124 protein-coding genes (1 of these 124 cut by a window edge) are annotated in these 112551 nt (G+C 52.9%); 38 read left to right on the forward strand and 86 right to left on the reverse strand.

Annotation, left to right across the window (positions count from 1 at the left end):
- The first annotated feature begins 184 nt into the window (after positions 1 to 184).
- Positions 185 to 727, forward strand: a complete 543-nt coding sequence (locus SGBXF1_RS22050; protein ID WP_186427554.1) for a gamma carbonic anhydrase family protein — start codon at positions 185 to 187, stop codon at positions 725 to 727.
- Positions 728 to 764: 37 nt separating this feature from the next.
- Here the strand turns inward: SGBXF1_RS22050 and aroE are convergent, their stop codons facing one another.
- The 5 genes from aroE to dprA are packed head-to-tail and all read right to left on the reverse strand — an operon-like array spanning position 765 to position 4318.
- Positions 765 to 1592, reverse strand: a complete 828-nt coding sequence (gene aroE / locus SGBXF1_RS22055; RefSeq protein WP_186427555.1) for a shikimate dehydrogenase — start codon at positions 1590 to 1592, stop codon at positions 765 to 767.
- Between the two features lie 11 nt (positions 1593 to 1603).
- On the reverse strand, positions 1604 to 2173 hold the full coding sequence (tsaC, locus tag SGBXF1_RS22060) for an L-threonylcarbamoyladenylate synthase type 1 TsaC (RefSeq protein ID WP_130382235.1): 570 nt from the start codon (positions 2171 to 2173) through the stop codon (positions 1604 to 1606).
- A 7-nt stretch (positions 2174 to 2180) separates the two neighbouring features.
- The gene (locus tag SGBXF1_RS22065) at positions 2181 to 2726 is read right to left on the reverse strand and encodes a DNA topoisomerase family protein (protein WP_037425821.1); all 546 of its coding nucleotides are present in this window, start codon (positions 2724 to 2726) and stop codon (positions 2181 to 2183) included.
- A gap of 25 nt (positions 2727 to 2751) precedes the next feature.
- Entirely contained in the window at positions 2752 to 3225 is a 474-nt protein-coding gene (gene smg / locus SGBXF1_RS22070) for a DUF494 family protein Smg (RefSeq protein WP_037425824.1), read from the reverse strand.
- A complete protein-coding gene (gene dprA / locus SGBXF1_RS22075) occupies positions 3197 to 4318 on the reverse strand; it encodes a DNA-protecting protein DprA (protein ID WP_037425828.1) in 1122 nt (373 codons plus the stop codon). The genes smg and dprA overlap by 29 nt, the downstream gene beginning before the upstream one ends.
- Positions 4319 to 4451: 133 nt before the next feature.
- On the opposite strand from dprA, the gene def reads away from it, so the two are divergent.
- The 5 genes from def (at position 4452) to mscL (ending at position 9297) form a co-directional block, all read left to right on the forward strand.
- Positions 4452 to 4961 carry a peptide deformylase gene (gene def, locus SGBXF1_RS22080; protein WP_037425832.1) on the forward strand — a complete coding sequence of 170 codons (510 nt, stop codon included), beginning with the start codon at positions 4452 to 4454 and terminating at the stop codon, positions 4959 to 4961.
- A gap of 17 nt (positions 4962 to 4978) precedes the next feature.
- Positions 4979 to 5923 carry a methionyl-tRNA formyltransferase gene (gene fmt, locus SGBXF1_RS22085; RefSeq protein ID WP_186427556.1) on the forward strand — a complete coding sequence of 315 codons (945 nt, stop codon included), beginning with the start codon at positions 4979 to 4981 and terminating at the stop codon, positions 5921 to 5923.
- Between the two features lie 73 nt (positions 5924 to 5996).
- On the forward strand, positions 5997 to 7286 hold the full coding sequence (rsmB, locus tag SGBXF1_RS22090) for a 16S rRNA (cytosine(967)-C(5))-methyltransferase RsmB (RefSeq protein ID WP_186427557.1): 1290 nt from the start codon (positions 5997 to 5999) through the stop codon (positions 7284 to 7286).
- Between the two features lie 77 nt (positions 7287 to 7363).
- On the forward strand, positions 7364 to 8740 hold the full coding sequence (gene trkA / locus SGBXF1_RS22095; protein ID WP_037425838.1) for a Trk system potassium transporter TrkA: 1377 nt from the start codon (positions 7364 to 7366) through the stop codon (positions 8738 to 8740).
- A 140-nt stretch (positions 8741 to 8880) separates the two neighbouring features.
- The gene (gene mscL / locus SGBXF1_RS22100) at positions 8881 to 9297 is read left to right on the forward strand and encodes a large-conductance mechanosensitive channel protein MscL (RefSeq protein ID WP_012147209.1); all 417 of its coding nucleotides are present in this window, start codon (positions 8881 to 8883) and stop codon (positions 9295 to 9297) included.
- Positions 9298 to 9353: 56 nt separating this feature from the next.
- Here mscL and SGBXF1_RS22105 read toward each other — a convergent pair whose 3' ends face one another.
- The 42 genes from SGBXF1_RS22105 to fkpA form a co-directional block, all read right to left on the reverse strand.
- Positions 9354 to 9560 (reverse strand): alternative ribosome-rescue factor A, encoded by a 207-nt coding sequence (locus tag SGBXF1_RS22105; RefSeq protein ID WP_061808700.1) that lies wholly within the window; start codon positions 9558 to 9560, stop codon positions 9354 to 9356.
- A gap of 84 nt (positions 9561 to 9644) precedes the next feature.
- Positions 9645 to 10076 (reverse strand): Zn(2+)-responsive transcriptional regulator, encoded by a 432-nt coding sequence (zntR, locus tag SGBXF1_RS22110; protein WP_061808701.1) that lies wholly within the window; start codon positions 10074 to 10076, stop codon positions 9645 to 9647.
- Positions 10070 to 10450 (reverse strand): DnaJ family domain-containing protein, encoded by a 381-nt coding sequence (locus tag SGBXF1_RS22115; RefSeq protein WP_037425846.1) that lies wholly within the window; start codon positions 10448 to 10450, stop codon positions 10070 to 10072. Before SGBXF1_RS22115 ends, zntR begins: the two co-directional genes overlap by 7 nt.
- Positions 10451 to 10598: 148 nt before the next feature.
- On the reverse strand, positions 10599 to 10988 hold the full coding sequence (rplQ, locus tag SGBXF1_RS22120; RefSeq protein WP_004929726.1) for a 50S ribosomal protein L17: 390 nt from the start codon (positions 10986 to 10988) through the stop codon (positions 10599 to 10601).
- A 40-nt stretch (positions 10989 to 11028) separates the two neighbouring features.
- Positions 11029 to 12018, reverse strand: coding sequence for a DNA-directed RNA polymerase subunit alpha (locus tag SGBXF1_RS22125; protein ID WP_002919219.1), 990 nt, complete (start codon positions 12016 to 12018; stop codon positions 11029 to 11031).
- A gap of 25 nt (positions 12019 to 12043) precedes the next feature.
- Positions 12044 to 12664, reverse strand: a complete 621-nt coding sequence (gene rpsD, locus SGBXF1_RS22130) for a 30S ribosomal protein S4 (protein WP_004951125.1) — start codon at positions 12662 to 12664, stop codon at positions 12044 to 12046.
- Between the two features lie 31 nt (positions 12665 to 12695).
- Entirely contained in the window at positions 12696 to 13085 is a 390-nt protein-coding gene (rpsK, locus tag SGBXF1_RS22135) for a 30S ribosomal protein S11 (RefSeq protein ID WP_004951128.1), read from the reverse strand.
- Between the two features lie 16 nt (positions 13086 to 13101).
- Positions 13102 to 13458: a 30S ribosomal protein S13 gene (rpsM, locus tag SGBXF1_RS22140; protein WP_020837231.1), complete on the reverse strand. Its 357-nt coding sequence runs from the start codon at positions 13456 to 13458 to the stop codon at positions 13102 to 13104.
- A 146-nt stretch (positions 13459 to 13604) separates the two neighbouring features.
- Positions 13605 to 13721 carry a 50S ribosomal protein L36 gene (gene rpmJ, locus SGBXF1_RS22145; protein WP_002227352.1) on the reverse strand — a complete coding sequence of 39 codons (117 nt, stop codon included), beginning with the start codon at positions 13719 to 13721 and terminating at the stop codon, positions 13605 to 13607.
- 34 nt (positions 13722 to 13755) lie between these two features.
- Positions 13756 to 15087 carry a preprotein translocase subunit SecY gene (secY, locus tag SGBXF1_RS22150; protein WP_004929740.1) on the reverse strand — a complete coding sequence of 444 codons (1332 nt, stop codon included), beginning with the start codon at positions 15085 to 15087 and terminating at the stop codon, positions 13756 to 13758.
- Positions 15088 to 15094: 7 nt separating this feature from the next.
- Entirely contained in the window at positions 15095 to 15529 is a 435-nt protein-coding gene (rplO, locus tag SGBXF1_RS22155; RefSeq protein WP_037425848.1) for a 50S ribosomal protein L15, read from the reverse strand.
- Positions 15530 to 15532: 3 nt separating this feature from the next.
- Entirely contained in the window at positions 15533 to 15712 is a 180-nt protein-coding gene (rpmD, locus tag SGBXF1_RS22160) for a 50S ribosomal protein L30 (protein ID WP_002213339.1), read from the reverse strand.
- A gap of 2 nt (positions 15713 to 15714) precedes the next feature.
- A complete protein-coding gene (gene rpsE, locus SGBXF1_RS22165; protein ID WP_004951140.1) occupies positions 15715 to 16218 on the reverse strand; it encodes a 30S ribosomal protein S5 in 504 nt (167 codons plus the stop codon).
- 14 nt (positions 16219 to 16232) lie between these two features.
- Entirely contained in the window at positions 16233 to 16586 is a 354-nt protein-coding gene (gene rplR / locus SGBXF1_RS22170) for a 50S ribosomal protein L18 (RefSeq protein WP_037425856.1), read from the reverse strand.
- A 9-nt stretch (positions 16587 to 16595) separates the two neighbouring features.
- The gene (rplF, locus tag SGBXF1_RS22175) at positions 16596 to 17129 is read right to left on the reverse strand and encodes a 50S ribosomal protein L6 (RefSeq protein ID WP_020837235.1); all 534 of its coding nucleotides are present in this window, start codon (positions 17127 to 17129) and stop codon (positions 16596 to 16598) included.
- A 14-nt stretch (positions 17130 to 17143) separates the two neighbouring features.
- Positions 17144 to 17536 carry a 30S ribosomal protein S8 gene (gene rpsH / locus SGBXF1_RS22180; RefSeq protein WP_037425859.1) on the reverse strand — a complete coding sequence of 131 codons (393 nt, stop codon included), beginning with the start codon at positions 17534 to 17536 and terminating at the stop codon, positions 17144 to 17146.
- A 30-nt stretch (positions 17537 to 17566) separates the two neighbouring features.
- The gene (gene rpsN, locus SGBXF1_RS22185) at positions 17567 to 17872 is read right to left on the reverse strand and encodes a 30S ribosomal protein S14 (RefSeq protein WP_037425862.1); all 306 of its coding nucleotides are present in this window, start codon (positions 17870 to 17872) and stop codon (positions 17567 to 17569) included.
- Between the two features lie 13 nt (positions 17873 to 17885).
- Positions 17886 to 18425 (reverse strand): 50S ribosomal protein L5, encoded by a 540-nt coding sequence (gene rplE / locus SGBXF1_RS22190; RefSeq protein WP_004951155.1) that lies wholly within the window; start codon positions 18423 to 18425, stop codon positions 17886 to 17888.
- Positions 18426 to 18439: 14 nt separating this feature from the next.
- Entirely contained in the window at positions 18440 to 18754 is a 315-nt protein-coding gene (rplX, locus tag SGBXF1_RS22195; RefSeq protein ID WP_020837239.1) for a 50S ribosomal protein L24, read from the reverse strand.
- Positions 18755 to 18764: 10 nt separating this feature from the next.
- Complete coding sequence (gene rplN, locus SGBXF1_RS22200; RefSeq protein WP_020837240.1) at positions 18765 to 19136, reverse strand: 50S ribosomal protein L14; 372 nt, start codon at positions 19134 to 19136, stop codon at positions 18765 to 18767.
- 171 nt (positions 19137 to 19307) lie between these two features.
- The gene (gene rpsQ / locus SGBXF1_RS22205) at positions 19308 to 19562 is read right to left on the reverse strand and encodes a 30S ribosomal protein S17 (RefSeq protein WP_037425866.1); all 255 of its coding nucleotides are present in this window, start codon (positions 19560 to 19562) and stop codon (positions 19308 to 19310) included.
- A complete protein-coding gene (gene rpmC / locus SGBXF1_RS22210; RefSeq protein WP_004951169.1) occupies positions 19563 to 19754 on the reverse strand; it encodes a 50S ribosomal protein L29 in 192 nt (63 codons plus the stop codon).
- Complete coding sequence (gene rplP / locus SGBXF1_RS22215) at positions 19754 to 20164, reverse strand: 50S ribosomal protein L16 (RefSeq protein WP_004951171.1); 411 nt, start codon at positions 20162 to 20164, stop codon at positions 19754 to 19756. Before rplP ends, rpmC begins: the two co-directional genes overlap by 1 nt.
- Positions 20165 to 20176: 12 nt before the next feature.
- Positions 20177 to 20875, reverse strand: coding sequence for a 30S ribosomal protein S3 (gene rpsC, locus SGBXF1_RS22220; RefSeq protein ID WP_004951172.1), 699 nt, complete (start codon positions 20873 to 20875; stop codon positions 20177 to 20179).
- A 17-nt stretch (positions 20876 to 20892) separates the two neighbouring features.
- On the reverse strand, positions 20893 to 21225 hold the full coding sequence (rplV, locus tag SGBXF1_RS22225; protein ID WP_004391423.1) for a 50S ribosomal protein L22: 333 nt from the start codon (positions 21223 to 21225) through the stop codon (positions 20893 to 20895).
- Positions 21226 to 21239: 14 nt separating this feature from the next.
- Positions 21240 to 21518 (reverse strand): 30S ribosomal protein S19, encoded by a 279-nt coding sequence (gene rpsS / locus SGBXF1_RS22230; protein WP_004929772.1) that lies wholly within the window; start codon positions 21516 to 21518, stop codon positions 21240 to 21242.
- A 14-nt stretch (positions 21519 to 21532) separates the two neighbouring features.
- The gene (rplB, locus tag SGBXF1_RS22235; protein ID WP_037425869.1) at positions 21533 to 22357 is read right to left on the reverse strand and encodes a 50S ribosomal protein L2; all 825 of its coding nucleotides are present in this window, start codon (positions 22355 to 22357) and stop codon (positions 21533 to 21535) included.
- 18 nt (positions 22358 to 22375) lie between these two features.
- Positions 22376 to 22678, reverse strand: coding sequence for a 50S ribosomal protein L23 (gene rplW, locus SGBXF1_RS22240; RefSeq protein WP_004951179.1), 303 nt, complete (start codon positions 22676 to 22678; stop codon positions 22376 to 22378).
- The gene (gene rplD / locus SGBXF1_RS22245; protein WP_004929779.1) at positions 22675 to 23280 is read right to left on the reverse strand and encodes a 50S ribosomal protein L4; all 606 of its coding nucleotides are present in this window, start codon (positions 23278 to 23280) and stop codon (positions 22675 to 22677) included. Before rplD ends, rplW begins: the two co-directional genes overlap by 4 nt.
- A 10-nt stretch (positions 23281 to 23290) precedes the next feature.
- Positions 23291 to 23920 carry a 50S ribosomal protein L3 gene (rplC, locus tag SGBXF1_RS22250; protein ID WP_037425873.1) on the reverse strand — a complete coding sequence of 210 codons (630 nt, stop codon included), beginning with the start codon at positions 23918 to 23920 and terminating at the stop codon, positions 23291 to 23293.
- 32 nt (positions 23921 to 23952) lie between these two features.
- A complete protein-coding gene (rpsJ, locus tag SGBXF1_RS22255) occupies positions 23953 to 24264 on the reverse strand; it encodes a 30S ribosomal protein S10 (RefSeq protein WP_001181005.1) in 312 nt (103 codons plus the stop codon).
- Positions 24265 to 24669: 405 nt separating this feature from the next.
- Positions 24670 to 25134, reverse strand: coding sequence for a bacterioferritin (bfr, locus tag SGBXF1_RS22260; protein ID WP_037425876.1), 465 nt, complete (start codon positions 25132 to 25134; stop codon positions 24670 to 24672).
- A 74-nt stretch (positions 25135 to 25208) separates the two neighbouring features.
- The gene (bfd, locus tag SGBXF1_RS22265) at positions 25209 to 25403 is read right to left on the reverse strand and encodes a bacterioferritin-associated ferredoxin (RefSeq protein ID WP_013814795.1); all 195 of its coding nucleotides are present in this window, start codon (positions 25401 to 25403) and stop codon (positions 25209 to 25211) included.
- Between the two features lie 133 nt (positions 25404 to 25536).
- Positions 25537 to 26721 carry an elongation factor Tu gene (gene tuf, locus SGBXF1_RS22270; protein ID WP_186427558.1) on the reverse strand — a complete coding sequence of 395 codons (1185 nt, stop codon included), beginning with the start codon at positions 26719 to 26721 and terminating at the stop codon, positions 25537 to 25539.
- 70 nt (positions 26722 to 26791) lie between these two features.
- A complete protein-coding gene (gene fusA / locus SGBXF1_RS22275; protein ID WP_037424923.1) occupies positions 26792 to 28906 on the reverse strand; it encodes an elongation factor G in 2115 nt (704 codons plus the stop codon).
- 97 nt (positions 28907 to 29003) lie between these two features.
- Positions 29004 to 29474 carry a 30S ribosomal protein S7 gene (gene rpsG, locus SGBXF1_RS22280; RefSeq protein WP_012147229.1) on the reverse strand — a complete coding sequence of 157 codons (471 nt, stop codon included), beginning with the start codon at positions 29472 to 29474 and terminating at the stop codon, positions 29004 to 29006.
- 96 nt (positions 29475 to 29570) lie between these two features.
- The gene (rpsL, locus tag SGBXF1_RS22285) at positions 29571 to 29945 is read right to left on the reverse strand and encodes a 30S ribosomal protein S12 (protein WP_004930426.1); all 375 of its coding nucleotides are present in this window, start codon (positions 29943 to 29945) and stop codon (positions 29571 to 29573) included.
- A 142-nt stretch (positions 29946 to 30087) separates the two neighbouring features.
- Complete coding sequence (gene tusB / locus SGBXF1_RS22290) at positions 30088 to 30375, reverse strand: sulfurtransferase complex subunit TusB (RefSeq protein WP_037424926.1); 288 nt, start codon at positions 30373 to 30375, stop codon at positions 30088 to 30090.
- Positions 30376 to 30384: 9 nt separating this feature from the next.
- On the reverse strand, positions 30385 to 30744 hold the full coding sequence (gene tusC / locus SGBXF1_RS22295; protein WP_061808483.1) for a sulfurtransferase complex subunit TusC: 360 nt from the start codon (positions 30742 to 30744) through the stop codon (positions 30385 to 30387).
- A gap of 8 nt (positions 30745 to 30752) precedes the next feature.
- The gene (tusD, locus tag SGBXF1_RS22300) at positions 30753 to 31142 is read right to left on the reverse strand and encodes a sulfurtransferase complex subunit TusD (RefSeq protein ID WP_037424929.1); all 390 of its coding nucleotides are present in this window, start codon (positions 31140 to 31142) and stop codon (positions 30753 to 30755) included.
- On the reverse strand, positions 31142 to 31864 hold the full coding sequence (locus tag SGBXF1_RS22305; protein ID WP_037424932.1) for a helix-turn-helix transcriptional regulator: 723 nt from the start codon (positions 31862 to 31864) through the stop codon (positions 31142 to 31144). The genes tusD and SGBXF1_RS22305 overlap by 1 nt, the downstream gene beginning before the upstream one ends.
- Positions 31865 to 32265: 401 nt before the next feature.
- Positions 32266 to 33099, reverse strand: a complete 834-nt coding sequence (fkpA, locus tag SGBXF1_RS22310; RefSeq protein ID WP_186427559.1) for an FKBP-type peptidyl-prolyl cis-trans isomerase — start codon at positions 33097 to 33099, stop codon at positions 32266 to 32268.
- 369 nt (positions 33100 to 33468) lie between these two features.
- Between fkpA and SGBXF1_RS22315 the strand changes: the two genes are divergently transcribed.
- Entirely contained in the window at positions 33469 to 33696 is a 228-nt protein-coding gene (locus SGBXF1_RS22315; RefSeq protein WP_037424940.1) for a SlyX family protein, read from the forward strand.
- A gap of 58 nt (positions 33697 to 33754) precedes the next feature.
- Here the strand turns inward: SGBXF1_RS22315 and slyD are convergent, their stop codons facing one another.
- From slyD to kefG, 4 genes are all read right to left on the reverse strand, one after another.
- Positions 33755 to 34345, reverse strand: coding sequence for a peptidylprolyl isomerase (gene slyD, locus SGBXF1_RS22320; RefSeq protein WP_037424943.1), 591 nt, complete (start codon positions 34343 to 34345; stop codon positions 33755 to 33757).
- A 122-nt stretch (positions 34346 to 34467) separates the two neighbouring features.
- Positions 34468 to 34671, reverse strand: a complete 204-nt coding sequence (locus SGBXF1_RS22325; protein WP_012147237.1) for a YheV family putative zinc ribbon protein — start codon at positions 34669 to 34671, stop codon at positions 34468 to 34470.
- A 14-nt stretch (positions 34672 to 34685) separates the two neighbouring features.
- Positions 34686 to 36494, reverse strand: coding sequence for a glutathione-regulated potassium-efflux system protein KefB (gene kefB, locus SGBXF1_RS22330; protein ID WP_037424946.1), 1809 nt, complete (start codon positions 36492 to 36494; stop codon positions 34686 to 34688).
- 2 nt (positions 36495 to 36496) lie between these two features.
- Positions 36497 to 37048: a glutathione-regulated potassium-efflux system ancillary protein KefG gene (gene kefG / locus SGBXF1_RS22335; protein ID WP_037424948.1), complete on the reverse strand. Its 552-nt coding sequence runs from the start codon at positions 37046 to 37048 to the stop codon at positions 36497 to 36499.
- Positions 37049 to 37181: 133 nt separating this feature from the next.
- On the opposite strand from kefG, the gene SGBXF1_RS22340 reads away from it, so the two are divergent.
- On the forward strand, positions 37182 to 39095 hold the full coding sequence (locus SGBXF1_RS22340) for an ABC transporter ATP-binding protein (protein WP_037424951.1): 1914 nt from the start codon (positions 37182 to 37184) through the stop codon (positions 39093 to 39095).
- Positions 39096 to 39106: 11 nt separating this feature from the next.
- Here the strand turns inward: SGBXF1_RS22340 and tauD are convergent, their stop codons facing one another.
- The 6 genes from tauD to SGBXF1_RS22370 all read right to left on the reverse strand — a co-directional run bounded on the left by tauD (position 39107) and on the right by SGBXF1_RS22370 (position 44077).
- The gene (tauD, locus tag SGBXF1_RS22345; RefSeq protein ID WP_037424953.1) at positions 39107 to 39955 is read right to left on the reverse strand and encodes a taurine dioxygenase; all 849 of its coding nucleotides are present in this window, start codon (positions 39953 to 39955) and stop codon (positions 39107 to 39109) included.
- Positions 39952 to 40788, reverse strand: a complete 837-nt coding sequence (gene tauC / locus SGBXF1_RS22350) for a taurine ABC transporter permease TauC (protein ID WP_130382245.1) — start codon at positions 40786 to 40788, stop codon at positions 39952 to 39954. Before tauC ends, tauD begins: the two co-directional genes overlap by 4 nt.
- Positions 40785 to 41552, reverse strand: a complete 768-nt coding sequence (gene tauB / locus SGBXF1_RS22355) for a taurine ABC transporter ATP-binding subunit (protein ID WP_061808489.1) — start codon at positions 41550 to 41552, stop codon at positions 40785 to 40787. The genes tauC and tauB overlap by 4 nt, the downstream gene beginning before the upstream one ends.
- Positions 41553 to 41561: 9 nt before the next feature.
- On the reverse strand, positions 41562 to 42557 hold the full coding sequence (tauA, locus tag SGBXF1_RS22360) for a taurine ABC transporter substrate-binding protein (RefSeq protein ID WP_186427560.1): 996 nt from the start codon (positions 42555 to 42557) through the stop codon (positions 41562 to 41564).
- 124 nt (positions 42558 to 42681) lie between these two features.
- A complete protein-coding gene (locus SGBXF1_RS22365; protein ID WP_186427561.1) occupies positions 42682 to 43464 on the reverse strand; it encodes a PhzF family phenazine biosynthesis protein in 783 nt (260 codons plus the stop codon).
- Between the two features lie 10 nt (positions 43465 to 43474).
- The gene (locus SGBXF1_RS22370; RefSeq protein ID WP_061808491.1) at positions 43475 to 44077 is read right to left on the reverse strand and encodes a LysE family translocator; all 603 of its coding nucleotides are present in this window, start codon (positions 44075 to 44077) and stop codon (positions 43475 to 43477) included.
- A 242-nt stretch (positions 44078 to 44319) separates the two neighbouring features.
- Between SGBXF1_RS22370 and SGBXF1_RS22375 the strand changes: the two genes are divergently transcribed.
- The 3 genes from SGBXF1_RS22375 (at position 44320) to SGBXF1_RS22385 (ending at position 46550) form a co-directional block, all read left to right on the forward strand.
- A complete protein-coding gene (locus SGBXF1_RS22375) occupies positions 44320 to 45300 on the forward strand; it encodes a hydrolase (RefSeq protein WP_130382251.1) in 981 nt (326 codons plus the stop codon).
- Entirely contained in the window at positions 45297 to 45530 is a 234-nt protein-coding gene (locus tag SGBXF1_RS22380) for a YheU family protein (protein ID WP_012147255.1), read from the forward strand. The genes SGBXF1_RS22375 and SGBXF1_RS22380 overlap by 4 nt, the downstream gene beginning before the upstream one ends.
- 150 nt (positions 45531 to 45680) lie before the next feature.
- Positions 45681 to 46550 (forward strand): phosphoribulokinase, encoded by an 870-nt coding sequence (locus SGBXF1_RS22385; RefSeq protein ID WP_037424960.1) that lies wholly within the window; start codon positions 45681 to 45683, stop codon positions 46548 to 46550.
- Positions 46551 to 46587: 37 nt separating this feature from the next.
- Here SGBXF1_RS22385 and SGBXF1_RS22390 read toward each other — a convergent pair whose 3' ends face one another.
- Entirely contained in the window at positions 46588 to 47766 is a 1179-nt protein-coding gene (locus SGBXF1_RS22390; RefSeq protein WP_037424962.1) for an amidohydrolase, read from the reverse strand.
- Positions 47767 to 47771: 5 nt separating this feature from the next.
- Positions 47772 to 48962 carry an MFS transporter gene (locus SGBXF1_RS22395; protein ID WP_037424964.1) on the reverse strand — a complete coding sequence of 397 codons (1191 nt, stop codon included), beginning with the start codon at positions 48960 to 48962 and terminating at the stop codon, positions 47772 to 47774.
- A gap of 195 nt (positions 48963 to 49157) precedes the next feature.
- Here SGBXF1_RS22395 and SGBXF1_RS22400 point away from each other — a divergent pair, with 195 nt between their 5' ends.
- Positions 49158 to 50066 carry a LysR substrate-binding domain-containing protein gene (locus SGBXF1_RS22400; protein WP_061808495.1) on the forward strand — a complete coding sequence of 303 codons (909 nt, stop codon included), beginning with the start codon at positions 49158 to 49160 and terminating at the stop codon, positions 50064 to 50066.
- A gap of 2 nt (positions 50067 to 50068) precedes the next feature.
- Here the strand turns inward: SGBXF1_RS22400 and SGBXF1_RS22405 are convergent, their stop codons facing one another.
- Complete coding sequence (locus tag SGBXF1_RS22405) at positions 50069 to 50476, reverse strand: OsmC family protein (protein ID WP_037424968.1); 408 nt, start codon at positions 50474 to 50476, stop codon at positions 50069 to 50071.
- Positions 50477 to 50855: 379 nt separating this feature from the next.
- On the opposite strand from SGBXF1_RS22405, the gene crp reads away from it, so the two are divergent.
- Positions 50856 to 51488, forward strand: a complete 633-nt coding sequence (crp, locus tag SGBXF1_RS22410) for a cAMP-activated global transcriptional regulator CRP (protein ID WP_004718520.1) — start codon at positions 50856 to 50858, stop codon at positions 51486 to 51488.
- 54 nt (positions 51489 to 51542) lie between these two features.
- Complete coding sequence (locus tag SGBXF1_RS22415; RefSeq protein WP_037425001.1) at positions 51543 to 53618, forward strand: YccS/YhfK family putative transporter; 2076 nt, start codon at positions 51543 to 51545, stop codon at positions 53616 to 53618.
- A 37-nt stretch (positions 53619 to 53655) separates the two neighbouring features.
- Here SGBXF1_RS22415 and argD read toward each other — a convergent pair whose 3' ends face one another.
- From argD to ppiA, 6 genes are all read right to left on the reverse strand, one after another.
- Positions 53656 to 54873: a bifunctional acetylornithine/succinyldiaminopimelate transaminase gene (gene argD / locus SGBXF1_RS22420; RefSeq protein WP_238320992.1), complete on the reverse strand. Its 1218-nt coding sequence runs from the start codon at positions 54871 to 54873 to the stop codon at positions 53656 to 53658.
- Positions 54874 to 55004: 131 nt separating this feature from the next.
- Positions 55005 to 55580 (reverse strand): aminodeoxychorismate synthase component II, encoded by a 576-nt coding sequence (locus SGBXF1_RS22425; RefSeq protein WP_186427562.1) that lies wholly within the window; start codon positions 55578 to 55580, stop codon positions 55005 to 55007.
- Positions 55581 to 55685: 105 nt separating this feature from the next.
- A complete protein-coding gene (locus SGBXF1_RS22430) occupies positions 55686 to 57212 on the reverse strand; it encodes a helicase HerA-like domain-containing protein (protein WP_037424974.1) in 1527 nt (508 codons plus the stop codon).
- A gap of 286 nt (positions 57213 to 57498) precedes the next feature.
- Positions 57499 to 58224, reverse strand: a complete 726-nt coding sequence (gene btsR / locus SGBXF1_RS22435; RefSeq protein WP_037424977.1) for a two-component system response regulator BtsR — start codon at positions 58222 to 58224, stop codon at positions 57499 to 57501.
- Entirely contained in the window at positions 58224 to 59909 is a 1686-nt protein-coding gene (locus tag SGBXF1_RS22440; protein ID WP_037424979.1) for a sensor histidine kinase, read from the reverse strand. Before SGBXF1_RS22440 ends, btsR begins: the two co-directional genes overlap by 1 nt.
- Before the next feature lie 291 nt (positions 59910 to 60200).
- Positions 60201 to 60770, reverse strand: a complete 570-nt coding sequence (ppiA, locus tag SGBXF1_RS22445) for a peptidylprolyl isomerase A (RefSeq protein ID WP_037424983.1) — start codon at positions 60768 to 60770, stop codon at positions 60201 to 60203.
- Between the two features lie 356 nt (positions 60771 to 61126).
- Here ppiA and SGBXF1_RS22450 point away from each other — a divergent pair, with 356 nt between their 5' ends.
- The 4 genes from SGBXF1_RS22450 to tsgA all read left to right on the forward strand — a co-directional run bounded on the left by SGBXF1_RS22450 (position 61127) and on the right by tsgA (position 65346).
- Positions 61127 to 61471: a PTS lactose/cellobiose transporter subunit IIA gene (locus SGBXF1_RS22450; RefSeq protein WP_037425003.1), complete on the forward strand. Its 345-nt coding sequence runs from the start codon at positions 61127 to 61129 to the stop codon at positions 61469 to 61471.
- On the forward strand, positions 61468 to 62775 hold the full coding sequence (locus tag SGBXF1_RS22455) for a 6-phospho-beta-glucosidase (RefSeq protein ID WP_186427563.1): 1308 nt from the start codon (positions 61468 to 61470) through the stop codon (positions 62773 to 62775). Before SGBXF1_RS22450 ends, SGBXF1_RS22455 begins: the two co-directional genes overlap by 4 nt.
- A 97-nt stretch (positions 62776 to 62872) precedes the next feature.
- On the forward strand, positions 62873 to 63853 hold the full coding sequence (locus SGBXF1_RS22460; RefSeq protein ID WP_061808567.1) for a LacI family DNA-binding transcriptional regulator: 981 nt from the start codon (positions 62873 to 62875) through the stop codon (positions 63851 to 63853).
- Positions 63854 to 64161: 308 nt separating this feature from the next.
- Positions 64162 to 65346: an MFS transporter TsgA gene (gene tsgA / locus SGBXF1_RS22465; RefSeq protein WP_037424992.1), complete on the forward strand. Its 1185-nt coding sequence runs from the start codon at positions 64162 to 64164 to the stop codon at positions 65344 to 65346.
- Between the two features lie 60 nt (positions 65347 to 65406).
- Here tsgA and SGBXF1_RS22470 read toward each other — a convergent pair whose 3' ends face one another.
- On the reverse strand, positions 65407 to 66675 hold the full coding sequence (locus SGBXF1_RS22470; protein ID WP_390901920.1) for a cytosine deaminase: 1269 nt from the start codon (positions 66673 to 66675) through the stop codon (positions 65407 to 65409).
- Positions 66676 to 66978: 303 nt separating this feature from the next.
- Here SGBXF1_RS22470 and nirB point away from each other — a divergent pair, with 303 nt between their 5' ends.
- From nirB to cysG, 4 genes are read left to right on the forward strand one after another with little or no spacing between them, the layout of a single operon-like run.
- The gene (gene nirB / locus SGBXF1_RS22475) at positions 66979 to 69528 is read left to right on the forward strand and encodes a nitrite reductase large subunit NirB (protein ID WP_186427565.1); all 2550 of its coding nucleotides are present in this window, start codon (positions 66979 to 66981) and stop codon (positions 69526 to 69528) included.
- On the forward strand, positions 69525 to 69851 hold the full coding sequence (nirD, locus tag SGBXF1_RS22480) for a nitrite reductase small subunit NirD (RefSeq protein WP_130382267.1): 327 nt from the start codon (positions 69525 to 69527) through the stop codon (positions 69849 to 69851). Before nirB ends, nirD begins: the two co-directional genes overlap by 4 nt.
- A 30-nt stretch (positions 69852 to 69881) precedes the next feature.
- Positions 69882 to 70682 (forward strand): nitrite transporter NirC, encoded by an 801-nt coding sequence (gene nirC, locus SGBXF1_RS22485; RefSeq protein WP_037426187.1) that lies wholly within the window; start codon positions 69882 to 69884, stop codon positions 70680 to 70682.
- Positions 70683 to 70732: 50 nt separating this feature from the next.
- Positions 70733 to 72136 carry a siroheme synthase CysG gene (gene cysG / locus SGBXF1_RS22490; RefSeq protein WP_186427566.1) on the forward strand — a complete coding sequence of 468 codons (1404 nt, stop codon included), beginning with the start codon at positions 70733 to 70735 and terminating at the stop codon, positions 72134 to 72136.
- A 50-nt stretch (positions 72137 to 72186) separates the two neighbouring features.
- On the opposite strand, the gene trpS is transcribed toward cysG, so the two are convergent.
- The 12 genes from trpS to pilM all read right to left on the reverse strand — a co-directional run bounded on the left by trpS (position 72187) and on the right by pilM (position 82495).
- Positions 72187 to 73191: a tryptophan--tRNA ligase gene (trpS, locus tag SGBXF1_RS22495; protein ID WP_037426182.1), complete on the reverse strand. Its 1005-nt coding sequence runs from the start codon at positions 73189 to 73191 to the stop codon at positions 72187 to 72189.
- Positions 73192 to 73193: 2 nt separating this feature from the next.
- Positions 73194 to 73892, reverse strand: coding sequence for a phosphoglycolate phosphatase (locus SGBXF1_RS22500; protein ID WP_186427567.1), 699 nt, complete (start codon positions 73890 to 73892; stop codon positions 73194 to 73196).
- Positions 73885 to 74562 (reverse strand): ribulose-phosphate 3-epimerase, encoded by a 678-nt coding sequence (rpe, locus tag SGBXF1_RS22505; protein ID WP_037426178.1) that lies wholly within the window; start codon positions 74560 to 74562, stop codon positions 73885 to 73887. The genes SGBXF1_RS22500 and rpe overlap by 8 nt, the downstream gene beginning before the upstream one ends.
- Before the next feature lie 112 nt (positions 74563 to 74674).
- A complete protein-coding gene (gene dam / locus SGBXF1_RS22510) occupies positions 74675 to 75487 on the reverse strand; it encodes an adenine-specific DNA-methyltransferase (RefSeq protein WP_037426176.1) in 813 nt (270 codons plus the stop codon).
- A 278-nt stretch (positions 75488 to 75765) separates the two neighbouring features.
- Positions 75766 to 76788: an SPOR domain-containing protein gene (locus tag SGBXF1_RS22515; RefSeq protein ID WP_037426166.1), complete on the reverse strand. Its 1023-nt coding sequence runs from the start codon at positions 76786 to 76788 to the stop codon at positions 75766 to 75768.
- A 159-nt stretch (positions 76789 to 76947) separates the two neighbouring features.
- Positions 76948 to 78045 carry a 3-dehydroquinate synthase gene (gene aroB, locus SGBXF1_RS22520; RefSeq protein ID WP_037426163.1) on the reverse strand — a complete coding sequence of 366 codons (1098 nt, stop codon included), beginning with the start codon at positions 78043 to 78045 and terminating at the stop codon, positions 76948 to 76950.
- Positions 78046 to 78137: 92 nt separating this feature from the next.
- Positions 78138 to 78659 carry a shikimate kinase AroK gene (aroK, locus tag SGBXF1_RS22525; RefSeq protein WP_004391482.1) on the reverse strand — a complete coding sequence of 174 codons (522 nt, stop codon included), beginning with the start codon at positions 78657 to 78659 and terminating at the stop codon, positions 78138 to 78140.
- Between the two features lie 350 nt (positions 78660 to 79009).
- Complete coding sequence (gene hofQ, locus SGBXF1_RS22530) at positions 79010 to 80251, reverse strand: DNA uptake porin HofQ (RefSeq protein WP_084797502.1); 1242 nt, start codon at positions 80249 to 80251, stop codon at positions 79010 to 79012.
- Positions 80248 to 80616, reverse strand: coding sequence for a DNA utilization family protein (locus tag SGBXF1_RS22535; RefSeq protein WP_061808505.1), 369 nt, complete (start codon positions 80614 to 80616; stop codon positions 80248 to 80250). Before SGBXF1_RS22535 ends, hofQ begins: the two co-directional genes overlap by 4 nt.
- Positions 80609 to 81130: a hypothetical protein gene (locus tag SGBXF1_RS22540; protein WP_186427568.1), complete on the reverse strand. Its 522-nt coding sequence runs from the start codon at positions 81128 to 81130 to the stop codon at positions 80609 to 80611. Before SGBXF1_RS22540 ends, SGBXF1_RS22535 begins: the two co-directional genes overlap by 8 nt.
- Entirely contained in the window at positions 81123 to 81659 is a 537-nt protein-coding gene (locus SGBXF1_RS22545) for a PilN domain-containing protein (protein WP_061808507.1), read from the reverse strand. The genes SGBXF1_RS22540 and SGBXF1_RS22545 overlap by 8 nt, the downstream gene beginning before the upstream one ends.
- On the reverse strand, positions 81659 to 82495 hold the full coding sequence (gene pilM / locus SGBXF1_RS22550; protein WP_186427569.1) for a type IV pilus biogenesis protein PilM: 837 nt from the start codon (positions 82493 to 82495) through the stop codon (positions 81659 to 81661). Before pilM ends, SGBXF1_RS22545 begins: the two co-directional genes overlap by 1 nt.
- 122 nt (positions 82496 to 82617) lie before the next feature.
- Between pilM and mrcA the strand changes: the two genes are divergently transcribed.
- A complete protein-coding gene (mrcA, locus tag SGBXF1_RS22555; protein WP_037426149.1) occupies positions 82618 to 85176 on the forward strand; it encodes a peptidoglycan glycosyltransferase/peptidoglycan DD-transpeptidase MrcA in 2559 nt (852 codons plus the stop codon).
- A 49-nt stretch (positions 85177 to 85225) separates the two neighbouring features.
- Here mrcA and nudE read toward each other — a convergent pair whose 3' ends face one another.
- The gene (gene nudE, locus SGBXF1_RS22560) at positions 85226 to 85780 is read right to left on the reverse strand and encodes an ADP compounds hydrolase NudE (protein ID WP_037426147.1); all 555 of its coding nucleotides are present in this window, start codon (positions 85778 to 85780) and stop codon (positions 85226 to 85228) included.
- Positions 85781 to 86245: 465 nt separating this feature from the next.
- Between nudE and SGBXF1_RS22565 the strand changes: the two genes are divergently transcribed.
- From SGBXF1_RS22565 to SGBXF1_RS22595, 7 genes are all read left to right on the forward strand, one after another.
- On the forward strand, positions 86246 to 88378 hold the full coding sequence (locus tag SGBXF1_RS22565; RefSeq protein WP_186427570.1) for an intracellular growth attenuator family protein: 2133 nt from the start codon (positions 86246 to 86248) through the stop codon (positions 88376 to 88378).
- A gap of 98 nt (positions 88379 to 88476) precedes the next feature.
- Positions 88477 to 89154, forward strand: coding sequence for a GMP/IMP nucleotidase (yrfG, locus tag SGBXF1_RS22570; protein WP_130382285.1), 678 nt, complete (start codon positions 88477 to 88479; stop codon positions 89152 to 89154).
- Complete coding sequence (gene hslR, locus SGBXF1_RS22575) at positions 89155 to 89562, forward strand: ribosome-associated heat shock protein Hsp15 (protein WP_037426613.1); 408 nt, start codon at positions 89155 to 89157, stop codon at positions 89560 to 89562.
- Positions 89563 to 89587: 25 nt separating this feature from the next.
- Positions 89588 to 90466 (forward strand): Hsp33 family molecular chaperone HslO, encoded by an 879-nt coding sequence (gene hslO, locus SGBXF1_RS22580; RefSeq protein ID WP_037426611.1) that lies wholly within the window; start codon positions 89588 to 89590, stop codon positions 90464 to 90466.
- A gap of 196 nt (positions 90467 to 90662) precedes the next feature.
- Positions 90663 to 92282 carry a phosphoenolpyruvate carboxykinase (ATP) gene (gene pckA / locus SGBXF1_RS22585; RefSeq protein WP_037426608.1) on the forward strand — a complete coding sequence of 540 codons (1620 nt, stop codon included), beginning with the start codon at positions 90663 to 90665 and terminating at the stop codon, positions 92280 to 92282.
- 124 nt (positions 92283 to 92406) lie between these two features.
- Positions 92407 to 92664: a FitA-like ribbon-helix-helix domain-containing protein gene (locus tag SGBXF1_RS22590; RefSeq protein WP_186427571.1), complete on the forward strand. Its 258-nt coding sequence runs from the start codon at positions 92407 to 92409 to the stop codon at positions 92662 to 92664.
- Positions 92661 to 93128, forward strand: coding sequence for a type II toxin-antitoxin system VapC family toxin (locus SGBXF1_RS22595; protein WP_037426602.1), 468 nt, complete (start codon positions 92661 to 92663; stop codon positions 93126 to 93128). The genes SGBXF1_RS22590 and SGBXF1_RS22595 overlap by 4 nt, the downstream gene beginning before the upstream one ends.
- 23 nt (positions 93129 to 93151) lie before the next feature.
- Here SGBXF1_RS22595 and envZ read toward each other — a convergent pair whose 3' ends face one another.
- Complete coding sequence (envZ, locus tag SGBXF1_RS22600) at positions 93152 to 94522, reverse strand: two-component system sensor histidine kinase EnvZ (RefSeq protein ID WP_130382291.1); 1371 nt, start codon at positions 94520 to 94522, stop codon at positions 93152 to 93154.
- Positions 94519 to 95238 (reverse strand): osmolarity response regulator transcription factor OmpR, encoded by a 720-nt coding sequence (gene ompR, locus SGBXF1_RS22605; RefSeq protein WP_004709363.1) that lies wholly within the window; start codon positions 95236 to 95238, stop codon positions 94519 to 94521. Before ompR ends, envZ begins: the two co-directional genes overlap by 4 nt.
- A 416-nt stretch (positions 95239 to 95654) precedes the next feature.
- Here ompR and greB point away from each other — a divergent pair, with 416 nt between their 5' ends.
- From greB to SGBXF1_RS22630, 5 genes are all read left to right on the forward strand, one after another.
- Positions 95655 to 96128 (forward strand): transcription elongation factor GreB, encoded by a 474-nt coding sequence (gene greB, locus SGBXF1_RS22610; RefSeq protein ID WP_186427572.1) that lies wholly within the window; start codon positions 95655 to 95657, stop codon positions 96126 to 96128.
- Positions 96129 to 96285: 157 nt separating this feature from the next.
- On the forward strand, positions 96286 to 98616 hold the full coding sequence (locus SGBXF1_RS22615; protein WP_130382293.1) for a Tex family protein: 2331 nt from the start codon (positions 96286 to 96288) through the stop codon (positions 98614 to 98616).
- Positions 98617 to 99299: 683 nt separating this feature from the next.
- Positions 99300 to 99524, forward strand: coding sequence for a ferrous iron transporter A (feoA, locus tag SGBXF1_RS22620; RefSeq protein WP_037426593.1), 225 nt, complete (start codon positions 99300 to 99302; stop codon positions 99522 to 99524).
- A 65-nt stretch (positions 99525 to 99589) separates the two neighbouring features.
- On the forward strand, positions 99590 to 101905 hold the full coding sequence (feoB, locus tag SGBXF1_RS22625; protein WP_061808515.1) for a Fe(2+) transporter permease subunit FeoB: 2316 nt from the start codon (positions 99590 to 99592) through the stop codon (positions 101903 to 101905).
- On the forward strand, positions 101905 to 102144 hold the full coding sequence (locus tag SGBXF1_RS22630) for a FeoC-like transcriptional regulator (protein WP_061808516.1): 240 nt from the start codon (positions 101905 to 101907) through the stop codon (positions 102142 to 102144). Before feoB ends, SGBXF1_RS22630 begins: the two co-directional genes overlap by 1 nt.
- A 43-nt stretch (positions 102145 to 102187) precedes the next feature.
- Here the strand turns inward: SGBXF1_RS22630 and SGBXF1_RS22635 are convergent, their stop codons facing one another.
- Both SGBXF1_RS22635 and bioH read right to left on the reverse strand, forming a co-directional pair.
- Positions 102188 to 102472 carry a YdgH/BhsA/McbA-like domain containing protein gene (locus SGBXF1_RS22635; RefSeq protein ID WP_037426542.1) on the reverse strand — a complete coding sequence of 95 codons (285 nt, stop codon included), beginning with the start codon at positions 102470 to 102472 and terminating at the stop codon, positions 102188 to 102190.
- 247 nt (positions 102473 to 102719) lie between these two features.
- Positions 102720 to 103514, reverse strand: a complete 795-nt coding sequence (gene bioH, locus SGBXF1_RS22640; protein WP_061808517.1) for a pimeloyl-ACP methyl ester esterase BioH — start codon at positions 103512 to 103514, stop codon at positions 102720 to 102722.
- 41 nt (positions 103515 to 103555) lie between these two features.
- Between bioH and gntX the strand changes: the two genes are divergently transcribed.
- Together gntX and nfuA are read left to right on the forward strand one after the other, a co-directional pair.
- Complete coding sequence (gene gntX / locus SGBXF1_RS22645; protein WP_061808518.1) at positions 103556 to 104239, forward strand: DNA utilization protein GntX; 684 nt, start codon at positions 103556 to 103558, stop codon at positions 104237 to 104239.
- Positions 104240 to 104306: 67 nt separating this feature from the next.
- Positions 104307 to 104882 (forward strand): Fe-S biogenesis protein NfuA, encoded by a 576-nt coding sequence (gene nfuA, locus SGBXF1_RS22650; protein WP_186427573.1) that lies wholly within the window; start codon positions 104307 to 104309, stop codon positions 104880 to 104882.
- Between the two features lie 81 nt (positions 104883 to 104963).
- Here nfuA and malQ read toward each other — a convergent pair whose 3' ends face one another.
- Positions 104964 to 107054 (reverse strand): 4-alpha-glucanotransferase, encoded by a 2091-nt coding sequence (gene malQ / locus SGBXF1_RS22655; RefSeq protein WP_186427574.1) that lies wholly within the window; start codon positions 107052 to 107054, stop codon positions 104964 to 104966.
- A 9-nt stretch (positions 107055 to 107063) separates the two neighbouring features.
- The gene (gene malP / locus SGBXF1_RS22660; RefSeq protein WP_037426553.1) at positions 107064 to 109469 is read right to left on the reverse strand and encodes a maltodextrin phosphorylase; all 2406 of its coding nucleotides are present in this window, start codon (positions 109467 to 109469) and stop codon (positions 107064 to 107066) included.
- Between the two features lie 544 nt (positions 109470 to 110013).
- Here malP and malT point away from each other — a divergent pair.
- Positions 110014 to 112551: the 5' portion of an HTH-type transcriptional regulator MalT gene (gene malT, locus SGBXF1_RS22665; protein ID WP_061808520.1), read on the forward strand. Its footprint extends 177 nt past the window's final position; only the first 2538 of its 2715 coding nucleotides appear in the window; the start codon lies at positions 110014 to 110016; its stop codon lies beyond the right edge, outside the window.

The raw sequence follows: 112551 nt of genomic DNA on the forward strand, positions 1-112551 counted from the left end.
CCCGAGTTTTTTGCACAACCCCTTTTTTGATCTTTTCTTTCTGTTTGCACACTTTTCAGTCCTTTCGGGTGGATCTTGCGCGATCAGGGCCGTTTTCCGCAGGATCCATCGTTTCAGTTGGTTGTAATTCCATCGCCAACGTCTAGTATTGCCGGTAAATATGATCCCCACGTGAGGCTATACCATGTCCGATACAGTACGTTCTTATCTTCATTACTCTCCTAAACTGGGTCAACGCGTGATGATCGATCCTTCCAGCGTGGTGATCGGCAACGTAGATCTGGCCGATGACGTCAGTATTTGGCCTCTGGTTGCCATTCGTGGTGACGTGAACGCAGTCATTATCGGCGCACGCAGCAATATTCAAGACGGCAGCGTGCTCCACGTGACCCATAAATCCGAACATAACCCCGAAGGCTACCCATTGCTGATTGGGGAAGACGTGACTGTAGGGCATAAGGCAATGTTGCACGGCTGCGCGATTGGCAATCGCGTGCTGGTAGGGATGGGATCGATCCTGCTCGATGGCGCAGTAATAGAAGATGATGTGATGATTGGTGCCGGCAGCTTGGTCGCGCCGGGTAAACGTCTGGTGAGCGGTTATCTCTACATGGGTAGCCCCGCGCGCCAGGTTCGTCCATTGACCGCTGCCGAACGGAAAGGATTACTTTACTCTTCTACTAACTACGTACGTTGGAAAGACGAGTATTTGTCAGAAGATATCTGACAAACGCCCGTTTCCTTATTAGGTAACGGGCTCAGCGTTACGCCGCCAGTTCGTGACGCAACTGGCGCAGCACCGGCTCAATCTCCGGCATCACACCATGCCACAACTGAAACGCATGTGCGGCCTGACCCACCAGCATCCCTAAACCATCGGCATACTCTGTTGCGCCTTGTTGCTGCGCCCAGGCCAGAAACGGTGTTAGCCCTTGCTGATAAAACATGTCATAGCAACGGGTATCGGCATTGATCGTGCCAACCGGTAACGCTGGGATCTCACCACTAATACCTGACGCAGTAGCGTTAATCACTAAATCAAACTGCTGTTGATCCAATTGATCCAATTGATCCAGAGATAATGCGGATATTTCACCGAGATGCTGGAAGACTTGCGCCAGTGTCTGCGCGCGACTGAAAGTACGGTTAGTGATCACCACTTCACAACCAAACGACAGCAGCGGCAAGATCACTCCACGTGCAGCGCCGCCTGCACCCACCAGCAGGATGCGATCCTTTGATCGGATCAACCCTTGACGTTCAAGATCAGTCAGTAGCCCGATCCCATCAGTGTTGTCACCCAGTAGCCCTCCCTCCGGCAACACCTTCAAGGTGTTTACCGCGCAGGCTAACGCAGCACGTTCACTGAGCTCCGTCGCAACCTCGTAGGCATTCTCTTTAAAAGGCACGGTGACATTCGCGCCCTGTCCACCCGCCCGAATGAACATCTGCAGAGTTTTTTCGAAATCATCCAACGGCGCCAGCACAGTTCCATAGGGATGTTCTATACCGGTTTGGGCGGCAAATAACGCATGAATACGCGGCGATTTGCTGTGACTGATAGGATTACCGAATACCGCGAACTTCTCCATGCACATTACCTCTAGCCTTGACGGATTTGCTTGCCCGTCAGGACATCTCTGATTTCAGAAGGGTTAAGGCGGCCACCGACGCTACCATTCAACACAGGGAAAGCAGCACCAAATTGCTGTTGTACCTCATCAACACTGCGACAAGGTTCTTGCCCGCTAAGATTGGCGCTGGTCGATACCAACGGTTTACCAAACTGCCGACAAAGTTGCTGTACTAACGGGTGATCACTCACACGCACAGCCAACGAATTGAAGCGGCCAGTCAGCAAGCGCGGAGTATTCAACCGGGCAGGAATAACCCAAGTCACCGGGCCCGGCCAACTGGCGAACATCGTCACTCGCTGCTGATCACTCAGTGCGGCGTCATCTATATAAGGTGCTAACTGCGCGTAATCGGCCGCAATCAGGATCAGACCTTTTTCCCAAGGGCGTTGTTTCAGGGCCAATAACGCATTGACTGCCAGCTCGCTGTCAGGATCGCAACCCAAGCCAAACACAGCCTCGGTCGGGTAGGCAATAACCTGCTGGTTCTGCAGCGCGTCAATTATTGGCGTGAAATTAGAAGTGAATTCTGAGCTCATGATGTCGTTATTCTGTAGTTACTACGGGTTTTCCGCAAAGTTTACTGGCGCAGCAAAGGGTCGGCCCTTTTGCCGTGCGCTTCTCCATCAACAACGGGTAGTGGCAGTATCTGCACTCACCGGCGACAGGTTTAAAATTGAGAACAAACTGGCATTCCGGATAGCGATCGCAGGAGTGGAAAACCTTGCCATAGCGCGATTTGCGCTGAAGGAGTTTACCCTGCTCACACTGCGGACAGCTGATGCTGGTTTCGTCCGGTTTATCGATGACTTCGGTATGATCGCACTCCGGGTAGTTACTGCAAGCGATAAACATACCGTAACGGCCCTGGCGCAAGGCCAGCGTCGCCTGACACTTCGGACATTCCTGCCCATCCAGCATTTTGACGATATGGCCATCGGCCTGCGCTTTCAGCGGCCGTATATGTTGGCATTCAGGATAACGGGAACAGCCGAGGAAGGGGCCGTGGCGACCACTGCGGATCACCAGCTCGGCCCCGCATTCCGGACAGGGTTCATTTTGCCTAGCGGCAAAAATCGCTGCTTTTGTCATAACTTCTTCTATGCATGTTATCGGCTCAGTGCAGATAACCTTCGTTTACTTCAAACAACAGTTCTTCCATTTGCTGATAGGCGCTTTCATATCCGGGGATATTAAACAGGACCATCAGCACCACCCATTTCAGATCTTCGAGATCGAATTCTGTGTTATCCAAAGCCATAACACGATCGATAACCATTTCACGGGTTTCGAGGTTCAATACCTGAATCTGCTCCAGGAACAGGAGGAAACCACGGCAGCTGGCATCCAAACGCACACCTTCTTCTTCGGTGTAGATCCGCATTGCCAGCGGATCAGCATCCATAAAATACGGTGCATTTTCGCCTTCTTGTAAGTCAGCGAGTTTTTCAAGCCAATTCAACGCGTTGTAGATATCATCCCGATGAAACCCCGCCTCAGCGAGATCATCAGTCAGTTGATCCTGATCGACGCGCATCTCTGGTTCATTGTGGATATAAGTTTCAAACAAGTACATCAGTACGTCGAACATGGCCTGCCCTCCTTATTCGGACATAGCCGCCGGGTACAGCTGCGATCCACCCTGCTAACTCCAGATCGAGTAACTTGATTACTACCTCTGGCACAGGTTGGCCGGCACGTTCAGCGACGACGTCAACAGGTGTCACCTCATCTCCTACGTTAGCCAACACATCGGCAAATGGCAATTCAACTTCAGCTTCTGACGCACAAATAGTTGTATTTTCGCTCAAGGAGAGCCAATGCAGACCACTTCCCAGTTGCTCAGCAATTTCTTTCGGCCCAGTAACCAAATAAGCGCCCTGCTGAATCAGCCAGTGCGTGCCTTCACTCATCGGATTACCCAACGCACCTGGTAAAGCGAAAATCTCACGCCCCTGCTCCAACGCATAACGGGCGGTAATCAGCGTGCCACTGCGCAAAGAGGCTTCAATCACTACCACGCCAAGACTCAAACCACTAATGATACGGTTGCGCCGGGGAAAATGGTCTGGCATCGGTAGATCAGTGACCAAATACTCAGAAACCAATGCCCCGCCACCCTCGATGATACGTTCAGCCAAGCGACGATGCTGGCGCGGGTAGACATTAGCCAAACCGCTACCGAGTACGGCGACAGTTCCCCCTTCTGCCGCCAACGCCGCACGATGGCAAATGCTATCAATCCCCATTGCCAGCCCACTGGTGATGGTAAACCCGCAATGTACCAACCCAGTGGCAAAGTAACTGGCCCAATGCTCACCATAAGGGCTGAACTGGCGACTACCAACCATGGCAATTTGCGGCTGCCGAACCGCTTCTGGGTTACCTGCCACCATCAACAATAGTGGAGCATCGTCGATAGTGAGCAATCGCTCGGGATAATCCGCCTCACCATATATCCAAAGCGCATTACCGGGCAGCTCCAACCAAGTGAGCGTAGCGGCCAGATGACACGGATTTGCCTGGCGAAACTGAGCCTGCTGTCGATGATTTAGCCCCAATTCTCGTAACAAACGGTAAGGCTCACCGCCGACTGCCACTATCTGCCGTATTATCTGGCTGGCCTTGGCCGCGCCCAGCCCAGTGACCCCACGCATCCGTAAGCAGATTTCCTGTGCCTGCATCGCCTGTTCCCTCGCAGAAAATGGTGGTATTACCAATTCGAGCAATTGGTGCGCAATGCTGTCAATCAGGCTGGGAAATGTCTAGAATAGAAGCTAAACCTCGTTTATCACTCGGATACAGATCTCAAGATATATGTCAGTATTGCAGGTATTACATTACCCAGACGACCGGCTGCGCAAAGTCGCGGCCCCGGTAAAAGAAGTCAATGCGAATATCCAGCGCATCGTGGATGATATGTTTGAAACCATGTACGCAGAGGAAGGCATTGGCCTGGCTGCGACACAGGTGGACATCCATCAGCGCATTATCGTCATTGACGTTTCTGAGAACCGCGATCAGCGCTTGGTGTTGATCAACCCGGAACTGCTGGAAAAAAGCGGTGAAACCGGGATTGAGGAAGGTTGCCTCTCCATTCCTGAACAACGTGCTTTAGTTCCGCGCGCCGCTGCTGTGAAAGTCAGAGCACTGGACCGCGACGGCAAACCTTTCGAGCTGGAAGCTGACGACCTGTTAGCCATTTGTATCCAGCACGAGATGGATCACCTGGTAGGCAAGCTGTTCGTCGATTACCTGTCACCACTCAAGCGCCAGCGTATTCGTCAGAAACTGGAAAAAATGGCCAAGCTTAACGCGCGCGCCTAACCTATCAGGAAATCAACGTGTCTGACTCTTTACGGATTATTTTCGCCGGAACTCCAGACTTCGCAGCGCGTCATCTTGACGCGCTGTTGTCATCTGGGCACCAGATTGTTGGGGTCTTCACCCAGCCGGACCGCCCTGCGGGCCGCGGTAATAAACTGACGCCTAGCCCGGTCAAAGTCCTGGCCGAACAACATCATTTACCGGTGTTTCAGCCCAAATCACTGCGCCCGGAAGAGAACCAGCATTTGGTTGCTGATCTCAACGCTGATGTGATGGTGGTAGTGGCCTATGGCTTAATCCTGCCTAAAGCGGTGTTGGATATGCCACGACTTGGCTGCATCAACGTTCACGGCTCGCTGCTGCCACGTTGGCGTGGCGCCGCGCCAATCCAACGCTCACTCTGGGCTGGCGATCACGAAACAGGCGTTACCATCATGCAGATGGACGTGGGTTTGGATACTGGCGATATGATGTACAAAATCGCTTGTCCGATTGACGCGGATGACACCAGTGCCAGTCTATACGACAAACTGGCACAACTCGGCCCACAAGGCATGCTAACTACGCTACAGCAGATGGCGGCAGGTACGGCGAAACGTGAAGTACAAGACGAGTCGCTGGTCACTTATGCTGAGAAGCTGAGCAAAGAAGAAGCACGCCTGGATTGGAGCCTATCAGCTGCACAGCTTGAACGTTGCATCCGTGCCTTTAACCCATGGCCAGTTAGCTTTTTCACCATTGAAGATCAACCCGTGAAAGTGTGGCAGGCGACAGTATTGGCGCAAACCACTGATGCAGAACCTGGCACCATTATCCATGCTGACAAGCACGGTATCCAGGTAGCGACCGCTGAGGGTGTTCTTAACCTGACTCAGTTACAGCCGGCAGGTAAAAAACCGATGTCAGCACAAGATCTGCTGAACTCACGCCGTGAATGGTTTACACCGGGCAACCGGCTATAAACCGCCCCCACTGCCCGGCCGATAATCGCCGGGCTGTTTCTTTCTTAACGCCGATCGTTATCAGCTTTAGCCTATGAAAAATAATTACAATCTCCGCAGCATCGCTGCCAAAGCCATCGGCCAGGTGCTGGATCAGGGTCAGTCGCTCAGTACTGTTCTGCCATCACTACAAAAGACCATTTCTGACAAAGACCGCGCGCTACTACAGGAACTGTGTTTCGGCACCCTGCGCGTATTGCCACAACTGGAATGGTGCATCCAGCAATTGATGGCAAAACCCATGACTGGCAAGCAGCGCACGCTGCACTATTTGCTGATGGTGGGTCTCTACCAATTGTTATATACACGCATACCCGCTCACGCAGTATTGGCGGAAACCGTAGAAGGTGCCGTGGCATTGAAACGGCCTCAACTTAAAGGCCTGATCAACGGCGTATTGCGCCAGTTCCAACGCCAGCAGGAAGAATTACTGCAACGCGCTGCCAATAATGACAGCCGCTATTTGCATCCAAACTGGCTGTTGAAACGTATTCAGCAGGCCTATCCCGCACAGTGGGAACAGATCATTGATGCCAACAATCAAAAGCCACCTATGTGGTTACGCGTCAATCGTCTTCATCATTCCCGTGAGGATTACTTGCAGTTGATGGAGCAAGCTGGCATTGCTGCTGTACCGCATACCGAATATCGCGATGCCGTACGCCTGCTGGCGCCATGTGCCGTCACAGACCTGCCAGGTTTTGCCGATGGGTGGGTTACTGTGCAAGATGCTTCCGCTCAAGGTTGTGTCGATCTCCTTGATCCGCAGGATGGGGAGCAGATCCTCGATCTTTGTGCAGCGCCTGGTGGCAAAACTACCCACATCTTGGAAGCCGCTCCCAAAGCTCACGTGATGGCTGTCGACATCGATGAGCAACGTCTGAGTCGGGTTAAAGAAAACCTGCAACGCCTGCGTTTGCACGCTGAAGTAAAACTGGGTGATGGCCGCACGCCGCAGCAATGGTGCGGTGATAAGCAATTTGATCGCATTCTGTTGGATGCTCCTTGTTCTGCCACCGGTGTAATCCGCCGTCATCCTGATATCAAGTGGTTGCGCCGCGACAGTGATATCGCTGAACTAGCCACTTTGCAGGCCGAAATCATTGAAGCCATTTGGCCCCATCTCAAAACCGGTGGAGTGATGGTGTATGCCACCTGTTCTATTCTACCGGCAGAGAATGCTGAGCAAGTGACTGCCTTCCTTCAGCGTCATCCGGATGCTCGTCTGGTGGAAACCGGTAACGAACAACAGCCTGGCCGACAGAATCTTCCACATCCTGAGGATGGGGATGGCTTCTTTTACGCTAAGCTGATTAAAATGTAGCTGTTCAGTACTCAGGGCGCGGCAGTTGCGCCCTTTCGGATAATCTTCAGCGGTTTCAGTGTGAAGCAGAGAAGCGAATGAAAATAATTATTCTTGGCGCAGGTCAGGTAGGTGGAACACTGGCGGAAAATCTGGTGGGCGAAAACAACGATATTACCGTCGTGGATACTGATTCCGGCCGCCTACGTCAGTTACAGGATAAGTTTGATCTTCGGGTCGTTCAGGGATATGGCTCTCATCCACGCGTACTCCGTGAGGCCGGTGCTGAAGATGCCGATATGTTGGTTGCAGTCACTAATTCTGACGAAACCAACATGATTGCCTGCCAAATTGCCTACTCGCTGTTTAATACCCCCAACCGAATCGCCCGTATTCGTGCGCCGGAATATATCCGCGAGTCAGAGAAGCTGTTTCAACCGGAAGCCGTCCCCATTGATCACCTGATCTCACCTGAACAACTGGTTATCGACTACATCTACAAACTGATTGAATACCCAGGTGCGTTACAGGTGGTTAATTTTGCCGAAGGCAAGGTTAGCATCGCGGCAGTAAAAGCCTATTACGGCGGCCCATTGGTCGGTAATGCGCTGTCTTCAATGCGTGAACACATGCCGCACATTGATACCCGTGTCGCCGCGATCTTCCGCCAGGATCGTCCTATTCGCCCACAGGGCTCCACGATTATCGAAGCCGGTGACGAAGTCTTCTTTGTTGCTGCCTCGCAGCATATCCGCGCGGTAATGAGTGAACTACAACGACTCGAAAAGCCTTATAAACGCATCATGATTGTCGGCGGCGGCAACGTTGGTGCAGGTCTGGCACAACGGTTGGAAAAATCCTACAACGTGAAGTTGATCGAACGTAATCAGCAACGCGCGGCAGAACTTGCCGAACAACTGCATGACACAATTGTGTTTTATGGTGATGCCTCGGACCAAGAACTGCTGGCGGAAGAGCACGTTGATCAAGTCGACGTATTTATTGCCATAACCAATGACGATGAAGCTAACATCATGTCAGCCATGCTCGCCAAACGAATGGGTGCAAAAAAGGTGATGGTACTTATTCAACGCCGCGCCTATGTTGACCTGGTTCAAGGCAGCGTAATCGATATAGCGATTTCACCACAGCAAGCAACCATCTCAGCATTGTTAGGTCACGTGCGTAAAGCGGATATCGTTAGTGTTTCATCCTTACGCCGCGGTGTGGCGGAAGCGATTGAAGCCATCGCACATGGTGATGAAAGTACGTCAAAAGTGGTTGGCCGCATCGTAGAAGATATTAAACTGCCGCCAGGTACCACCATTGGTGCCATTGTGCGTGGTGATGACGTTATTATTGCTAATGGCAACAGTAAAATCGAACAAGGCGATCACGTCATTATGTTTATTACCGACAAGAAGTTCGTCCCTGACGTTGAACGCCTGTTCCAGCCAAGCCCATTCTTCTTGTAGAACAAATGTAGCAATGGATGGTCTATAATTACGAGGTTGTTCTCTGCCGTGGAAAGAGATAAAACTTTTCTCTCCTTTTGTGGCAAAGGGAAATTGCTTTGTTAAACTTGAGTTATTAAATTCTGCAAGGGGTGCGTTCTATGAGTATGATGAAAGAGTTCCGCGAGTTTGCCATGCGTGGCAACGTGGTTGACTTGGCGGTGGGTGTGATTATTGGTGCAGCATTCGGTAAGATCGTATCGTCTTTCGTTGCAGATATCATCATGCCACCGCTGGGCTTATTGATCGGCGGCGTTGATTTCAAACAATTCCACCTGGTATTACGCGAAGCTCAAGGCGCAGTGCCTGCTGTAGTCATGAACTATGGTTCATTCATCCAGACCATTTTCGATTTCGTTATTGTTGCCTTTGCTATTTTCCTGGCAATTAAATTAATGAACAAAGTGCGTCGTAAACAAGAAGAAGCGCCAGCTGCCCCGCCTGCGCCAACTGCTGAAGAAAAACTGTTGACTGAAATTCGTGATTTACTGAGCCAGCAGCAACAGCCAAAACTGTAAACCTGTTTATCCCGCACAAATAAAAAGCCATCTTATTCAGATGGCTTTTTAATGCCTTAAAACCAGAAGGCCAGTGGTAAATTATCGTTTGATACTTTACCACTGGCCTCCCAGCTACCACCTTTTGCATGTTTGTCTTTACGTCGGTAGCTCCCTTTCCCTTTCGTATTTTTTTCTACCCTTTGGCGGAATAATGGATCATGCAACAGCGCCTCAATGGCATTATCCTGTATCTTGCCTTTCGTATGACGGTATTGAGTCATAGTAATGTACCTTCTCTATGTATGGTTATATAACGCGATAATATTACTGCTGGCTGTATAAAAATTAAAGTATCGCCGATGGTATTAAGCACCTTTTTTTACTTTTTCATCACTGGCTCCCTGCTCCAACGCTTCCAGAATTGAGCAATAACTGCTGGTATGGGCACTTCCACAGCAGGCGTCACTGAGACGTTTTAACGACTCACGCATCCGAGTTAGCTCCTTAAGCTTATTTTCTACTTCACTAAGCCGCGCGTCGACGATTGACTTGGACTCCTGGCAGGTGTGATGTTCAGGATCAACGCGGATCGACAACAGTTCAGCGATGGTTTCTAGCGTAAAACCAAGTTGTTTGGCATAACGTATAAAGCGCAACCGCTGCAGGTCTTGATTATTGTATAATCGATAACCACCCTCGGTCCGAATGTTATGGTCCATCATCCCTTGTTTCTCGTAGTACCGTACCGTGTCCGGCGTAACGTCTGCAAGTTTTGCAAGTTGCCCAATCTTTAACATTGCTCCTCCTCAGAAGAAAACTTATCCCCCAATGCACGTTGATATTCACCGTGCAAAAAGTCTGTGCTCATTCCTGCCTGCCGTAAGCGGTGTTCCAACAGTGCCATCCGTTTCCCTAACTCAACATAGTCCGGATGCTCGCTATTAATTTCTTGCAGTAAACGAGCGATATTCAGCGCTTCTTTACGATCCTCTAATTCCGCGGGCAAATAGCCTGCATTTTTAAGTAGACGAAAGCCTGTACGCAACTCAGCGGGAACTGCACTGTCATCATCCAACTCAAGTGGCAGCCCCTGGCCCGGTAAATTGTCCAATTCACCTTTAGCCTGGGCATCGAGAATATGACGTTCCGCCCATTGATCGAGTAACCACATAGTATGATCTCTCAGTTGACCTGATTAATAACGTCAGCATAGCGGATAGGGGCGAGGATCTTAAGTCTGGTGGGGGGAAGAACGCACGTTTAGCTGGCTATAGACGTAAAAAAACCGGGCAAGCCCGGTTTTTTCACGCGTCTACAGATTACTCTGCAGTTGCTACTTCTGCTTGAGACTCAGCACGATCAACCAGCTCGATGTATGCCATCGGCGCGTTGTCGCCTGCGCGGAAGCCACACTTCAGAATGCGAGTGTAACCACCGGCACGGCTCGCGAAACGCGGGCCCAGCTCGTTAAACAGTTTTGCCACGATCTCGTTATCACGAGTACGGGCGAATGCCAGACGACGATTAGCTACGCTGTCGGTCTTGGCAAGAGTAATCAGCGGCTCAACAACGCGACGCAGCTCTTTCGCTTTTGGCAAGGTCGTCTTGATGATCTCATGACGAACCAAAGAGCCGGCCATGTTACGGAACATAGCCTGGCGATGGCTGCTGTTACGGTTCAGTTGACGACCACTCTTACGATGGCGCATGACCTTATCCTTCTCAGTAAAACCTTAACCTGTGATCCGGTTACTCGTCAGCAATGCTTGCCGGTGGCCAGTTTTCCAGGCGCATGCCCAGAGACAGACCACGGGAGGCCAGCACGTCTTTAATCTCAGTAAGAGATTTTTTACCCAGGTTCGGCGTTTTCAGCAACTCAACCTCGGTACGCTGTACCAGATCACCGATGTAGTGGATAGCTTCTGCCTTAAGGCAGTTAGCAGAGCGGACAGTCAATTCCAGATCGTCAACAGGGCGCAGCAGAATCGGATCGAATTCTGGTTTCTCTTCTTTAACTTCTGGTTGACGTACATCACGCAAGTCAACAAAAGCTTCAAGTTGTTCAGCCAGGATGGTTGCCGCACGGCGGATCGCCTCTTCAGGATCGATCGTGCCATTGGTTTCCATTTCGATGACCAGCTTGTCCAGGTCAGTACGCTGTTCTACACGCGCTGCTTCAACATTGTAGGCAATACGCTCTACAGGGCTATAGCATGCGTCAACCAACAGACGACCGATCGGGCGCTCATCTTCTTCCGAATGAATTCGGGCAGAAGCCGGCACATAACCACGACCACGTTGAACTTTGATACGCATGCTAATAGCAGCGTTCTCATCGGTCAGGTGGCAGATCACGTGCTGAGGCTTGACGATTTCGACATCACCATCATGGGTAATGTCGGCAGCGGTCACAGGGCCAATGCCAGATTTATTCAGGGTAAGGATAACTTCATCTTTCCCTTGAACTCTCACCGCCAGCCCTTTCAGGTTGAGCAGGATCTCCAGGATATCTTCCTGTACGCCTTCTTTGGTGCTGTACTCGTGCAGTACACCATCAATCTCAACCTCGGTCACCGCGCAACCCGGCATAGATGAAAGCAGAATACGGCGCAGTGCGTTGCCAAGAGTATGGCCAAAGCCACGCTCTAACGGCTCAAGGGTCACCTTGGCGTGCGTCGAACTGACTTGCTCGATATCTACCAGGCGCGGTTTTAGAAACTCTGTCACAGAACCCTGCATTGTGTCCTCTCTTTGGTACTAAGCCTTACTTGGAGTAAAGCTCGACGATCAGGTGTTCGTTAATGTCCGCAGACAGATCGGTACGTTCAGGCATACGCTTGAACACGCCTTCCATCTTAGCAGCATCAACTTCAAGCCAGGTCGGCTTTTCACGCTGCTCAGCCAGCTCCAGAGAAGCTTTAACACGAGATTGCTTTTTAGCCTTCTCGCGGATGCTGACTACGTCATTCGGAGATACCTGATAAGAAGCGATGTTAACAACGCGACCATTTACCATAATTGCTTTGTGGCTAACCAACTGACGTGACTCTGCACGAGTAGCGCCGAAGCCCATACGGTAAACAACGTTGTCCAGACGACCTTCCAGCAGTTGCAACAGGTTTGCACCGGTGTTGCCCTTCAGGCGTGCTGCTTCTTTGTAATAGTTACGGAACTGGCGCTCCAGAACACCGTACATACGGCGAACTTTTTGCTTTTCACGTAACTGTACACCGTAGTCAGACAGACGCGGTTTACGCGCACCGTGTTGACCAGGCGGTTGCTCAATTTTACACTTGGTATCGATCGCGCGAACGCCAGACTTAAGGAACAAGTCTGTGCCCTCACGGCGGCTAAGCTTGAGCTTAGGACCCAAATATCTTGCCATTTTCTTTCTCCAACAAACCTAAAAGCTAACGTTATACGCGACGCTTTTTCGGCGGACGACAACCGTTGTGAGGGATAGGAGTCACATCAGTAATATTAGTGATGCGGAAACCTGCGGCGTTCAGTGCACGAATAGTTGATTCGCGACCCGGACCCGGTCCCTTAACCATAACTTCCAGGTTCTTGATACCGTATTCTTTTACTGCGTCAGCACAACGCTCGGCTGCAACCTGAGCTGCAAACGGAGTTGACTTACGAGAACCACGGAAACCAGAACCACCGGCAGTTGCCCAACCCAATGCATTACCCTGACGATCGGTAATAGTTACAATGGTGTTGTTGAAAGAAGCATGGACATGAGCCACGCCGTCAGAGACTTGTTTTCTTACACGCTTACGTGTACGAACAGGTGCCTTTGCCATTATTCAATCACCCTGATTATTTCTTGATTGGTTTACGCGGACCCTTACGGGTACGTGCGTTGGTCTTCGTACGCTGACCGCGAACTGGCAGACCACGACGATGACGCAAACCACGGTAAGTACCAAGATCCATCAGACGCTTGATGCTCAGGGTAACTTCACGACGCAAATCACCTTCTACAGTGAATTTGGCGACTGCTTCACGCAGCTGTTCAATTTGCTCTTCAGACAGCTCACTGATCTTAACATGTTCAGCAATACCCGTAGCAGCACAGATAGACTGTGAGCGGGTTTTACCGATTCCGAAGATCGACGTTAAGGCGATTACGGTATGTTTATGATCAGGAATGTTAATGCCTGCTATACGGGCCACTATGCACTCCTACTATTTTATACGGCAACACCATTCTGAAAAGCCCGTTTTCAGGATACTCAAATAATGTTGCAGCTACATACAAAAGATTGGCTGGCTAATCTAGCCAGCTCAACCCAACTTTGCAAGAAAAATATGCGAGATAATCAGCCTTGACGCTGTTTATGCTTCGGCTCGGCGCTGCAAATCACACGAACGACACCGTTACGCTTAACGATTTTGCAGTTACGACATAATTTCTTGACGGAAGCACGAACTTTCATTTTTACTCTCCGTAACTTCTCAAACGCACCTGAATTAGCGGTTATAGCCTTTCAGGTTTGCTTTCTTCAATGCAGACTCGTACTGACTTGACATCATCAGAGTTTGCACTTGAGCCATAAAGTCCATGATGACGACAACCACGATCAGTAGCGAGGTACCACCAAAGTAGAATGGTACTTTCATTGCATCACGCATGAACTCCGGGATCAGGCAGATGAAAGTAATGTACATCGCGCCCACCAGGGTTAAACGCGTCATTACTTTATCGATGTACTTCGCCGTTTGCTCTCCCGGACGAATTCCTGGTACGAAGGCACCGGACTTCTTCAGGTTATCTGCTGTCTCACGCGGGTTGAAAACCAACGCCGTGTAAAAGAAACAGAAGAAGATGATTGCAGACGCATAGAGTAACACATAAAGCGGTTGCCCTGGCTGCAAATACAGCGAAATCGTTGTCAGCCAGTTCCAACCGGTACCGCCCCCAAACCATGATGCAATCGTGGCAGGGAACAGAATAATGCTGGAAGCGAAGATTGCCGGGATAACCCCTGCCATATTCACTTTCAACGGTAAGTGTGTGCTCTGTGCTGCATAAACACGACGACCTTGTTGACGCTTCGCATAGTTAACGACGATACGACGTTGACCACGTTCGATGAAAACAACGAAGAAGGTTACTGCAAACACCAATACTGCAACCAACAGCAACAGGAGGAAGTGCAGGTCGCCTTGCCGGGCTTGCTCAATAGTATGGGCCACTGCCGGCGGGAGTCCCGCTACAATACCTGCGAAGATAATGATCGAGATACCGTTACCGATACCGCGTTCAGTAATCTGTTCGCCCAGCCACATCAGGAACATTGTCCCGGTAACCAGACTCACTACTGCAGTAAAGTAGAATGCAAAGCCTGGGTTTAACACCAGACCCTGCATACCAGGCATATTCGGCAGACCAGTAGCAATACCGATCGACTGGAATATGGCCAACACCAGCGTACCGTAACGGGTGTACTGGCTAATCTTGCGACGGCCAGCCTCCCCTTCTTTCTTAATTTCTGCCAACGCTGGATGAACCACCGTTAACAGCTGGATAATGATCGACGCCGAAATATACGGCATGATCCCCAGAGCAAAGATAGAAGCACGGCTGAGGGCACCACCAGAGAACATGTTAAACATTTCAATGATAGTGCCTCTCTGCTGCTCGAGCAATTTGGCAAGCACAGTGGCATCGATACCAGGAATCGGAATAAAAGAGCCGATACGGAAGACAATCAGCGCGCCGATTACAAACAAAAGTCTGCGCTTCAGCTCGCCGAGCCCGCCTTTAGCACTTTGAAAATCTAATCCTGGTTGCTTAGCCATCTGCTACTTATTCCTCAATTTTACCGCCAGCAGCTTCGATAGCAGCACGAGCGCCTTTGGTGACACGCAGACCACGCAGGGTAACCGGACGAGCGATTTCGCCTGAAAGCATAACTTTCGCGAATTCGATCTGGACACCAACAACGTTAGCGGCTTTCAGCGTGTTCAGGTCGATTACGTCGCCTTCAACAAGAGCCAGCTCAGACAGACGAACTTCTGCCGTGATCATAGCTTTGCGAGAGGTGAAGCCGAATTTCGGCAAACGACGATATAAAGGCATCTGACCACCTTCAAAACCACGACGTACGCCACCACCAGAACGTGAGTTCTGACCTTTGTGACCACGACCAGCGGTTTTACCCAGGCCAGAACCAATACCACGACCTACACGCTTCGGCGCATGCTTGGCACCATCAGCCGGAGACAGAGTATTTAAACGCATCTGTTACTCCTCAACCTTAACCATGTAGGAAACCAAGTTGACCATACCACGTACAGCAGGAGTATCCTCACGCTCTACAGTATGACCAATACGACGCAGACCTAAACCGATCAGGGTTGCCTTGTGCTTTGGCAAACGGCCGATGCTGCTTTTTGTTTGAGTTACTTTAATAGTCTTTGCCATGGTTATTTCCCTAGAATTTCTTCGACGGACTTACCACGCTTAGCAGCGACCATTTCTGGGGATTTCATATCTTCCAAAGCAGCAATAGTTGCACGAACCACGTTGATCGGGTTAGTAGAACCATATGCTTTAGCTAATACGTTATGAACCCCTGCAACTTCCAGGACGGCGCGCATTGCACCACCGGCGATGATACCGGTACCTTCGGAAGCTGGTTGCATGAATACACGGGAACCTGTGTGAGCACCTTTTACAGGGTGCTGCAGAGTACCGCTATTCAAAGCAACATTAATCATAGCGCGACGGGCTTTTTCCATCGCTTTCTGGATCGCTGCCGGAACTTCGCGTGCTTTGCCGTAGCCAAAACCAACGCGACCGTTACCATCACCAACTACTGTCAGTGCGGTAAAGCTGAAAATACGGCCACCTTTTACGGTTTTAGATACGCGGTTTACCGCGATCAGCTTTTCCTGCAGTTCGCCAGCTTGTTTTTCGATGTGAGCCATCTTAAACCTCTTCCTTAGAACTGAAGGCCAGCTTCACGGGCAGCATCTGCCAGTGCCTGGACTCGACCATGATATTGGAAACCGGAACGGTCAAAGGAAACTTTAGAGATCCCTTTTTCCAACGCACGTTCAGCCAGTGCTTTACCTACTGCTGCTGCTGCGTCTTTGTTACCGGAATACTTCAATTGCTCTGTGATAGCTTTTTCTACAGTAGAAGCGGCTACCAGTACTTCAGAACCATTTGGCGCAATTACCTGTGCGTAAATGTGACGCGGGGTACGATGTACCACCAGGCGGGTTGCACCCAGTTCTTTGATCTTACGGCGTGCGCGGGTCGCACGACGGATACGAGCAGATTTCTTATCCATAGTGTTACCTTACTTCTTCTTAGCCTCTTTGGTACGCACGACTTCGTCGGCGTAACGGACACCCTTGCCTTTGTAAGGCTCAGGACGGCGGTAGGCACGCAGATCTGCAGCAACCTGGCCAATAACTTGTTTATCAGCGCCTTTCAGCACGATTTCAGTTTGGCTTGGGCATTCAGCAGTAATACCTGCTGGCAGCTGGTGATCGACCGGGTGAGAGAAGCCTAAGGCTAAATTCACCACGTTGCCTTTAACAGCAGCACGATAACCAACACCTACCAGTTGAAGCTTCTTGGTGAAGCCCTCGGTAACACCAACTACCATTGCGTTCAGCAGAGCGCGCGTAGTACCCGCTTGGGCCCAGGCGTTAGCAAAACCTTCGCGCGGGGCGAAAGTCAGTGCGTTAGCTTCTTGCTTCACTTCAACGGCGTCATGGACAGTACGAGTCAGCTCGCCGTTCTTACCCTTAATCGAAATAACCTGACCGTTGAGTTTTACCTCTACGCCGGCAGGAATGACGACGGGTGCTTTTGCAACACGAGACATTCTTTCCTCCCGAATTAAGCTACGTAGCAGATAATCTCGCCACCAAGACCTGCTTGGCGAGCTGCACGATCGGTCATAACACCTTTAGAGGTAGAAACAACAGCGATACCCAAACCGGCCATAACTTTTGGCAGCTCATCTTTTTTCTTATAGATGCGCAGACCTGGACGGCTGATTCGCTGAATGCTTTCTACCACTGCCTTGCCCTGGAAGTACTTCAGTACCAGTTCCAGAACAGGCTTGGCGTCGCCTTCGATTTTGAAATCTTCAATAAAACCTTCATCCTTCAGCAGTTTGGCAATTGCCACTTTCAGCTTGGAGGAAGGCATGGTGACCGCAACTTTGTTCGCGGCTTGACCGTTACGGATACGGGTCAGCATATCCGCGATCGGATCTTGCATGCTCATCTGTCTTTACTCCCGTGATTCAATTGGTAATTACCAGCTAGCCTTTTTCAAGCCAGGTACTTCACCGCGCATAGCGGCTTCACGTAACTTGATACGGCTCAACCCGAATTTGCCCACATAACCATGCGGACGGCCAGTTTGGCGGCAGCGCTTGCGCTGACGAGACGGGCTGGAATCACGCGGCAGAGTTTGCAGCTTGAGAACAGCATCCCAACGATCTTCGTCGGATGAGTTCACACCAGAAATGATAGCTTTCAGTTCCTCGCGTTTAGCGCGGTACTTGTCAGCCAGTTTCACGCGAACGACTTCGCGTGCTTTCATTGATTGCTTAGCCATCAGTAACCCTGCCTTACTTACGGAACGGGAAGTTAAAAGCAGCCAACAGCGCGCGGCCTTCATCATCAGATTTCGCAGTAGTGGTAATGGTAATATCCAAACCACGAACGCGATCGACTTTGTCGTAGTCGATTTCTGGGAAGATGATTTGCTCACGCACACCCATGCTGTAGTTACCACGGCCATCGAATGACTTAGCGGACAAGCCACGGAAGTCACGGATACGTGGAACAGCAATGGAAATCAGACGCTCAAAGAACTCCCACATGCGTTCGCCACGCAGAGTTACTTTACAGCCGATCGGATAGCCCTGGCGGATTTTGAAGCCTGCAACAGATTTGCGTGCTTTGGTGATGAACGGCTTTTGACCGGAGATAGCTGCCAGATCAGCTGCTGCGTTATCCAGCAGTTTCTTGTCAGCGATCGCTTCACCAACACCCATATTCAGGGTGATCTTCTCGACCCGAGGGACTTGCATGACAGAGTTGTAATCAAACTGAGACATCAGTTGTTTGACTACCTCGTCTTTGTAGTAATCATGCAGTTTCGCCATCGTATTACTCCAAATTACTTGATAGTTTCGCTGTTAGATTTGAAGAAACGGACTTTTTTCCCGTCTTCGAATCTAAAGCCTACACGGTCAGCCTTACCGGTAGCCGTGTTGAAGAGAGCAATGTTAGAAACCTGAATTGCAGCTTCTTTTTCAACAATGCCACCTGGTTGGTTCAGGGCCGGAACCGGCTTCTGATGTTTCTTAACCAGGTTGATACCTTCAACAATGACCTTGCCAGCAGACAGGACATTTTTTACTTTACCNCGCTTACCTTTGTCTTTCCCGGTAAGAACGATAACTTCGTCATCACGACGGATTTTCGCTGCCATGGTTCGCTCCTTAGAGTACTTCTGGTGCCAGAGAGATAATTTTCATGAACTTCTCATTACGCAGTTCACGAGTTACCGGCCCAAAAATACGCGTACCGATAGGCTGCTCGCTGTTATTGTTTAAAATAACGCATGCATTACCATCGAAGCGAATGACAGAACCGTCCGGGCGACGTACACCCTTCTTGGTGCGCACCACTACCGCCTTCAGCACATCGCCTTTCTTCACCTTACCGCGAGGAATTGCTTCCTTGATGGTAATTTTGATGACGTCGCCGATGCCTGCGTAGCGACGGTGCGAGCCACCTAGAACCTTGATACACATTACGCGACGTGCACCGGAGTTGTCGGCGACGTTCAGCATAGTCTGTTCTTGGATCATTTTAGTGCTCCGCTAATGTCAACTACTACTTTAAGACCTAAGAAAACTTTAGGCCGTTGAAAAGCCCCATTACCGAGGGCGCAGCATTATAACACCGCTTCCAGAGTATGGGTAGAAAAAATAAACGGCTCATTTTCTGAGCCGTTTATTAAGTGAGAGCCAGCTACTCTATTACAGAATCGCTTTCTCTACAACGCGAACCAACGTCCAGGACTTAGTCTTAGACAGTGGACGGCATTCGCGGATTTCTACCACGTCGCCGATACCACATTCGTTGTTCTCGTCATGTACGTGCAGCTTGGTCGTACGCTTGATGAATTTCCCGTAGATCGGGTGCTTCACCGTGCGCTCGATAGCAACAACCATGGATTTCTCCATTTTGTCACTAACAACACGACCCTGCAAGGTACGGTTAATATCAGTCATTTACACACCCGCCTTTTCAGTCAGTAAAGTCTTAACGCGTGCGACATTACGACGCACTTGTTTCAACAGGTGAGTTTGTTGCAGCTGGCCACTTGCCGCCTGCATGCGCAAGTTAAATTGCTCACGCAGCAGGTTGAGCAGCTCAGTGTTCAGCTCTTCAACGCTTTTTTCACGCAGCTCTTGTGCTTTCATTACATCACCGTCTTAGTTACAAAGGTGGTTTTGATCGGCAATTTAGCTGCAGCCAGCTTGAATGCCTCACGGGCGACCTCTTCTGGTACACCGTCCATTTCGTACAGGACTTTCCCAGGTTGGATCAGGGCAACCCAATACTCCACGTTACCCTTACCTTTACCCATACGCACTTCGAGCGGCTTCTCGGTAATTGGTTTGTCCGGGAATACACGGATCCAAATTTTACCTTGACGCTTAACTGCACGAGTCATTGCACGACGAGCTGCTTCGATTTGACGAGCAGTCAGACGGCCACGGCCAACAGCTTTCAGACCGAAAGTGCCGAAGCTAACATCCGTACCCTGCGCCAGACCACGGTTGCGGCCTTTGTGCATCTTACGGAATTTTGTACGCTTTGGTTGTAACATCAGCGACTCTCCTTACTTGCGGCCTTTACGCTGCTGCTTTTTAGGTTGAGCAGCCGGTTCCGGTTGTTCAACTGCAGCCATACCACCCAGGATCTCACCTTTGAAGATCCATACCTTAACGCCGATTACACCATAAGTGGTGTGCGCTTCAGATGTGTTGTAATCGATATCCGCACGCAGTGTATGCAACGGAACACGACCTTCACGGTACCATTCGGTACGCGCGATTTCAGCACCGCCAAGACGGCCGCTTACTTCAACTTTGATACCTTTAGCGCCAAGACGCATTGCGTTCTGTACAGCACGCTTCATAGCACGACGGAACATAACGCGACGTTCCAGCTGTGAAGTGATGCTGTCAGCAACCAATTTAGCGTCAAGTTCCGGTTTACGGACTTCGGCGATGTTAATTTGCGCAGGAACGCCAGCGATATCCGCTACGACCTTACGCAGTTTTTCGACATCTTCACCTTTCTTGCCGATAACGATGCCTGGACGAGCAGTGTGAATAGTCACACGGATGCTCTTCGCAGGACGCTCGATAACGATGCGAGAAACGGAAGCTTTCGCCAGTTCCTTAATCAGGAATTGACGAACTTTAAAGTCGCTGTCCAGGTTGTCAGCGAATTCTTTGGTATTCGCATACCAAGTAGAGTTCCAAGGTTTGACAATACCCAGGCGAATACCATTAGGATGTACTTTCTGACCCATTGCTAGTCTCCAGAGTCTCAGCGATCGGACACAACCACAGTAATGTGGCTGGTGCGCTTCAGGATGCGATCTGCACGACCTTTTGCACGCGGCATAATGCGCTTCATGCTTGGGCCTTCGTCTACGAAGATTTTCGTGACTTTCAGATCATCGATGTCAGCGCCATCGTTGTGTTCTGCGTTAGCAATGGCAGACTCCAGCACTTTCTTAACCAGACCAGCAGCTTTCTTGTTGGTGTAGGCCAGAGTTTCCAGAGCTTGCGACACTTTCTTACCGCGGATCAGGTCTGCAACAAGGCGGACCTTCTGTGCAGAAGAACGAGCGTGGCGATGTTTAGCGATAGTTTCCATCTCTTCCTCCTACCTTAGCGCTTTTTAGCTTTTTTATCAGCCGCATGGCCGCGATAAGTGCGAGTCGGCGCGAATTCACCCAGTTTGTGACCGACCATTTCATCGGAAACGAACACTGGTACGTGCTGACGACCATTATGGACAGCGATGGTCAAACCGATCATGTTAGGAAAGATCGTTGAACGACGGGACCAAGTGCGCAAAGGCTTCTTGTCACCGCTTTCCACCGCTTTCTCTACCTTCTTCAGCAAGTGCAGGTCAATAAAAGGACCTTTCTTGAGAGAACGTGGCATGGCTTATCCTCTAATTATTTTTTGCTACGGCGACGTACGATGAACTTATCAGTACGCTTGTTGCTGCGGGTTTTCTTACCTTTGGTCTGAACGCCCCATGGTGTTACTGGGTGTTTACCAAAGTTTTTACCCTCACCACCACCGTGCGGGTGATCTACCGGGTTCATCGCCGTACCGCGAACGGTAGGACGAACACCACGCCAACGTGCAGCACCTGCTTTACCCAGAACGCGAAGCATATGTTCAGCGTTACCGACTTCACCCAAGGTGGCGCGGCAATCAACTGGAACTTTACGCATTTCGCCTGAGCGCAGACGCAGAGTTACGTAGGAACCATCACGTGCAACGATCTGAACGTAGGCACCAGCAGAACGAGCCATCTGGCCGCCTTTACCTGGTTTCATTTCTACGTTATGAACCGTTGAACCCACTGGGATGTTGCGCATTGGCAGGGCGTTACCTGCTTTGATTGCAGCATCAACACCAGATTGGATCTGGTCACCAGCTTTCAGGCCTTTCGGCGCCAGGATGTAACGGCGTTCGCCGTCTTTGTACAGAACCAGCGCGATGTTCGCGGAACGGTTCGGATCGTACTCCAGACGCTCAACCACAGCAGGGATACCATCTTTGTTGCGTTTGAAGTCAACCAGACGATAATGTTGCTTGTGGCCACCACCGATATGACGGGTGGTGATACGGCCATTGTTGTTACGACCACCGCTTTTGCTCAGTTTCTCAAGCAGCGGGGCATAAGGTTTACCCTTGTGCAGCTCAGGGTTAACCACTTTAACAACGTGGCGACGACCCGGAGATGTAGGTTTACATTTAACAATTGCCATTGTTCTTACTCCTCCGACTTACTCTGCGCCGCCGATGAAGTCCAGATTCTGGCCTTCTTTCAGGGTGACGTAAGCTTTTTTCCAGTCGCTACGACGACCAACACGCTGACCGTGACGCTTCACTTTCCCTTTAACTACCAGGGTGTTAACGTCTTCGACTTCGACTTCAAACAGTTTCTGCACTGCAGCTTTAATTTCTGCTTTGGTCGCGTCTTTGGCAACTTTGAGTACGATGGTGTTGCTTTTTTCCATCGCAGCGGATGCTTTTTCAGATACGTGCGGTGCACGCAGCACTTTCAGCAAACGTTCTTCACGGATCATGCCAGCATCTCCTCAACTTGCTTCACAGCATCAGCAGTCATAACCACTTTGTCGAAGGCGATCAGGCTAACCGGGTCGATACCTGCTACATCGCGCACGTCAACCTTGTACAGGTTGCGAGCTGCCAGGAACAGATTCTCATCCAGTTCACCGGTCACGATCAGCACATCTTCCAGAGCCATATCTTTCAGTTTCTGTGCCAGCAGCTTAGTTTTAGGCGCTTCTACAGAGAACTTCTCGACAACGATCAGACGATCTTGACGTACCAGTTCGGACAGGATGCTTTTCAGCGCGCCGCGGTACATCTTTTTGTTAACTTTCTGACTGTGGTCCTGAGGCTTAGCAGCAAAGGTCACGCCACCTGAACGCCAGATCGGGCTCTTTACAGAACCTGAACGCGCACGGCCGGTACCTTTCTGGCGCCACGGTTTTTTACCGGAACCAGTTACTTCAGCACGGGTCTTCTGAGCACGAGTACCTTGACGGGCACCTGCTGCATAAGCAACAACAACCTGGTGTACCAGCGCTTCGTTGAAGTCACGACCGAAGGTAGTTTCGGAAACAGTCAGCGCGCTTTGCGCGTCTTTCAATACTAATTCCATTGCTATCCCCTTACGCCTTCACAGCTGGTTTAACGATCAGGTTGCCACCGGTTGCGCCCGGTACAGCACCCTTAACCAGCAGCAGGTTGCGCTCAGCGTCAACACGTACTACGTCCAGGCTTTGAACGGTTACACGCTCGTCACCCAGGTGGCCAGCCATTTTCTTGCCTTTGAACACTTTGCCCGGAGTCTGGTTCTGACCGATAGAACCCGGAACGCGGTGAGACAAGGAGTTACCGTGGGTAGCGTCTTGGGTACGGAAGTTCCAGCGCTTTACAGTGCCAGCAAAACCTTTACCTTTAGAAGTACCGGTAACATCGACTTTTTTAACTTCAGCGAAGATTTCTACGCTGATGTTCTGACCTGTAGTGAACTCTTCACCTTCTGCAAGGCGGAATTCCCACAGACCACGGCCAGCTTCGACGCCAGCTTTAGCGAAATGGCCCGCTTCCGGTTTGGTTACGCGGTTAGCTTTTTTGCTACCGGTAGTAACCTGAACGGCACGGTACCCGTCGTTAGCCAGGTCTTTAACCTGAGTCACGCGGTTCGCTTCAATTTCAATCACGGTTACTGGGATAGAAACGCCATCTTCAGTGAAGATACGAGTCATGCCCAATTTCTTACCGACTAAACCAATCATTGTTTCAACCTCTCAATCGCTCAATGACCTGATTAACCCAGGCTGATCTGCACGTCTACACCAGCAGCCAGATCCAGACGCATCAGAGCATCAACGGTTTTCTCGGTTGGCTCAACGATGTCAACCAGACGCTTGTGAGTGCGAATTTCGTACTGATCACGCGCGTCTTTGTTAACGTGCGGAGAGATCAGAACGGTAAAGCGCTCTTTGCGAGTTGGCAGCGGGATCGGACCACGGACTTGCGCACCAGTGCGCTTTGCAGTCTCGACGATTTCCGCGGTTGATTGATCGATAAGACGATGATCAAACGCTTTCAGGCGGATACGGATTCTTTGGTTCTGCATGAGACCAGAGCTCCAATTATTTATAAACGTAAATAATTACTCCTCACACCCATTTCGATTGATGGGGGAGTGTAATCGTCAACATATAACCCCCATATCGGGAGTATTGTTCGAAGGGCAAAACGTACCTGCCAATCGACTGATTCGCTAAAATCAGGCTTACCAAGATTAGGTAAGCCCGCGCATTATACGCAAAACAGAGCGAGAAGCAAGACACAGATGGAAATATGCTCAGGATATCGGCATCTTTTACAGATGGGCACTTTAAGTGACGAAGGGCAGAGCAGAGGTCGGTTTATGCGGAGGGGTACAATAACGCGTTGCCGGTGCTCCCCCGCCCTACCGGAGAAAACACATGCCGGCCGGGGAGCATCGTCGTTGAGTGGGGAAACAGTGTTTATTTTCCTAAAGCTGTGCTTGGGCGTAGTTCTGGATACCCAGACGTGCAATCAGATCCAGCTCGGTCTCTAGCCAGTCGATATGCTCTTCTTCATCGGCCAAGATCTCTATCATCAAATCACGGCTGACATAGTCATGAATAGAATCGGCATAAGCGATGCCTTCACGTAGGTTCTTGGCGCCGCTCAACTCCAGGGCCAAATCCGAACGCAGCATTTCTTCGATATCTTCGCCAATATTCAGCTTGCCGAGATCTTGCAAATTCGGGATGCCTTCCAGAAACAGAATACGTTCAATGTAGCGATCGGCATGCTTCATTTCGTCAATCGACTCGTGGTATTCCTTATCATTGAGGCGTGTTAATCCCCAATTTTTGAACATTCGGGCGTGCAGGAAATATTGATTGATGGCAACCAGCTCGTTACCGAGCAGTTTGTTGAGGTGAGCAATGATCTTTTTATCGCCTTTCATAGGTAATTCCTCCTGACCAGTTCTAAAAGTGTAGAAGCTGTAAGCCAAGAGTCAAAAAATAACCTTACCTTTAGTTAGGCAACTTCGTGCATAGGAATAATGGTTCCGCTTTCCTCCACCATAATCTGTCTTGCCTGACGAATGCACTTTCCGCAATCGGTACCAATTGGCACAAGTTCACGCAGCTGTTTCATGGTATGCGGGTTGTGCTGACGCACAGCTTTACGAATCGCTTTGTCAGTCACGGCATTACACAAGCATACATACATAGAGAGACTCACTTCTTAACCAATGCTGTAAGTCTAAATAGGAATGCTTTTTATTTCAATTAAGATTTGACCGGATTGCATAAAAAAAGGGCACCGAAGTGCCCTCTTTTTTGTGTCGAAAAATTATACGCGATTAAGCGATAACTTTAGCAACAACACCAGCGCCTACAGTACGGCCGCCTTCACGGATTGCGAAACGCAGACCGTCGTCCATCGCGATTGGGTGAATCAGGGTTACAACCATGTTCACGTTATCGCCTGGCATTACCATCTCTACGCCTTCTGGCAGTTCGATGGTACCGGTCACGTCAGTTGTACGGAAGTAGAACTGTGGACGGTAGCCTTTGAAGAATGGAGTGTGACGACCACCTTCTTCTTTGCTCAGGATGTAAACTTCTGAGTCGAATTTGGTGTGTGGCTTGATTGAACCTGGTTTAGCCAGTACCTGACCACGTTCGATGTCTTCACGCTTGATACCACGCAGCAGAACACCTACGTTCTCACCAGCACGGCCTTCGTCCAGCAGTTTGCGGAACATTTCAACGCCAGTACAGGTAGACTTAACGGTGTCTTTGATACCAACGATTTCAACTTCTTCGCCAACTTTAACGATACCGCGCTCTACACGACCGGTAACTACAGTACCACGACCGGAGATGGAGAATACGTCTTCGATTGGCAGCAGGAACGGCTTGTCGATAGCACGCTCTGGTTCTGGGATGTAAGAATCCAGGTAGCCAGCCAGTTCGATGATTTTAGCTTCCCACTCAGCTTCGCCTTCCAGTGCTTTCAGCGCTGAACCACGAACAACTGGCAGGTCATCACCAGGGAAGTCATAAGCAGACAGAAGTTCACGAACTTCCATTTCTACCAGTTCCAGCAGCTCTTCATCATCAACCATGTCGCATTTGTTCATGAATACGATGATGAAAGGAACGCCAACCTGACGACCCAGCACGATGTGCTCACGGGTCTGTGGCATTGGGCCATCAGTCGCAGCAACAACCAGGATAGCGCCGTCCATCTGAGCAGCACCGGTGATCATGTTTTTAACGTAGTCGGCGTGCCCTGGGCAGTCAACGTGCGCGTAGTGACGAGTCGGGGTGTCATATTCAACGTGAGAAGTGTTGATGGTGATACCACGAGCTTTTTCTTCTGGCGCGTTATCGATCTGGTCGAAAGCACGTGCAGAACCGCCGTAGGTTTTAGCCAGAACGGTGGTGATTGCTGCAGTCAGGGTAGTTTTACCGTGGTCAACGTGGCCGATAGTACCAACGTTAACGTGCGGTTTGGAACGTTCAAATTTTTCTTTAGACACGGCTATATTCCTTACTCTTATGCTCTCCCCTCATGGAGAGAGCACTGATCAATGTGTTAAACCCGAAAGCTTATTTACCACGGGCTTCAATAACGGCCTGAGCGACGTTGTTCGGCGCATCATCGTACTTCAGGAACTCCATGGAGTAAGAAGCACGGCCTTTGGTCAGAGAACGCAGTTGTGTCGCGTAACCGAACATCTCGGACAACGGAACTTCAGCGTGAATCTGAACGCCAGTAGCGTTAGATTCCTGACCTTTCAGTTGACCACGACGACGGCTAAGGTCACCGATAACGTCACCAGTGTTCTCTTCCGGCGTTTCAACTTCAACCTTCATGATTGGCTCAAGCAAAACAGGTTTCGCTTTTTTAAAGCCATCTTTAAAGGCAATAGAAGCGGCCAGTTTAAACGCCAATTCGGAGGAGTCAACATCGTGGAAAGAACCGAAATGCAGACGCACACCGAGATCAACTACTGGGTAACCCGCCAGCGGACCAGACTTAAGCTGCTCCTGAAGGCCTTTATCAATGGCAGGGATGTATTCCGTTGGGATCACACCACCTTTAATGTCATTGATGAACTCGTAACCTTTCGGATTTGAGCCCGGCTCCAGTGGGTACATGTCGATAACAACATGACCATACTGACCACGACCACCAGACTGCTTGGCGTGTTTACCTTCGATGTCGGTAACTTTCGAACGAATCGCTTCACGGTAAGCAACCTGTGGTTTACCCACGTTTGCTTCAACGTTAAATTCGCGACGCATACGGTCAACCAGGATGTCCAGGTGAAGTTCACCCATACCTGCGATGATAGTCTGACCAGATTCTTCGTCAGTCCATACGCGGAATGATGGGTCTTCCTTCGCCAAACGACCCAGAGCCAGACCCATTTTTTCTTGGTCAGCTTTGGTTTTTGGTTCAACTGCAACGGAGATTACCGGCTCAGGGAACTCCATACGCTCCAGAATGATCACGTGGTTTGGATCACACAGAGTGTCACCGGTAGTTACGTCTTTCAGACCGATAGCTGCAGCGATGTCGCCTGCACGAACTTCTTTGATCTCTTCACGCTTGTTAGCGTGCATCTGAACGATACGGCCCAGACGCTCACGCGCAGCCTTCACGGAGTTCAGAACGGTGTCACCGGAGTTAACGATACCGGAGTACACGCGGAAGAACGTCAGGTTACCCACGAATGGGTCGGTAGCAATTTTGAATGCCAACGCAGCAAACGGTTCTTCATCAGTAGCGTGACGCTCAGCTGGAGTATCTTTGCCGTCGTCCAGGATACCGTTGATTGCAGGAACGTCAGTTGGAGATGGCAGGTAATCAATTACCGCATCCAGCATTGCCTGCACGCCTTTGTTTTTAAAGGCGGAACCACAAGTAACCAAGATGATTTCGTTGTTCAGCACACGCTGACGCAGAGCTTTCTTGATTTCTTCCTCGGTCAGCTCTTCGCCGCCCAGGTATTTGTCCATCAGCTCATCTGAAGCTTCAGCTGCAGATTCAACCAGGTTCTGGTGCCATTCAGCAGCCAGTTCTTGCATGTCTGCAGGGATCTCTTCGTATTCGAAGGTCACGCCAGCATCAGCTTCGTTCCAGTTGATAGCTTTCATTTTCACCAGGTCAACAACACCGGTGAATTTCTCTTCCGCGCCGATTGCCAGTTGCAATGGAACTGGATTCGCGCCCAGACGAGATTTGATCTGACCAACAACTTTCAGGAAGTTAGCACCCATGCGGTCCATTTTGTTAACGAACGCGATGCGTGGAACTTTGTATTTGTTAGCCTGACGCCATACGGTTTCAGACTGCGGCTGAACACCACCAACAGCACAGTAAACCATTACCGCACCATCAAGAACACGCATGGAACGTTCTACTTCGATGGTGAAGTCAACGTGCCCTGGGGTGTCGATGATGTTTACGCGGTGCGGCTCGAACTGCTTGGCCATACCAGACCAGAAAGCAGTAGTCGCTGCAGAAGTGATGGTAATACCACGCTCCTGCTCCTGTTCCATCCAGTCCATGGTGGCTGCGCCATCATGAACTTCACCGATTTTGTGGTTTACACCGGTGTAGAACAGAATACGTTCGGTAGTGGTCGTTTTACCGGCGTCGATGTGGGCGCTGATACCGATGTTACGATAGCGCTCAATGGGTGTTGTACGAGCCATTTGATTCCTCTATTGCCTTAGGCGTTCAAGTTCAGTTAACCCAAGCGGGTTGGCTTCTTGAAGCGCCCGCTTGGTTAGCATAACTACTGCGTGGCAATTACCAGCGGTAGTGGGCGAACGCCTTGTTAGCTTCGGCCATACGGTGAACGTCTTCACGTTTCTTAACAGCAGAACCTTTGTTCTCAACTGCGTCAGAAAGCTCGTTCGCCAAGCGCAAAGCCATGGATTTATCACCGCGTTTACGAGCAGCATCAACGATCCAGCGCATTGCCAGAGCATTACGACGGACCGGGCGAACTTCAACTGGTACCTGATAAGTAGAACCACCAACGCGGCGAGACTTAACTTCTACAGTCGGGCGCACGTTGTCGAGAGCTACTTCGAAAGCTTCCAGGTGATCTTTACCAGAACGCTGAGCCAGGGTCTCCAGCGCGGTATAGACGATTGCTTCTGCAGTAGATTTTTTACCATCTACCATCAGGATATTTACAAATTTGGCCAACAGTTCGGATCCGAACTTAGGATCTGGAAGGATTTTACGTTGGCCGATTACGCGACGACGTGGCATGGAAATACTCCGTTGTTAATTCAGGATTGTCCAAAACTCTACGAGTTTATTTTGACATTAAAGTGAAAATGTTTGGCCTTACTTAACGGAGAACCATTAAGCCTTTGGCTTCTTCACGCCGTACTTGGAACGAGCTTGCTTACGGTCTTTAACACCGGAGCAGTCAAGTGCACCACGAACGGTGTGGTAACGCACACCTGGCAAGTCTTTTACACGACCGCCACGGATCAGGATCACGGAGTGTTCCTGCAGGTTATGACCTTCACCGCCGATGTAGGAGGTAACTTCAAAACCGTTAGTCAAGCGCACACGGCATACTTTACGCAGTGCGGAGTTTGGTTTCTTAGGAGTGGTGGTATATACGCGAGTACATACGCCACGTTTCTGCGGGCAGGCTTCCAGCGCTGGAACGTTGCTTTTAGCAGCCTTCACAGAGCGTGGTTTGCGTACCAGCTGATTAATTGTTGCCATTAAAAAGCTCCTGGTTTTTGCTTCGTTTGTTGCTTCGTAAACATGTGATAAATCCCCCCGTATGCACTACTGGCAAAGTACGGGACGCAGAATTTTATGGCTGAGCAGTAGAGGTGTCAAGAAATATACAACATTACTCTCATCACCAAGCCATTTGGCTGCGATGTTTTTCGGTTAATTCAACGAAATGATTATAGCCGACAACAGTAATGCTGTGCGAAAAATGACCAACCAAACCTCTAGCTTCCAGGTCGTTCTGCAGCGCATAAAGGGATATGGGGGCGTTGAGTAGCAATTCAAGGTGCGCGCTGCCGGCCAAGCCAGCCAGCACACCATCCTGTAATAACAGCAAGTCATCACCTGGGGCGGCTAGGCGCAACAATGCAGGCAAATCACATTGTGTGGGGGAACGGCTAAGGGTAAACAGCATCAGGATTTCCTAAAAAGTCATCACCACATCATAACTGGCCAATTGCTGGCGCAACGCATCCGGTGCCAGTACTTCCGCATCCAATACCCAGCCGGTCACCTGGCCCAAACCGCGTTCCTGCAAAGATGCCTGACACAGATAGCACTGCTCAACGTCGTACAGTGGCAACACACCAAAGGTCGCAATGTAATTGCGAGCCAGAATCTTTTCCGGCTGCTGCCCCGGCAAAAGCTGTAATACGCCGTCACCAATAAAAAACACGCCCACTTCTTCGCTCAACGCGGAAGTAGCCAGCAATGCATCCAGCCCTTCCCTGCCACCGGCATTGCCATGAGGACTCTGGGTAAAAACAAAAGCGACTCGTTTCATAAACTCTCTCAGAACTGGACCAAACGGTCACAGCTCAGCGAAGCCTCCGCCAATGAGCCCAATCCGCTGAGGATGAAACCCGGGTGTAGATTAGCAGTAGCCAGCCCTTGCTGCGCAGCCTCTTGTTCGTCGGTCACACCACGCCGCAGCGCAGCTGCCACACAAACATTGAGTGCAATACCGTGCTGTTGTGCCAATTGCGCCCAGCTCCGGACCAAATCGAACTCATCACCGGCGGGTGCTGTCAGTTGATTGGCGTTCAACACGCCTTCACGGTAAAAAAATACGCTGGAAAGGCGGTGCCCTTTCGCTAAAAGAGCAAGTGCAAATTGATAGGCACTGCTAGCCTGCTGGGTACCATACGCCGGGCCCGTGACCAAAAGACAGTAATCCAGCATCAGCGTTCGGTTCCCAACAGATCGCCACTTTTGAACTGGCGAATGTACAGGTACACGGTGTGTTTGGAGATATTCAGCCGATCCGCCACTTGGTTAATCGCGTCCTTGATATCAAAAATACCCTTCTCGTAGAGGTTCAGTACCACTTGGCGATTTTTCGCATTGTTGGAGACATTACGATCGGCATTCACTTCTTCAATGGTGAACTCTAGCGTTTGCGCCACCAAATCGTCGACAGAAGACGCAAAGTTGACCGACGGGGCGACATCTTGAGTTTCCGGCGGCATGAAGGTCTGCATGACTTGGGAGAAGGGAACATCGAGGTTCATGTTAATACACAACAAGCCAATCACTCGTTGCTCACGATTGCGAATGGCGATAGTTACCGACTTCATCAGCACACCGCTCTTGGCACGGGTAAAATAGGCTTTCGACACGCTGCTATCGTCGCCAGCCATGTCGTGCAGCATACGCAGCGCCAGATCAGTAATCGGCGAACCGATTTGCCGACCGGTATGCTCACCGTTAGCGATACGCACCGCTGAGCATTTCAAATCTTCCAGTGCGTGCAGCACAATTTCACAATGCCCACCGATTAGCATCGCCAGGCCATCAACAACAGCTTCGTAAGACTTCAGAATTTCATGATCCGTTTGAGTAAACGGACGTTCGTTCAGCAAATCAAGTTCGCTGGCTTCGCTGGATAAAAGCGAATTAGACATCGAAAATACCACCCTCAAAGATCGCCTGTGCCAGGGGGCGCAGCTAAAACTGCTCGTGCAGGCTACCTTCCACAGGCGGCGCACCCTTGGGATGAAACGGGGTGGGCTGGCTGATATCAGTCTGAAACAGCACGACGAACGTCCGCAGGCCAAAACGACCAGGAACAGTTTTAGGTACACGCCCTAAGGGGCAGGCGCATGACTTATAAGCCCGGATTATTAGTCTAGCAAAACAGCCAGAGTAAAGTCCTTGCGTTTGCGCGTGGTATTGACGTTAAGCCCGATGCCCGGCAGGCGTCAAGCGATCAGTGGGTAAGGAAGTGAAAGTGGTACGTGATTGGGTATGCTGAAATGAACACTGCCGCGAAGAATATTCGCAGCAGTGAGGTACTCAGACTGGCTTATTGCGCTTTAGCATCAGCCGCTGCGTCAGCTGGCTTCTCAGCCTTGGCGTCTGCTTTTGGTGCTGCTTTCACGTCCAGCAGCTCAACGTCGAATACCAGAGTGGAGTTAGCCGGAATGCCCGGAACGCCAGTTTTACCGTAGGCCAGTGCCGGTGGGATAACCAGCTTGATTTTGCCGCCTTTCTTGATGTGTTTCAGGCCTTCAGTCCAACCTGGAATCACACCGTCCAAACGGAATGACAGTGGTTCGCCACGGGTGTATGAGTTATCGAACTCAGTGCCGTCGGTCAGGGTACCCTTGTAGTTCACCACAACGGTATCGCTGTCTTTAGGCGCAGCACCAGTACCTGGTTTCTCTACCTGATACAGCAGGCCAGACTCGGTTTTCTTCACGCCTTTTTCTTTAGCGAAGGTGTCACGGTACTTGGTGCCTTTTGCTTCGTTATCTTTCGCGTCCTGCTCCATCTTCGCCTGAGCGGATGCTTTCACGCGAGCTTCAAAGCTCTGCAGTGTTTTTTCGATATCTGCGTCGTTCAGTTTGCTCTTGTTAGCAAAAGCGTCTTGAACGCCTGAGATTAACTGGTCTTTGTCCAGTTTAATGCCCAGCTTTTCTTGCTCTTTCAGCGAGTTGTCCATGTAACGACCCAGTGACGCACCCAGTGCATAAGCCGCTTGTTCGTCATCGTTCTTGAACGTGCCAGTGCTTGGCGCCGCGTCAGCAGCTTTAGCCGCTTCTGCTGGTTTAGCTGCATCAGCAGCCATGACGTGGGTCGCATTCAGAGCAAAAGCCATGGTGGTTGCCAGAAGCGTGACTTTAAACAAAGATTTCATCCATTTCTCCAGTGTCTGAAGCGGTGCCCCAAACAATCATTAAGTAAGATAACCGGGCTACTATAGCTGTCCGAAAGAAAACAAAACAGTCACACAGGTAACCAATCGAGTCAAAGTGTGACTCCAGCTTTAAACAGAAGTTTCCTTTTATGTGCTACCCATATGATAAATCAGATTTTTCCTTCATCCTGCATCTCAACAGTAACAAATACCGTCAGGGCAAGCGCTCTATTTTTCAGCACTTTACACAGGGCCCTCGCGTTTTCGCAAAGCTGCCTCACCGAGTGAATGAAATAGCACAGCGCAAAGCCAGCGGCAGCTGTTACCATAGTGCCAGATTCAGCATTAAACCGCGTCAGAGGTAGCATTATGCACAACGCCGAGAACCAAAGCCTGTTACTGAGGCTAGAAGAGCTGGAGACCCGTCAGGCCTTCCAGGAAGTCACCATTGAAGAGCTCAACCAGACCGTAGTCCAGCACCAGCTTGAAATGCTAAAATTGCAAGAACACCTGCGCGTGCTGACCGATAAACTGCGCTCGACTCAAACGTCGATGATCGCCTCGCAGTCTGAAGAAACTCCGCCGCCGCATTATTGATCAACAATAAAAAAGGGCCGCCCCAGGGCCGCCCTTTTTTGCTGCTACTGCGCTGCGATTAGTGGCAGCCGCAACCGCCGTTACCACAACCGCCTTTCTTAGCTTGGTCATGTGCATGGTCATGATCGTGATCATGGCCATGACCACCGCAGCAGCCGTCACCGTGTTCGTGGTGATGGTCGTGCTCGCCGTGTACGTGACCGTGCGCCAGTTCTTCAGCAGTAGCTTCACGAATCGCGACAACTTCCACGTTGAAGTTCAGGTTCTGACCTGCCAGCATGTGGTTACCGTCAACCACCACGTGATCGCCGTCCACTTCAGTGATTTCAACTGGAACTGGACCCTGATCGGTATCAGCCAGGAAACGCATACCCACTTCCAACTCGTCAACGCCCATGAAGACGTCTTTAGGCACGCGCTGAACCAGGTTTTCGTCGTAGTTGCCGTACGCATCGTTAGCGCCAACATTCACGTCAAAACGATCGCCCGCTTCGTGGCCTTCGAGTGCTTTTTCCAGACCTGCAATCAGAGAACCATGCCCATGCAGATAGTCCAGCGGCGCACTCACCGGAGACTCATCAACCAAAACACCGTCTTCTGTACGTACTTGATAAGCCAGGCTGACCACCAAGTCTTTTGCTACTTTCATGATATCTCCTACCGTTGGATACTTGGACACAGCCGTCATGGGGGCTGCGCCTTTACCGGACAGATTGTATCGGAAATCTGCCCCGCTGTACCCTCCAGCATAAAAAAACGCGCTCGATAACGCTACTCCGGATGGAAAATACCGATCACCTGCTCCTGTGGCCGGACATGCTTTTCCACCTGTTCTTCGGTCTGCCGCTGATGATGGCCGCACTTAACGCACTCCACCACTTCGACCTGGTCTTCACGCCAAACTGCCAGCGTATCCATAGCCTTACAGCTCGGACAGACCGCCCCGGCGATAAATCTTTTACGTGTTGCAGACATCTCAGTGCTCCAAATTATTCGTATTCATCCCAGCCGTCGAACTGGCGACTTTCTTTTTGCATTTCTCGGTGGAAAAGTTCTTCCAACTCACGCCGCGCTTCTTTCACGCGGGAAATCTGCGCCACATCGCCATGATGCGGTGGCATCAACTCACGCAACATGCGCATGTCCAGCCGGCGAAAATGCTGTTGCGCACGGTAAGCCTGATGTGGATGCATGCCCAACTCGGTGAGTGCTTTGCGTCCTAACTCCAGCGCACTGGAGAAGGTTTCACGACTAAACTGCTTAACCCCTGCCTGCAACAGCTCGTGCGCCTCCACACGACCACGTGCACGCGCCAAAATACTCAGCTCGGGAAAATGCTGCTGGCACAGGCGCACAATCTCCATGGTGTCTTCCGGCTCATTACAGGTGATCACAATCGACTTGGCCTTCGCTGCACCAGCTGCACGCAGTAATTCCAGTTCAGTGGCGTCACCGTAATACACCTTATAACCGTAGCGACGCAGTACACCGACGGCACTGACGTCACGTTCCAAGACGGTAATGCGCATCTTATTGGCCATCAGCAGTCGGCCAATCACCTGACCAAAACGCCCGAAACCGACGATGATCACCTGCGGATCGTCATCTTCCACGTACGGTGTCTCTTCGTCTTCGTCTTTGGCGTTATAACGGCGCACTAAAATGCGATCGATAATCTGCATCAACAGTGGTGTGGTCATCATCGACAACGTTACCACCACCAATAGCAAAGCAAGCTGATCTGACTGCAAGACCTTCTGCGCACCAGCCGCCGAAAACAGTACGAAGGCAAATTCTCCGCCTTGGCTAAGCACGCCAGCAAACTGCAAACGCACGGAACTACGCAGGCCGAAAATACGCGACAGTGTATAAAGCACGCCTGACTTTATCGTCACCAGCACGACAACACCGAGTAACACTTCGAGCAGATGGGTATAGAGTACGCCGATATTTAATGCCATGCCCACCGAGATAAAAAACAGCCCCAGTAACAGCCCTTTAAACGGCTCAATAGCGATTTCCAACTCATGGCGGTATTCACTCTCTGCCAGCAACACGCCCGCGATAAACGTACCAAGCGCCATCGACAGGCCTAGCGCGTCCATAAACAATGCCGCCCCAAGCACCACCAGCAATGCGGCGGCAGTAAAAATCTCACGGACTCCAGAAGAAGCGATGTAGCGGAACAGTGGCCGCAACAGGAAACGTCCACCGATCAGCATGCCGCCGAATGCCGCCACCTTGAGTGCAATTTGTGCCCAGTCATCACTGCTACCACCAGCACCTGCCAAGATCGGGATCAGGGCCAGCGCCGGGATCACCGCCATGTCCTGGAACAACAGCACCGAGAACCCCAACTGGCCGCCCTCATTGCGGTTCATGCCCTTCTCGCGCATTAGCTGCAACGCCATGGCGGTTGACGACATCGCCAGCCCGATACCGCCTATCACAGCGGCCTGCCAGGCAAAATGAGTTAGATAAAGCAGAGCCCCCAGCACCGCGGCGGTAATCAGCACCTGCCCGGCACCGACACCAAAAATAGAACGCCGCAGCTCCCACAACTTGCTCGGATTTAGTTCCAGCCCGATGATAAACATCAGAAACACCACACCTAACTCGGAAAAGTGCAGGATCTCGTCAACATCACGGATAAAGCCCAGCCCCCAGGGGCCGATGGCAATACCGGCGATCAGATAGCCCAAGACCGCACCAATTCCCAATCGGCGAGCGATCGGTACCGTAACCACCGCTGCGAACAGAAACAGTAAGATCGCGGTTAATAAGGCGGAGCCTTCCATGTTCACCTCCCTCCGTGTGGCAGCGGATTGCGCAGCCAGTCGCCATATGCCAAGGCATGGCTTTCCAGCACCTCAGGCTTCTGCCTGCGCGCCCAGTACACCAACATCGGCATCAGCCAGTGCATATGACACATCGCAGCAGTCAGTTCGAAAGGACGCAGAATATCTTCCATCGGGTAACGGTTATAACCGCCGGTACGGTAGGCACCCTCAGGCTCACCGGTGGTGATCACCGAACGCCAGTACTTTCCCGCCAGCGCGTTGCCACCGAGACCGCTGGCAAAGCCGCGCGACAGTACGCGATCCAACCATTCTTTCAACAGCGCCGGGCAACTGTAGGTATAGAGAGGATGTTGAAAAACAATGACCTGATGTTCACGCAACAATTGTTGCTCGTGGTGAATATCAATAAAAAAATCAGGATAGTGCGCGTATAAATCGTGCACGGTGACATGTTCTAACTGCTGTGCCGGTCGAAGCAAAACCCGATTCGCGACCGAGTCCTGGGATTCCGGATGGGCATACAGCAGCAAGACCTTCGGCGGCTGTGACATCATTCCCCTCCAAAGCGTCGTCAGAGTAGCGGTTTTCCGTTACCATGCTCCGCAAAGACTAATAATAGGACAGTCTGTGTCCTGTTAACTTAGAATCAACTCAATTTAACATACTCTGAACATACGGCGCTTTATGATTGTATTCTCCTCGCTACAAATCCGACGCGGCACCCGCGTCCTGTTGGACAACGCCACGGCGACGGTTAATCCAGGTCAGAAGGTCGGTCTGGTGGGAAAAAACGGTTGCGGAAAATCAACGCTGCTGTCATTGCTGAAAGGCGAAATGGCCGCAGACGGCGGCAGCTACACTTTCCCAAGCAACTGGGCTTTAGCCTGGGTGAATCAGGAAACACCGGCGCTGGATGTGCCGGCACTTGAGTATGTGATCGACGGCGACCGCGAATTCCGCCAGCTTGAAGCCGAATTGCAGGTAGCAAACGATAAAAACGACGGCCACGCCATCGCCACACTGCATGGTAAACTGGACGCTCTCGACGCCTGGACGATCCGTTCACGCGCCGCCAGCCTGCTGCACGGCCTGGGCTTCTCCAACGAACAGTTGCTCAATCCGGTACGCGCCTTCTCGGGTGGCTGGCGTATGCGTCTGAACCTGGCACAAGCGTTGGTCTGTCGCTCAGACCTGCTGCTACTTGACGAACCCACCAACCACCTGGATTTGGACGCAGTGATCTGGCTGGAACGCTGGTTGAAAAGCTACCCAGGCACGCTGGTGCTGATTTCGCATGACCGCGACTTCCTCGATCCGATCGTCGATAAAATTCTGCATATCGAACAAGAAACCATTAACGAATATACCGGTAACTACTCCTCGTTCGAACGTCAACGTTCAACCAAACTGGCACAGCAGCAGGCGCTGTACCAGAACCAACAGGAGAAAGTGGCGCACCTGCAAAGCTACATTGATCGCTTCCGCGCGCAGGCCACCAAGGCCAAGCAGGCACAAAGCCGTATCAAAATGCTTGAACGCATGGAGCTGATCGCACCGGCCCACGTCGATAACCCCTTTAGCTTCAGCTTCCGCCAGCCGGAAAGCCTGCCGAACCCGCTGCTACGCATGGAGAAGGTCAGCGCTGGTTATGGCGACAAGGTGATCCTGAACTCGATCAAGCTGAACCTGGTGCCCGGCTCACGTATCGGTCTACTGGGCCGTAATGGCGCCGGTAAATCCACGCTGATCAAAATGCTCGCCGGTTCGCTGGAGCCGCTGAGCGGTGAGATTGGTTTGGCGAAAGGCATCAAGCTGGGTTACTTCGCGCAGCATCAGTTGGAGTTCTTGCGCGCCGACGAATCCCCGCTGCAGCATCTGAGTCGCATCGCCCCGCGGGTACTGGAACAGCAGTTACGTGACTATCTGGGCGGCTTCGGCTTCCAGGGCGATAAGGTCACCGAAGCCACTGAGCGTTTCTCCGGTGGTGAGAAGGCGCGACTGGTACTGGCATTGATTGTCTGGCAGCGCCCTAACCTGCTGCTGCTCGACGAACCGACCAACCATCTGGATCTGGACATGCGTCAGGCACTGACCGAAGCGCTGATCGACTTTGAGGGTGCCTTGGTGGTGGTCTCGCACGATCGTCATTTGTTGCGCTCCACCACTGACGATCTCTATCTGGTGCACGATGGTCAGGTGGAAGTATTCGACGGCGACTTAGACGACTATCAGCAATGGCTGGCTGACCTGCAACGCCAGGAAAACCAACAGGACGCACCGGACAAAGAAAACAACACCAACAGCGCGCAGGCCCGTAAAGATCAGAAACGCCGGGAAGCCGAGTTCCGTAGCCAGACTCAGCCGCTGCGCAAGCAGATCACCAAGCTGGAACAGCAGATGGAGAAACTGGGCGCCGAACTGGCGGCGGTGGAAGAAAAGCTGGCGGACTCCGCACTGTACGACATCAGCCGTAAAGCTGAGCTGACTGAATGCCTGCAAAAACAAAGCCAGACCAAATCCGCACTGGAAGAAACGGAAATGACCTGGCTGGATGCACAGGAGCAGTTAGAGCAGTTCACCAACGAGTTCGACCTGTAAGGCCTCTGTCCCTAAGCCTTGTAGAAAGGTTTATCCCCCAGAATAGTCGCACGGTGCATAATGCGCCGCTGCGGCAGATAATCCGCGTTGGCGTAATGCTGCGTCACGCGGTTATCCCAGATGGCAATGTCATTCTCCTGCCAGCGCCAGCGCACCTGAAATTCCGGCTTGGTAATATGAGCAAACAGGAAATTCAACAGTGCATCACTTTCCTTCGGTGCCAGATCGACAATCCGTGTAGTAAACCCTTCATTGACGAACAGTGCCTGCCGGCCGCTGACCGGATGCGTACGCACCACAGGATGCAACAATGGCGGATTTTTCTGTACCGCCAACTGCCAGCGCTGATGTTCTTCCTGGCTGCCGCGATGCTTATGTTCCGGGAATGACTTGGTGAAATCATGCTCCGCCTTCAACCCAGCCAACAGCTGTTTGAAGGACTCAGAAAGCGCTTCATAAGCCGCAATGCCGCTGGCCCACAACGTATCACCACCGGTAGAAGGCAGTGTTTTCGCCGCCAGAATCGCCCCCAGCGGCGGGTTTTCGATAAAGGTCACGTCGGTATGCCAGTTATCGTTGTCCGGCGGATTATTGTCATGGGTATCCAGCACGATAATCTCTTTCACATCGGCGGCCTGCGGATAGACCGGGTGGATGTGCAGATCACCGAAGCGACCCGCTAAATTACGCTGCTGTAACGGTGTAATTGGCTGATTACGTAAGAACAGCACTTGGTGTTTTAGCAGCGCATGGTAAAGCTGCTCGAATTGGCCGTCACCGAGCGGTCTTGCCAGCTCAACGTTTTCCACCAGCGCACCGATATAGGGTCCCAATGGGACGATATTCAAACGTTCGTTCATTGTTGTACTCCATGCCACGGGGTCAATCGGCGCTGTAAGGCTCGCAGCCCCAGCTCCAACCCGAATGCAATAACCGCAATTACGCCAATGCCAGCCAGCACCACATCGGTAGCCAGAAACTCACCGGCGGATTGCACCATAAATCCGAGGCCGCGGGTGGCGGCAATCAGCTCCGCGGCCACCAGGGTCGACCAACCGACTCCCAACCCAATACGGATGCCAGTCAAAATCTCAGGCAACGCACTCGGCAGCACAACAAAACGCAGCACCTGCCAGCGATTGGCGCCCAAGGCTCGGGCAGCTCGTACACGGACCTGAGCAACACTGCGCACACCGGCTACGGCCGCCAGTGTCACCGGAGCGAAAATTGCCAAGTAAATCAGCAGTATTTTTGAGGTCTCACCGATGCCGAACCAAATCACCATCAGCGGTAAATAGGCCAATGGCGGCACCGGGCGATAAATTTCAATCAGCGGATCGAGAATGCCACGCACCGTGTCATTCAATCCCATCGCGATCCCCACCGGGACACCGATAATCACTGCCGCCAACAGCGCCACCAAAATACGTCCCAGGCTGGCGGCCAAGTGTTGCCACAGCGTGGCATCCATAAAGCCTTGCGGGCTGGCGATGGTAATCAGTTGATGCAGCACCTGCTGCGGTGCCGGCAGGAATAACGGGCTGATCAGGTTAAGTGCCGTGACGCCCCACCAGACTGCCAAGACCACCAACAAGGTGGCACTGCTTAGCCAGACATTACGCGGTACGCTAAATCGACGCGGCACAACAACCTGCGGCTGAGCAACCTCTTTGAGAGCGGAATGCAGACTCATAGCAAGGCCTCGCGCTGTTGGAAGACTTTGCCCAGCACATATTCGCGCTGCGCGATAAATTCAGGGTCGGACTTAATCGAACGGCAGGGCTCTCCGTCGGCATAACGTTGGCCAAAGTTAAGCGTCAGGCGTTCCACCACCTGCCCCGGTCCCGGTGACAGCAACAGCAGTTCACTGGCCAGAAATACCGCTTCTTCAATGTCGTGGGTGATCAGCAGCACCTGCTTGCCGGTATCACGCCAAATGGTCAACAGCAGTTCCTGCATTTGCTCGCGGGTAAAGGCATCCAGCGCACCAAACGGCTCATCCAGCAACAACAGGCGCGGATCGGCAGCCAGTGCGCGGGCAATCCCTACCCGCTGACGCATACCACCGGAAAGCTGCCAGATAAAATGCTGTTCGTAACCCGCCAATCCGACACGTTGCAACATCTCTTGCGCCACCTGACGTCGCTGCTGTTTGCCGACACCGGCCAGTTGCAGGCCAAACTCCACGTTATCCACCACGTTCCGCCACGGCAGTAAACCCTCATGCTGGAACACCACGCCCCGCTCGGCTCCGGGGCCGCTAACGGTCGTTCCATCAAGCGTGATGCTGCCAGCTGAAGGCTCAATAAACCCGGCGATCAAATTCAGCAGAGTGGTTTTGCCACAGCCCGAAGGCCCGAGCACTACCACCAGTTGCCCGGCTGCAATCTGGAAAGAGACATCGCGCAGCGCAGGGCGCCCCTGATACTCTGCTGAAAGGTGATTAACGTTTAGCATTCTGCTCCCTTACGACTGCGGCGCAGCCTGCACCTGTTTCACAAAACGATCGGTGACGTAGGCACTGTAATCGCTGTCGACCTGCGGAATTTTGCCTTGTTGCTTAAGGAATTCCGCAGTATCGCGGATGGCCTTGTCTACCGGCTGACCCAACTGGGTGATCTGCTCCGCTACCGGCAGATAGGTATTCCCCTTCACCAGTATCGGTATCTGTTCTTCCGGCACACCACTCAGGCGGGACAGCGTGCTGAGATTCCCTTTGTCCTTCAGCCACTGATCCGGCTGTGCCAGATACGCTTTTTGCGCATTCAGCGCGCTGGCGGCAAAAGCGGTCACCACTTCCGGGTGTTTTTCGGCAAAGTCTTTACGCACCACCCAGACATCAAGGGTTGGAACTCCCCATTGTCCGACCTGGGCGGAATCGGTCAGTACCTTGCCCTGCTTGGCTAATTCATTAACTACCGGTGCCCAGACGTAGGCCCCATCAATATCACCACGCTGCCAGGCGGCGGCAATGGCCGGCGGTTGCAGATTAAGAATTTTGACCTGTTCAGGCTTGATACCCCAATGCTTCAGCGAGGCCAGCAGGCTGTAGTGAGTCGTTGAGATAAAGGGCACGGCGATACGCTTGCCGATCAAATCCTGCGGGCTTTTGATTTCTTTCTTCACCACCAGGGCTTCGGAACTGCCAAGTTGTGAGGCGATCAGGAACACTTCGATAGGGAGTTTTTGGCTGGCGGCTACCGCCAGTGGACTGGAGCCGATATTACCGATCTGCACGTCGCCGGAGGCCAACGCACGCAGCACGCTGGATCCGCTGTCAAATTTGCGCCAGTCAACGGTAGCATCGGACTGTTTGGCGAAGCTATTTTCCGCCTGCGCCACCTTGGCAGGCTCTGCCGACGTTTGGTAGGCCACGGTCACGTCCACCGCATAGGCGCTGGCTGCGCTGAGTGACAACACCAAAAGTGCCGCGCTGCGTAATGAAAAGAATTTGCTCGCCATGGTCCGCTCCGATGATAAAAGTCTGTTCAGTTGCTGACAGTTTTATCTGAGCGGTGACGAGCTATAAAAGAATAAAAAAAACTTCGTTATTACCCTGGGGAATATTAATGTCAGAAAATGCCCATCACGCCAACAACTCCCCACGCAGGAAGACATGAGCATAACCACCAATCAGGGTGCGGTCCCCCTTCAGCTCACAGAATAACTCCCCACCACGCACTGAAATTTGCCGTGCCCGCAATTGATGGCGCCCCAGACGGGCGGTCCAGTACGGCATCAACGTGCAGTGAGCAGAGCCGGTTACCGGGTCTTCACCGCCGTCGAGGGTGAAGTAACGGGAGACAAAGTCCACCATTTCCCCTGGTGCACTGACGATCACCGCGCGGCCGGTCAGCGCAATTAATGCCGGGATATCTGGCTGTATTGCCCGTACCTGCGTTTCATTTTCCAGCACGACCAACAGCGCATTGGCCTGCCACACTTCTTGCGGATGGATTCCCAACAGAGCTGCCAGCCCAGCAGGTTCTTCGATCTTCTGCGGTGGCCGAGACGGGAAGTCCAGGACCAAACGCTCTCCATCCTCGACGTCGCGTTTAACGTACAAGTCGCCACTCGCCGAGCGGAACCGAATGTCCTGCAATGCCGGGTTCACCGCACTGAACATGACATGCGCCGCAGCTAACGTGCCATGGCCACAGAGATCGACCTCACGTTGAGGCGTGAACCAGCGGATAGCCGACATATCGCCATCGTCCCAGACAAAGCTGGTTTCCGGCAGGCTCAGCTCATTGGCGATAGCCTGCATCTCGGCGGTCGACAACGGATGCTTCAGCAGGCAAACACCGGCTGGATTGCCACGGAACCCTTCGCCGGTGAAGGCTGCAACGTGAAAGTAATTTTCTGCCATCTGCAATTCCTTAATGCCAGATGAGTAACACACAGGCCGCGGTCAACAGCCCCATAGAAACATTAAAGATGATCCAGGCCTTTTTGCTGCGCAACAGACGGCCAATCACCGTGCCAAATCCCAGCCAAATCACACCAGCGACGATGTTCACCACGAAAATGCCCAGTGAGATTGCCAGAATCGACGTATTGTACTTATCGCCCGCCAGGCTGAAGCTTGCCACCGCCCCCAGTGCCATTAACCAAGCCTTAGGGTTAAGGAACTGTAGCAGCCAACCTTGATACAACCGTATTGGTTTGGGCGGCGCCACGTCGGTTTCCAGCTTTTCATAAGCGGCGGTAGCCACTTTCCATGCCAGCCAAAGCAGGTACAGGCTACCGAGAATTTTCAGCACCAGATGGAGCGCCGGATAAACCAGAATCAGGCTGCCGACGCCGAACGCCACCAGCAGCAAAATGCTTTGCATGCCGAGCATGATGCCAATCATCAACAGCAATGAACGCATAAAACCAAAGTTGGCGCCGGAAGTCGTCAGTAACATATTGTTTGGGCCAGGAGTGATCGCAGCAACCCACAAGAAGCCTAACATCGAAAGAAATAAACTCGGTTCCATGAGGCGGGTGCTCCTCACCCGGGTGATTTTTTGCAATATACCCGTCATACTTCAGTTGCATCTTTGTGAACGGTATTCATTCACCCAGTCACTGGCTTTAGTCAGTTTTCGGGGGATTCATTCTATTGCCGTCGCGATGCCACTCGATTTATCCCGGGTATTTGATTGTAAATACGTAGTAGTGAAGCTAACAGCGCACTATTAATCTCACAATAGCCGCCAATAAGATTTTTACTCAGGTTATGCATGAATCCTTTCGCCCTTTGACCGGGGCCAGTAATCCACATTTACAGACGCTACTGCCACGCTTGGTACGCCGCCGTGTGCAGCTAAAACCACACTGGCAACGACTGGAATTGCCCGACGGTGACTTTATCGACCTCGCCTGGAGCGAAGATCCAGCCCAGGCTACCGGTAAGCCACGCGTGGTACTGTTCCACGGGCTGGAAGGTAACTTCTACAGCCCCTATGCCCACGGTCAGCTCAGTGCCTGGCGTGAAAAAGGGTGGCTCGGCGTGGTGATGCATTTTCGCGGCTGCAGCGGTGTCCCAAACCGTAAGTCGCGTATTTATCATTCCGGCGAAACGGAGGATGCACGCTTCTTCCTACAGTGGTTACGTACCACCTACGGAGAAGTGCCAACCGCCGCAGTGGGCGTCTCGCTCGGCGGCAATATGTTGGCCTGCTATCTGGCCCAGCAAGGGGACAATAGTCTGCTGCATGCCGCCGTAGTGGTATCTGCACCGTTGATGTTGGAACCTTGCTCATGGCGGATGGATCAAGGATTTTCACGGGTTTATCAGCGATACCTGCTAGGGCAATTGAAACAAAATGCCACCCGCAAATTATTGCACTACCCTGACACTCTACCGCTCAAACTGACGCAGCTTAATGCATTGCGTCGGATCCGTGACTTTGACGATGCCATCACATCACGCATCCACGGTTTCAGCGACGCCACTGATTATTACCGTCGTTGCAGTGCCTTGCCGCTGTTGCCGGCAATCCAAACACCGTTGCTGATCATCCATGCCAAAGACGACCCCTTTATGACCGCCGAAGTGATCCCCGACGTCGCCAGCCTGCCACACAATATTGAATACCAGTTGACCGAGTTTGGCGGCCACGTCGGCTTTGTCGGCGGCACGTTGAACAAACCCCATATGTGGCTGGAATACCGTATTCCATCCTGGCTTGCCCCTTATTTGGAAACAACCACGTGATTATCCCCTGGAAAGAACTGGAAACTGAGACCCTTAACAGCCTGATCGAGTCCTTCGTGCTGCGAGAAGGGACTGACTATGGTGAGCACGAGCGCTCGCTGGAACAAAAAGTGGAAGATGTCCGCCGTCAGCTGAAAAATGGTGAGGTGTTGCTGGTGTGGTCAGAACTGCATGAGACCATCAACATCATGCCGCGCGGCCAGTTCCGCGCCGGACAAGAAGAAATTTAGTGCTTATCGGTTCTATGACTGGCGGAAAAAATCAGGTAACAATGAGGGATTGCAAACCAACGCGCAGTATTTTGCCCTTGGCGAAAGGGTGTCAAACAGACCAATAATGATATCTGACACCAGCGCATTCAACACGGAGTGACCAGCATTATGTCCGCCAAACATCCCGTTATCGCAGTGACCGGTTCTAGTGGCGCCGGCACCACCACAACCAGCGTGGCGTTCCGTAAGATCTTTCAGCAGCTCAATATCCGCGCCGCTGAGCTGGAAGGTGACAGTTTCCATCGCTATACCCGACCGGAAATGGACGCTGCAATCCGTAAAGCACGCGATCTTGGCCGTCACATCAGCTATTTCGGCCCCGAGGCCAATGACTTTGGCCTGCTGCAACAAAGCTTTAGCGAGTACGGTACCAACGGCACCGGCCGCTCACGCAAGTATCTGCATACCTACGATGAAGCTGTACCCTATAACCAGGTTCCCGGTACCTTTACCCCTTGGGAGCCATTACCAGCACCGACCGACGTGTTGTTTTATGAAGGGTTGCACGGCGGCGTAGTGACCGAACACAACGACGTGGCAAAACATGTCGATTTGCTGGTTGGTGTAGTACCTATTGTTAATCTAGAGTGGATCCAAAAGCTGATCCGCGATACCGGTGAACGCGGCCACTCCCGTGAAGCGGTGATGGACTCAGTGGTGCGTTCGATGGAGGACTACATCAACTACATCACGCCGCAGTTCTCACGTACCCATATCAACTTCCAGCGGGTACCCACGGTCGACACGTCCAATCCGTTTGCCGCCAAGGCGATCCCTTCGCTGGATGAGAGTTTTGTGGTGATCCACTTCCGCGGCCTGGATCAAATCGATTTCCCTTATCTGTTAGCGATGCTGCAGGGATCTTTTATCTCACACATCAATACGCTTGTTGTACCGGGCGGCAAGATGGGGCTGGCGATGGAGCTGATCATGGCGCCATTGGTGCAGCAACTGCTGGAAGGCAAAAAAATCGAATAACAACAGATGGGCGCGGCGAAACACCGCGCCCATCGTCTTATTGCATTAACAGGTGGCGAATAAAGCCGACATGCAGTTTCACCCCAATCTGCAATGCTGCTTCGTCCAGTTTGAAGCGAGGGTTATGGACACTGTAGGTTGCGCCGATCGTTTCGTTACCACTGCCGATAAACAAGAAGCATCCCGGCACTTTCTCTTGGTAAGACGAGAAATCCTCGCTACCGAACATCGCTGACCCCATTTCCCTCAACGCCTGCGTGCCCACAACGGCAGCAATCACATCACGGGCGATACCACAGGCATCTGGGTGGTTATTGCCAATGGTGTAGCCCTTCGTCCACTCCAGCTTATATTCCGCACCATGTGCCTGACAGACGCCTGCCAATGTTTGCTCCATCAGCTTTGGTACCCTGGCTCTTACGTCGCGGCTGTGCGTCCGTAAGGTTCCCGCCAATCGCGCACTGTCGGGGATAACGTTGTAGCTGTCGCCCGCCTGAAAGGTAGCCACTGTCAATACTGGCGCATTCAGCGGATCCAGTTTACGCGCGACTATCTGCTGTAAGGCAGTAACCACCTCGGCCCCAATAGTCACGGGATCGATGCATAAGTGCGGCATCGACCCGTGCCCGCCCTTGCCCTGCAGCACAATGTCAAAGTTGTCGCTCGAGGCACTGAACACGCCCTGTTTGATCGCCACTTCGCCGGTAGGGAAGTTTGGCATGACATGCAGGCCAAAAATCATCTCCACGCCGTCCAACACGCCGAGTTCAACCAGCTGTTGCGCGCCACCCGGTGGCACCTCCTCGGCGTGCTGGAAGATAAACCGTACCGACCCCTTGATCTGAGCCTGTAAGCGGCACAGCACGCTGGCAGCCCCCAGCAGCATTGCACTGTGCGCATCGTGGCCACATGCATGCATTACCCCAGGTCGGGTCGAACAGAAGGCTTCATCACTCACCTCCTGAATAGGCAGCGCATCAATGTCCGCACGCAACGCGTAACATGGCCCCGGCGCAGCACCTTGCAGCTCAGCGACCACACTGTTCGGTGTCGGTCTGGTGATCGTCAATGGGCCAAAGGTCGCCAACTCACCGGCGATATACTCTGCGGTATTCGTTTCCTGAAAAGACAGCTCGGGATAAGCATGTAGGTGTCGACGCCAGCGTACGACATCTCGTTCAACCTCGGCCAACAGCGTTTCAATATTCATGTTCATTCTCCTTAATTCAGTGCCGACTGGCGTGCTTTACCCGCCAACGGCAAGATCACCAATCCGGAAACCACCATCGCCATAGCCAAAAATATAAATGTGCTCATATAGCCATTGCTGATGGTGATCAGATATCCCATGACAACAGGAGCGACAAAACCACCCAATGTGCCCCCTGTGTTGATTAGCCCCATGGCGGCACCTATCACATCAACCGGCAGCCGTTTCATCGGCAACGTGAACACCGTGACAAACGACGCCATCAGGAAGACATAACCGAGGAACAGGAACAGGCTGGCGGCCAGCGCTGACCCGCTGGTAAATACCAGCCAGATACACAGCGCACTGAGCAGTGAACAAATGCAAATAACCAGCGGCTCACGCCCTTCCAAATAACGCCCCACCAGCCAACCGGTTGCCAGAGAGGAGATCCAGATCCCCAGCCCGCCCGCAGCCACCACCATGCTGGAAAGGCCAAGCGACATACCGCGCTGTTGCACCAGGAATTTTGGCAACCACGCCATTAGCCCGTAGGAGGGAATATTGATGCAGAAAATCGCCAAGAACAGCAGCAACACGATGGGGCTTTTCAGTAACGTGCGATAATTACTCCCCGTCGACCCGGGCTGTTTTGGCTCTGCCTGAGGCGGATTTGGTACCAGCCACAAAATACAGGCAGCGATCATAAAGGCCAGCATGCCAAGCATAGAAAACGAACCGCGCCAGCCGATATGTTCGAGACAATAAACGGCCACAAGAGGCCCGGCAGTCATTGCCAACCCTGCGGAAGACAACAAAATAGACTGCGCGAACGTGCGCTGCTCAAGAGGGAAATTGGCCACGACCGCTTTGGCGCATGAACTTGGATATCCAGAATGACCAATACCAGACAGGAAACGGAAGGTCACCAGCAGGCCCAGACCGAACCCCAGCAGGCCGAAACATAGTGCAAAGCCCCCCAGTAAAAACAGAGAACTGCACAGCACTTTCTTAAAGCCAAAACGATCGCAGAGCCAACCCGCCGGTATCTGGAACAATGAATACGCCAGGAAGAACATCCCTGTGATATAGCCCAGTTGCTCTGCCTGCAAATTAAACTCTCGTTCAATAGGCAACAGCGCAAAACCCATAACACTCTTGTCGATGTAAACCACTACATAACCCACAAACAGCAAAAAAATCATTAGCGAACGATTTTTCATAGCTGATATTCCTTTAAGTTATCGCCCCAGTGTATGCCCGACAGAATGGGCACGCGGTAATAGTGTGCGCTTCGTCACTTTATAGTTTTAATAACAACCAATTAAGTCATACATGGCGAAATTATAGGCTTTACGCAGGCGGCGTAAGATGCAATCTTTTAAGCGGTGATGCTTTTTACTGATAGGGGGGGATGAGTGCGCTATTTACCTAAGTTGCAGCAGTTAAAGGTATTCCAACAGGTCATCCGCAGCGGCAGCATCCGTGGTGCGGCTCGCGCCCTGGGGCAATCCCAACCCGCAGTGAGCCGTAGCATCCGCGAACTGGAGCAAACGTTGGAAACCCAGTTAATTCTGCGCAGTAGCCAAGGGATGACGTTAACCGCAACCGGCCGTGCTTTTTCGCTGCGGATGCAGCTTATCCTGGAGGAATTGCAGCGCGCTTCCGATGAGATCCAGCAACTCAATCAACATTCACAGGGTAGCGTCGCCATCGGCTGCTCTTCGTTACTGGCACTTACGGTACTGCCAGGGCTGGTAGATGCGTTCAAATGTCAGTTCCCGCAAGCCAACCTGATAATCCGCGAAGCGCAGCTATCTACTCTGTTGCCGGCCTTGCGTGAGGGGAGACTGGATTTCGTCGTCGGCACTGTTAGCCCAGGACTTCCGCTGGAAGAAATGTGTCATGAGCCGTTATTCAACGCGCCATTTTGCATTATCGCACGTGATGGGCACCCGCTGGCGCAGGCAACGTCGCTGGATGATTTGCGGCAAGCCAAGTGGCTGCTGCCGGAAACCGACATGGGGTATTATCATCAATTACAGTCAGTACTCGGAAACTTTTATCAACAGTTGACCCATGCGCCGATTCGTTCGGATTCTGTAGTCTGTGGACTGAACATGGTGTTGGAAACGGACTGTTTGACTATCGTGGCGCGGGCGATGAGCAACCCATTCTCTTTGCGGGGAAAATTGGCAATCCTGCCTATCGACACTTTGCCACAGGCGCAATATGGCGTGCTGTATTCGCAAAAATCGCCGCTGACAGTGACGGCGCGGCGATTTCTCGATTTATTACGTACCCATTGCCAACGCTACAGCTGGTAGGGTCAGGCTACGTCGCGGATCTCGAAGCTGTGAGTCACACTGGCGGCCTTACTCAGCATCAATGACACCGAGCAGTATTTCTCTGCCGAGAGGTTCACCGCCCGCTCAACGACTTTGTCACTCAGATCCTTACCGGTCACGATAAAATGCAGGTTGATATGGGTGAACAAACGCGGTGCTTCTTCACGTCGTTCAGAAGTCAGCTTGACCTCGCAGTCGCGCACATCATTACGCCCTTTTTGCAAGATCGACACCACATCGATAGCACTGCACCCCCCCACCGACATCAGCACCATTTCCATCGGGCTAGGCGCTTTATCGCCCGCATTGCCGTCCATCAATACCTGATGGCCAGACGCGGACTCACCCAGAAACGTTAACCCTTCCACCCACTTAACTCTTGCCTGCATGCTGGTCACTCCGGTTAATTTCTTAAAATCAGGGTACGCTTTCGCATAGAAACTGGCAACGGAACCTGATGCTAATCATGCTGAAGCGAGACAACACAAGACACCCGCCTCACTCTGTGCTACAAACAGAGCCGCAATAAATCTTTCCGGGACACTGATTTCAGGGAAACTCCCAGGGAAAGGCTCCTTTACCGGTATGTTAACAGAATGTAGCTTGCAGCTCTCCCGGCAAGTTAATATGCTAGAGCGACAGCGTATATTTATGACACGCCTCAAAATCTGCTGATAGCCACCATTAAAACAACGGCGACAACAGGTTTTACAGGGAACTCTGACCCCTGTGACACAAGGCAGCGATAACAACAGAGGATAACAGCGAATGGTTCTCGGCAAACCGCAAACAGACCCTACTCTCGAATGGTTCCTGTCTCATTGCCATATCCACAAATATCCATCCAAAAGTACGCTGATTCACCAAGGTGAAAAGGCCGAAACGCTTTACTACATCGTTAAAGGCTCCGTCGCGGTGCTGATTAAGGATGAAGAAGGTAAAGAGATGATTTTGTCCTACCTTAACCAGGGGGATTTCATCGGCGAGCTTGGATTATTTGAAGAAGGTCAGGAGCGTAGCGCCTGGGTTAGGGCGAAAACCGCCTGTGAAGTGGCTGAAATTTCCTACAAGAAATTCCGCCAGCTAATTCAGGTCAACCCAGACATCCTGATGCGCCTGTCAGCCCAGATGGCAAACCGTCTGCAGATAACGTCTGAGAAAGTGGGTAACCTCGCCTTCCTCGACGTTACAGGCCGTATCGCGCAAACACTGCTGAACCTGGCAAAACAACCTGATGCCATGACCCATCCTGATGGTATGCAGATTAAAATTACTCGCCAGGAAATTGGCCAGATCGTCGGTTGTTCACGTGAAACCGTTGGCCGTATTCTGAAAATGCTGGAAGATCAAAACCTGATCTCCGCGCACGGCAAAACTATTGTCGTTTACGGCACGCGTTAATCACTGAAAAAACGGCGCGATGTTTCGCGCCGTTTTTTTATGCCCCAAGTCATCATGTGGCGCCGACTGATTTACCACCCGGAAGTCAATTACGCACTGCGGCAAACGCTGGTGCTGTGCCTGCCAGTGCTACTCGGCCTGTTGATCGGCCAACTGCAATACGGACTGTTATTTTCTCTGGTTCCTGCCTGCTGTAATATTGCCGGGCTGGATACCCCTCACAAACGCTTCTTCAAACGCCTGATCGTCGGTGGTTCGCTATTTGCACTCAGCAGCCTGCTATTGCAGCAAGCATTGCTGTGGCACCTGCCGTTGCCGGTACTGATGCTCGGCCTGGCGCTGCTCCTCGGCGTAAGCGGTGAAATCAGCCCGTTACATGCCCGCCTGCTACCCGCCTCGCTGGTTGCTGCCATCTTTTCTCTCAGCATGGCCGGTACAGTTCCGCTTTGGCACGCACCGTTGCTATACGTCGTGGGCACAGCCTGGTACGGCCTGTTTACCTGGTTTTGGTTCACGCTGTGGAAAGAGCAACCGATGCGCGAGTCGCTCAATCAGCTCTATCTGGAACTGGCAGATTACTTTGAAGCCAAATATTCGCTGCTGACCCAACATACCGATCCACAGACCGCGTTACCGCCCCTGTTGGTGCGCCAGCAAAAAGTGATGGATCTAATCACCCTGCTGTATCAGCAGCTTAACTTTCTACCGCACGCCAGTAACCTCGAGCAAAAGCGCCTGCAGCGTACTTTTCAGGTCGCACTGGATTTGCAGGAACACATTACCGTCAGCCTGCATCTACCGGAAGAAGTGCAAAAACTGGTGGAACAGAGCCAAGCCGAAGCGATCATCCGCCGTAATGCACAGGTGATTGCCGGCCGCCTGCGCACGGTGGCGCACGATATTCTTTATCACCAGCATTCTCAGCGCTTCAATATGGACAATGAACTGGCGGCACTAGAAAAAGTGGCGACGCAGCACCCAGACAACCCGGTTGGGCAGTTCTGTTACTACCATTTCAGTCGCATCGCCCGTCTGCTGCGCACCCAGCACCCACTTTACCGTCGCGATTTGATGGCCAATCAAAACCGCCTGCCTTTCTGGCCCGCCTTGGTCAGCTATCTGTCATTCAAATCCAACGCCCTGCGCAATGCGGCGCGATTGGGTGTCACACTTGCTGCGGGCAGTAGCCTCGGGATGGTTTTCAACCTGCCTAAACCTTACTGGATCCTGTTGACCATCATGCTGGTGAGCCAGAACGGCTATAACGCCACCCGGGTACGTATCCAGCACCGTGCACTCGGTACTTTGGTCGGGCTGGTGATCGCTGCTGGCCTGCTGCAATTGCAGCTGCCTGAGGCAGAAACGCTCAGCGTGATGTTGGTGATCACTCTGCTCGCCTACTTGGTCTCGCGTAAAAACTACGGGCTGGCGGTGATTGGCTTTACGGTGACAGCGGTCTACACCTTGCAATTACTGGCGCTAAACGGCACCCATTTCTTGGTACCGCGCCTGATCGATACCTTGATTGGGTGTGTGCTGGTGTTCGGTAGCACCATCTGGTTGTGGCCGCAGTGGCAAAGCGGCTTGCTGCGTAAAAACGCCCACCAGGCGCTGGAGAACGATCAACAGGCATTGCGTTTGCTGCTGGAAGAGCAAGAACCCGACCCCAGTGCACTGGCCTATGCCCGTATGCAGGTCAATCAGGCGCACAATGCGCTTTTCACCTCATTGAATCAGGCGATGCAGGAACCGGGATTTGAATCGAGCTATCTGGCGGATATGCGCCTGTGGGTGACACACAGCCAGTTTATTGTCGAACACCTTAATGCGATGACTATTCTGGCGCGCGAGCACTATATGCTGACGCCAAAACTGGCGGAGGAATATCTGCAATCTTGTGAGATTGCGCTGCAAAGCTGTCAGCAACGGCTGGAGTACGACGGGCCAAGCAGTGGCAACAGCATTATGCAGCCGCCGGATTTGCACCCTGATATGCCGGTGACCGAAATGGAACGCCACCTGCGGCGTATTTTGTCGCACCTGAGCGTCATGCATACCATCTCGTCATTGGCCTGGAGCCAACGCCCACATCATGGCATTTGGCTGAAGCGTAAACTCCGCGATCAATAAGGGCGCCGTATGGCGCCCCCGTTATCAAGACAACGCATTAAGCGTTAATCACATCCTGCACGGCCAACTCAAACAATGCCATACCGTCATCGATGTCCTGAGTTTCCACAACCAGTGAAGGGGCAAAGCGAATGACATTTGGCCCTGCGTTAAGAATCATCAGCCCACGAGCGGCAGCAGCAGTCAGGAAGTCGCGCGCCTTGCCGTGGTATTGCGGAGTCAGCTCAGCGCCAATCAGCAAGCCCATGCCACGGATGTCACTGAAGATACCGTACTTCTCGCCAATCTTCTTTAATGCCTGCACGTAAAAACCATGGCGCAGTTCAATGCCACTCAGTACTTCTGGCGTATTGATCACGTCCAGCGCTGCTTCTGCCACAGCACAGGCTAGCGGGTTGCCACCGTAGGTGGTGCCATGAGTACCCACCTGCATTACCGAAGCAATGTCTTCGGTGGTCAACATGGCGCTGACAGGGAAACCACCACCGAGTGCTTTGGCTGTGGTAAGAATGTCCGGCGTTACACCATAATGCATGTAAGCGAACAGCTTACCGCTACGCCCCATACCACTTTGTACTTCATCGAATACCAGTAGCGCCTGGTGCTTATCGCAGAGTTCACGCACACCTTTGAGGAATTCGGCATTTACCGGGGTAATACCGCCCTCACCCTGAATCGGCTCCATCACTACCGCACAGGTGTGATCATCCATTATGGCTTTTACTGCGGCCAGATCGTTGAACGGCACGTGCACGATATCCGCAGGTTTCGGCCCAAAGCCGTCAGAATACTTGGCCTGCCCACCCACCGAGACGGTGAATAGCGTGCGACCGTGGAAAGCGTTATAAAACGCGATGATTTTGGTTTTATACGGACTGTGGCGGGTAATGGCGTAATGGCGCGCCAGCTTGAAGGCCGCTTCGTTGGCTTCTGCACCGGAGTTGGCGAAAAACACCCGGTCGGCAAAGGTGGCGTTGATCAACTTGGTGGCCAGACGCAGCGCTGGCTCGTTAGTAAAAACGTTGCTGGTATGCCACAGGGTTTCGCCCTGCTGTTTCAGCGCCTCGACCAAAGCCGGGTGACAGTGCCCTAACGCCGTCACCGCAATGCCGCCAGAGAAATCGATATACTCTTTCCCCTGCTGGTCCCACACGCGGCTGCCTTTGCCCCTGACCGGAACAAACTGCGCGGGTGCATAAACAGGCAGGATAACCTGGTCAAAGGTACTGCGGTTAACTGCGGATTTTTCGGTCATTATGGGGCCCACCCTAAATGTGACTCAGTCTTTTGGTTGCGATTGAGTGAAAATATAATCACAAAATATGCATAAAAAACCAATAAAGGGCAAACGCAAATCGTCTTCGCGGTTAAAAAAAACCTAACCGGTTAACTTTTAAGGAAATTATCCAGCAGCTGGTGGCCCTGCTCGCTAAGGATACTCTCCGGGTGGAACTGCACCCCTTCCAGCGCCAGTTGGCGGTGGCGGATCCCCATAATTTCATCGCGTACGCCGTCGCGCTCGCTCCAGGCCGTCACGTCAAAACAGTCCGGCAAAGTAGCAGCCTCAAGCACCAACGAGTGGTAGCGCGTCACGGTCAAAGGATTGTTCAGCCCGTGAAAAACACCGCTGTCGAAATGGCGGATCGCCGAGGTTTTACCATGCATGACTTCACGTGCACGCACCACCTTAGCCCCAAAGACCTGCCCCAGCGCCTGATGGCCCAGACAAACACCGAGGATCGGCAATTTACCGGCAAAATGACGGATGGCATCCAGCGAGATGCCGGCTTCGTTCGGGGTACAAGGACCGGGGGAGATCACTAAACGCTGCGGCGCCAGCCGTTCAATATCGGTCAGTTGCAGCTCATCATTGCGCTTTACCAACACCTCGGCGCCCAATTCGCAGAAGTACTGGTAAAGGTTATAGGTAAAAGAGTCGTAGTTATCGATCAACAGCAGCATAGTGTTTCCAACGGACATCATCGTAGGGAGCGAATATCTTGCCCCGATTTACACGGGCGCAGTATACAACGCCCCTACAATACCGCCGCTACCGATAATTTCAGCTTACTTTTTGCGGCCACCCATAATCGAGCCCAGCACGCCACGCAGGATCTGGCGGCCAAGGTCACGTGCCATGCTCTTGGCGGCGGTCTGGACGACACCGTCACGCTTACCGCCACGCGGGCCGGTAGAACCAAACAGAATTTCGTTCAATCCGCCCATCAAGCCACCGCCCGCCTGCTGTTGTGCCTGAGGTTGTGGTGCTGGCTGGCCTGCTTGCGGCGTGCCAACGGTAGAAAAACCCTGAGCTGACAGTTTTTCATAGGCAGACTCACGGTCAACCATATCTTCGTAACGCCCATACAGCGGCGACTTATTGATCGCACTGTTCAGCCCTTCCGCCCCCAGCATGCCCATCTTGGATTCCGGCGCGATCACCATCGCCCGTTCCACCACATTAGGACGCCCTTTTTCATCGAGGAAAGAGACCAACGCCTCGCCCACGCCCAGTTCGGTGATCGCCGTTTCGGCATCGAAGGCCGGATTGGCACGCATGGTTTGTGCCGCAGCCTTCACCGCCTTCTGGTCACGCGGCGTAAAAGCACGTAACGCATGCTGTACGCGATTACCTAACTGCCCCAGCACGCTGTCCGGGATATCCAGTGGGTTCTGGGTCACAAAGTAGATGCCGACGCCTTTGGAGCGGATCAGGCGCACCACCTGCTCGATTTTGGTCAGCAATGCCGCCGGCGCATCGTTGAACAACAGATGCGCTTCATCGAAGAAGAACACCAGCTTCGGCTGTTCCGGGTCGCCCACCTCCGGCAGGTGTTCGAATAGCTCAGCCAAGAGCCACAGCAGGAAAACCGAATACAGTTTCGGCTGATTAATCAGCTTATCAGCCGCCAGCAGATTGATAACACCATGCCCATTGGCGTCGGTTTTCATCAGGTCATTGATATCCAGCATCGGCTCGCCGAAGAACATATTGGCGCCCTGTTCCTCCAGCGTCAGCAAACCGCGCTGGATAGCGCCCACCGAAGCCGAAGAAATATTGCCGTATTGGGTCTGGAACTGTTTGGCGTTGTCACCCACGTACTGCACCATGGCGCGCAGATCTTTCATATCCAGCAACAACAACGCATTATCATCGGCAATTTTGAACACCAACTGCAAAACACCGCTTTGTACGTCATTCAAATCTAACAAACGGCCCAGCAGCAATGGCCCCAAGTCTGAAACGGTCGCGCGGATTGGGTGGCCCTTCTCGCCATAGATGTCCCATGGAATGATGGTGCAAGCTTGCGGCTGCCAGTCAGTGACACCTATGGCCGCCAAACGCGCCTGCAATTTCTCCGAGGGCACGGCTTCAGTGCCAATCCCTGAGAGATCGCCCTTCACGTCCGACAAAAATACCGGCACGCCAATGCGCGAAAACTGTTCAGCCATTTTTTGCAGCGTCACGGTTTTACCCGTCCCGGTTGCTCCGGTGATCAGGCCATGGCGGTTCGCCAACGCGGGCAAAATAACCAAATCCTGTACCGGCTTACCGTCTTTCATCGCTTTGGCAATAATCCGTGCTTCACTCATTTTCTTTTCCTTGGACGCTCTGACACGGCGCAAAAAGCGCCTGTTGATGTCAATAAAGCTATAAGCGCGACGTAACCCCGTCAAGGACAAACAAAAATGGAGCTACCAACCGGCTCGCGGGAGAATGAATTTAGGATTCCGCTTAAGACTGGGTTAGATTGACCACGAACGACTTGAACAATAAAACAGCAGATCGTACTGCATCTCTACTTCGACATGATTTCATGCGGGATTTTGTTAGTCGTCAATCTCAACAAAAAGAACACGAACAATGGCTACAAGAAAATCAACCTCGCAGCCCCAGCTCTTCTTTCAGCGCTTTCAGGTAACGACGGCTGACCGGTACCGGCTCGCCGACCGGCATGATCATTTCCGCCGCACCGTTGTCATCAAAGCGAATTTCACGCACCTGCTCCAGATTAACCAGATACTGGCGGTGACAGCGCACCAGCGGCGTTCGCATTTCCAGCGTGCGCAGCGTCAGCTCGGTGAAGCACTCCATGCCATCATTGCGGACCACGAACACCCCACTCAATCGCGAACGAATAGCCACAACCTCATCAAAGCGCAGTAGATAAATACGGCTGTGGCCCGTGCAGGGAATGTATTTCAGGTAACCGGCACTTTCGTCCAGCACAGCCATATTTTGTTGTCCGCGATGCTGCTGCAAGCGCTGCAACGTTTTGCTCAACCGCTTAGGTTCTGCCGGTTTCAACAGGTAATCAAAGGCGTGTTCTTCGAAAGCCTGCACCGCGTATTCATCGTAAGCGGTCAGAAACACGATATGCGGCATACGATTGGGATCGAGCATGCCCACCATCTCCAACCCGGTGATGCGCGGCATCTGTATATCCAGAAACACAACGTCTGGCTGCAACCGATGGATACCACTGATGGCCTCTATTGCGTTAGCGCATTCACCAACAATGCTGATCCCCTCTTCTGCCTCCAGTAAATGCCGCAGGTTATCGCGAGCAGAAGGCTCATCATCAACAATCAGTACGTTTAACATCAGGCAGCCCTCGCCAGCGGTACATTGAGCGTAATACGGGTGAATAATTGCGGCTCGCAGGCCACCTGCACGCCATAGCCATCGCCGTAGCGTACACGAATACGCTTATCCACCAGGTTCATTCCCAACCCACTGTTATTTGCCTTCGGTTGGAATAGACCCGCATTGTCGGTCACTTGCAGTAGTAAACATCCGTCCTCAAGCCGTGCGCCAATATCAATTCGCCCCACGCCCAGCAACTGCGACGTACCATGCTTAATGGCATTCTCCACAATCGGTTGCAGTGAGAATGCCGGTAACCGCACCGCCAGCAACTCTTGCGGTAATGACATGGAGATCTCCAGCCGATCGGCAAAACGCGCCAGTTCGATCTGCAGATAGGCGTTCACGTGTTCAAGCTCATCCGCCAGGCTAACCTCGTCATCCGAGCGTTTCAGGTTCTTGCGGAAAAAGGTAGAAAGGTACTGCACCAACTCGCAAGCTCGGTTGCCGTCACGACGGATAACCGCCACCAGCGTATTCAGGGTGTTAAACAGGAAGTGTGGGTTGACCTGCGCATGCAGCAATTTGATTTCCGACTGTGCCAACAACTGTTTATGGCGCTCATACTGCCCAGCCATAATCTGCGCGGATAACAGGCTGGCAATCCCCTCACCCAACGTCCGATTGATGGTGCTGAATAACCGACTCTTGGGTTCATAGAGTTTGATAGTACCAATCACCCGTTGGTTTTCACCGCGTAGTGGGATCACCAGCGTTGAACCCAGTTTGCAAGCAGGATTGATCGAGCAGCAGTAGGAAAGCTCATTACCGTCAGCGTAAACCACTTCGTTATTGTCGATCGCTCGATGCGAGTGCCCTGATGAAATCGGCGTGCCTGGCAGGTGGTGGTCGTCACCGATACCAATAAACGCCAGCAGCTTCTCGCGGTCGGTAATGGCCACGGCGCCAATCCCCAGTTCCTGATAGATAACTCGCGCCACTTTCATGCTATTTTCCTGATCAAACCCCTGTCGCAAGATACCTTCGGTACGCTCCGCTATCTTCAACGCCTTGGCCGAAAACGCCCCGGTGTATTTCTCGAACATCGCCCGTCTGTCGAGCAGGATCTGCATAAACATTGCGGCACCCACGGTATTGGCGATCAGCATTGGCAACGCAATGTGCTCCACCAGTCTTAGCGCTTCGTCGAACGGACGGGCAATCGCCAGGATAATCGCCATCTGGAGAACTTCAGTAACGAGCGCTACCCCTGCGACAAACAACGGGTTAAACAGCAAATCAATACGACGATGGCGCATAGCAATACTGTGCACGACTCCGCCCACCAACCCTTCCGCCACGGTTGATACCGCACAGGCAACATCGGTCATGCCGCCGAGGGTGTAGCGGTGCAGCCCCCCCGTCAGCCCGACCAGGAAACCCACCGAAGGCCCGCCCAATAAGCCTCCCAACACGGCGCCAATCGCACGGGTGTTGGCGATTGAACCTTCGACATGCAGACCGAAATAGGTGCCCATGATGCAGAACACCGAGAAAATGACATAACACAAAAGCTTATGTGGCAGACGAATAGTCACCTGCGTCAGCGGTATGAATAGCGGGGTTTTGCTCAGCAAATAAGCAATAACAAGGTAAACACACATCTGCTGCAACAGCAGCAGAACCTGGCTAAATTCAAACATGGCAGCAGTTCATCCCTTAATAAAACAGATGCGTACCCAACGTGGTTGAAGTTGCAGTTCGGTGGTAGGCGCGAAAATCCTCAGGCACTTATTCAGGTAAGTGGCTGGGATGACACATCTGCCGGGAGCAGATTTGTACGCTGCGGCTTCAAACAAGAGGGCATAACGCCGGGTTTCCGGTCTGATTATGAGCTGGCGATTAAAGCATGTGGCGGGGGAAAAAACAGTGATGCAGGTAAGGCTTCCAGGGGAAAGCAACGCAGCCGGCCCGCTGGGGCCGGCGCAAAATCATTATGGCAGCACTTTTGCTGACAAAATGACGATAGGCTTGCTCGGGACATTCTGGTACGGACCAACGTTACCGGTTGGTGCCTGGGAGATTTTATCCACTACATCCATACCTTTGATCACTTTACCGAACACCGCATAACCGAAGTCACGCTGACCGTGATCCAGGAAGGCATTATCCGCCACATTCAGGAAGAACTGGCTGGTAGCGCTGTCCTTGTCGGCAGTACGCGCCATCGAAATGGTGCCGCGCAGGTTACGCAGACCGTTATCCGCTTCGTTCTTGATTGGCGCCTGCGTTGATTTTTGCTGCATATCCGCAGTAAAGCCACCGCCCTGAACCATAAAGCCCGGGATCACACGGTGGAAAACAGTGTTGTTGTAATAGCCGCTGTTCACGTAGTCGACGAAGTTCTTGGTGGAAACCGGAGCCTTCTGACTGTCGAGCGCTAATTCGATATTCCCTGCTGAAGTGGTCAGCATGACATGAGTTTCACCGGCGGCGAACGCAGCGGGCGCCATTGCTGTCAGGGAACACAGCGCAACGAAGGTCACTAAAGTACGTTTGAACATTAACGGGTCCTTTCTCTGGGAGACAAACAACGGAAAAGCGCCTTGATTCTAAAGAGCTGTACCTGCGAGTGCCAGCCATTTACCTATATTTACGTAATTGTGGGATATATCTCAGCCAACCCCGAAATTTACTGCCAAAAGTATGATCGCCTTAGACCTTTTTGCCAACCGCATCACGCATTTTTTGCCCTTTTTACACCTTCGTCGCTTTTTGCGACACAACTCCCGGTTTCGTTTCTCATTCTGGTTAATCTAAACAAATGAGAGCGCTCTCATTCTGGAGCGACACTGAAAATAATGAATATCCGCCGGCATGACTGTCGCGCAATAACAGGAGAAATAATGTGAGTGAATTGATGACTGAAACTGAAATCAGCCCCGATTTTGAAAGCACCATCATGGAACTGCTGGTGTTCTCCGGTGGCGCCCGCAGCAGTGCGCTGATGGCGCTACAGCAAGCCCGTGCCGGCGACTTTACCGCTTCAGCCAAACATATGGCCGAATCCAAACAGTCGGTAAAAAAGGCTCACCTGATCCAGACCCAACTGATCGGCCTGGACGAAGGCTGCGGCAAACTGACCATCAACCTGATTACCGTTCATGCTCAGGACCATCTGATGAACGCCATGGTGATCCAGGATCTGGCGGACGACATGATTGAACTTTATCGCCGTCAGGCCCAAATGGGGATTCATGCATGAAATCGTTAAAAATCGCTGTTATCGGCGGCGGCAGCAGCTACACGCCAGAATTGGTCGATGGGCTGATCCAACGTATTGAAGAGTTGCCGGTCACTGAATTGGCACTGGTAGACGTTGAGCCTGGCCGCGAGAAAGTAGAAATCATTGCCGCACTGACCCAACGTATGCTGGCACGCCACGGGCTGGAGCAAGTGAAGGTTAGCGTGCATTTCGAGCTGGATGACGCGATTCGCGATGCCAGCTTCGTACTGACGCAGTTTCGCGTCGGGCAGTTGCCTGCACGTGCCGCCGACGAGCGTTTAGGGCTGAAATACGATTTGATCGGCCAGGAAACCACTGGCGTTGGTGGCTTTGCCAAAGCACTGCGCACCATTCCAGTCATGCTGGATATTGCACGCAGAGTAGAAAAATTGGCACCTGATGCCTGGATCATCAACTTCACCAACCCAGCCGGCATCGTCACTGAAGCGGTCTCTCGTTACACCAACGCGAAAATTATCGGCCTGTGCAACGTGCCGATCAGCATGCACCATATGATCGCCAACATGCTGAAAGCGCCTTATAGCGAAGTACAAATGCAGTTTGCCGGTCTTAACCACATGGTGTGGGTACATCAGGTAACGCAAAATGGCCTCGACGTGACCGACAAGGTCATCGATATGCTGTGCGACGGTGCCGCTCTGACCATGAACAACATCAAAGAAGAACCGTGGCAGCCTGATTTCCTGCGTGCTGTCGGTGCGATCCCATGCCCATATCACCGCTATTTCTATCAGACTAAAGAGATGCTGGCCGAAGAAATTGCCGCAGCGGCCGAACGCGGTACTCGCGCCGAACAAGTGATGAAAGTAGAGAAAGAGTTGTTTGAACTGTATGCCGACCCACATCTCGACAGCAAACCAGAACAACTCAGTTTCCGCGGCGGATCATACTATTCAGAAGTCGCGCTGGAGCTTATCCGTGCGATCCATAATAATCTCGGTACGCAATTAGTCGTCAATACAGCAAACCGTGGCGCTATTCGCGGTTTGCCAGACGACGCTGTGATAGAAACTAACTGTATCGTCGATGCACAGGGTGCACATCCGCTGACGTTTGGCACGTTGCCAGACGCCATGCATGCGCTGACCCAACAGGTCAAAGCCTACGAGCGTCTGACCATCGAAGCTGCCGTACATGGCGATCGACGTAGCGGTCTGTTGGCGCTGGTCACCAATCCACTGGTAGGCAATGCTAACGTGGCACAACCCCTGCTGGATGAAGTGTTGGCGGTGAATGCACCTTATCTGCCGCAATTCAAATAACCGTCGGACAAACCACGGTTACTGATACATTGCTATAACTAGTATGTCGGGGTTCGGTTCGCCGAACCCGTTTTTTGCTGTAATCAGGAGTCAGATGATGGTGACACTGGAAGATGTCGCAGCCTTGGCAGGCGTGTCACGCGCCACGGTGTCACGCGTAGTGAATGGCGATACCAACGTTAAAGGGCAAACCCGCGAGAAGGTTGAGCGTGCTGTAGCTCAACTCGGCTATACCCCCAATCCTGCCGCCCGTGCATTGGCTTCCAGCCACAGTAATACTTTGGGACTTGTCACCACCTCGTATCGCGGTGGTTTCTTCGGCGCACTCATGGACTGTGTCCAAACCGAAGCCGAATCTCACGGCAAGCAACTGCTGGTGACCCAGGGTCGTAGCAGTGCAGAAAACGAATGGCAGGCAATTCAGCGACTGTTCAGCCTGCGCTGTGATGGCGTGATCCTTCATGTCCGTTTCCTCAGTGATGACCAACTGCGTCAATTAGCGACGGAACAACGCCGCTTTGTGCTGCTCGATCGTCTGGTTCCCGGCCTGGAGGAGCGTTGCGTCACCTTCGATCATCCACGCGCCAGCCGAATGGCAACACAGCAGTTGATCGATGCCGGTCACCGGCACATCGCCTGCATCAGCGGCCCGCGCGACCGCCCTTCCAGCCGACTGCGACTCGATGGTTTTGAACAAGCGATGCAGTCTGCACATATCAAACCCGTCGCCTGCGTCGAAGGGCTGTACGATCTTGAAAGCGGGTATCGTTGCGCCGACCAACTGCTGCAAATGAAAACGACGCCTACCGCAATCTATTGCTGCAACGAAGAGATGGCCATCGGTGCGCTGCTGGCGATCAACGAGCACCGCCTGCGGGTCCCGCAAGATATTTCGTTAATTTGTTACGACAGCGGTGAACGCGCCCCCTTCGTACGGCCTGCGCTGACCAGCGTGCATTTTCCAATTACCGAAATGGCACAGTACGCCGCGCGTCTGTTGATTGACCCGACCACAACCAGCATCAGCTTCTCGCCGATCGTCATCAGCCGTGACTCGATCGTGACGGCAAGCAAATAGATCACAAAAAAACCTCAGTAGCTTTCATTGATTGCATCAAAAAATCGACAGCCATCACAAAAACTCCCGTTGTCTGTGCTAGGATCCGCTCCCTGGTGGCCTGATCGGGACTTTTCTCTGCTTTTGCCAGGAAAAACCAGCGGCCTTTACCCAGTGTTATACCCTATGAATTTCAAATTGCAGCAAAGTGCCTAGCTCACTCATCGAAGCTTACTTAGGTAAGTGACTGAGGGAGTTAATGTAGGTAACAACACTGCGATTTGAAAGGCGGCGGGAGTAATCCTAACAGACATAATCAGGCCTATATAATGAATGACAGCAACCGTCTACGGCTTACCTGGATCAGCTATTTTTCTTACGCGCTGACCGGTGCTTTAGTTATCGTCACAGGGATGGTGATGGGAAACATTGCAGAGTACTTTAATCTGCCGGTTTCCAGCATGAGTAATACGTTTACCTTTCTTAACGCCGGTATTTTGATTTCGATCTTCCTCAATGCCTGGCTGATGGAAATTATCCCGCTGAAACGCCAACTGATGTTTGGCTTTATCCTGATGGTATTGGCTGTCGCAGGACTGATGGTGAGCAAAAGCTTAACCATGTTCTCGTTATGCATGTTTATCCTTGGTGTGGTCAGCGGTATCACCATGTCGATAGGCACCTTCTTGATCACCCATATGTACGCGGGCCGTCAACGCGGTTCACGTCTGCTGTTCACTGACTCCTTCTTCAGTATGGCTGGGATGATCTTCCCGATTGTCGCCGCAATGCTGTTGGCGCGTCAGATCGGTTGGTACTGGGTGTACGCGTGTATCGGCCTGCTGTACGTGGGTATCTTTGTGCTAACCCTGTTCTCCGAGTTCCCGGTTCTGGGCAATAAAGGCGCCGACGCGGGTCAGCCGGTAGCGAAAGAGAAATGGGGTATCGGCGTGTTGTTCCTGTCGATCGCCGCACTGTGCTACATCCTCGGTCAGCTCGGTTTCATTCAGTGGGTACCGGAATACGCCACCAAGTCCTTCGGGATGGATATCAGCCAGGCCGGTAAACTGGTGAGTGATTTCTGGACGTCGTACATGGTTGGTATGTGGGTGTTCAGCTTTATCCTGCGCTTCTTTGATTTGCAGCGCATCGTCACCATTCTGGCTGCGTTGGCGACCGGTGCGATGTATCTGTTCGTCAGCACCGACAACCCGGAACACCTGGGCTACTACATTATGGCTCTGGGCTTCGTTTCAAGTGCGATCTATACCACGTTGATCACTCTGGGCTCGTTGCAGACCAAGGTTTCCTCACCGAAACTGGTTAACTTCATCCTGACCTGCGGTACCATCGGTACCATGCTGACCTTCGTGGTCACTGGCCCGATTGTAGCGAAAGGTGGTGCACACGCAGCGCTGACTACCGCTAACGGCCTGTACCTGGCGGTATTCGTGATGTGTCTGCTGCTCGGTTTCGTGACCAAGCACCGCAGCCACGGCCACGTGACGCACTAATCTGCTATCGTGATGTGAAAAGGGCGCCTCGGCGCCCTTTTTTATACGACCTGCTGCACCTTAGCGCCGGAAATCCACCTTCTCATCCTGCGTCAGATACAACGTCGTTTCCGCGGGCCGGGTTTCGGCAATCACCGCCCCTTCGCGTATTGAATAGCGTACTGGCGTCTGCCTACGCACGGCATCAAAACCGCTTTCTGCAGGCAAAATTACCAGATTGGCGCTGTTGCCTGCCACCAAGCCGTAATCCGTCAGATGTAAGGTCCGTGCACTGTGGCTGGTTATCAATTTCAACCCGTCGTCGATCTGGCCATACCCCATCAGTTGACACACATGCAGCCCCATATGCAGCACCTGCAGCATATTGGCGGTACCCAGCGGATACCAGGGATCGAACACATCGTCATGACCAAAGCAGACGTTGATCTCCGCTTCCAGCATCTCCTTAACCCGGGTAATGCCACGCCGTTTAGGGTAGCTGTCGAAGCGTCCTTGCAGGTGGATATTCACCAGCGGATTCGCAACAAAGTTAATGCCGGACATTTTCAACAGACGGAATAACCGCGACGTGTAAGCACCATTGTAAGAGTGCATCGCCGTGGTGTGACTGGCCGTCACCCTACTCCCCATCCCCAACTTCAGCGCCAGTGCGGCGACGGTTTCAACAAAACGCGACTGCTCATCATCAATCTCGTCACAATGTACGTCTACCAGCCGATCGTACTTTTGCGCCAGGGCAAACGCCTTGTGCAAGGACTCCACCCCGTATTCACGGGTGAACTCAAAGTGTGGAATAGCCCCTACCACGTCGGCTCCCAGCCGCAGTGCTTCTTCCAACAGTGCCTCACCGTTGGGGTAGGACATAATGCCCTCTTGAGGGAAGGCGACGATTTGCAGCGTCACCCAAGGCGCAACCTCTTGTTTCACTTCCAGCATCGCACGTAACGCGGTCAGGGTTGGATCAGAGACGTCCACGTGAGTACGTACATATTGCACACCATTGGCGATCTGCCATTTGAGTGTCTGCCAGGCGCGTTGCTTAACATCTTCATGGGTTAGCAGCGCCTTGCGCTCTGCCCAACGCTCAATGCCTTCAAACAGGGTGCCAGACTGGTTCCAGGTTGGCTGTCCGGCAGTTTGGGTGGTATCCAAGTGAATGTGCGGCTCAACAAATGCCGGCATCGCTAACCCACCCTGCGCATCCAGCACATCGTTTCGCCACTCCAGCCCTTCCGGCTGGGGAACGAGATGCGCGATGCGCCCATGCTCGATAGCCAACTGCCACAACCCTTCATGCCCACTCAGACGCAGGTTGTCGATAAACTTCAATGGATTTTTGGCCACCCTTCACCTCTGCTGTTCCAACCCGTTTTACTCATCATACTGGCAGCGAATCATACAGACAAAGCTACCGGGCGTTTATTACGCCATCTGTTACTCCCGAATGCGTATTTATCGCATTGACTGGCTCGTTTCAGCTAAAGATGAATAAAAACCACAACTTATGAAATATCGATAAAAATCATCCATATACCACATTAGAGGTATATGGAGGGGCGCTTGATTTGCATCAATAAATCGCCCGTAGGGAGGAATAAGGTAACGCTAGGAAACCAGAATTTTGAGGCAATAATGAGCAGAGTCAAACTTGCTGTCATCGGTAACGGCATGGTCGGCCACCGATTTATCGAAGATCTGTTGGAAAAAGCAGACAAAGACCAGTTCGACATCACCGTATTTTGCGAAGAACCCCGCATCGCCTACGATCGCGTGCACTTGTCTTCTTATTTCTCCCACCATACTGCCGAAGAGCTTTCACTGGTGCGCGAAGGCTTTTACGAGAAACAGGGCGTGAAAGTACTGGTCGGTGAACGCGCTATCACCATCAACCGCAGCGAGAAAGTCATTCACTCCAATACCGGCCGCACGGTCTACTACGACAAACTGATCATGGCGACCGGTTCATACCCCTGGATCCCGCCGATTAAAGGCTCGGAAAGTCAGGACTGCTTCGTTTACCGTACCATTGAAGATTTGAACGCCATCGAAGCTTGCGCGCGTCGCAGCAAACGCGGCGCGGTGGTCGGTGGTGGCCTGTTGGGGCTTGAGGCCGCTGGTGCGCTGAAAAGTCTGGGGGTTGAAACTCACGTCATTGAATTCGCCCCCGTGCTGATGGCTGAACAGCTCGATCCAATGGGCGGCGATCAGCTACGCCGCAAGATCGAACGCATGGGCGTCAAAGTCCATACCGGTAAAAACACCCAGGAAATCGTCAACGGCGGTGAGCAGGCGCGCAAAACCATGCAGTTTGCCGACGGCACTGCGCTGGAAGTGGACTTTATCGTCTTCTCCACCGGCATCCGCGCCCAGGACAAGCTGGCCCACCAGTGCGGTCTGGCTACCGCCCGCCGTGGCGGCATCGTGATTAACGACAGTTGCCAGACCTCAGATCCGGACGTTTACGCCATCGGCGAATGCGCCTCATGGCGTGAGCGCACCTTCGGTCTGGTAGCGCCGGGCTATAAAATGGCGCAGGTCGTGGCCGACCATTTACTGGGCCGTGAAAACACCTTCCTGGGTGCCGACATGAGCGCCAAGCTGAAACTACTGGGTGTCGACGTTGGCGGTATCGGTGATGCCCACGGCCGTACCGAAGGCGCCCGCAGCTATGTTTATCTGGATGAAAGCAAAGAAGTTTATAAACGCATTGTGGTCAGTGCCGACAACAAAACCCTGCTTGGTGCCGTCCTGGTCGGCGACACCAGCAATTATGGTAATTTGCTCCAGTTAGCGCTTAACGCCATCGAACTGCCGGAAAATCCAGACGGTCTGATCCTGCCAGCGCATGCGGGCAGCAAACCGGCTATCGGTGTCGACTCACTGCCGGAAACGGCACAAATCTGTTCCTGCTTCGACGTCAGCAAAGGCGATATCATTAAAGCCGTCGGCATGGGTTGCCATACCGTTGCAGCAATCAAGTCAGAGACCAAAGCCGGTACTGGATGTGGCGGCTGTATTCCACTGATCACCCAAGTGCTGAACGCAGAACTGAGCAAACAGGGCATCGAGGTTAATCACCACCTGTGCGAACACTTCGCCTATTCACGCCAGGAGCTGTACCACCTGATCCGCGTGGAAGGCATCAAGTCCTTCGATGAACTGCTCACCAAATATGGCAAGGGTTACGGGTGTGAAGTCTGTAAGCCGACCGTCGGCTCCCTGCTAGCTTCCTGTTGGAATGAATACATACTCAAACCACAACACACACCGCTGCAGGACACCAACGACAACTTCCTCGGCAATATCCAGAAAGACGGCACCTACTCGGTGATCCCACGCTCCCCCGGCGGCGAAATTACACCGGAAGGGTTGATGGTCGTTGGCCAGATCGCCAAGGAATATAATCTGTACACCAAGCTGACCGGCTCCCAACGCATCGGCATGTTCGGCGCCCAGAAAGATGACCTGCCGGCCATCTGGAGCAAACTGATTGCCGCCGGTTTTGAAACCGGCCACGCCTACGCCAAGGCGTTGCGCATGTCCAAAACCTGCGTCGGCAGTACCTGGTGCCGCTTTGGCGTCGGTGACAGCGTCGGTTTTGGCGTCAAGCTGGAACACCGCTACAAAGGCATCCGTACCCCGCACAAAATGAAGTTTGGTGTTTCCGGCTGCACCCGTGAATGCTCCGAGGCTCAGGGTAAAGACGTCGGCATTATCGCGACCGAAAACGGCTGGAACCTGTACGTGTGCGGTAACGGCGGGATGAAACCACGCCACGCCGACCTGCTGGCCGCAGATCTCGACAGCGAAACGCTAGAGCACTACCTCGATCGCTTCATGATGTTCTATATCCGCACCGCCGATAAGCTGCAACGCACCTCGGTATGGCTGGAAAGCCTGGAAGGCGGTATCGACTATCTGCGGAAGGTGATTATTGACGACAAACTGGGCATCAACGAGCAACTGGAAGCCGAGATCGGCCGCCTGCGTGATGCAGTGGTCTGCGAGTGGAAAGAAACCGTTGAGCATCCGGAATCCCAAGTCCGCTTCGCCCACTTCATCAACAGCAACCTGCGCGATCCGAATGTGCAAGTGGTTGCCGAGCGTGAACAGCATCGGCCGGCGCGTCCGGATGAGCGTATTCCTGTCACTTTGCTGGAAGCTGAGGAGAACAACGCATGAGCCAGTGGACAACCCTTTGCCCCCTTACCGATATCTTACCCGGTACCGGTGTATGTGCCCTGATCGGTAACCAGCAGGTGGCGGTATTCCGTCCTTACGATGACGAACAGGTCTTTGCGATCAGCAATATTGATCCCTTCGCCCAGGCCAGCGTGTTATCACGTGGCCTGATCGCCGAGCATCAAGGTGAACTGTGGGTCGCCAGCCCACTAAAAAAACAACATTTCCGCCTGCACGACGGTTACTGTCTGGAAGATGAAAGCCGCTCCGTCGCGCATTTCACCAGTCGGGTTCTGGATGGCATGGTACAGGTCGCGGCCTGATATTTTCACTTTAACCTCAGGGGAAGCAGCATGTTCACCGATACCATCAACAAATGCGCCGCCAACGCAGCGCGCATCGTCAGGCTGGCAAAGCACAGCCCGCTGGGCTTTTGGATTAGCTCAGCGATGGCCGGGGCCTATGTCGGCCTCGGCATCATTTTGATCTTCACTCTCGGTAATCTGGTCGATCCGTCACTGCGACCACTGGTGATGGGTGCCACCTTCGGCATCGCACTGACGCTGGTGATCATTGCCGGGTCGGAGTTGTTCACCGGTCATACCATGTTCCTGACGCTCGGCGTCAAGGCCGGCACAATACGCCAAAGTCAGATGTGGGCAGTATTGCCACAAACCTGGCTGGGCAATCTGTTGGGATCGGTGCTGGTCGCTCTGATGTACTACTACGGCGGTGGCAGCCTGCTGCCAGTAGACACCAGTCTGGTGCATACCGCTGCGTTGGCAAAAACCACCGCGCCGGCAGAGGTATTATTCTTTAAGGGTGTGCTGTGTAACTGGCTGGTCTGTCTCGCGATTTGGATGGCGATCCGTGTTGAAGGCGCCGCCAAATTCATCGCCATTTGGTGGTGCCTGCTGGCCTTTATCGCGTCCGGTTATGAGCACTCCGTCGCCAATATGACACTGTTTGCCCTGTCCTGGTTCGGCCATCACAGTGAAGCCTATACCCTGAGCGGAATCGGCCATAATCTGCTGTGGGTAACACTGGGTAATATTGTGTCCGGCTCTGTACTGATGGGCCTGGGTTACTGGTATGCCACACCGCGTGCCGAACGGCCTCAAGCCGAAAAAACCGCAACACGCCAGACCGCGTAATATTTTTGGGGCGCCTTGCGCCCCTCTGCTGATTGCCCCGAGGATTGCCGATGGACTACCTGCCAATTTTCTGCCAACTGCAACACAAAGCCTGCCTGCTGGTCGGTGGTGGTGCAGTTGCCGAACGCAAAGCTCGCCTGCTGCTGGATGCCGGAGCAGCACTGACCGTCAACGCTTATACCTTCACTCCGCAGTTCCACGAATGGGCCGCGCAAGGACGGATTACGCTGTTAGAAGGTGAGTTCAGTGCAGCGCTGCTGGCAGAGAAATGGCTGGTGATCGCCGCGACCGATCGGGTCGAGGTTAACGCATTAGTGTACCAATGCGCCAACCAACAGCGGGTGTTCTGCAATGTTGTGGATGATCCTAAACGCGCCAGTTTTATCATGCCGTCGATTATCGATCGTTCACCGATTATGGTCGCCGTGTCCTCCGGTGGCAAAGCGCCAGTACTGGCGCGTCTGCTGCGTGAAAAACTGGAAGCGGTCCTGCCTCAGCATCTGGGTAAACTGGCGCAACTGGGCGGTTCATTGCGTCAGCGTGTGAAAAAGCACTTCAGCGACATCGGTTCACGCCGTCGTTTTTGGGAAAAGCTGTTTGCCCATGATCGACTCGCACAATCACTGGCCAATAATGACGTAGCACTGGCAGAGAGGCAGATTGAGCAGTTGTTTAGCCATCAACCGCAAGAATGCGGCGAAGTAGTACTGGTGGGGGCCGGCCCTGGCGATGCCGGTTTGCTGACGCTGAAAGGCCTGCAGCAAATCCAGCAGGCTGACGTGGTGGTTTATGATCGACTGGTCTCTGATGATGTCATGACGCTGGTACGCCGCGATGCCGAACGTATTTTCGTTGGTAAGCGTGCGGGTCACCACTGCGTACCGCAGGAACAAATCAATCAGATCCTGCTGGAGCAAGCACAGCTTGGTAAACGTGTTGTACGGCTGAAAGGCGGTGACCCGTTTATCTTTGGACGTGGTGGTGAAGAACTGGAAACGCTGGCCGAAGCGAATATTCCGTTCTCGGTGGTACCGGGTATTACTGCTGCCTCTGGCTGCTCGGCTTACAGTGGTATCCCTCTTACTCATCGCGACCATGCACAAAGCGTACGGTTGGTGACAGGCCACGCCAAACGTGACGGCGGACTGGATTGGTCAACACTGGCTGCCGGACAACAGACGCTCGTGTTTTATATGGGTCTGACTCAGGCGGCAGACATTCAACAGCGACTGATCGAACATGGCATGCCTGCCACAACCCCAGTAGCGCTGGTTGAGAACGGAACTTCCTGTCGCCAACGGGTGATCGAAGGGGAATTGAGCCAACTGGGGACGCTGGCCTTACAGGCTGCCAGCCCAAGTTTAATCATTGTCGGCAGCGTGGTAAGCCTGCGCAGTAAGCTGAACTGGTTCTCCAGTCAGGAGGCTCCACAGCAACTGGCCCAAATGGCCTGATACAGACGTAAAAAAAGCGGCCGATGGCCGCTTTTTTATAAATCGACGTGTTACTGCGGTGATACAAACCCGACGGCCTGATAAACCTTCGCCAGTGTTTCCTGCGCACGTGCACGCGCTTTAGCCGCACCGTCACGCATGACCTGCTGCAACAAAGCTTCGTCGTTGCGGAAACGGTGATAACGCTCCTGCAGTTCACCCAACATGCCGGATACCGCTTCAGCGACAGCGCCTTTCAAGTGGCCATACATCTGGCCTTCAAACTCGGCTTCCAACTGAGCGATGCTTTTGCCGGTCACGCCGGAAAGGATATCCAACAGGTTAGATACCCCGGCCTTGTTCGCCACGTCATAACGGACTACCGGTGGCTCTTCGGAATCGGTCATCGCACGTTTGATCTTCTTCATCACCGCTTTCGGGTCTTCCAACAGGCCGATAACGTTATTGCGGTTATCGTCCGACTTGGACATCTTCTTGGTCGGCTCTTGCAGCGACATCACGCGGGCGCCAGACTTCGGAATGAAGGGTTCAGGCACTTTGAACACGTCACCGTATAACGCATTGAAACGCTGACCGATATCACGGCTCAACTCCAGGTGTTGCTTCTGGTCTTCACCGACCGGCACCTGGTTAGTTTGATACAGCAAGATATCCGCAGCCATCAGTACCGGGTAGCTGAACAGACCGGCGTTGATGTTCTCCGCATAACGGGTGGATTTGTCCTTGAACTGGGTCATACGGCTCAGTTCGCCGAAATAGGTGTAGCAATTCAACACCCAGCTCAGCTGGGTGTGTTCCGGTACATGCGACTGCACGAAGATGGTGCTCTTTTGCGGATCAATACCGCAAGCCAGATACAGCGCCAGCGTATCCAGCGTAGCCTTGCGCAGCTTGTCTGCGTCCTGACGTACGGTGATGGCGTGCAGATCGACGATGCAGTAGATGCAGTCGTAATCGTCCTGCATTTTCTCCCACTGACGCAGCGCCCCCATGTAGTTGCCAATGGTCAGTTCACCGGACGGTTGCGCGCCGCTAAATACGATGGGCTTACTCATGTTTAAATTTCCTGATTCTCTAAAGATGACAGCCCAAGAGCGGGCAACAAGTCGGCAAAGTGCTCCAACACACGGTCGGGATGGCTCAGGGCAATCTCTTCGCCGTAGTTATAACCGTAAGTCAACGCGGCACTTGGACAGCCTGCACCCTGTGCAGCCTGAATATCGTTACGGGAATCGCCGACAAAAAGCAGCTCGTTGGCGCGGACGCCAAGCTTGCCGAGTACCAGATACAGCGGTGCAGGGTGTGGCTTTTTCTCTACCACATCGTCACCGCCGATAATCAGCGAGAAATAATCGATAATGCCCAATGAGGTCAATAACGGCGCAACAAACGGCGTCGGTTTATTCGTCACTAATGCCATTGGATAGCCTTGTGTGGCTAAGCGTGCCAGCGTTTCCTTTACCTGTGGAAACAGGCGGCTACCGCTGTCGACCGTTTGTGCATAGAAATGATCAAAACGTTCGCGCAGTTGCAGGCAATGTTCGGGTGTTGCGTCAACTTCAGTCCAACGCAGTGCACGTTGCACCAGCACGTCGGCGCCATTACCAATCCAGGTGCCAACTCGTGCTTCACCAGCCTGCGGCAGACCCATTTCTGCTAACGCCAAATCGATAGCGGCTGCAAGCCCTGGCGCGCTGTCAACCAGCGTGCCATCGAGATCAAAGGCGAGAGCACGGATCGCGCCGAAATCAGCCATGCGTCACCTTTGCCAATTCACTGCGCATTTCATCAATTACCCGGCGGTAGTCCGGCTTACCAAAGATAGCGGAGCCGGCGACAAACATGTCTGCGCCTGCCGCAGCAATCTCGGCAATATTATCGACTTTAACGCCACCATCCACTTCCAGTCGGATATCTCGGCCGCTTTCGTCAATCAATTTGCGCACCTGACGCAGTTTATCCAGTGTGCCGTGAATAAACGACTGACCGCCAAAACCAGGGTTGACCGACATCAGCAGAATCACGTCGACTTTGTCCATCACGTAATCAAGGTAACTCAGCGGCGTTGCTGGGTTAAAGACCAGACCGGCTTTACAGCCGTGCTCTTTAATCAGTTGGATCGTACGATCGACGTGTTCGGAGGCTTCCGGATGGAAAGAGATGTAAGTGGCACCCGCTGCGGCAAAGTCCGGCACAATGCGATCGACCGGTTTCACCATCAAATGCACGTCAATAGGTGCGGTAATGCCGTAGTTACGCAGCGCCTGACAAACCATCGGCCCAATCGTCAGATTGGGAACGTAATGGTTATCCATCACGTCAAAGTGCACTACATCACCGCCTGCGGCCAGCACATTAGCAGTATCTTCACCCAAGCGGGCGAAGTCTGCTGACAAGATGGACGGGGCAATCAAAAATTTTTTCATCCGCTCTCTCCAAACGTAGGGTTCGAATCGTTATACCCCTCGCTTTTCAAGCTACAACACTGTTGGCTGCAACTCGAAATCCATAGGGTAAATACGCCGGGGAGTTCCCGGCTTAGCGATACAGCGCCAAAAGCTCATTCACTTTGCTGCGACCAAGAATATTTCTGCTAATGGTACGGCGTGCTTTCACCACGAACAACGAAGCATGCTGGTACCAGTCACGCGTCAACTCGGTATCATGATTGGAAATCAATACAGGCACTTGGCTTTCTACCGAAAGCTGATGCGCCATCAACGCCAGGCTCTGCTGATCCGCCATGCTGAAGCTGTTAGTGTGGTAAGCGGTAAAATTCGCCGTCGCCGATAATGGCGCATAAGGCGGATCGCAGTACACCACTGTACCGCGCTCAGCTTTCGCCATGGTATCGCGGTAATGCTCACAGACAAAAGTGGCGTTGCGGGATTTTTCAGCGAACCAGTATAACTCTTCCTCAGGGAAGTACGGTTTCTTGTAACGTCCGAATGGAACGTTGAACTCCCCACGCAGGTTATATCGGCACAAGCCGTTGTAACAGTGGCGATTCAGATAAAGAAACAGCAGTGCGCGGCGATAAGGATCGCTACTAGTATTAAACTCTGCGCGCAGCAGGTAAAACTGATCCGACTTATTGAATTCATCGGTGAAAAGAAGGCGGGCATCACGCACGAAGTCATCCGTACGTAGTTTAACGATGTTATACAGATTAATAAGATCGCTGTTGATGTCGGCGAGAATATAGGCGTCGTATTCTGTGTTCAGGAAGACTGAACCCGCACCCACGAAGGGCTCGATTAAGCAGTCGCCTGCTGGTAGATGACGACGAATCTCGTCCACCAGCGGGTATTTTCCACCAGCCCATTTTAAAAAAGCGCGGTTTTTCTTCATGCCGTCAATTAGCTACTTATTATACAATTCAGAGCGGCGGATTGTACTCTGTTTCAGACAGCACATCAGCGCACAAATTTAAGTGATTGATACCCTTCATCCTTCAAGCCGCAGCATCATTGGCCACGCACAGTTATTCGACCTGTCCGCAGGCCACTTCAGTCATCTGTTACGGGCGAATATGTACGCGCCGATTAACACGGGCGCAGCATGCTGCGCCCTTATAATGCCTGAAATTTCTGCTCTTACCGCCTGGCTGCAGCTTGAAATCTATCGGGTTACTTTTTCAGATCCTGTTGAACCTGACCTACAGGCCGAACCCAAGGTTTTTTCGCCTGAACATCCGCAGGCAACGTCGCGATTGCGCGCTTCGCTTCTGCTGAAGAGGCGTAGTTACCGCTTACCAGTACATACCAAGGTTTGCCATTACGCTGGGTTGAATACACCAGGTAATGCTGCAACTTCTGCTGCTTGGCGTACGCGTTAAGCGTATCGGAACGCGAGGCGCTGCTCAGTTGCAGAGTGTAATGGCTTGCCGGTGCAGACTGAAGTGAGCCGCCATTGCCGCTTACCGTTCCCGCTTTCGCACTCGCTGCACCCGCTTTGCTGGAAGATGCTGGCGCTGGCGTATACACCGTGGTTGGTGTTTTATGCTGCGTAGCCGTAGCCGCTGGCTTACTGACGTTTTTCGCCGGTACTTTATGTTGCTGTGGTGCGGTGCCCTGCACTGGACGCGTGGCTTCTTTCGCTGCAGCCCCGTTCATCAGGGTAGCTGGTGCTGTAGGCAGCGTGGACACCGGGCCGCTCATGCCCTGCGTCGCCGCATCAACCTGGCCCTGCTGCGCTGACAGTGCATCCGACATATTGCCTGGCAGATCAACACGCTGTTGCGCGCCGCCCTGCTGTGGCTGCGGTTGCGCTTCCGTCGGCGTACTGGAAATTGGTGGAACGTTGACCGTCTGCGGCTGAGAAGTGCTGCTCACGCCGTTATTGTCATTGGTGTCAGTGGTGCCGCCTGGCACACCGGTATTACCGGCAGTCAGTGACGACGAACCAGACAGGTTAATGTCCTTGGCTGCACCATTCTGCGCTCCTTCCTGTGCCGCCTCATGCTTGGTTGGCGCCTTTAGCGCTGAACCAATACCGATAATCAGCAACAGCAACACCAGAATACCGATACCAATCATTAAATGCTGACGCGAAACAGCAAAGCGTGGTCCCGGAGCCGGTTTACGCGAACGTGCAGGACGACGATCGCTGCTATCAGGTCTGAGATCGTCTTCCGGTTTAAACTCATCCATCTGAAACCCTCCAACTAGAGGCAAAAGCCCACCACTGTAGACCTACTGTGGCACGGGCAGATTAACCCGATGATGGCAAAGTGACGCCAGTCATGCTTTGCACATTAATTAATATAGATGTAAACGGCGGCTAAGCCACTGTTACTTCGTCCGATTTACTTAGGCATTCCGTTCAGGAAGGCAAGCTGCGATCGAAGCAAGCACCATTTCATGCCCCACTCCGCCACGGACCTCCGCCTGGCCAATAGCCGTCGGCAGTACCAGGCGCAATTCACCGGCCAGTACCTTCTTATCACGCATCATATGCGGCAGATAAGATTCCGGCGCCATTTCCTGCGGGCCACACACCGGCAAACCAGCGCGCAACAACAGTGCTTTAATACGTTCAATATCGTCGGTAGTGAACTGACCGAGACGGTGCGCAGTTTCCGCTGCCATCACCATACCGGCAGCAACAGCTTCCCCGTGCAACCATACACCATAGCCCATTTCGGCTTCGATCGCATGGCCGTAAGTATGGCCCAGATTCAGCAACGCGCGCAGACCGCTTTCGCGTTCATCAGCGGCAACCACCTCGGCCTTCAGCTCGCAACAACGGCGGATACAATAGGCGAGCGCCTGCATATCCAACGCCATCAATGCATCGATATTTTTTTCCAGCCAGACAAAGAAATCGCGATCGAGAATAATCCCGTACTTGATCACTTCAGCCAGACCAGAGGAGAGTTCACGCGCCGGTAAGGTTTTCAGGCAATCCAAATCAACCACTACAGAAGCCGGTTGATAGAACGCGCCGATCATGTTTTTACCGAGCGGATGATTGACGGCGGTTTTACCGCCAACGGAAGAGTCCACCTGCGACAGCAGCGTGGTAGGAACCTGGATAAAGCGGACACCGCGCTGATAACAAGCGGCGGCAAAGCCGGTAAGATCGCCAACCACGCCGCCCCCGAGGGCGATTAGCGTGGTATCACGACCGTGCGGCTTTTCCAACAGTGCCGAGAACACCTGCTCAAGCACGGCAAGGGATTTATACTGTTCGCCATCAGGTAAAATCACCTGATCCACCATGACGCCAGCCTGCTCCAGCACCTTCCGGACGTGGTCCAGATAGAGTGGTGCCAGGGTTTGGTTGGTGACCAGCATGACCTGTTCACCTGACTTCAGCGGCATAAAAGAAGCCGGATCGTTAAACAATCCGGCGGCTATGGTAATCGGGTAGCTGCGCTCCCCAAGCGTTACGGTAATTCTCTCCATGTCGCGCTCAGTTCTCAATGTGGTTTATCCCCGCTACCGCGGGGAACACAATCAGTCTTCCGCATTTGCCGTGGCTAACACGGAAACCGCAATCAGTTACTTTCCAGCATGTTGATAATCTGGTTGGCAACCACTTTGGCGCTTTGATCGTCGGTGCGGATGGTGACATCTGCAATTTCTTCGTATAACGGATTGCGCTCTTTCGCCAGCGCTTCAAGCACTTCACGCGGAGGAGAATCAACCTGCAACAGCGGACGCTTTTTGTCACGCTGAGTACGGGCTAACTGCTTCTCGATAGTGGTTTCCAGGTACACCACCACGCCACGCGCCGACAGACGGTTACGCGTTTCACGCGATTTAACCGAACCACCGCCGGTAGCCAGCACGATGCCTTGCTTTTCCGTCAGTTCATTAATGACTTTTTCTTCACGATCGCGGAAACCTTCTTCACCTTCCACGTCGAATACCCAGCCCACGTCAGCTCCGGTACGTCGCTCAATTTCTTGATCGGAGTCGAAAAACTCCATATTGAGTTGCTGAGCTAACTGACGGCCAATAGTGCTTTTGCCGGCACCCATAGGCCCAACCAGAAAGATATTGCGTTTCTCTGCCATGTTTTTCGGTATTACTAAGACAATTCGTTAATGTTAACCCGCCCCGCCAATCAAATCAGCGGCGGGACCTAAACTGAAACCTCATGAACGATAGTGCGAGATCAGACGGAAAATTATCTCAACACTCTTGGTAGTTTGGCAACCGAATAAATCGCAATCCACGCCGCAGGAGGGAAACCATACGTTTTTAACGGCGTCTTGGCGCTAACAAAAAAACCTCGGTGCTCAATTCGGTAACCCTTGTAAGCTAAATCGGCCGCAGCGTCAAACGCAGATGCCCCCAAGGTGATAAAAAAGTGCATCTGCTCATCAACTTTAGGCGATTTCTACCAAACCTGGGACCTTGCCGCTCAGGCCTTAATCAATGTCGGAGTAATAAATATCACCAGCTCGCGCCTTTTATGCTGTTTGCTGCTTTGTTTAAACAAGGATCCCAGTAGTGGCACATCACCCATCCCCGGCACTTTGTCCGCACCCTGAGCACTATGACGTTGAAAAATACCGCCTAAAACCACGGTTTCCCCATCCTTTAGCGTCACTTGGGTTTTGATCTCCTGTTTGTCTATTGCCAGTGTCTCGCCAGCGGCACGACTGATCGATCGTCCAGGCATGTTCTGACTGATATGCAATGCCAAGGTGATTCGCCCATTGGGTAAAATTTTCGGCGTGACTTCCATGCCCAAAACCGCCTCTTTGAACTCCATCGACGTCGACCCGGTGGAGCCACTGCTCACTTCGTAAGGAATTTCCGTCCCTTGCTTGATACTGGCCGTTTGCAAGTTCGCCGTCAGCAAGCGTGGACTGGCGATGATTTCCACCCGGTTTTCCTGCTCCAGTGCCATCAGCTCCAAATCCAACAGACGCCCACCGATCCGAGCTAAGTGAAAACCGGCACTGAGTGCACTACGTTCCAGCGGCAAACTTACATTAAAGCCATTCATCTGCCACGATTTCGCTGGCCTTTCATCCGGTGCCAATCCCCAACGCACACCAAGCTCACGCAAACTCTCGCTATTGATGGTGACAACATGCGCCGCTAGTTGGACCTGTGCCAACGGCGCATCCATTTCCGCAATCCGCTGCGTTAACAACGCCACGACCGACGCAGTATCGCGAACCAACACCGCATTGGTGCGCTTGTCCGCCACCACGCTACCGCGCTCACTCAGTAACATACGGCCCTGGGCATTCAGGCTTGCGGCAACCTCGGTAGCATCAGCATGGCTCAACGGCAGAGTCACGCTATGCAGTGGCTGTTTTTGTGCCAAGGCTTGTTGTTGCCTCTGTTTTTCCTGTTCATTCAGTTCAGGGTGCACCATCATGACATTGCCCTCTAGGGTCATCGACAACTTCCCCATACGCAGGATCACGGCCAATGCCTGCTGCCAGGGTACGTTATCCAGCCTCAGCGTCAGATTGCCCGCGACACCCACAGCAGTCACCACATTCAATTGCCGATAATCTGCCAACGCCTGCAACACGACGGTAACCGGCGCATCCTGAAACTCCAATGAAATAGGGTCTTGGTCCTGTGCTGAACCAGTAATGGCCACGCCCCATAGCAACATCCCCAACCAGCGGCATCCTTTCATTCTTTTTCTTCCTTATGAGGGGTTCCCAGCACCAACACCGCCGTATTCTCAGCAGCAGGGCACTCTGTATCCCCGTCACCCTCTTCCCGTTTCAGCGTCAATCGTTTTGCCTGTACCTGCTCAACCTGCCAACGCCCAGCAAGCAAGGTTTGGTGAGGAGCCAGCCGCAGCCACTGCCCAGTGGGGGTGATAACCCAGGCATGCCGTAACGCTCCTTGTCCGAGGGTCCCCTTCAATTTCCAGCCTACCAATGATTCGGTCGCTGACACACAACCAGGTATTGGCAAGGGGCTAAAGGGATCTCGCGGCTGTGCCATCAACCCCAACGGCAGTAATAACAGCCAGTAACCACTGCGTTTATTCATTGATATTTACCGCCGTAGCCTCTGACGACACCGCATCCTGGAAAGTAAAATCCGTGGTGAGACCTCCCGCCTGCGCTTCGACGGACATTTGAGCAAGGCGTAATTGGGCAGGTAAATTCTCCAGCAGTATTAATAACCTGCCGTAATTGAGATGCAGCCTCAGCATTTGCTGCGATGAGCCTTCATGTTGCTGCCAGCGTTGCAGCCCCGCGCCGACGCGTTGCAATACCGTCATCAAATCCCCCTTGGTGGCGGGTCGCTGTGCGATCTGTTGAAGATTTTGGTTCACCGCTTCAAGCGTTGGCATACGCGCCACTTGTTCTGATAACAGTTCAATACGTTGTGTGAGCAATTGATGCTCCGCCGCGGTCTGTTCCAACTGCTGCCATTTCCCTTGCAGTAACAGGCCAAACAGCAGAGCCATTCCACTAAACATGAGACCCTGTATCCCCAGCAGCGCACGCCCCGACAAGCCTAACCATCTCGCCATCCAACGTGGCAGCGGCTTATTCATCTCGGTTCCATTGCGCGACCAACGCAAATGAAAATAGGCCATCCTGCCGCCGCACCACTTCGGCCAGACGGTAGCTCTGCAATAACGACACTGTCGCCAATTGCTGCTCAAACTGAACCACCGCTTCATAACGGCGGCTAAGCCCCCGCAGACTGACGCTTTGCGCATTAGCTTCAAGCGCAATAAGCCACAATGGCGGGGGTAATAGCGTTGAGAATTGCTGTAATAACTGCAGATAACGTCGGTTATATACCTGGTTCTTATCGTACTGTTCCGCCAGCGCGGTTAAACGGGCCAGACGCGCCATCGCCTGTTGTAATTGCTGATGACGGTCGGTCAGTTCCGCTTGCTGTCGGACCAACACCAACAGTGCCTCGTGCCGCTGCGCCTGTTGTTGGCTTAACAGACCAAAAACCACCATCAACACAGCCAGCATAAGCACCAATTGCAGCACCAACATTCGCAACCAAAAGGCACCACGCCGACGCTGAACCTGAACGCGCCAGGGCATAAGATTCACCTGATACATCAGCAGTCCTCTCCACGCAGCGCCAGGCCACCCGCCAAGACGAATGCCGCTGGCAATGCGGGTAAGGGGGGCCGTAGTTGGCTGAAGGCACTGAACGGCGACCAAGGCAAGCACCCCGATGGCGTTTGCTCATCTGTTACGCTGCTATAGTAAATCTGATGTTCATCGTGCGATGGGCAGGCCGCACGCATTGCCGCCAGAGCCAGGCTCACACCGTCCGCTGACCCTACCGGCACAAGGCCATAGGCCGCACGGCGTGGGGCCACCCACAGCCATTCTTGGTCGAGGCGATGCAGCAGACCGGCGTTGGCCGGTAGCCCTGCCGCTGCCGCCATCGTGCGCAGTGCACAAGGAGTGATATCAACCACCTGTGGCTGCAGATTGGCCTGTTGCAGGCAATGCAGCCACTGCTGCAATTCTTGCTGACGTGCAGCAGTGAGCAGCAACGCGGTAGGATCTGATGGTGAACAGCGGTAGTCCAGCGCCAGGGTTTGGCTGTCCAGCGGGAACTGTTTGAGCCCCTGACTGGTGATGTAGTCGCCGCGCGCAGGCTCTTTTAACCTGGCATCCGGCAACGGTAAGAGGTGTTGTAAAACCCGTTGTGCGGGCAGAGCAATGCGTAAGGAAATATGTCTTGGTAACTGAATTCGCCATTGTCGCAGTGCATGAATCAATGCCTCGGTGTCTACCAGACAACCTTCTCGCAGCACCGGTTGCGGCAGCGTTTGCTGCCACCAGTGACGCAGTTGCCAGCCATGACGACGTCGCTGAGCCGCCAGCGCGCGAACGCAGTTGCTTTGTATATCCAGCCCCACCTGCCATGCTTGAGTGAACATATTTCGCCCGACCTCCATATCGTCAGATGATAAAAGAACATATCCATGTTGCAGGCTTGCCTTTATACTACCGCGCGGTTGTTTATAAACTGCCCAAATGACATGAAAATGGGAAATCTCAGGTGAAGTTCGTAAAGTATTTACTAATCCTTGCAGTGTGTTGCATCGTGTTGGGGGCAGCCTCGATCTTTGGCTTGTACAAATATGTCGAGCCACAGTTGCCTGACGTTGCAACGCTGAAAGATGTGCGGCTGCAAATACCAATGCAGGTTTACAGCGCCGATGGCGAACTGATCGCCCAATACGGTGAAAAACGCCGTATTCCGCTGAAGCTAAACCAAATTCCGCCGGTCATGGTGCATGCGTTTATCGCCACCGAAGACAGCCGTTTCTATGAGCATCACGGCGTCGATCCTGTCGGTATCTTCCGTGCAGCCTCTATTGCGCTGGTCTCTGGCCATGCGTCACAGGGGGCGAGTACCATCACCCAACAGTTGGCGAGAAACTTCTTCTTAAGCCCGGAACGCACCCTGATGCGCAAAATCAAGGAAGCCTTCCTGGCCATTCGCATTGAACAAATGCTGAGCAAAGACGAAATTCTTGAGCTGTATCTGAACAAAATCTATCTGGGGTATCGCGCCTATGGCGTAGGTGCTGCGGCTCAGGTTTACTTCGGTAAAGACGTCAGTCAGCTCAGCTTAAGCGAAATGGCGACTATCGCCGGCCTGCCAAAAGCACCGTCAACCTTCAACCCGCTTTATTCCCACGATCGCGCCGTCGCGCGCCGCAACGTGGTGCTGTCGCGCATGCTGGATGAGCACTACATCACCCAGGCACAGTTCGATCAGGCACGCAGTGAAGAATTAGTGGCCAATTACCATGCGCCGGAAATCAGCTTCTCTGCCCCCTATCTCTCCGAGATGGTACGCCAGGAGATGATCAAGCGTTATGGCGACAACGCCTATACCGACGGCTACAAGGTCTACACCACCATCACCAAGAAATTACAGCTGGCAGCGCAAGAGTCCGTACGTAATAACGTGCTGGCGTATGACATGCGCCACGGCTACCGCGGCCCGTCCAACGTGCTGTGGAAAGTCGGTGAAGCAGCCTGGGATCAAAAGCAGATCGTCGATTCGCTGAAAAATCTGCCTAACTACGGCCCGTTATCACCTGCCGTGATCACAGCAACCAGCGCCGAAGAGGCGACGGCAATGATGGCAGACGGCAGTAATATCGCCTTGCCGATGTCTACCATGCGCTGGGCCAGACCGTACAAGTCCGATACTCAACAAGGCCCAACGCCGAAACGCGTCACCGATGTAGTGCAAGCCGGTCAACAGGTTTGGGTACGGAAGGTTGGCGAAAACTGGTGGCTGTCACAAGTGCCAGACGTGAACTCAGCGCTGATTTCAATCAACCCGAATGACGGCGCAGTAAAAGCGCTGGTCGGCGGGTTTGACTTCAACCAGAGCAAATTTAATCGTGTGACCCAAGCGCTGCGCCAGGTCGGTTCTAATATCAAACCGTTCCTGTACACCGCCGCAATGGATAAGGGCCTGACCCTAGCAACTATCCTGAATGACCTGCCGATCACCCGTTGGGATCCAGGTGCGGGTACCGACTGGCGTCCGAAGAACTCCCCACCAACCTACGATGGCCCAATTCGCCTGCGTCAGGGGTTGGGACAGTCGAAAAACGTGGTCATGGTACGTGCGATGCGTGCGATGGGTGTCGACTATGCAGCAGAATACCTGCAGCGCTTCGGGTTCCCGGCACAGAACATCGTGCATACCGAATCGCTGGCTCTGGGCTCTGCTTCATTCACCCCAATGCAGCTGGTGCGCGGTTACGCAGTATTGGCGAACGGCGGTTATCTGGTGGATCCGTATTTCATCACCAAAATTGAAGATGATAACGGCAACACCGTGTTCGAAACCAAACCACGAATTGTCTGCAGCAGCTGCAATTTGCCGGTCATTTATGGTGATACTCATCGTTCAGCCGTGCTTTCCGAAGACAACATTGAAAATGTCGCGACGTCGCAGGAAGGCAACAATGGCAACGTGCCAATGCCACAACTGGAGCAAGTCACTCCGGCTCAGGTGCAGCAAGACGGCGATCAGCAGTATGCGCCGCACGTTATCAGCACCCCGCTGGCGTTCCTGATGCATGATGCGCTGAACAGCAACATCTTCGGCGAACCCGGCTGGATGGGCACCGCCTGGCGTGCAGGTCGTGACCTGAAACGCCATGATATCGGCGGTAAAACCGGTACGACCAACAGTTCAAAAGATGCCTGGTTCTCCGGCTATGGTCCAGACACCGTTACGTCAGTCTGGATTGGCTTCGATGACCATCGGCGTGATCTGGGCCGTTCAACGGCTTCCGGCGCGATCCCGGATCAAATATCCGGCGGTGAAGGCGGTGCGAAGAGTGCACAACCGGCATGGGATGACTTTATGAAAACAGCGCTGGAAGGTATCCCAGAGCAGAAGGTCACACCACCACCGGGCATTATCAGCGTCACCATCGACAAGAGCAGCGGTAAGCTTTCAGGCGGTGGCGGCGGCAGCCGTTCCGAGTACTTTATTGAAGGAACTCAGCCGACAGACTACCCATCGCGGGATACCGGCACAACGCTGACGGATCCGGGTGGCGAGAGTCACGAGTTGTTCTAACAAAAAGGGCCAGAGAAATCTGGCCCTTTTTTTATTTGGCGATTGGCATCTAGCGTGAACCGCGTAGGAATGCCTCGGTAAGGAAAAGCGCGCAAACGTTGCGTGCCTCACGGAAATCAGGCTCCGCCAGCAGCGCCATCATGTCGGCTATTGGCCAACGCACCTGCGGTAGTGGCTCAGGCTCATCCCCTTCCAGGCTCTGCGGATAGAGATCGTGTGCCAAAACAATGTTCATTTTGCTGGAAAAGTACGACGGCGCCATGGTCAATTTACTTAGAAAATCAAAGTTTTTTGCACCAAAACCCACTTCTTCCATCAGCTCACGATTGGCCGCTTCCAGCACACCTTCACCGGGATCAATCAACCCTTTGGGGAAACCCAGTTCGTAAGACTCGGTGCCCACTGCATATTCACGGATCAGCAATAAATCGTCACCAATCACTGGCACAATCATCACGGCCTCACGTTCTGAAGGCCGCATCCGCTCGTACACCCGCCGCACACCGTTACTGAATTCCAGATCGACCGACTCAACGTTAAATAAACGCGAACGCGCGACCGTTTCCACTTTCAGAATTTTAGGTTTTTGCAGGTGTTTATCCATGATTGCCTCAAATGAGTTATCCGGCTGTACGCCACAGTACCGGGCGTGGTGATACGGATAACCAGAATAATGATTGGCGTGACGCGCAGTTCACATACGCTTAAACGCTGACCAAATCCGATCTTGATCACATTGTGCGTTAATGAGAACCTTTGCTGCAACGAGCACAAGCAGTAATTTACTTTTTTTTAACAAGCGTAGCCAGCACCCACCGACTTTCTATCCCTTTTAAGTAAAAAGAGCGCATTAAAATAAGATAATGCCGATATCGATAGAGAAACCGGGTTGCTATCATCACGCAGGTAAGACACAACGTTAAAACGAAGAGTTTTATGAAGAAATGAGATCCCGGTGGAGAATCTATTCTCCCGTTACTGTTCTAGGTGTCTCTTGGTCATTTGACTGCGTATAATGCGCCACGATTCATCAGGTTGGTGAGGTTCACGGGTACAGAATGGGGATAGCATGAGCACAATAGCGTTGATATTGGCCTTAGTGCTTGCCTGCCTGATTGCTGCCGGCCTGTATCTTTGGTTTAAGGCTCGCAATCAGCCGCTGCTGACGCGTGCCCTGCCTTTTATCAAACCCACACACCGTAAGCTGACCGGTGAAGAACGCGCCGCTGTTGAGCACTATCTCAGCCAGCAAAATAAGTTGAGCAACAAGCTGTTGCCCGGCAGCACCACATTGCCTTCTGCCAAACTGGCCCTAACGCCGCAAAGCGACAACGTCTACCCGATTACCCACGCGATTACCCGCTACGGCTTGGCCAGCGATGAACCCAATAAATGGCGCTATTATCTGGACGCCGAAGAGGTGCATCTCCCCCCGTTTTGGGAACAGTACATCAGCGCCGATAACCATGTTGAAGTGATTAAAACCCAGACACTGCCGCTGGTGATCTCTCTCAATGGGCATTCACTAAAAGATCATATTCACGATCGACCGCAGCCGCCGGTGGTGAAGGCAATACCAAGCCAAAACGCGTCGATCCGCAAGGAAGAAAGCGAGCATGTCGAGCTGGTAAATATCCGCAAGGAAACCCAGGAAGAACATGCGCTGAATCGCCCAAATGGCATCAAAGAAGCCGCCATCATTTCAGCGGCCCTGCTGTTGCTCTTCTTCAGCCTGATTAGCCCGGTCGTGGTCATCCCCTGGATGATTATCGTCGCCGTACTAATGATTGCCTGGAGCTGCTGGAACCTGTTCCGCCGGCCATCCGCGCGCGAGTTGAAAGAAGTACACTGCCTGCGGGGCACGCCCAAACGCTGGGGATTATTTGGCGAGTCCAATCAGGGGCAGATCAGCAACATCTCGCTCGGTATTATCGATCTGATTTATCCGCCGCACTGGCAGCCTTACATTACCCAGGACTTGGGTAAAACGACCGACGTGGATATCTATCTTAACCGTCAGGTATTGCGCCAGGGGCGGTTCCTTTCGCTGCATGATGAGGTCAAAAACTTCCCGCTACAGCAATGGGGAAGAAACGCTGTGCTGATGGCCAGTTCGCTCTTGGTACTGCTGCTACTGCTGACATATATCCCGCTCAGCCTGCCGCTCAAACTAAGTATGGCCTGGTTACAGGGTGCACAAAAAATTGAAGTGACTACCGTACAAGCACTGGAAGGTGCAACATTGCGGATCGGTGACACCTTGAAAGCTCAGGGCAACGGCATGTGTTATGTGCCGCCGTTGGTCAGTGGCACTCGTGCCACCAACTTTATGCCTTTCGACTGTTCAGGTATTTACTGGAACAATGCCGCGCCATTGCCACAGCCTGAGTCGGAAGTCATCGATAAGGCCTCTGCATTACTGGCAACGGTCAATACCCAACTACACCCTGACGGTACAGAACAAAAGCTCAACCCACAGTTGGCCAGCGCCATTGAAAAATCCGGCATGATCCTGCTGGATGACTTTTCCGATATCGTGTTGAAAACGCAAGACCTGTGCCAAACGGACAATGACTGTATCCGGCTGAAGAACGCACTGGTGAATCTGGGCAACGTTAAAAACTGGACCACTCTGGTGAAACGCGCCAAATCTGGTGCTCTGCAAGGCGTGAACGTACTGCTGCGTCCAGTAAGTGCCGAGTCATTGGAAAGCCTGACCAAGGTTGCCGCATCGTCGTTTGTGTACAACGAAACACGACAAGCCGCTGCTGCACTCAACAGCCCACCACCCGGCGGTTTCTTGATCAGCAGCGATGAAGGTAAACAGTTGGTGAATCACCCGCAGCCGGCTGTGCCGCTAAACGAATACAATGCACTTGACCAATGGAATGAGTTGCAACGCCTGTCCAGTATGCTGCTGCACACGCCGTTTGAAGCTCAGGGCATCATTACCAATATCAGCGTTGATGCCAACGGCACACGCCACATTGCGTTACACAGTGAGCCGGATATCATCACTCTCTGGCGTTATCTCGGCACCAGTCTGCTACTGCTCGCGGTCGCCGTCATTCTGGGTTACAACACCTGGCGGCTCATACAGCGTCGTCGCATCAATCAACACAGAATCGCCGATATCCAGCGCTACTACGAAAGTTGCTTTAACCCGCAACTCTCCCCGATGTCATTGCGGCCAATGCCCTAAGCCACATTTGCCGGCCTGCGCCCTGTCATCTGCTTATGCTACGCTAACGCTATTATCCTGATCCTGCGGACCGCTGACGGTCCGCCTATGGAGTTTTCATGGTTCCCGAGTTTGACTGGCGTGAGATTGATACCGTACTGCTGGATATGGACGGTACCCTGCTCGATCTGGAGTTCGACAGCCACTTTTGGCTTAGTCTGGTGCCAAAAGCACTGAGCGAGCAGCGGGCTATTCCCTTCGATGAAGCGCGTAAAATTATTCATCAGGAATATCTGGCTGTACAGCACACCATGAACTGGTACTGCTTCGATTACTGGAGCGAACGGCTGGACATGGATATTTACCGTATGACCAGCGAGGTAGGTAACCGTGCTCGTCTGCGTGAAGATACCGAGCCGTTTTTACAGGCATTACGTGCGGCGGGTCATCAGACAATTTTGCTGACTAACGCCCATCCACATAGCCTGGCGGTAAAAATTGAGCATACCGGTTTAGATCGACACCTTGATTTATTACTTTCTACCCACACATTTGGTTATCCGAAAGAAGATCAGCGTTTGTGGCAGGCAGTACAGCAACACACCGGTTTTGATCCGCAGCGTACGCTGTTTGTCGACGACGGTGAACCTATCTTGGATGCCGCCCGTACCTTCGGTATTCGCTACTGCCTGGGCGTACAAAACCCGGACTCCAGCATGGCGGAGAAAACCTTCCAGCACTACCCGTCAATGCGCGATTACCGCCTGTTGATTCCGGCGCTGGCCAAGGGGGAGTGAATGAAAGGTAAAGAAACACGTGACGACGCCGTCCGGCTGGACAAATGGCTTTGGGCGGCACGTTTCTATAAGACCCGCGCGCTGGCACGGGACATGATCGATGGCGGCAAGGTGCACTATAACGGACAGCGCGGGAAGCCAAGCAAGATTGTTGAGCTCAACGCCGAGATTAAGTTGCGCCAAGGTAACGAAGAACGCACGGTGATTGTACTGGCGTTGACCAGCCAGCGGCGTGGCGCCGACGAGGCGCAGCAAATGTATCAGGAAACTGAGACCAGCATCGCCAACCGAGAAAAAGTGGCGCTCGCACGCAAGATGAATGCGTTGACCATGCCGCATCCGGACCGACGTCCAGACAAGAAAGAGCGGCGTGACCTGATTAAATTTAAATTTGGTGAGCAGGAATAAACCCTCACCGCAATGAGAGAAAACTATGTCTAACCATGACCAATTGCACCGTTACCTGTTTGAAAACTACGCGGTGCGCGGTGAGCTGGTTACCGTCAGCGAAACCTATCAGCAGGTCCTGAATAACCATGACTACCCGGCACCGGTAAAAAAACTGCTGGGTGAACTGCTGGTCGCTACCAGCCTGTTGACCGCCACCTTGAAGTTTGACGGCGACATCACTGTGCAATTGCAGGGTGATGGTCCGCTGAAACTGGCGGTGATTAACGGCAATAACCGTCAGGAAATGCGCGGTGTAGCACGTGTACAAAGCGACATCGCTGATGACAGCACATTGCATCAGATGATCGGTAATGGCGTTATGGTGATCACCATCGCACCCACCGAAGGTGAACGCTATCAGGGCGTAGTGGCACTGGAAGGTGAAACACTGGCTGAATGCCTCGAAGCTTACTTCCGTCAGTCAGAACAGCTGCCAACCCGTCTGTTCATCCGTACTGGTGAGTCCGAAGGCCAACCGGCCGCAGCCGGCATGTTGTTGCAAGTGTTGCCAGCGCAGGACGGCAATGCCGATGATTTCGATCATCTGGTGCAACTGACCAACACGGTTAAAAGCGAAGAGCTGTTCGGCCTGCCAGCCAACGAAGTGCTGTATCGCCTGTACCATCAGGAAGAAGTCACCCTGTATGAACCGCAAGACGTTGTCTTCCGTTGCACCTGTTCACGCCAGCGTTGTGCTGATGCACTGATTACGCTGCCGGCGGAAGAAGTCGCTCAAATGCTGGAGCAAGATGGCAATATTGATATGCACTGCGATTATTGCGGCAATCACTATGTCTTCGACGCCATGGACGTGGCAGCTCTGTACACCGGTAACACCGGTGAAAGCGACAAGTTGCACTAAGTAGCACCTTGTGTCGGCAGGCGCACCCAGCGCCTGCCTGCTTACTTCGTTTGCACGTTTGCTTTTTTCCGTGTGCTATCTCTCAGAACGTAACGAAAAACCGACTAAAACGTTAAATATTTGATACCTATCGCGGTTACTCGCTGCTGAATCCCTACAATTGGCGCCAGAAATTCTGTGACCAAGGAGTAGTGACATGCGTGTTAAAGGTATAACCCCTCAAGATCTGGCCGCTTATGGGATTCATAACGTTGGCGAAATCGTTCACAACCCAAGTTATGACTTGCTGTTTAAGGAAGAAACAGACCCATCTCTGGAAGGTTTTGAGCGTGGGGTCGTAACCAAGCTGGGTGCTGTATCCGTCGACACCGGTATTTTTACCGGCCGTTCCCCGAAAGATAAGTACATCGTCCGTGACGACATCACCCGCGACACCGTCTGGTGGGCCGATCAGGGTAAAGGTAAAAACGATAATAAACCCCTTAGCCCGGAAATTTGGGCAGACCTGAAACAACTGGTCACCACGCAACTCTCCGGCAAACGCCTGTTTGTGATGGATACCTTCTGCGGTGCCAATGCTGACTCCCGTCTGAAAGTCCGCTTTATTACCGAGGTCGCCTGGCAGGCACACTTCGTTAAAAACATGTTCATCCGTCCGACCGACGAAGAACTGCAGGATTTCGAGCCAGACTTCGTTGTCATGAACGGCGCCAAATGCACTAACCCGAACTGGCAGCAACAGGGCCTGAACTCGGAAAACTTTGTCGCCTTCAACCTGACCGAACGCATGCAACTGATTGGCGGTACCTGGTACGGCGGCGAAATGAAAAAGGGTATGTTCTCCATCATGAACTACCTGTTGCCACTGAAAGGCATTGCCTCCATGCACTGCTCGGCCAACGTGGGCGAGAAAGGCGACGTGGCGGTATTCTTCGGCCTGTCCGGCACCGGCAAAACCACCCTGTCCACCGATCCGAAACGCCAACTGATTGGCGATGACGAACACGGCTGGGATGACGACGGTGTGTTTAACTTCGAAGGCGGCTGCTACGCTAAAACCATCAAGCTGTCTGAAGAAGCCGAACCGGATATCTATCACGCCATCAAACGCGATGCGCTACTGGAAAACGTTGTTGTTCTGGCTGACGGCACAATAGATTTCAATGATGGTTCGAAAACCGAGAACACCCGTGTTTCCTACCCGATCTATCACATCCAGAATATCGTAAAACCGGTTTCCAAAGCGGGTCACGCCACCAAGGTGATCTTCCTGACCGCAGACGCTTTCGGTGTACTGCCTCCGGTCTCTCGCCTGACCGCTAACCAGACCCAGTACCACTTCCTGTCTGGCTTTACCGCCAAACTGGCCGGTACCGAGCGCGGCGTGACAGAGCCTACCCCAACCTTCTCCGCCTGCTTCGGCGCAGCCTTCCTGTCGCTGCACCCAACGCAGTACGCTGAAGTGCTGGTGAAACGCATGCAAGCTGCCGGCGCACAGGCCTATCTGGTGAACACCGGCTGGAACGGCACCGGCAAACGCATCTCGATCAAGGATACCCGCGGCATTATCGACGCGATCCTCAGCGGTGAAATCGATAAGGCGGAAACCATTACTCTGCCTATCTTCGATCTGGCGATGCCAACCTCACTGCCGGGTGTTAACCCGGATATCCTGGATCCACGCGCCACTTATGCCAGCCTTGAGCAATGGCAAGAGAAGGCACAGGATCTGGCCGAGCGTTTTGTCACCAACTTTGACAAATACACCGATACCCCGGCAGGTGCCGCGTTGGTCAGCGCTGGTCCAAAACTGTAATACCCCTTTTTACAGCTTCTGCTAAGGCGTGGATTCCACGCCTTTTTTTGTTTTTATTGGTTGTTATTCAATCAACGCAAAGGGATAATAAGCATTGCAATCATTGATAGCAAAGGAGGTTTCAATGGCTACCATAACCGTCAGGAATCTGGACGACGAAGTAAAAGAGTTGCTGCGCGTCTCGGCGGCAAGAAATGGCCATTCCATGGAGGAGGAAGCTCGTATGATTTTGAAACAAGCCTTAGTGAAAAAAACGCCACGCTATGGTTTAGGTACTCGCATACATCAACACTTTGCCGCGTTGGGCGGCGTTGAACTAGACATCCCACCGCGAGATAAAACACCAGCGCGCATTGTCACCTTTGATGACGACCAGGCATGATTATTCTCGATACCAATGTAGTTTCAGAGTTACTGCGCCCGACACCGCATTACCATGTTTTAAGGTGGCTGGATCAACAAGATACGTATCAATTCTATCTGAGCACTGTCGTGGTAGCGGAGCTATATACTGGCATAACCTGCATGCCCCATGGCAAAAAGCGGTTTGAGTTACAGTCCAATCTCAGCGTAATGCTGCAGGAGGAGTTTCTGGACAGGGTTTTACCCTTTGACACTGGCTGCGCTCTACAGCATGCGGAGTTAATGGGTGCCAACCTCGGCGTCAGTTTCCCAGACACCCAGATCGCCGCCACCTGTCTGCATTACGGTGCTGCCCTGGCCACACGTAATACTCAAGCCTTTATCCATTGCGGGATTGAACTAATCGACCCTTGGCAAGCCAGCACCGGTCGGCGTTTGCATGAAGAAGCGGCGGAATATTACGTCATGAGCAGAAAACCCTGACAGGGCAGCTTCACTGTCAGGGATTAGGCGTTGTCTTTTGCTGTTTGATGCCCGTTGGACGACTCTTTTTTCTCCATCGGTAACGGAATATACGCCCTGATCAACAACCCGCCACGTTCGCTGGTACCAATTTCCAACGCGCCATGGTGGCCATCTATAATGCGCTGAACGATAGCTAAGCCCAAGCCCGTGCCACTAGTACTGCGTGCGCTGTCACCCCGGACAAAGGGCTGCAGCAGATGTTTCAACTCTTCTGGTTTAATACCTGGGCCGTCGTCTTCCACCTGGAACCAACCGCGCTGCAATTCACGACCACTGCTAACTTTGATCCAGCCGTTGCCATAACGCGCCGCATTCACCACCATATTGACTGCCGCACGCTTGATCGACAACGGATGCACATTCATCATCAGCTCACCCGGTGCCATGGCGGTTTCGATAACCCGCTCATAACCACTCTCGGCCGCAACCACTTCGCCCAGAATACTATTCAGATCGCTGATTTCCGTTTGCATCTCTTGGCCGGTACGCAGGTAATCAATAAACTGCTCAATGATGGCATTACATTCTTCAATGTCTTTATTGATCGACTCCGCCAGGTAACCATCTTCGGCGCTCATCATCTCGGTAGCCAGACGAATGCGCGTCAGCGGCGTACGCAAATCGTGGCTGACGCCGGCCATCAACAACGTGCGGTCATCCGCCAGTTGCTTAACGCCCGATGCCATTTGATTAAAGGCTCGCGTGACCGATCGTACTTCTGATGCGCCATACTCGCGTAACGGTGGTGGGATAATCCCCTTACCGACCTGCAAAGCAGCATGCTCAAGTTCGACCAAAGGACGGTTCTGAATGCGTATAAACAGCCAAGCGCCACCTATCGCTAACAGCATGATCGCCAAGGTATAACGGAACAGCGGCGAGAAATCGCCCTGGTGAATTTCAGTCAGTGGGACACGCACCCAAATATCCGGCTGCAACCAAGTCTTCAGCCACACTACCGGCGAGTTCTTGTTCACTTCCACACGAACGTCGGTCGGCCCCCCCAGTTGCTGTGCCATTTGCTGGCTGAGGAATTGATAGTGCTGCGCCCAGCGCAGACCGCTCTCCTCCGCCGCCGAGTTGGTGTAGAGAGAAATTCCCAGTTCGCGATAAATCTCGCGACGGAACGCCGGTGGCACCTCCAGCAAGGTCCCATCCTCCAGCTGCAGCTTATCGGTCATCAGCATACGAACTTCGTAGGCCAATACCTTGTTGAACTGCTGCAGACTGGGCAGGATGGCAAAGTTCAGCACCACCAGATAGGTCGTCACCAAGCTGACGAACAGCAAGGTGACGATCAATAGCAGGGTACGGGCAAACGAGCTACGCGGTGAAAAGCGCAATCGCCTCATGCCTTGCTGCCGTCCGGGACGAAGACGTAGCCAAGACCCCAAACGGTCTGGATATAACGTGGATGCGCAGGATCTTCCTCAACCATGCGGCGCAGACGAGAAATCTGCACGTCGATGGAGCGTTCCATTGCACTGTATTCACGACCACGAGCCAGGTTCATCAGCTTGTCGCGTGAAAGCGGTTCGCGCGGGTGGCTTACCAGCGCTTTTAACACGGCGAATTCACCGCTGGTCAACGGCATAGGCTCGTCTTCGCGGAACATTTCGCGGGTACCCAGGTTCAGTTTGAATTTACCAAAGGCAATCACCGCCTCTTCTTGTGAAGGGGCGCCCGGCAGTTCATTGGCCTGACGGCGTAAAACCGCACGGATACGGGCCAGCAGTTCACGCGGGTTGAACGGTTTTGGGATGTAATCGTCGGCACCAATTTCCAGACCGACGATACGGTCGACTTCTTCACCTTTGGCGGTCACCATAATGATCGGCATAGGGTTGCTTTGGCTGCGCAGACGACGGCAGATGGAAAGACCATCTTCGCCAGGCAACATAAGGTCCAACACCATCAGGTGGAAGGATTCACGTGTCAGCAAGCGATCCATTTGCTCAGCGTTGGCGACGCTGCGAACCTGAAAACCCTGCTCGGTTAAATAACGCTCTAAAAGCGCACGCAGGCGCATGTCATCATCGACGACCAGAATCTTATGATTCTCTTGCATTGTATTACTCCCAAAGGCTTTATTGCCTGACGTGAATATTGTTAAAAAACCCTGTCATTTCGGACAGCATTTAATGGTATATATTCTAGACGAAATTGTTACAAAGCTTATTCTTTTGCCCATTTATCAACAATTTTCATCAAAATGCCCGCGAAGGTTCGCCAAAATCCCGATGCTCATTGGTTAAATTTAGGATCACTGTATCTTCGCCCAACGGACACGCCCGGTGTCTGATTCGCAGTGTAACTCAGCCAGCGCGATAAGAAACGCGAGCGCCAGCAATTTTGCACACTGCTAATTATTGAACTCACATTTCTTTATGCAACGGCAACCTACAGCCCAGCGTGAGTTTGTGCGACACTCTGCTAACGCAATGACTCTCTTCCCTTTGATATGCTCATGAAGGCGGAAAAACGATGAGAACGCAGCTGATAACCCGTGAAGGTTATGACAAGCTAAAACAGGAACTGGACTTTCTCTGGCGTGAAGAGCGGCCCGAAGTCACCAAAAAAGTGACCTGGGCGGCCAGCCTCGGCGACAGAAGTGAAAACGCCGATTATCAGTACAACAAGAAACGGCTGCGGGAAATCGATCGCCGGGTGCGCTACCTGACCAAATGCCTCGAGCAATTGAAAATTGTCGATTACTCGCCGCAGCAAGAAGGTAAAGTGTTCTTTGGCGCTTGGGTTGAGGTGGAAAACGAGGGCGGTGACATTAAACGCTTTCGCATCGTTGGCTATGACGAGATTTTTGGCCGCCGCGACTACATTTCCATCGACTCACCGATGGCCCGTGCCTTATTGAAAAAAGAAGTGGGTGACGCCACCACCGTCAACACCCCTGTGGGTGATGCATTGTGGTATGTGAATGAGATTGAGTACGTTAAATAAGATTTCAGTTTTTTCCGAGCGGCCGTCCACCGCCGCAGCACAGGCCGCTTTGCGCGTCATGACTGCCGAGAGACGGCCCGCTTCACTGGCATTTTCCCCGATCAATCCGTATAACTGTCCCCCTGTTTACTAACCGTTCTCAACAGATACCAGACTTATGAATGACCCACTGAGCCGCATTATTGCAACAGAACTGCAGGCCCGGCCGGAGCAAGTTGACTCCGCCATCCGTCTGCTGGATGAAGGTAATACCGTGCCCTTTATTGCACGCTATCGTAAGGAAGTCACCGGGGGTTTGGACGATACCCAACTGCGCCAGCTGGAAACCCGCCTGGGTTATCTGCGTGAACTGGAAGACCGCCGTCAGACCATCCTTAAATCGATCGACGAGCAGGGCAAACTGACCGAACAGCTGGCGGGGGCGATCACCGCCACGCAAAGCAAAACCGAACTGGAAGACCTTTACCTGCCGTACAAACCCAAGCGCCGCACCCGTGGTCAGATCGCGATAGAAGCCGGTCTGGAGCCATTGGCGGACACATTGTGGCAGGATCCTCAACAACAACCAGAACAGCTGGCCGAACGTTACATTGACGCAGACAAAGGCGTTGCGGACGTGAAAGCCGCCCTCGACGGCGCGCGTTACATCCTGATGGAACGCTTTGCCGAAGACGCAGCCTTGTTGGCCAAGGTTCGTAACTACCTGTGGAAACACGCCCATCTGGTCTCCAAAGTGGTGGAAGGCAAGGAAGAGGCTGGCGCCAAGTTCCGCGACTACTTCGATCACCACGAACCTATTTCTCAGGTGCCGTCACACCGGGCGCTAGCGATGTTCCGCGGTCGCAACGAAGGTGTACTGCAACTGGCATTGAATGCCGACCCACAGTTTGAAGAAGCCCCGCGCGAAAGCCAGGCGGAGCAAATCATCATTAGCCACCTCGATCTGCGCCTGAATAACGCACCGGCGGATGCCTGGCGTAAAGCCGTGATCAACTGGACCTGGCGCATCAAGGTACTGCTGCATCTGGAAACCGAGCTGATGAGCACGGTGCGCGAACGTGCAGAAGACGAGGCAATAAACGTCTTCGCCCGTAACATGCACGATCTGCTGATGGCTGCGCCGGCAGGTATGCGCGCAACTATGGGGCTGGATCCGGGCCTGCGTACCGGAGTAAAAGTGGCCGTTGTGGATGCGACCGGCAAGCTGGTCGCTACCGACACCGTCTATCCGCACACCGGCCAGGCGGCTAAAGCGGCCGCCATCGTCGCTGCATTGTGTATCAAACATAAAGTGGAGCTGGTTGCCATCGGTAACGGCACCGCATCGCGAGAGACCGAGCGTTTCTACCTCGAATTGCAACAGCAGTTCAGTGAGGTCAAAGCACAAAAGGTGATCGTCAGTGAAGCTGGCGCTTCGGTATATTCCGCTTCCGAACTGGCAGCTCTGGAATTCCCTAACCTTGACGTCTCGTTGCGTGGTGCAGTCTCCATCGCCCGACGTCTGCAAGATCCACTCGCCGAACTGGTAAAAATCGATCCGAAATCCATCGGTGTCGGCCAGTATCAACACGATGTCAGCCAAAGCCAATTGGCGAAAAAGCTGGATTCGGTCGTCGAAGACTGTGTAAACGCCGTCGGTGTCGATCTGAACACCGCCTCCGTGCCACTGCTGACCCGAGTGGCGGGCCTGACACGTATGATGGCGCAAAACATCGTCACCTGGCGTGATGAGAATGGCCGCTTCAGTAACCGTGAACAACTGTTGAAGGTCAGCCGTCTGGGGCCAAAAGCATTTGAGCAGTGCGCTGGCTTCCTGCGCATCAACCACGGCGATAACCCGCTGGATGCCTCAACTGTTCACCCGGAAACCTACCCGGTGGTCGAACGCATTCTGGCGGCCACCCAGCAAGCACTTCAAGATCTGATGGGCAACCCGGCTGCCGTACGCAGCCTGAAAGCCAGCGACTTCACCGACGAGAAGTTCGGTGTGCCGACAGTCACCGATATCCTGAAAGAGCTGGAGAAGCCGGGCCGCGATCCACGTCCTGAATTCAAAACAGCAACCTTTGCCGAAGGCGTTGAAACCCTCAACGACCTACAGCCAGGGATGATTCTGGAAGGTTCGGTTACTAACGTCACTAACTTCGGTGCCTTTGTGGATATCGGCGTTCATCAGGACGGCCTGGTGCATATCTCCTCGCTGGCGGACAAGTTTGTCGAAGATCCACATACCGTGGTGAAAGCAGGCGATATTGTTAAGGTGAAGGTGATGGAAGTTGACCTGCAGCGCAAGCGTATCGCGCTGAGCATGCGTCTGGATGAGCAACCGGGCGAAGGTTCACCGCGCCGTGGCAGCAATACAACACCGACCAAAGACAATGCAACCCGGGCACCGGCTAATAAAGCCAAACCGCGTGGCGGCAACACACCGGCGGGCAACAGCGCAATGGGTGATGCATTGGCGGCAGCATTCGGCAAAAAAGGCTAAAGACGCTACATGCTGCGCCCTGTGGTATTGCAGGGCAATGCAGCAAACTTGAACAGCCAAAGGTACCAAGGGCGGAGTTAACTCCGCCCTTTCTCACTAAAATATCCCCACCCTTTTTTGACTCGCCTCAATAAAGCTGCAGTTTTTTCGTTCTTCCCAGTAGAAATAATCTTTGGGTGCGTTACGCCATAAAATAGAAATGAATAGCCATTTGTTAACACCGTTATTAACACCATGTTCTCATTTCAGCATTTCCCTGCGAAACACAAATGGTTACTGCTCGTATTCAGCCAGAGAAATGTTGCCAAATAAATGCCGATATTGACGCCGTCGGATCAAAGCTACCGAATCTGTCGCTAATTTTTTCAAAGTGGAAAAAAACGCTGCAATTACGTAACTGATTTAACTCGCCATTCGCATTTGCACGCCACGAAGCCGGGTGATAAAAAGAGTTCTGTCAGGCAATCCTGATCGTTAAATGTGATCGCCACAACCTTTGGTTACCAATACCCCTATTTTTTGTATTGAATACGATAATTATTCTCACTATTATTATTTTGCGTGTTCACTGCATAACCTCATGGATTGAAGACGTCGGTAGCCTAGTGTTGTTACTGCGGCATTTTCTTTGGAACGCTCTTTTATCATCACCAGCCCAATAACCCGGGCTCAGAGAAGGTTATATGCATCTTCTGCCTAAACGGTCGTATAAGATTGCCGGTTTCGCTAATGAAATCGGCCCAGCTTACCGCCAGAAACTTCTCTCACTCGGCATGCTGCCGGGGTCGTCATTTGAGGTCGTCCGTGTCGCGCCACTGGGAGACCCAATTGAAATCAAAACTCGCCGCGTCAGCCTGGTTCTTCGTAGAAAAGACCTGGCCTTGATTCTGCTCGACGGCCAATCCTGAGCCATCTTGCCTTGGCCACGCACATCGCCTGGCCCAATTTCCATTGACTGATATCACGCTAAATTATGAAAAAACTCACTATTGGCTTAATAGGCAACCCCAACTCCGGTAAGACGACGCTGTTCAACCAGCTTACCGGGGCGCGCCAGCGGGTCGGTAACTGGGCTGGCGTGACGGTAGAACGTAAAGAAGGCCTATTCACTACACCACAGTCACAGGTCAAACTGGTCGATCTCCCCGGCACCTACTCTCTGACCACCATTTCGGAACAAACCTCGCTCGATGAGCAGATCGCCTGCCACTACATCCTGAGCGGCGATGCCGATCTGCTAATCAACGTGGTCGATGCTTCCAACCTGGAACGCAACCTGTACCTGACACTGCAGCTGTTGGAACTGGGCATTCCCTGCATTGTCGCGCTAAACATGTTGGATATCGCCCGAAGCCAAAAGATTGAGATTGATATCGCCGCACTGTCTGCCCGCCTTGGCTGTCCAGTCGTACCACTGGTGTCCACCAAAGCCGACGGTATTGGTGTGCTCAAGCAGATGATCGACAATCATCAGTTCAACGAATTAAAAGCGCTGGTGAACTACCCACCGCTGCTGCTCAAAGAAGTGGCAACACTGAGCGATGCCATGCCGCAAACCCTTCCAAGCGAGCAACGCCGTTGGCTGGCCCTGCAAATGCTGGAAGGCGATATCTACAGTCATACGTTAGCCGGTCCTGCGGCTGCCCTGCTGCCGGCAGCCCGACAGGCACTCCAACAACAACATCAGGAAGACCCTGCACTGGTGATCGCCGATGCACGTTATCAGTCGATTGCCACCCTGTGTGACGCTGTTAGCAACTCGCAACAAGCCATGCCGAACCGCCTGACCGAGGCATTGGACAAAGTGATCCTTAATCGCTGGCTGGGCGTCCCTATATTCCTGCTGGTGATGTATTTGATGTTCCTGCTGGCGATCAACCTCGGCGGCGCTCTGCAGCCGATTTTCGATATCGGCTCGGCAGCGATCTTTATCCAGGGCATTCAATGGTTGGGCTACACACTGCATTTCCCTGAATGGCTAACCATTTTCCTGGCTCAGGGCGTCGGAGGCGGCATCAACACGGTGCTACCGTTGGTGCCGCAAATCGGCATGATGTACCTGTTCCTGTCTTTCCTTGAAGACTCCGGCTATATGGCGCGGGCGGCGTTTGTCATGGATCGCTTGATGCAAGCGCTCGGGCTACCGGGTAAATCTTTCGTGCCTCTGATTGTCGGCTTCGGCTGCAACGTGCCATCCATCATGGGTGCCCGCACATTGGATGCGCAGCGTGAGCGTTTGATTACCATCATGATGGCCCCTTTCATGTCCTGCGGTGCCCGGTTGGCGATCTTCGCAGTGTTTGCTGCCGCCTTCTTTGGTCAGGACGGTGCAGGGGTGGTGTTCTCACTGTATATGCTCGGCATTGTGGTCGCGATCCTTACCGGGTTAGTGCTCAAATACACCATCATGCGCGGTGAAGCCTCTCCCTTCGTCATGGAGCTGCCGGTTTACCATGTCCCGCACTTGAAGAGCCTGCTATTGCAGACCTGGCAACGCCTGAAAGGCTTCGTCCTGCGCGCAGGTAAAGTGATCGTGATTGCCAGTATCTTCATTGGCGGTTTGAATAGCTTTTCGTTCAGCGGCAAGCCGGTAGATGACATTAATGATTCCGCTTTGGCGTCGGTGTCCAAAGTGCTGACACCGCTGCTGCAACCAATGGGCGTCCATAACGACAACTGGCAGGCCACCGTCGGTCTGGTGACCGGTGCTATGGCAAAAGAAGTTGTAGTTGGCACATTGAACACCCTGTACACCGCCGAGCGTATCAATAACACCGAGTTTGATGCCGCCAACTTTAATCTGTTAGACGAACTGGGTGGCGCGCTGGATACCACCTGGCAGGGTCTGAAAGACACGTTCAGCCTGAGCGTACTGTCCAACCCGATTGAGGCCAGTAAGGGCGACGGGGAAATGGACGTTGGCTCAATGGGGGTAATGAGCAGCAAATTCGGTTCCGGGATTTCCGCCTACAGCTACCTGATTTTTGTGCTGCTGTACGTACCTTGCGTCTCGGTTATGGGAGCCATCGCCCGTGAGTCCAGCCGCGGTTGGATGACCTTCTCCATTCTCTGGGGGCTGAATATTGCCTACTCGTTGGCCACGCTATTTTATCAAACAGCCACTTTCGCCCAACACCCGCAATACAGCCTGACAGCAATCACCATTGTGGTGCTGTTCAATCTGTTGATCTTGTTTGGCCTGCGGCGAGCACGCAGCCGGGTAACCGTGCGTCTGGGCAACGCAACCCCAGTAGCCTGTTGCCAAAGCAGCAAAGGTAACTGCCACTGATGGCTGGCCTGCTGCAGATCCGCGATGCCTTGGCACTGCATGGCAGCGTGCAGGCGCTTCAGCTCAGCCGCCAGTTGGCGGCCCCATTGCCGCTGGTACAGGCCATGCTGGAACGTTTAATTGCGATGGGTAAGGTGGAGCGTATCGAGCAGGACAACAGCGCCTGTCTAAGCGGCAGTTGCAAAAGCTGCCCAGAGGGCCAGGGGTGCAGTACGGTAGTATATCGTCTGAAGAAGTGAAGATTGGGGCGCGGCACAAAGGCGCCCCCTTCTTAATCAATCGTTATTTCTTGTCTTTGTACACGTCAGCAATAGCGCTGAACTTGCCGTGCTCACGACCTGCCAGAATAACGTAATATTGCCCGCCTTTTTCATCAGCCAGTTTGGACAATTCATCTTTCGCATCCATCGGCGACGTGGTTTGTGCGGTGGTGGTTACGGTACCCACTTTCTCGTATTTACCCGGGTTCTTGTCCAGATCTTCCTTGGTCAGCATGGTTGCTGCCATGGTGCTGAAAGACACTGAACCCACAACCAACGCGGCAATAATCATTTTCAAAGATTTCATTACAATACCTCTCAATGGATAATTTATTTATTATGAAAGCCGTCCAGAGTAAATGCGTAATAACACCGGCTGCCGTGACATCTTCAGACCTCGTTGCTTTCCCTGACGAGAGCCGTTTTCCCAGAGACGAAACGCCAAAGTGAAAAAAACCGCGAGCGTTTTTTTCATTTTCCAGCCAACGCAGTTACCCCCCTAAGTATTGAACAGGTTTATTTTTTATCCACTAAGCGGCTCTTTTTTTAGCGCTTTATTGTGCGTTTTGGGGCCGGATCCCATTTTCAGCCACAAAGGTACAGATAATTTCTGCGAACTCATCAGGATGAGAAATAAATGGCGCATGGGCAGCTTTCGCAATAATGGCCGATGGTGAGTGCGGCCACATGGCATCAAGCAAACCAGCGACCTTACGTGGCACTAATCCGTCCAAATAGCCGTAAATTCGCAACAATGGAAGCGTCAGCACTGCCAGTGGCTCGCGAAAATCGGTCGTACGCAGCATCTCCAGCCCACCATTCAGAACTTCAACGCTGGGCATCGGCTGGTTAAGCACCACAGACTTCAGTTGACGGGCGTCCTGCCGTGCGCTTTCCGTACCTAACGTTTGTAATGCCAAAAAACGCTCTACGGTACGCTGAAAATCTTGCCCCAACTGATGTTGAAAACCACTTAACACTTCAGGACGAATCCCTGGCCAATCATCCTTAGCCGCAAAGCATGGCGAAGAAGCCACGGTAATCAACCCACGTACCCGTTGCGGCTGCATGAGCGCAATCTGGCTGGCCACTAACCCGCCAAGCGACCAGCCTAACCACCAGGCGTTTTCCGGTGCAGCTGCTAATACTGTCTCTGCCATCTGTTCAAGTGACATAGCCCCAAAACCTTGGCTACGGCCATACCCTGGCAGATCAACGAGATGCAGCCGGAAATGCGGCGTCAGTCGCTCTAACATGCAACTCCACACCTGTGCATTCAGTCCCCAGCCATGCAACAGCACAAGATCGCGATCGCCTTCACCTATAGTTTGCCAGTACAACGCTGTCATCAGTTATTGTCCTTCATTCTCATCCGTCAGGGAGGACGGCTATGCTATCAATCCAAAGCCGTTGTTGGCTATGCCGACAACCATTACGTCTTCATCGTCACGGCATCTGCAGCTACTGCCTGCATCATTTACCCGCAAAACCGCTTTGCTGCCCACGTTGCGGTCTGCCCGCGGGAGACGCCACGCTGCCCTGCGGTCGCTGCCTGCAGCAACCTCCCCCCTGGCAGGCACTGGTGTTCGTCACCGATTATCAAGCCCCGTTGCGCCAGCTGATCAGAAAATTCAAGTTTCAACACACTCCGGAACTGGCCCCGCTGTTGGCACGGCTAATATTATTAAACTGGCAACAGGCACATCGAGAGCAATATCTGAACAGACCCGATGTCATTTTAGCTGTACCCTTACAGGCAAAACGTTGCTGGCAGCGCGGCTATAACCAGAGCGATCTGCTGGCACGGCCTTTGGCCTACTGGTTAGGGTGCGACTATCGCCCCGCAGCCCTGAGCCGGGTACGTAAAACCGCACCACAGCAACATCTAACCGCCAGTGTGCGGCGGCGCAATTTACGCGGTGCATTTCGCTGCCATGAACCTCTGATGGGTCGGCATGTTGCCTTGTTGGATGATGTGGTCACGACGGGCAGCACGGTGGCGGAAATTGCTAAGCTATTACAGCGGCAAGGTGTTGCATCAATACAAATCTGGTGCGTTTGCCGCACGTTGTAGTGCCACGGCAATGGGCGTATTATAACCTAGTATAGAAGTCAACTATTTGAACTAACGAGCTAATGCCATGATTCGTATAACAGATACTGCACAGGAACACTTTGCCAAACTATTGGCAAACCAAGAGAAAGGCACCCAAATCCGCGTATTCGTGATCAATCCGGGTACGCCTACGGCCGAATGCGGTGTCTCTTATTGCCCGCCGGACGCCGTTGAAGCGACAGACACCGAGCTGAAGTTCGAAAAACTGTCCGCCTATATCGACGAGCTGAGCAAACCGTATCTGGACGATGCCGAAATCGACTTCGTCACCGACCAATTGGGCTCTCAGTTAACACTGAAAGCGCCAAACGCCAAAATGCGCAAGGTTGATGACAATGCACCGCTGATGGAACGTGTTGAATACGTGCTTCAGTCACAGATCAACCCACAGTTGGCGGGCCATGGCGGCCGCGTGACGCTGATGGAAATCACCGACGACAGCCTGGCTATCCTGCAATTCGGCGGCGGTTGTAACGGCTGTTCCATGGTCGATGTGACCCTGAAGGAAGGCATCGAGAAAGAGCTGCTGCAGAAGTTCCCTGAACTGAAAGGTGTGCGCGATTTGACCGAGCATCAGCGCGGCGAGCACTCTTACTATTAATCCCCTGTTCCAAGGCAAGATGCCCTACAGCGGATAAAAAATGCCGGATTTGGTGAACCGAATCCGGCATTTTTACGTCAATTATCCTACCGATACCTTACGCCGCCGCTTGTCCAAGTCCTTAAGCAGTCGGTTAACCTGCTGATCGGCAAACATCTCCTCCAAGGTGTGAGTCAGTTTGCGTCGCCAGTTAGGGTATTGATCGCTGGTACCGGGAATATTAACCGGGTCAGCCATGTCCAACCAATCTTCCGGCTGAAGCCCCAATAATGCACTGGCGCTGTCGGCAACATAGCGCTGTAAGCCCCGATTAAGTAATGGGCTCATATTCAACAACGCAGCCTTTTTACCCACCTTCAGCGGCACACAACCATAGTGATGCAGCCCGTCCAACAATCCCTGCTTGGCACGTTCGCGATCGGCAAATAGCGCTTTCAGGACCTCTGCATCTGGATACAACCCCAACGAGTTACCGAGTTGCAGATCACCACTTTGCCAATAGCCACGCAACGTTGGCAGATCGTGCGTGGTGATGGTCGCCATGGCTTGTACGGGATAAGCCTGCGGTGCGCGGAAGTGGTTCTCACCGTCACGTTCGAAATACAGCACTTTATAGGAATAGACGCCGCTGTCGCGTAACTTGCCGACAATCTCCACCGGAACAGTGCCGAGGTCCTCACCAATCACCATGCAGCGATGACGTTGGCTTTCCAGCGCCAATACCGCCAGTAAATCATCCACCGGATATTTTACATAGGCACCGTGAACGGCGGTTTCACCATAAGGAATCCACCACAAACGCAGTAGCGCCATCACGTGGTCGATACGCAACGCGCCGCAACTGGTCATATTGGCGCGCAACAGATCGATAAACGGTTGGTAACCACGTGCCGCCATTACGTGCGGGTCCATCGGTGGCAGGCCCCAGTTTTGCCCCAGTGGCCCCAGAATGTCCGGTGGCGCCCCGACCGAGGCCTTCAGGCAGTAAAGCTCACGCTCACACCAGGTTTCCGCACCACCTTCTGCAACACCAACCGCCAAATCGCGGTACAGGCCAATCGACATTTGCTGTTGCTGGCTTTGGCGGAAACACTCCGCAAACTGGCTGGCAGCCAGCCACTGCAACCACAGGTAGAAAGTTACCTGATCCTGCTGTTGCTGGCAGAACTGCTTAACTGCCGCGCTATCACCCTGCTGGTATTGTTCCGGCCAGGCCGGCCAACCCCACAGACTGCTGTCTTCTGCGGCAAGATGGGCATGCAACGCATCAAACGCAGCTTGCTGATACAGGCTTTCACCGCCCTCAATAACAAACTGTTCAAACGCCTGACGCTGTCCGTCACCGGCTTTACGAGCCTGGAAGAGCGGGAACGCCAACTTCAGCGCCGCCAGCTTCAACTGCGTTACCGTGCTGTAATCCACCAGCTTGCTGTTACGCGCTTGGGCCAGCTTTTTTTGCGTTGCCGGCTTCAGCCACCATTTCTGTGCGGCGTCGTTGCGCTGAAAATCCTCCACCGCGTTCACATCGATATAGACAACGTTCAGCCAGCGGCGCGATGACGGGCTGTACGGGCTGGCACTGTCCGGATTAGCGGGATACAACGCGTGGATCGGATTCAACCCGACAAAAGCGCCGCCCCGTTCCCCCACTTGCTCAACCATCTGCCGTAAATCACCGAAATCGCCGATGCCCCAGTTACGATCGGATCGCAAGGTATAAAGCTGGACACAGGCCCCCCAGAGTTTTTTTCCGGTCAGTAAGGCATCGGGCTCAAAGCAGCGTTTAGGCGCCACAATCAACCTGCACTGCCACTGCTGTTCGTCCTGTGTCAACGTCAGTTGGTGATAACCCGGTGGTAATTCACCTGGCAGGGTAAATGTTTTACGTGCGCTGGCTCGCCCCTGTTGTTGGCGGCCGTCCTCACGCTGTAACGTCCAGAGATACTCACCGCTACCCGCAAGCGGTAAGGCCACTGGCGCCCCTTCATAGAACACCTTCACCGTCGGAAGCGGCGTCATTACCGCTTCCAATGGGACCGTATCCCGCCCCATCGCGTCCAGCAGTCTGCGCTTGGTATCCTCGGCAATCGCCTGTTGTTTACCATGAGCATTAATATAATCAGCAGCGATACCCGCCTGAGCAGCCGCCTGATCGATGACCTTGCGATCCATTCACTCTCCTTAACGCTTGGCTTGCCAGATACGCTGCTGGTAGTCGCGGATCGAACGATCCGAACTGAACATACCGACACGCGCGGTGTTAAGAATAGTACGTCGCGTCCATTCATCACGGTCACGGTAAAGTTCATCAACCTGCTGTTGAGCTTTGCAGTAAGAAGCAAAGTCCGCCAGCACCAGATAAGGGTCACCACCTTCCAGCAGGCTGTGCAGCATCATGTCGAATGCATGCTTGTCACCATGACTGAATGCACCACTCGCCAGTTCGTCCAGGATCGCTTTCAGATGCTTATCTTTCTTACGGTAGCTGAGCGGATCATAGCCTTTCGCCAGCAACGCCTTCACCTGATCCACGGTATTGCCGAAGATAAAGATATTGTCTTCACCTACTTGCTCGGCGATTTCCACATTAGCACCGTCCAGCGTGCCAACCGTCAGCGCACCGTTCAACGCCAGCTTCATATTGCCGGTACCCGAGGCTTCTTTGCCAGCGGTGGAAATTTGCTCAGAGATATCCGCCGCCGGGATCATCAATTCAGCGACAGACACCCGGTAGTCAGGAATAAAGGCCACTTTCAGTCGATCCTTCACCAGCGGATCGTTGTTGATCTTTTCCGCTGCCTGGTTGATCGCGTAAATGATGTTCTTCGCCAGGTAGTACCCTGGTGCCGCTTTGGCACCGAACAGGAACACACGCGGGACAATATCCAACTGCGGGTTATCACGCAGTTGACGATACAGCGACAGAATGTGCAGCAGGTTCAGATGCTGGCGTTTATATTCATGCAGGCGTTTAATCTGCACGTCGAAAATCGCGTCAGGGTTCAGCGTTAACCCCATTACGTCATGCACGTAATTTGCCAATACGACTTTATTATCGCGTTTGATTTGCTGATAACGCTGACGGAACGCTGCATCATCAGCGTATTTCTCCAACCCTTTAAGTGCATCAAGATCGTTCGCCCATTCCACCTTCAGCGTTTCATCAATCAGCCCTGATAGCGCCGGGTTACACTGCTTCAGCCAGCGGCGTGGCGTAATGCCGTTGGTGACGTTATGGAATTTGTTTGGCCAGAGTTGGTGATATTCCGGGAACAGATCTTTCACGACCAGATCAGAGTGCAGCTGTGCCACCCCATTTACCGCAAAGCCGCTGACGACACACAGGTTCGCCATACGCACTTGCTTGTTATGGTGTACAGCCAGCTTAGCCCATACCGCGTCGTCACCCGGCCAGTGTTTTTCCACCAGCTTTTTGAAGTTGGCGTTGATCTGTTTGATGATGGAGAAATGGCGTGGCAACAAGCTGCGTACCAACTTCTCATCCCAACATTCCAGCGCTTCAGGCATCAGAGTGTGGTTGGTGTAGGCGAACGTTTTGCTGGTGATCGCCCAGGCCGCATCCCAGTCCAATTGGTGCTCATCCAGTAGAATGCGCAGCATTTCCGGAATGGCGATGGTTGGGTGGGTATCGTTAAGCTGGATCACTTCGAATTTTGGCAGGTCTTCAATCTTGCGGCCCGCCAGATGATGCTTACGCAGAATATCTGCCACCGAACAGGCGCACTGGAAGTATTGCTGCATCAGGCGCAGACGCTTGCCCGCCTGATGATTATCATTCGGGTACAGCACTTTAGTCAGTTTGGCCGCATCTACACCCTGTTTCTCCGCCTGCAGGAATTTGCCGTCGTTGAAATCACTTAGATCAAAGGGATGCTGATGGGTTGCTTGCCACAGACGTAGCGGCTGAGTCACGCCATTCCGGAAGCCCAATACCGGCAGATCCCAGGCCTCACCGCGCAGGGTAAACGCCGGGCGCCAAAGTTCGCGGCCATCGGCCAGTTTTTCCAGTTTGCCGCCAATGCCTACATCTACGGATAACGCGGCATTGTGGCGGAACCACGGGTAACTTTCTCGTTGCCAGTTATCCGGCGCTTCTTGTTGCTGTCCACCACTGAACGACTGACGGAACAAGCCATATTGGTAATTCAGCCCATAACCGGTGGCCGGTTGTTCCACCGTTGCCATCGAATCCAGGAAACAGGCCGCTAAACGCCCCAGCCCGCCATTGCCCAACGCCGGGTCGGTTTCCTGCTCCAGTAAATCTGCCAGCTTGATATCCTGCTCCGCCAATGCCTGCTCGACGGTGTCATACCAGCCCAGGTTAATCAGGTTGTTGGCCGTCAGACGACCAATCAGAAACTCCATCGAAATGTAGTTCACATGGCGTAGTGGCTTACTGCTTTTCCGCGGTGCCGGTTGTGCCGCCAACTGTTCGGCCAGTGCGCGGCTTACCGCTTCCCACCATTGGTGTTGGGTCATCTGTTGTGCAGAACTGAGGCCAAACTGTTGCCACTGACGGGTCAGTGCCGCCAGAAAAGCATCCTTTTTAAGCGTAGGCTGTGACATAAGGAAAACTCTCTATCCAGTAAGTGGGTCAAATTACCGTTATCGTGCCGGGGAGAAACAGTGAAGGCATCATCCCGCCTGGGGATTAGCTGGGGAGGAGGATTGGGGCGTAGCTAAAATTGTGATCTCAGGCACTTTTTGACTCCCTTGCATCATGCAAAAAAGCCCACCGACGAACGCGACGAGCACTGAGAATACGGTGAAAACTTGTTCAATAACGTTAGCATAGTTATTGCAGTGTCTGTAGTGTCGCACACACCCGGAAATGCTTTCCTGCACCTGCATCACCAAACCGCGCCACAACCCTGCTATTCCACAGGGAATTGCCTGCAAACGTAAAAAAGTGTGATCAATAGCAATATAACTCCAAGCCAATGCTGAACCTTGTTGCAATACGTTTAACGTTGTCAGAACTTAGGAGGGGGATTAATTACGAGCCATAAAATAATTAACCCCACTCTGATCCCGGCAGGCGTCGCGAAGAAATGAATGCCATCGGGCAGACCTTCGGCGGCGGGCACCGCGATTTTCACTCTGGAATACTATGCTGATCCCATCAAAACTGAGCCGTCCGGTACGGCTGCAAAATACCGTGATCCGCGATCGCCTGTTGGCTAAATTGGCCAGCACGGCCAACTATCGCCTGACATTGGTCAATTGCCCTGCGGGATACGGGAAAACGACGCTGGTCGCACAATGGGCGGCCGGTAAGTCAGATTTAGGCTGGTATTCGCTGGATGAAAGCGATAATCAACCCGAACGCTTCGCCAGTTATCTGATTGCCGCTTTGCAACACGCCAGCGGTGGCCACTGTGTGAAGAGCGAGGCGCTAAGTCAAAAGCATCAGTACGCCAGCTTGTCAGCGCTGTTCGCCCAAGTGTTTATCGAACTTTCCGATTGGCACCAGCCCTTATACCTGGTGATTGACGACTACCACCTGATCACCAATGACGTTATCCATGAAGCCATGCGCTTCTTCCTGCGTCACCAACCAGAAAACCTGACGCTGATCCTGCTTTCCCGCACTCTGCCACCTCTCGGCATCGCCAATTTGCGCGTGCGCGATCAATTATTGGAAATGGGTACGCAACAACTGGCATTCACCCATCATGAAGCCAAGCAGTTCTTCGACTGCCGTCTGGTTGCGCCTATGGAACAGCAAGACAGTAGCCGCCTGTGCGATGAAGTCGAAGGTTGGGCCACTGCGCTACAGTTGATTGCGCTGTCCGCACGACAATCCACCTCTTCCGCACAGCAATCGGCCAAACGCCTGGCTGGGCTGAACGCCAGCCATCTGTCAGATTATCTTGTGGACGAAGTACTGGATCACGTCGATGCCGATGCGCGTGCCTTCTTGCTGCGTTGTTCGGTACTGCGCTCAATGAATGATGCACTGATTGTGCGTCTGACCGGTGAAGACAACGGTCAGCAACGGTTAGAAGAACTTGAACGCCAAGGGCTGTTTATCCATCGCATGGACGATAGCGGTGAATGGTTCTGCTTCCATCCTTTGTTCGCCACCTTCCTGCGTCAACGCTGCCAATGGGAGCTGGCGTTGGAGTTACCGGGCTTACACCGCGCCGCCGCCGAGGGTTGGCTGGCGTTAGGTTACCCGGCGGAGGCCATTCATCACGCACTGGCAGCCAGTGATGTCAGTATGCTGCGCGATATCCTGCTGCAACACGCATGGTCACTGTTTCACCACAGTGAATTGGCCCTGCTGGAAGAGTGTTTGAATGCACTGCCCTATGAACGTCTGATCCAAAATCCCAAACTGGCGCTGCTACAGGCCTGGTTAGCGCAAAGCCAGCACCGCTACATCGAAGTGAACACGCTACTGGAACGCGCAGAGCAAGCAATGCGCGAACAAAAAATTGACGTCGACCGCACCCTGCATGCTGAATTTGATGCCTTGCGTGCACAGGTCGCCATCAACGCAGGTAAGCCGGAAGAGGCCGAACGTTTGGCCACTGAAGCGCTGAAGTTTTTACCGCTTTCCAGCTATTACAGCCGTATCGTTGCGACCTCGGTGACCGGCGAAGTGCATCATTGCAAGGGCGAGTTAGCCCGTGCGCTGCCGATGATGCAACAAACGGAGCAAATGGCTCGGCGTCATCAGGCTTACCACTACGCACTGTGGGCGTTGTTGCAGCAAAGCGAGATCCTGATTGCCCAGGGTTTCCTGCAAGCTGCTTACGAAACACAGGACAAAGCGTTTGAATTGGTGCGCGAACAACATCTGGAACAGTTACCGATGCATGAGTTCCTGTTGCGCATTCGTTCGCAGATACTGTGGTCATGGGCGCGCCTGGATGAAGCGGAGGATGCCGCTCGCGAAGGCCTAAAAATCCTGGCTAACTATCAGCCGCAGCAACAGTTGCAGTGCATCGCTATGCTGGCCAAGTGTTCACTGGCGCGTGGCGATCTGGATAACGCCAATGCGCATATGCAACGTTGCGAAGTGCTGTTGCACGGTACCCAATACCACCGTGACTGGCTCACCAACGCGGACAAACCACGCGTGATCCACTGGCAGATGACCGGCGATACCACCGCTGCGGCTCAATGGCTGCGCCAGACGGAAAAACCCGGTATGGCGGATAACCACTTTATGCAGGGCCAGTGGCGCAACATCGCGCGGGTCCAAATCATGCTGGGTCAGTATGAAGAAGCCGAAGTGGTTCTGGATGAACTCAACGAAAATGCCCGCCGCCTGCGACTGGTCAGTGATTTGAACCGTAACCTGCTGCTTAGCAACCAGCTTTATTGGCAGATGGATCGCAAAAGCGACGCACAAAAGGTCCTGATGGAAGCTCTGTCATTGGCCAGTCGCACCGGCTTTATCAGCCACTTTGTCATTGAGGGCGAAGCGATGGCGCAGCAGTTACGCCAACTGATTCAGCTCAATACACTGCCGGAGTTGGAAAACCATCGCGCCCAACGTATTCTGCGTGACATCAATCAGCATCATCGGCATAAGTTCGCACACTTTGACGAGAACTTCGTCGATAAGCTGCTAACTCACCCACAGGTGCCGGAACTCATCCGCACCAGTCCGCTGACACAGCGCGAATGGCAGGTT

This window comes from Serratia grimesii (genome assembly GCF_900186025.1).
Lineage (GTDB): Bacteria > Pseudomonadota > Gammaproteobacteria > Enterobacterales > Enterobacteriaceae > Serratia > Serratia grimesii.

Excerpts from the sequence above, each read along its gene's own strand:
- SGBXF1_RS22050 (WP_186427554.1), top strand. The coding sequence starts at position 185 with ATGTCCGATACAGTACGTTCTTATCTTCATTACTCTCCTAAACTGGGT.
- aroE (WP_186427555.1), bottom strand. The coding sequence starts at position 1,592 with ATGGAGAAGTTCGCGGTATTCGGTAATCCTATCAGTCACAGCAAATCG.
- tsaC (WP_130382235.1), bottom strand. The coding sequence starts at position 2,173 with ATGAGCTCAGAATTCACTTCTAATTTCACGCCAATAATTGACGCGCTG.
- SGBXF1_RS22065 (WP_037425821.1), bottom strand. The coding sequence starts at position 2,726 with ATGACAAAAGCAGCGATTTTTGCCGCTAGGCAAAATGAACCCTGTCCG.
- smg (WP_037425824.1), bottom strand. The coding sequence starts at position 3,225 with ATGTTCGACGTACTGATGTACTTGTTTGAAACTTATATCCACAATGAA.
- dprA (WP_037425828.1), bottom strand. The coding sequence starts at position 4,318 with ATGCAGGCACAGGAAATCTGCTTACGGATGCGTGGGGTCACTGGGCTG.
- def (WP_037425832.1), top strand. The coding sequence starts at position 4,452 with ATGTCAGTATTGCAGGTATTACATTACCCAGACGACCGGCTGCGCAAA.
- rsmB (WP_186427557.1), top strand. The coding sequence starts at position 5,997 with ATGAAAAATAATTACAATCTCCGCAGCATCGCTGCCAAAGCCATCGGC.
- trkA (WP_037425838.1), top strand. The coding sequence starts at position 7,364 with ATGAAAATAATTATTCTTGGCGCAGGTCAGGTAGGTGGAACACTGGCG.
- mscL (WP_012147209.1), top strand. The coding sequence starts at position 8,881 with ATGAGTATGATGAAAGAGTTCCGCGAGTTTGCCATGCGTGGCAACGTG.
- SGBXF1_RS22105 (WP_061808700.1), bottom strand. The coding sequence starts at position 9,560 with ATGACTCAATACCGTCATACGAAAGGCAAGATACAGGATAATGCCATT.
- zntR (WP_061808701.1), bottom strand. The coding sequence starts at position 10,076 with ATGTTAAAGATTGGGCAACTTGCAAAACTTGCAGACGTTACGCCGGAC.
- SGBXF1_RS22115 (WP_037425846.1), bottom strand. The coding sequence starts at position 10,450 with ATGTGGTTACTCGATCAATGGGCGGAACGTCATATTCTCGATGCCCAG.
- rplQ (WP_004929726.1), bottom strand. The coding sequence starts at position 10,988 with ATGCGCCATCGTAAGAGTGGTCGTCAACTGAACCGTAACAGCAGCCAT.
- SGBXF1_RS22125 (WP_002919219.1), bottom strand. The coding sequence starts at position 12,018 with ATGCAGGGTTCTGTGACAGAGTTTCTAAAACCGCGCCTGGTAGATATC.
- rpsD (WP_004951125.1), bottom strand. The coding sequence starts at position 12,664 with ATGGCAAGATATTTGGGTCCTAAGCTCAAGCTTAGCCGCCGTGAGGGC.
- rpsK (WP_004951128.1), bottom strand. The coding sequence starts at position 13,085 with ATGGCAAAGGCACCTGTTCGTACACGTAAGCGTGTAAGAAAACAAGTC.
- rpmJ (WP_002227352.1), bottom strand. The coding sequence starts at position 13,721 with ATGAAAGTTCGTGCTTCCGTCAAGAAATTATGTCGTAACTGCAAAATC.
- secY (WP_004929740.1), bottom strand. The coding sequence starts at position 15,087 with ATGGCTAAGCAACCAGGATTAGATTTTCAAAGTGCTAAAGGCGGGCTC.
- rplO (WP_037425848.1), bottom strand. The coding sequence starts at position 15,529 with ATGCGTTTAAATACTCTGTCTCCGGCTGATGGTGCCAAGCATGCGCCG.
- rpmD (WP_002213339.1), bottom strand. The coding sequence starts at position 15,712 with ATGGCAAAGACTATTAAAGTAACTCAAACAAAAAGCAGCATCGGCCGT.
- rpsE (WP_004951140.1), bottom strand. The coding sequence starts at position 16,218 with ATGGCTCACATCGAAAAACAAGCTGGCGAACTGCAGGAAAAGCTGATC.
- rplR (WP_037425856.1), bottom strand. The coding sequence starts at position 16,586 with ATGGATAAGAAATCTGCTCGTATCCGTCGTGCGACCCGCGCACGCCGT.
- rplF (WP_020837235.1), bottom strand. The coding sequence starts at position 17,129 with ATGTCTCGTGTTGCAAAAGCACCCGTCGTCATTCCTGCCGGCGTAGAG.
- rpsH (WP_037425859.1), bottom strand. The coding sequence starts at position 17,536 with ATGAGCATGCAAGATCCGATCGCGGATATGCTGACCCGTATCCGTAAC.
- rpsN (WP_037425862.1), bottom strand. The coding sequence starts at position 17,872 with ATGGCTAAGCAATCAATGAAAGCACGCGAAGTCGTTCGCGTGAAACTG.
- rplE (WP_004951155.1), bottom strand. The coding sequence starts at position 18,425 with ATGGCGAAACTGCATGATTACTACAAAGACGAGGTAGTCAAACAACTG.
- rplN (WP_020837240.1), bottom strand. The coding sequence starts at position 19,136 with ATGATCCAAGAACAGACTATGCTGAACGTCGCCGACAACTCCGGTGCA.
- rpsQ (WP_037425866.1), bottom strand. The coding sequence starts at position 19,562 with ATGACTGATATTAACCGTACCTTGCAGGGTCGTGTTGTTAGTGACAAA.
- rpmC (WP_004951169.1), bottom strand. The coding sequence starts at position 19,754 with ATGAAAGCACAAGAGCTGCGTGAAAAAAGCGTTGAAGAGCTGAACACT.
- rplP (WP_004951171.1), bottom strand. The coding sequence starts at position 20,164 with ATGTTACAACCAAAGCGTACAAAATTCCGTAAGATGCACAAAGGCCGC.
- rpsC (WP_004951172.1), bottom strand. The coding sequence starts at position 20,875 with ATGGGTCAGAAAGTACATCCTAATGGTATTCGCCTGGGTATTGTCAAA.
- rplV (WP_004391423.1), bottom strand. The coding sequence starts at position 21,225 with ATGGAAACTATCGCTAAACATCGCCACGCTCGTTCTTCTGCACAGAAG.
- rpsS (WP_004929772.1), bottom strand. The coding sequence starts at position 21,518 with ATGCCACGTTCTCTCAAGAAAGGTCCTTTTATTGACCTGCACTTGCTG.
- rplB (WP_037425869.1), bottom strand. The coding sequence starts at position 22,357 with ATGGCAATTGTTAAATGTAAACCTACATCTCCGGGTCGTCGCCACGTT.
- rplW (WP_004951179.1), bottom strand. The coding sequence starts at position 22,678 with ATGATCCGTGAAGAACGTTTGCTGAAAGTGCTGCGTGCACCGCACGTA.
- rplD (WP_004929779.1), bottom strand. The coding sequence starts at position 23,280 with ATGGAATTAGTATTGAAAGACGCGCAAAGCGCGCTGACTGTTTCCGAA.
- rplC (WP_037425873.1), bottom strand. The coding sequence starts at position 23,920 with ATGATTGGTTTAGTCGGTAAGAAATTGGGCATGACTCGTATCTTCACT.
- rpsJ (WP_001181005.1), bottom strand. The coding sequence starts at position 24,264 with ATGCAGAACCAAAGAATCCGTATCCGCCTGAAAGCGTTTGATCATCGT.
- bfr (WP_037425876.1), bottom strand. The coding sequence starts at position 25,134 with ATGAAAGGCGATAAAAAGATCATTGCTCACCTCAACAAACTGCTCGGT.
- bfd (WP_013814795.1), bottom strand. The coding sequence starts at position 25,403 with ATGTATGTATGCTTGTGTAATGCCGTGACTGACAAAGCGATTCGTAAA.
- fusA (WP_037424923.1), bottom strand. The coding sequence starts at position 28,906 with ATGGCTCGTACAACACCCATTGAGCGCTATCGTAACATCGGTATCAGC.
- rpsG (WP_012147229.1), bottom strand. The coding sequence starts at position 29,474 with ATGCCACGTCGTCGCGTAATCGGCCAACGTAAAATCCTTCCAGATCCT.
- rpsL (WP_004930426.1), bottom strand. The coding sequence starts at position 29,945 with ATGGCAACAATTAATCAGCTGGTACGCAAACCACGCTCTGTGAAGGCT.
- tusB (WP_037424926.1), bottom strand. The coding sequence starts at position 30,375 with ATGCTGTTTACCCTTAGCCGTTCCCCCACACAATGTGATTTGCCTGCA.
- tusC (WP_061808483.1), bottom strand. The coding sequence starts at position 30,744 with ATGAAACGAGTCGCTTTTGTTTTTACCCAGAGTCCTCATGGCAATGCC.
- tusD (WP_037424929.1), bottom strand. The coding sequence starts at position 31,142 with ATGCTGGATTACTGTCTTTTGGTCACGGGCCCGGCGTATGGTACCCAG.
- SGBXF1_RS22305 (WP_037424932.1), bottom strand. The coding sequence starts at position 31,864 with ATGTCTAATTCGCTTTTATCCAGCGAAGCCAGCGAACTTGATTTGCTG.
- fkpA (WP_186427559.1), bottom strand. The coding sequence starts at position 33,099 with ATGAAATCTTTGTTTAAAGTCACGCTTCTGGCAACCACCATGGCTTTT.
- SGBXF1_RS22315 (WP_037424940.1), top strand. The coding sequence starts at position 33,469 with ATGCACAACGCCGAGAACCAAAGCCTGTTACTGAGGCTAGAAGAGCTG.
- slyD (WP_037424943.1), bottom strand. The coding sequence starts at position 34,345 with ATGAAAGTAGCAAAAGACTTGGTGGTCAGCCTGGCTTATCAAGTACGT.
- SGBXF1_RS22325 (WP_012147237.1), bottom strand. The coding sequence starts at position 34,671 with ATGTCTGCAACACGTAAAAGATTTATCGCCGGGGCGGTCTGTCCGAGC.
- kefB (WP_037424946.1), bottom strand. The coding sequence starts at position 36,494 with ATGGAAGGCTCCGCCTTATTAACCGCGATCTTACTGTTTCTGTTCGCA.
- kefG (WP_037424948.1), bottom strand. The coding sequence starts at position 37,048 with ATGTCACAGCCGCCGAAGGTCTTGCTGCTGTATGCCCATCCGGAATCC.
- SGBXF1_RS22340 (WP_037424951.1), top strand. The coding sequence starts at position 37,182 with ATGATTGTATTCTCCTCGCTACAAATCCGACGCGGCACCCGCGTCCTG.
- tauD (WP_037424953.1), bottom strand. The coding sequence starts at position 39,955 with ATGAACGAACGTTTGAATATCGTCCCATTGGGACCCTATATCGGTGCG.
- tauC (WP_130382245.1), bottom strand. The coding sequence starts at position 40,788 with ATGAGTCTGCATTCCGCTCTCAAAGAGGTTGCTCAGCCGCAGGTTGTT.
- tauB (WP_061808489.1), bottom strand. The coding sequence starts at position 41,552 with ATGCTAAACGTTAATCACCTTTCAGCAGAGTATCAGGGGCGCCCTGCG.
- tauA (WP_186427560.1), bottom strand. The coding sequence starts at position 42,557 with ATGGCGAGCAAATTCTTTTCATTACGCAGCGCGGCACTTTTGGTGTTG.
- SGBXF1_RS22365 (WP_186427561.1), bottom strand. The coding sequence starts at position 43,464 with ATGGCAGAAAATTACTTTCACGTTGCAGCCTTCACCGGCGAAGGGTTC.
- SGBXF1_RS22370 (WP_061808491.1), bottom strand. The coding sequence starts at position 44,077 with ATGGAACCGAGTTTATTTCTTTCGATGTTAGGCTTCTTGTGGGTTGCT.
- SGBXF1_RS22375 (WP_130382251.1), top strand. The coding sequence starts at position 44,320 with ATGCATGAATCCTTTCGCCCTTTGACCGGGGCCAGTAATCCACATTTA.
- SGBXF1_RS22385 (WP_037424960.1), top strand. The coding sequence starts at position 45,681 with ATGTCCGCCAAACATCCCGTTATCGCAGTGACCGGTTCTAGTGGCGCC.
- SGBXF1_RS22390 (WP_037424962.1), bottom strand. The coding sequence starts at position 47,766 with ATGAACATGAATATTGAAACGCTGTTGGCCGAGGTTGAACGAGATGTC.
- SGBXF1_RS22395 (WP_037424964.1), bottom strand. The coding sequence starts at position 48,962 with ATGAAAAATCGTTCGCTAATGATTTTTTTGCTGTTTGTGGGTTATGTA.
- SGBXF1_RS22405 (WP_037424968.1), bottom strand. The coding sequence starts at position 50,476 with ATGCAGGCAAGAGTTAAGTGGGTGGAAGGGTTAACGTTTCTGGGTGAG.
- crp (WP_004718520.1), top strand. The coding sequence starts at position 50,856 with ATGGTTCTCGGCAAACCGCAAACAGACCCTACTCTCGAATGGTTCCTG.
- SGBXF1_RS22415 (WP_037425001.1), top strand. The coding sequence starts at position 51,543 with ATGTGGCGCCGACTGATTTACCACCCGGAAGTCAATTACGCACTGCGG.
- argD (WP_238320992.1), bottom strand. The coding sequence starts at position 54,873 with ATGACCGAAAAATCCGCAGTTAACCGCAGTACCTTTGACCAGGTTATC.
- SGBXF1_RS22425 (WP_186427562.1), bottom strand. The coding sequence starts at position 55,580 with ATGCTGCTGTTGATCGATAACTACGACTCTTTTACCTATAACCTTTAC.
- SGBXF1_RS22430 (WP_037424974.1), bottom strand. The coding sequence starts at position 57,212 with ATGAGTGAAGCACGGATTATTGCCAAAGCGATGAAAGACGGTAAGCCG.
- btsR (WP_037424977.1), bottom strand. The coding sequence starts at position 58,224 with ATGTTAAACGTACTGATTGTTGATGATGAGCCTTCTGCTCGCGATAAC.
- SGBXF1_RS22440 (WP_037424979.1), bottom strand. The coding sequence starts at position 59,909 with ATGTTTGAATTTAGCCAGGTTCTGCTGCTGTTGCAGCAGATGTGTGTT.
- ppiA (WP_037424983.1), bottom strand. The coding sequence starts at position 60,770 with ATGTTCAAACGTACTTTAGTGACCTTCGTTGCGCTGTGTTCCCTGACA.
- SGBXF1_RS22450 (WP_037425003.1), top strand. The coding sequence starts at position 61,127 with ATGACTGAAACTGAAATCAGCCCCGATTTTGAAAGCACCATCATGGAA.
- SGBXF1_RS22455 (WP_186427563.1), top strand. The coding sequence starts at position 61,468 with ATGAAATCGTTAAAAATCGCTGTTATCGGCGGCGGCAGCAGCTACACG.
- SGBXF1_RS22460 (WP_061808567.1), top strand. The coding sequence starts at position 62,873 with ATGGTGACACTGGAAGATGTCGCAGCCTTGGCAGGCGTGTCACGCGCC.
- tsgA (WP_037424992.1), top strand. The coding sequence starts at position 64,162 with ATGAATGACAGCAACCGTCTACGGCTTACCTGGATCAGCTATTTTTCT.
- nirB (WP_186427565.1), top strand. The coding sequence starts at position 66,979 with ATGAGCAGAGTCAAACTTGCTGTCATCGGTAACGGCATGGTCGGCCAC.
- nirD (WP_130382267.1), top strand. The coding sequence starts at position 69,525 with ATGAGCCAGTGGACAACCCTTTGCCCCCTTACCGATATCTTACCCGGT.
- nirC (WP_037426187.1), top strand. The coding sequence starts at position 69,882 with ATGTTCACCGATACCATCAACAAATGCGCCGCCAACGCAGCGCGCATC.
- cysG (WP_186427566.1), top strand. The coding sequence starts at position 70,733 with ATGGACTACCTGCCAATTTTCTGCCAACTGCAACACAAAGCCTGCCTG.
- trpS (WP_037426182.1), bottom strand. The coding sequence starts at position 73,191 with ATGAGTAAGCCCATCGTATTTAGCGGCGCGCAACCGTCCGGTGAACTG.
- SGBXF1_RS22500 (WP_186427567.1), bottom strand. The coding sequence starts at position 73,892 with ATGGCTGATTTCGGCGCGATCCGTGCTCTCGCCTTTGATCTCGATGGC.
- rpe (WP_037426178.1), bottom strand. The coding sequence starts at position 74,562 with ATGAAAAAATTTTTGATTGCCCCGTCCATCTTGTCAGCAGACTTCGCC.
- dam (WP_037426176.1), bottom strand. The coding sequence starts at position 75,487 with ATGAAGAAAAACCGCGCTTTTTTAAAATGGGCTGGTGGAAAATACCCG.
- SGBXF1_RS22515 (WP_037426166.1), bottom strand. The coding sequence starts at position 76,788 with ATGGATGAGTTTAAACCGGAAGACGATCTCAGACCTGATAGCAGCGAT.
- aroB (WP_037426163.1), bottom strand. The coding sequence starts at position 78,045 with ATGGAGAGAATTACCGTAACGCTTGGGGAGCGCAGCTACCCGATTACC.
- aroK (WP_004391482.1), bottom strand. The coding sequence starts at position 78,659 with ATGGCAGAGAAACGCAATATCTTTCTGGTTGGGCCTATGGGTGCCGGC.
- hofQ (WP_084797502.1), bottom strand. The coding sequence starts at position 80,251 with ATGAAAGGATGCCGCTGGTTGGGGATGTTGCTATGGGGCGTGGCCATT.
- SGBXF1_RS22535 (WP_061808505.1), bottom strand. The coding sequence starts at position 80,616 with ATGAATAAACGCAGTGGTTACTGGCTGTTATTACTGCCGTTGGGGTTG.
- SGBXF1_RS22540 (WP_186427568.1), bottom strand. The coding sequence starts at position 81,130 with ATGAATAAGCCGCTGCCACGTTGGATGGCGAGATGGTTAGGCTTGTCG.
- SGBXF1_RS22545 (WP_061808507.1), bottom strand. The coding sequence starts at position 81,659 with ATGTATCAGGTGAATCTTATGCCCTGGCGCGTTCAGGTTCAGCGTCGG.
- pilM (WP_186427569.1), bottom strand. The coding sequence starts at position 82,495 with ATGTTCACTCAAGCATGGCAGGTGGGGCTGGATATACAAAGCAACTGC.
- nudE (WP_037426147.1), bottom strand. The coding sequence starts at position 85,780 with ATGGATAAACACCTGCAAAAACCTAAAATTCTGAAAGTGGAAACGGTC.
- SGBXF1_RS22565 (WP_186427570.1), top strand. The coding sequence starts at position 86,246 with ATGAGCACAATAGCGTTGATATTGGCCTTAGTGCTTGCCTGCCTGATT.
- yrfG (WP_130382285.1), top strand. The coding sequence starts at position 88,477 with ATGGTTCCCGAGTTTGACTGGCGTGAGATTGATACCGTACTGCTGGAT.
- hslR (WP_037426613.1), top strand. The coding sequence starts at position 89,155 with ATGAAAGGTAAAGAAACACGTGACGACGCCGTCCGGCTGGACAAATGG.
- hslO (WP_037426611.1), top strand. The coding sequence starts at position 89,588 with ATGTCTAACCATGACCAATTGCACCGTTACCTGTTTGAAAACTACGCG.
- pckA (WP_037426608.1), top strand. The coding sequence starts at position 90,663 with ATGCGTGTTAAAGGTATAACCCCTCAAGATCTGGCCGCTTATGGGATT.
- SGBXF1_RS22590 (WP_186427571.1), top strand. The coding sequence starts at position 92,407 with ATGGCTACCATAACCGTCAGGAATCTGGACGACGAAGTAAAAGAGTTG.
- SGBXF1_RS22595 (WP_037426602.1), top strand. The coding sequence starts at position 92,661 with ATGATTATTCTCGATACCAATGTAGTTTCAGAGTTACTGCGCCCGACA.
- envZ (WP_130382291.1), bottom strand. The coding sequence starts at position 94,522 with ATGAGGCGATTGCGCTTTTCACCGCGTAGCTCGTTTGCCCGTACCCTG.
- ompR (WP_004709363.1), bottom strand. The coding sequence starts at position 95,238 with ATGCAAGAGAATCATAAGATTCTGGTCGTCGATGATGACATGCGCCTG.
- greB (WP_186427572.1), top strand. The coding sequence starts at position 95,655 with ATGAGAACGCAGCTGATAACCCGTGAAGGTTATGACAAGCTAAAACAG.
- SGBXF1_RS22615 (WP_130382293.1), top strand. The coding sequence starts at position 96,286 with ATGAATGACCCACTGAGCCGCATTATTGCAACAGAACTGCAGGCCCGG.
- feoA (WP_037426593.1), top strand. The coding sequence starts at position 99,300 with ATGCATCTTCTGCCTAAACGGTCGTATAAGATTGCCGGTTTCGCTAAT.
- feoB (WP_061808515.1), top strand. The coding sequence starts at position 99,590 with ATGAAAAAACTCACTATTGGCTTAATAGGCAACCCCAACTCCGGTAAG.
- SGBXF1_RS22630 (WP_061808516.1), top strand. The coding sequence starts at position 101,905 with ATGGCTGGCCTGCTGCAGATCCGCGATGCCTTGGCACTGCATGGCAGC.
- SGBXF1_RS22635 (WP_037426542.1), bottom strand. The coding sequence starts at position 102,472 with ATGAAATCTTTGAAAATGATTATTGCCGCGTTGGTTGTGGGTTCAGTG.
- bioH (WP_061808517.1), bottom strand. The coding sequence starts at position 103,514 with ATGACAGCGTTGTACTGGCAAACTATAGGTGAAGGCGATCGCGATCTT.
- gntX (WP_061808518.1), top strand. The coding sequence starts at position 103,556 with ATGCTATCAATCCAAAGCCGTTGTTGGCTATGCCGACAACCATTACGT.
- nfuA (WP_186427573.1), top strand. The coding sequence starts at position 104,307 with ATGATTCGTATAACAGATACTGCACAGGAACACTTTGCCAAACTATTG.
- malQ (WP_186427574.1), bottom strand. The coding sequence starts at position 107,054 with ATGGATCGCAAGGTCATCGATCAGGCGGCTGCTCAGGCGGGTATCGCT.
- malP (WP_037426553.1), bottom strand. The coding sequence starts at position 109,469 with ATGTCACAGCCTACGCTTAAAAAGGATGCTTTTCTGGCGGCACTGACC.